Here is a 115,343-nt window from a genome sequence, read left to right as displayed (position 1 = left end):
GAACTGGAGCAGTGGAAAGCTACATTTATGAAAGATTCTTCTATGATGACACGGTTCTCAAAGAAAGTGCAGACGAAGGTGCAACAGCTCATTCCGGCGAAAGTACAAAAGGTACTAACAGAGACGATTCGTATGATGGTGCAAACAATCAGCGCCGGGTCAAACTTTATAAAGCCGAAGCTAAAAGAGACGACATGGTCACTGCAAAGACGTGACGATGAAGTTCGTAAAAAAATGGATGAGTATAAAAAAATAGCAGCGGCAGAAGGGGCAGGGACGGGGGCTGGCGGTATTCTCCTCGGTCTTGCTGACTTTCCGCTTTTACTCGGCATTAAAATTAAATTTTTATTCGATGCAGCGACATTGTACGGATTTGATACGAGCAACAAAGAAGAGCGCCTTTTTATCCTTCATGTTTTTCAGCTTGCCTTTTCAAGTGACGATCACCGAAAAGAAATATGGAAAGCAATCGAAACGTGGGATACAGAAGAAGAAAATCATATGGACTGGGAAAAGTTCCAAACAGAGTACCGAGACTATATCGATTTAGCCAAAATGCTGCAGCTCGTACCAATAATCGGTGCCCCGGTAGGCGCATATGCGAACTATCAACTACTGCAAAGACTCGGAGAAGTGACGATGAATTGTTATCGTATGCGATTGCTGAATAGGGATTAAAAAGAAGGCGTCCTACATGTGTAACGTAGGACGCCTTTTCTTAGAAGCCAAGTCCGATATAGCTAACTCCAACTATAATCAATACGATAAAAAGTACAATGATTAATGAAAATCCGCTCTTACCAGCTTGTCCTGCTTCACCGCCGCCATTACCACCACTACCGCCATTACCACCAAGTCCCATATGATATCCTCCTTATTGTTATATGTTGCTTTTACTTTATAACTTTCTGTATTTTCTGATAAACACCTTCTGTAGTGCTAACTAAATTGAAAATCATTTCGTTTTGTTTTATAATTTACTTACCGACCGGTAAGTAAAAATAAGTGAGGTACAGTATGACGAAGAATTTACAAACATCGCAAAACATTGTAGAGGCATCATTTAAACTTATGGCAGAACACGGCATTGAGAAGATGAGTCTTTCCATGATTGCGAAAGAGGTAGGTATTTCAAAACCGGCTATTTATTATCATTTTTCTTCTAAAGAAGCGTTAATCGATTTTTTATTTGAAGAAATTTTCTCTGGATATCATTTCGTGAGTTATTTCGATAAAGAGCAATATACGAAAGAAAACTTTGCAGAAAAGTTAATTGCTGATGGTTTACATATGCTCTCTGAATATGAAGGGCAAGAAGGGATATTACGCGTTATCAATGAATTTATCGTAACTGCATCGCGAAATGAAAAGTATCAGAAACGCTTATTTGAAATACAAGAAGATTTCTTAAATAGTTTCCACGATTTATTGAAGAAAGGCGTAGAACTTGACGTAGTGTCACAACATGAAACGGAAGAAAATGCTCATACGCTAGCACTCGTGATTGATAATATGAGCAACTATATGCTCATGGGATTCCAGTTAAAGTATAAAGAAATTTGGATTCGAAATGTGAAAAACGTCATGAAGGAGGAGTAAAGATGAAAATGCAAAAAAACTGGTGGCTCGGTTTTCTTGGATTTATTGGGGTTTATAAAATACCAGGTATGATTCAAGCTTTTCAAGCGGATGGAAATTGGATGAAGTTAATCGGTTTCATTTGGCTACTTTGGTTCGGATATTTTATTCCTGAGAAGAAAGAAGATTGAATTTCAATTTTCTGTAAAGTTACGTAAAATATAGATTAAGAGTATTCATATATTAGATTACTAGATTTGGAGTGGTTACATGGATCCATTGAAAAATGAAATTCACCCTGACATGGTCAAGGTGTGGAAAGCGCGTTCTTTAATTGAGCTAGGAATCAGTATTATAGTCATTTTGGCATATCTTTTCTTTATGATTAAGTTTAATTGGTGGGCTTGGATTTTCTATGTGCTCATCGGATTAACAATTGTATATACACCGTTTGATTACTTTACGTTTCCAAAACTACGTCAACGTTATTACAGCTACCAACTAAATGAAGAAGAACTTGAAATTCAGCATGGTCTTTTCGTCGTAAAGCGCGTATTAGTACCGATGATTCGTGTGCAGCACGTTACGATTGAACAAGGGCCAATTATGAGAAAATACGGATTAGCAGAATTACACATTTCAACAGCAGCAACTTCTCATAGCATCCCAGGTTTAACGATGTATGAAGCTGAAATGTTGAAAACGAAAATCGCAGAATTAGCGAAAGTGAGTGATGAGGATGTATAAGAGGCAGCATCCAATCACGATGTTATTAGAATTAAAAATAACAGATTTTATACCACTCATTATTTTTCTTTTTAGCTTAAGGGGAAAGTTTCCATTTTGGTATTTAGTTCCTATTGGTTTTGCGGTAATCACAATTGTTTCAGCTATCGTAGGTTGGTATTACAAAGTATACTGGGTCGAAAATAACGTATTACATGTGAAGCAAGGTCTCTTCGTAAAGAAGGAGAGCTACTTAAATAAAGAACGTGTTCAAACGATTAATACAAGTTCTAACGTACTATACCAAATGCTCGGTTTGAAAAAAATTCAGATTGAAACAGCTGGCGGGGGCGATGAAGCAGAAGTTAGCTTAGCTGGAATTACGGTAGAAGAGGCGACGGAGCTTATTACTTTGCTAAATGAGCCAACTCCAGAAGTGAAAGCAGAAAAAACGTTAGACGAAGCAGCAGAAAATACAGTAGAAAAAGCAATTGTTACAGAGGAAAAACAAACGACAGAGTACAAGTTAACGTGGAAAGAGATTTTAATAGCGTCTGTTACATCTGGTCAATTTGGAGTATTGTTCTCTTTAATCTTTTTCGTTTATCACCAAGTAGATGAGTATATTCCGAAATGGATAAAAAATAGTGTGACGTCATATGTAATGGACCACGATATATATGGCTGGATTTACATGGTAGCTATTTTACTTGTCGTTTCTTGGATGATATCTACAATTGGCTACGCGTTAAAACACGGTAACTTCACAGTGAATCGAAAAAATGATGAAGTCCGTATTTCGCAAGGGTTACTGGAGAGAAAAGAACTCGTACTAAAATTGCACCGCATTCAAGGGATTACGATAAAAGAAGGCATTTTACGCCAACCGTTCGGTTATTGTGCTGTGCAAGTAGAAGTCATTCAAAGTGAAGGGAAAGAAGAAAAAGTTACACTGCATCCTATCATTCGAAAAGATCGAGTGCAACAATTACTCGCGCATTTACAATTACCATACGAACTGAATGCAAGTATTACTTCGTTACCAAAAGCAGCATTGCGCCGCTATCTCATTGATAGTTTTATCTTTTTCGCTATGCTCGCAATCCCGCTTACTGGAATAAGCATATACTTTGAAAAGTATTACATCATGTGGGCATTACTACCGCTCGCAATCCTTATCTTTACACTTGGATACACAACATTTAAAACAAATGGCTACAGTGTTAACGGAGAACAAATTACACTTGTCTATCGTAGCGTCGGAAAATATACAGGACTTATTAGAAGAAGACACGTCCAATCAATGGAGAAGACACAATCATATTTCCAGCGCCGTGCGGATTTATGTACGTATAAGTTTTCGAGTGCATCATCTAGTTATAAAATAGAGCATACGAGAGTAGAAGATGCGGAGAGAATGCAGGATTGGTATAAGAAGAAAATAAATGAGATGTAACTTGAGAAAGCTTGCCTATTATGAAAGGCAGGCTTTTTTGTTATAGGGAAAAGAGTCGTTTAATCCATATATTAGTACAACTACAGCACACATGTATCAATACGTATGAAAAAAGGTAATATGCTTCTGTTTTAGGAAAATATGTGGGATTTTTGATATAAATGGTATAATAAAATGGAAATAGTATTAGGAGGTTATATATGATAAGTCAGTTGAAAAGAGAAGCACTTGATGCATTAAAAGGAAGATGGGGACTAGCGGTAGGGGCAACCTTATTAATTGGAATCCTTATTGGAGCTGTTGAAATGCTAACAACAGGTATTTTCTCGATATTTTGGGGTTGGGAAGAAGCAAGTGATTCACTTACAGTAAGTATTATAGTAATGCTTGTTATTGGTCCATTAACAATAGGTGCCTATTATCTTGTTTTAAATGCAATTCGTGGGACTGATGCTCGCATTGGTCATATATTTAGATGGTTTAGCGATGGAAGTAAGTTGATGAAGTCGTTTTTAACATATTTACTAATGTATGTATACTTGACTCTATGGACATTACTTCTTATTATTCCAGGTATTATTAAATCATTTTCTTATTCTATGACATATTTTATTTTGAATGATCATCCAGAATATACAGCGAATCAAGCGATTACTGAGAGTCGTCATATGATGAATGGACATAAAATGGATTACTTTTTACTATGCTTAAGTTTCTTAGGTTGGTTCATTTTAAGTATTCTTACTGTAGGAATCGGTTTCTTATGGTTAGCACCTTATTTCTACGCGACATCAGCCGCATTTTATGAAGAGATTTCAAAAGAATATTATAAAAAAGAATATTATAAAAAAGAAGGCACTACTTTCTAATAAAACATATAAACTATCTACCCTAAAGAATGTAGGGAGCAGATAGCAGATGGTTTAGGTGTTTTGATATTTGTCCTATTTTCGGGATTCACTTCAGGATAAGGTATAGATTTTTATATAGAAATGCTACCCTCTATGTTTTATCATAGAGGGTTATTTTTTTATGTAAAAATGATAGGAAATAATGAATAATATATGTAAAGAAAAAAGCGAGGTGAATGAGAGTGAGCAAATTTTTAATACCGTATTCATTTTCTATATTAAGTTTCTTTATTTCAGCAACAGCACTTGATTTATATGATAGGATGGGAAACGATAGTGAGCTGGTTTCGCCGAACATAATTGGAAAGATAATTCAATCTACTGCGCAAATGGGAGTCCTTACATTGTATTTCGGAGTACCTATTATTTTAGGTGGCTGTCTACTTGGTGAGCTATTGTTTAGAGGTATCATTTTACGATTTAAACCAAGCTATATTATATCTTTATTATTATATCTATTTTTAGCTTTTAGTATTGTTTTCGTAACGGTAGGCATTCCAACTACATATGAAGATTCTAATACATTTTTCATGGGGATAACTATGATTTGTGCTGTTACATTCTTTGTGAGTCGGAATATATGGGAAAACAAGTTAATAATGGAGTGACAAAATGAAATACACCTGTCCATGTTGCGGATATAAAGTTTCACTTTATTGGATCAGTTAGAAAACCGACTAGTGAAGATGTGAAGGATGCTAGTTGGCAGCGAATTTGTTAAGTAGAATGTTATTACTCAATTTAATGGGAGTAATAACATTTTTTATTTAGTACTGAAAGAATTACTGCTGTCTTAAAGTAATAAGAAGGACTAAATCGGTAAATTTTATTAATGGATATATTTTCAATAAATACAAAAGTATAGATGTATAGTCATCTTTGTGTATTTAATGTTATCATATTGAATGATATGGAAATTTTTAATAGAATAAGTAACTAAAAATTCAAAGGTAATGAAGCTTTTGTTGTATAAAGAAAATACTTAGTAGTAATCAACAATATTAAAAATAAGATTCGTATTTATATAAATTTAGTAGAAATGGGGTTTTAAAAAGGAATGAGTATAAGCATAACGCGGCAAAAGATTTTGGCGGCCGCTTCTCAAATTGTACAATGTAAAGGGGTTGCTAAATTAACTTTAGAAGCAGTGGCAAAAGAGGCGGGTTTAAGCAAAGGTGGATTATTGTATCACTTTTCAAATAAAGAAGCTTTAATAGAAGGTATGATAGTCCGAGGGGTAGAGGATTATGAAGGGGCCATTTACAATAAAGTAGCGGAAGACTCAGAGAGGAAAGGGAGATGGGTTCGCTCTTTTGTAGAGGAAAGATTAAGTAATGAGAGAAGAACAGAAGAGTTGTCTAGCAGTATGATGGCAGCACTCATGTTAAAACCTGAATTACTTGAGCCATTACAACAATCATTTCAGCAACTGCAAAAAAATATAGAAAATGATGAGATAGATTCAGTTTGTGCAACAATTATTAGATTAGCAGCAGATGGATTATGGTATTCGGAATATTTAGGGGTTGGAAGACTAAGCCCCGAGTTAAGAGAAAAAGTGATTCAAGCTCTTATTAGTAATTCGTATAAATAGAATATACGAACTATATAATGAGAAAATAATTCACCATTGCTTCTTTAATGTAGTGGTGAATTATTTTTTTTATTAGAAAAATAGAACAATTTTATAGAGTATTGAATTATAACCGTCCAGACGGTATAGTAATATTTGGTTTAAGAGGAAAATGAAACAAAAAAAGAATAAAAGATATTTTTAGCACACTATTCGAAAGGATAGGCCGCAAAGCTTAGAGTCTACGGTAATACATATTGGTTACTAAGATCGTCTGGTTGCACATTTTTGATGCAACCGGACGATCTTTTTTTGTTATATAAATATAAAAATTTAGGAGGGAACTATGCAAATGAAAAGTACTAAAAGACATATTTCAATGGTTTCATTAGTTTTTCTAGTATTATTTTCAGTGCTGAATGTGTGGGCTCCAGTTATTCAAGCTGCTGTGATGAAAAGTCCAGTGGACGAAATTAATATTTCCCGTACTGATGGCACGACATCTGAACCATATCAAGCCTCAGATGGTATGAAAGTAGAAGTGAAGTGGTCAGCTAAAGAAAAAATAAAAAGTGGAGATCAATTCACAATTGATATGCCAAAAGAGTTTCGAAAAGACCTTATGAATATGAGTTTTCCTTTAAAAGATGCTGAAGGAAAAACAGTTGGTACATGTGAGATGAAAAAGGGTCTATTAACGTGTACTATGGGTGATTACGTAGAAGGAAAGAACAACATTAAAGGTTCTTTATTCGTAGAATTCTACTTTGGTCTAGAAGCATATGATGGTGTTAAAGAAATTCCATTAGAATTTAACGTTGATGGTCAAATCGTAAATAAAGAAGTAAATGTAAGTAATACGACAGAGAGACCGAAGCCACAACCCAATACGGAAAATCTATTGAAATGGGGTTCTTATAATCAAGAAGATCCGTCTATTGCTGATTGGCTTGTATATGTAAATGCAACTGGAACAGAAATGCAAGATCTTAAATTAACAGATACATTAGGACCTGGGCATGAGTTAATTACAGACAGCGTAGTATTAGAAGAGGCTGTATTTGAAGATGGTTATGCACCAACAAATATTAAGCCAGCAAATTTATCTAACATTAAAATAAATGCAACAAAGACTGGATTTACAATTGAATTTCCAGACAGTTCAAAAGGCTATATTGTAAGATATAAAACAAAGGTTACAAATCCTGCTGCAAAACCTCATAAAAATACTGTGAAATTAGAAGGTAAAAATATTAAAACTGAAGAAAAAGTAGGACAAGTATTTGTGAGTGGTGGAGGAGGATCCGGTTCAGGTGACAATAATCCACCTAGCATTGAAAAAAATATAGTTGATGAGAATGGCAAGCTTGTAGAGAATGAGCAGCTAACACAAATGGATCAAGTTATTCAATACCAAGTTGGTACACATATACCGAACGATCCTCCTAAATACACATCTATGGTAATTAGTGATGATTTAGAAGATGTTTTAGAAGTATTAGAGGCAAAAGTGTATGATAAAAATGGCCAAGATATTACTTCTAAAGGGACGTTAAATATAGATAAACAAAGAAGTGAAGTAACATTTACGTTTGGTGAGAATTTTGATTATAAGTCATATGAAGACCAGATAATTAATCTTAGTATCAAGGCGAAAATTAAAAATAATGCAGACTTATCTTCTTACGTAGATAAGAAGATTCCTAATAAAGCGGAATTACATTTTGATGATAAAACATTAACATCAAAAGAAGTAACTATTACACCGCCTGAAGCTCCAAAAGATGGTACAGTATCGCTTCATAAAATAGATTCTGAGAATCACAAAGGGTTAAAAGGTGCCGAATTTGAAGTTCGAAATAGTGCAAATGAAGTTGTTGCAAAACTGACAACGGACGAAAAAGGTTTTTCAGTACCTCAAACTTTAGCTCCTGGGACGTATAAAGTTTATGAAACAGTAGCACCAGAAGGATATCAAAAATTAACAAGCCCAGTAGAGGTTACACTTCAAGCTGGAGAAACAAAAACAATTGAAATTAAAAATACTGTGCAAAAGGGTCAAATTGAAATAAAGAAAATTGATTCGGAAAATGGTGAAAAACCATTAGCAAATGCAGAGTTTGATATAGTAAAAGACGGTGTAGTAGTCGAACATATTGTTACAGATAAAGATGGTAAGGCAATCTCTAAACCGTTAGCACTAGGAAAATATATTTTAAAAGAAACGAAAGCGCCTGAAGGCTACCAATTAAAAGAAACAGAGTTCGAAGTAAGTGTAACAGGGGACGGCATATTCCCAATGCAAGTGGAAAATGCAATGGTAGACAAAGGTAATATAGAAATTACAAAAGTGGACAAAGAAAACGGAGCAGTATTAGCGGGTGTCGAATTTGAAGTCCAAGATGAGAAAGATGAAGTAGTAAGAAAAGTAGTAACAGATAAAGATGGAAAAGCAAATGTTTCAGATCTATCAGTAGGAAAGTACAAATTAGTAGAGACGAAAAGCTTACCAGGTTATAAAAAGCTAACAGAACCAGTACCATTTGAAATCAAAAAAGGTATGACAAAAGCTTTAGCAATAAAAGTAGAAAACGAGCAGTTAGACAAAGGCTCAGTAGAAATTACAAAAATAGATAAAGATAGTCAAAAAGTATTAGAAGGCGTAGTCTTCGAAGTACAAGATGAGCAAGGAAAAGTAGTAACAGAAGTAAAAACAGATAAAGATGGTAAAGCAAAAATCTCTGATTTATCAGTAGGGAAGTACAAATTAGTAGAGAGGAAAAGTTTACCAGGCTACAAAAAGCTAACAGATTCAGTATCATTCGAAATAAAAAAAGGTATGACAACAGTCCTATCGGTGAAAGTAGAAAATGAACAGTTAGATAAAGGTTCAGTAGAAATTACAAAAATAGATAAAGACAGCAAAAAAGCATTAAAAGGCGTAGTTTTTGAAGTGCAAGATGAAGCTGGAACAGTAGTAAAGGAAGTAAAAACAGATAAAGATGGTAAAGCAAAAATCTCAGATCTATCAGTAGGAAAGTACAAATTAGTAGAGAAAGAAAGTTTACCAGGCTATAAGAAACTAACAGATCCAGTATCATTTGAAATCAAAAAAGGCATGACCGAAGTTCTATCATTAAAAATAGAAAATGAAATGGTAGATACGGGAAATATAGAGATAACAAAGATAGATAAAGATAATAAAGCACCGTTAGCGGGAGTAACATTCATCGTCCAAGATGAAAAGGGTAATGAAGTTACAAAAGTAACGACAGATAAAGATGGAAAAGCAAATGTTTCAGATTTACTTGTAGGAAAGTATGAATTAGTAGAGGTAGAAAGTTTACCTGGTTATAAAAAATTAGAAAAACCAATATCATTTGAAATCAAAAAAGGCATGACCGAAGTCCTATCATTAAAAGTAGAAAATGAAATGGTGGATACAGGGAATGTCGAGATAACAAAAATAGATAAAGATAGTAAAGCACCATTAGAAAATGTTGTATTTGAAGTACGTGATTTAAAAGGAAAAGTAGTTGCGAAAGTAACAACGGATAAAGAAGGAAAAGCAAACGTTTCAGATTTATCTATCGGGAAGTATGAGTTGGTAGAAGTAGAAACACCGGCAGGATACAAACCACTAGAAAAGCCAATTTCATTTGAAATTGAAAAGGGTAGAGTAACAGCGCTAAAGCTAACAGTAGAAAATGAATTAGTGGATACAGGAAATGTAGAAATTACAAAAGTAGATAAAGAAAATAAAGATGCTTTAGCTGATGCAGTCTTTGAAATTCAAGATGAAGCAGGGCAAGTAGTCGCTAAAATAACGACAGATAAAAAAGGACAAGTACAAGTTACTAATTTATCAGTCGGCACATACAAGTTAGTAGAAGTAAAAGCACCAAAAGGATATAAACAATTAGTAGATCCGATTACTTTCCAAATTGAAAAAGGCATGACAAAATCTCTTGCTTTAACAGTAGAAAACGAAATGTTAGACAAGGGAAATGTAGAAATCACAAAAGTAGATAAAGATAATCAAAAAGCATTAGCAGGTGTAGTCTTCGAAGTACAAGACGAACAAGGAAAAGTAGTAACAGAAGTAACGACAGATAAAGAAGGAAAAGCAAAAATCTCAGACTTATCTGTAGGAAAGTACAAATTAGTAGAGAAAGAAAGCTTACCAGGTTACAAACAATTAACAGAGCCAGTATCATTCGAAATCAAAAAAGGTATGACAGAAGTCTTATCATTAAAAGTAGAGAATGAACAGTTAGACAAGGGAAATGTAGAAATCACAAAAGTAGATAAAGATAGTCAAAAAGTATTAGAAGGCGTAGTCTTCGAAGTACAAGATGAAAAAGGCAAAGTAGTAACAAAAGTAACGACAGATAAAGAAGGAAAAGCAAAGATTGCTGATTTATCAGTAGGAAAATATAAGCTAGTAGAGGTAGAGAGCTTACCAGGATATAAAAAACTAGCGAAACCAGTATCATTCGAAATCAAAAAAGGTATGACAGAAGTCTTATCACTAAAAGTAGAGAATGAACTAGTAGATAAAGGTTCAGTAGAAATTACAAAAGTAGATAAAGATAGTCAAAAAGTATTAGAAGACGTAGTCTTCGAAGTGCAAGACGAACAAGGAAAAGTAGTAACGGAAGTAAAAACAGATAAAAATGGTAAAGCAAAAATCTCAGACTTATCTGTAGGAAAGTACAAATTAGTAGAGAAAGAGAGCTTACCAGGCTACAAAAAACTAACAGAGCCAGTATCATTCGAAATTAAAAAGGGTATGACAGAAGTTCTATCATTAAACATAGAAAATGAAATGGTAGATACGGGAAATGTAGAAATTACAAAAATAGATAAAGATAATAAGGCACCGTTAGCAGGTGTAGTCTTTGAAGTTCAAGACGACAAAGGCAAGGTAGTAACGAAAGTAACGACAGATAAAGCTGGAAAAGCAACAGTTGCAGATTTATCAGTAGGAAAGTACAAGTTAGTAGAAGTAGAGAGTTTACCAGGCTACAAAAAATTAGAAAAGCCTGTACTATTTGAAATTACAAAAGGTATGACAAAATCTTTAGCGTTCACTGTAGAAAATGAAATGGTAGATACGGGGAATGTAGAAATCACAAAAATAGATAAAGACAGTAAAGCACCATTAGAAAATGTTGTATTTGAAGTACGTGACTCAAAAGGCAAAGTAGTTGCGAAAGTAACAACGGATAAAGAAGGAAAAGCAGACATTTCAGATTTATCTATTGGAAAGTATGAGTTAGTAGAAGTAGAAACACCAGCAGGCTACAAACCACTAGAAAAGCCAGTTTCATTCGAAATTACAAAAGGTATGACGAAAGTCTTATCATTGCAAGTAGAGAATGAACAGTTAGACAAAGGTTCAGTGGAGATTACAAAAATGGCCGCTGAAAGCAAGGAAGTCTTATCAGGAGCTGTGTTTGAGGTTCATGATGAAAAGGGAAAAGTAGTAGTGAAAGTAACAACAGATAAAGATGGAAAGGTAAAAATCACAGATTTATCTGTAGGTAACTACACACTAGTAGAAGTAGAAGCACCAAAAGGATATGAAAAATTAACTAATCCAATTCCATTTGAAATTACAAATGGAATGATAAATGCAGTTCAATTAGAAGTATTAAACAAATTGAATCATTTAGCGCCACCAGGCCCAGAAACACCAGATCCAGAAAAACCTGGAACACCAGATCCAGAAAAGCCTGGAACACCGAATCCGGAGAAACCTGGAACACCGAATCCAGAAAAGCCTGGAACACCGAATCCGGAGAAACCTGGAACACCGAATCCAGAAAAGCCTGGAACACCAAATCCAGAAAAACCTGGGACACCAGATCCAGAAAAGCCTGGGACACCGAATCCAGAGAAACCTGAAAAAGAATTACCGAAGACAGGGCAGAAAATGCCTGTGGAACCATATATGGGAGCACTTCTTGTAATGATGAGTTTTGGATTACTCATATTAGGTAGAAAACAGCAGAGATAATAAAGGTGAAAAGGTATCCTCAAAGTATTTGAGGATACCTTTTTTAGCATAAAAAAAGCATCTAGCAAAAGTACTAGATGCAAATAAAAACACAAGGGAAGACAAAGTTCTTCCCTTTTCCCGTATGTAATTATATCAAAAAATTTATAAAAAACTAGCTATATTTAAAATATAATTTTTAAAAAAGTTATATACATAAATAATTGCAATACGCGCAGTTTTATCTTTCTGAAAAATCTATTTCTTTATTTTTGAATATTAAGACTAATTTTGATAAATCTTCAGATAATTAGAAAAAATACCCGAAAGGATATATAATATTGCTTAATAAATAATTTTAATGAATTACGTATATTTCATTTGGTGTATTAATTGAATATCATAATTTTTAATTTTATTAAGCAAGAATCTCGGTTACTTATTGCATTTCTAACATAGGGTGAGATAGAAAAATACAATAGTGTGGAGGTTTTTATAATGACGTTTGTTCTTAGTAAAATGAGTGGCTTTAGCATAGAAGAAAAGGTACATGAATTTGAATCTAAAGGATTCCTTGAAATCTCAAATGAAATCTTTTTACAAGAGGAAGAGAATCATCGTCTATTAACACAAGCACAGTTAGATTATTATAATTTGGAAGATGATGCATACGGTGAATGCCGTGCTAGATCTTATTCAAGGTATATAAAGTATGTTGATTCACCAGATTATATTTTAGATAATAGTAATGATTACTTCCAATCTAAAGAATATAACTATGACGATGGCGGGAAAGTTAGACAGTTCAATAGCATAAATGATAGCTTTTTATGTAATCCTTTAATTCAAAATATCGTGCGCTTCGATACTGAATTTGCATTTAAAACAAATATAATAGATACAAGTAAAGACTTAATTATAGGTTTACATCAAGTAAGATATAAAGCTACTAAAGAAAGACCATCTTTTAGTTCACCTATTTGGTTACATAAAGATGATGAACCAGTAGTGTTTTTACACCTTATGAATTTAAGTAATACAGCTATTGGTGGAGATAATTTAATAGCTAATTCTCCTCGGGAAATTAATCAGTTTATAAGTTTGAAGGAGCCTTTAGAAACTTTAGTATTTGGACAAAAGGTCTTCCATGCCGTAACGCCACTTGGAACAGAATGTAGTACGGAGGCTTTTCGTGATATTTTATTAGTAACATTTTCTTATAAGGAGACAAAATGAGAGAGAATAAAATAATTATGATTTCTGGAGCCAATAGCGGTATAGGTCATGCTTGTATAAAATACTTTTTAGAAAAATCATTTCATGTAATAGCGCTTGATATTAATAATAATAATTTAATAGATTATATGAAAACAGATATGCCTTTGAAAGTAGTGCAAATTGATTTAAGTAATAGCGAAGCGATTCATAATCTTTTTACTCAATTAGATTTAGAAAAGCTTTCTCCTGATATATTAATAAATGCAGCTGGTATTCGAGAGATAACACCTGTTTTACATTTATCCGATGATATGTTTAAAAAAGTAATTGATGTAAATTTAGTAGCCCCATTTATCCTTTCTAGGGAAGTAGCTAAGCGATGGTGTGAATCGAAAATAAAAGGTTGTATTGTGAATATAGCATCGGTTTCTGGATTAATGGCTGAACCAGAGCGAGCTGCTTATGTTGCATCAAAGCATGCTTTAATCGGATTGACTAAACAGATGGCTATGGAATTTGGGAAGCAAAATATAAGGGTGAATAGCATTTCTCCCGGTGTTATTAGAACTGAACTTACAGAAGAATACTTTAGTAATACAGCCTTGATGTCTATGATAAAAAGTAATCAATCTTTAGATACTTGGGGGGTGCCGCAGGATATTGTTTCATGTATTGAGTACTTGATTTCTGATCAGGCCCGCTTTATTACTGGTTCTAATTTTGTAATTGATGGTGGTTGGACTGTTGGGAAAAATTTATAATTGAGTGTTTTTGAGGAAAAGCACCTGTCCTTTTTTAGGCTGGTGTTTTTCTCACTATAAACCGAGTTTTTATTGGAGGGGGATTAATTTGCTTCAAAAAAGTTTTAAGCAAGAGAAAACGGTACCGGCTTTAAAGATGATAGCATCAATGGTTATCTTTGGATCAGTTGGATTTTTTTCAGTTCAAACAAACTTACCTTCGTTTGAATTAGTGTTTGTAAGGTGTATTTTTGCGACAATATTTTTAAGTGTATGCTGGTTGCTTACAGGGCAATATAAACAAGATAAATGGGAACGAAAAGAAGTTATTCAAGTTTTAATATGTGGCTTTTTCTTAGTATTTAATTGGGTTTTCTTATTTAAAGCCTTTGAAAATATGTCAGTTACAATTGCTATCTCGGTTTATCATCTTGCACCAGTAATTGTACTGTTAATTGGAAGTATCGTCTTTAAAGAAAAATTAACATTAATATCTATCATTTCAATAGTTGTGTGTTTTGCAGGAGCTTTATTAATTGCTGGTATCGATGGAAGTTTCTCTGTCGGTTCATTAATGTCTTCAGGTATGATATGGGGATTTCTTGCAGCTCTCTTTTATGCATTTACAACTTTATTTGGTAAAGGGATTAACAAAATGAGTGCTTATGCAATGACATTTTTACAAACATTCTTGGGGATATTTCTTTTAATACCATTTATAGATTTAGATGCTTTTAGTGGCCTCACTCAAAGTAATTGGACATATATTATAGCTACTGGTTTTATTCACACAGGGATAGTATATTATCTGTTTTTTGATAGTTTACGCTATTTATCTACAAAAACAATCTCAATATTAGTTTTTTTGGATCCGGCAGTGGCAATATTATTAGATACTGTACTTACTGGATTCCGTCCAACTTTAATGCAAATAACAGGAATTCTTTTTATTTTTATTGGTATGACTTTAACATTAAAAAAATCTAAAGATAAAAAACTGAGCCAAAAAGAAAAGCGAATTGAAAGCGATGCTAGTATATCTCAACAATAATGAAATATATTGTGTATAAAACGATAAACCTTACATGAATCATGTAAGGTTTATTTTAGTTCAATATAATTCATATTTATAATATATAATTTTCAAAACTGAGGTATGTTTTTCTTTAATATGCTTTTGATTCATATATTTTTATTTGACTATAAATTTACAAAAATGTATATGAAATCTTATTTTTTGATAATATATAAGTAATAAATTCATAGAATTGGAGTGATGAGATGCAGCCGTTAGAAAGGGAGATTCATTCTAATATGCTGAAAGTGTGGCGAATTCACGCTTTAATTGGGACGGCAGTTATACTAACAGTCGTAATTGCGTATTTCTTTTTTATGATTAACTTTAACTGGTGGGGCTGGTTGTTTGGACTATTAGTAACAGGAGCTATTACATTTATTCCACTTGATTATTTTGTGTTTCCAAATTTACGTCAGCGCTATTATAGTTACAGATTAAATGAAGAAGAGATTGAGATTCAAAAGGGAATGTTCGTTGTAAAACGCGTACTTATTCCGATGATCCGTGTGCAGCACGTAACGATTGAGCAAGGGCCGATCATGAGAAAGTATAATTTAGCAGAATTACACATTTCAACAGCCGCAACTTCTCATAGTATTCCAGGTTTAACGAAAGAAGAAGCAGAACAGCTAAAAAGACAAATTGGAGAACTTGCGAAAGTGAGTGATAAGGATGTATAAGAGGCAACATCCGATTACGATATTGTTAGGTATTAGAGTTGCGAGTTTGTTGCCACTTATTATTCTTGTTTTATTTAAACCTGATGAACAAGTGGAACCTTGGTATTTATTTTATCTTTTCCTTCTAGTTGTTTTATTCATCATGGCTATTTTTTCAGCAATTAAATGGTATTTTAAAGTGTACTGGATTGAGAATAATATTTTACATATAAAGCACGGTGTTTTTGTAAAGAAGGAAAGTTATTTAAATAAAGAACGTGTGCAAAATGTTAGTACGTCTTCTAATGTCATTTATCAGATGCTTGGGCTTATGAAGTTAAATATAGAAGTAGCGGGTGGTGGTAGTGAACCAGAAGTGATGTTGGCTGGTATTAAAGAAGACGAGGCAAAACATTTAATCTCTTTATTACATAAGAAAGAAACTACTGTAAAAGAAGAAATAGAAGAGGAAGAAAGCAAGACGGTTTATCAGTTAACAGCGAAAGAGGTTTTAGCAGCAGCGATTACATCTGGTCGGTTCGGACTAGTGTTTTCTGGACTGGTACTTCTTTACACAAAGTTTGATTTTGTTCTTCCTGAAGGATTCACAAGTAAAGTAGAAGCGTATGTGATGGGAAACGGTGTTTATAAACTAATTGTAATAGCATTAATTTTAATGGCAATTTCATGGATTATTTCCACGGCTGGATATGTGTTGAAATATGCAAACTTTAAAATTGAGCGAAAAGGGGAAGAAATTCGTATCGTTCAAGGGTTATTTGAAAAGAAAGAGTTTGTCTTAAAATTGCACCGAATTCAAGCGATTACTGTAAAAGAATGTATGCTTCGCCAGCCATTTGGTTATTGCGCTGTTGAAGTGGAAGCAATTCACAGTATTGGAGCAGCAAGTAATGAAGTGATGCTGCATCCTTTTATGAAGAAAAAAGATGTACAGCACCTGCTCACATATTTAGAGTTACCTTATGAAATTGAAGCGGAGATCGCTCACTTACCAAAAACAGCGTTGCGTCGTTATTTCATTATGGGCTGGTTAATAAGTATCATACTCACAGTTCTAATTGCTAGCGTGAGTATATATTTAAAACAATATATTGCGTTATTTTTTATTTTACCGTTATTTATCGTGTTTTCGTTACTTGCGTATGCTAGATATAAAAGTGGCGGTTATGAATTAAGAGAAAATCAACTAACGGTTGTATATCGTAATTTTTCGAAATATACAGGAATAATGCGAAGAAGACATGTTCAAGCAGTAGGTTATAATCAATCGTATTTTCAAAGAAAGGATGAATTATGTACAACTCTTGTAGCGGTAGCGGGGCGGGGTTATGAAGTAAAGCATATGAGAAAAAAAGATTCACTTCGTATATATAATTGGTACAAAGAAAAAGGAAACACCGGTGTGTAATGGTGTTTCCTTTTTGTGTCATGATTTGTCGATAAGTCGATATATTCGAAGAAACGCTGATATAATTCGAGTTGCGCCGATAAATTCAGAAAAACGCTGATATAATTTGAGTTGCGCTGATAAATTCGAAGAAACGCTGATATAATTCGAGTTGCGCCGATAAATTCAGAAAAACGCTGATATAATTCGAGTTGCGCCGATAAATTCGAAAAATCGCCGATATAATTTCACATACCGCGGTTTCCGAACTCCAAACTCAAAAAATTAAACTAACACATCAAAAGTAGTCACAAAAGAAGGGCGAGAGAAAATACTCTTTTGCTGTTCCGCATGTGGATGCGCCTGTGCTTGTCCTTCTGCTTGCGTGGGACGTTTTTTATGAGCGTTTTCGAATGAACGTGATTCTGTCCAGTCTTTAAAGTTTTGCTCTGTTTCCCACATCGTTAAGATGACATATGTATCGTTACTTAATGGGCGTAGAACACGGATCGCTTGGAATCCTGGTTCGTTTTCGATAAGGCCTGCGCGGTTTTTAAAGCGGTTTTCAAATACAGGGCGACCTTCGTCTGTTACAGAAATGTTGTTACAAACGATATAGCCAGGTTGTCCTTTAAATTCGCCGACAGCATCTAGTACGTCATACTGAAGTGAACCTTCTACAGATTCTTCTGTATTTTCTTTATAAAACATATTTTTTTCATCATTTTTTGCAGTGAAATGTGCTTGTTCTAGAGGTGTTTCGTATGAAATAATAGCCTTCATTTTAATGCCCCCTTACTAGTTTGTTTCTATTATATCAACTCTCTTAAAAAACTTCGAAGATTATATACATAAAGATACTTCTTTTTCAAATAATAAATGTACCATCATTTGGAAAGAAGGACGATGTATGAAGAAAGTAAAGTGGACTTTATTAGGCGGCGTCGCAACGTTCGTAGTAGCGATTGTACTCTATAAACTTATCGTGTTAGCTGGTGGCTATATGATGGATGAAAAGCAGCTCGTTTTCCACTCTTCATCACGTATCGTTGACCAGAAAGGGAAAGAAATTACGAAATTATACGTAGAAAATAGAGACCTCGTACCGATCGAGCAAATTCCGAAGTATGTGCAGCAGGCGTTTGTTGCGGTGGAAGATTCTCGTTTTTATGAGCATCAAGGGATTGATTATCCGTCTATATTCCGTGCTCTTTATAAAGATACGTTAGCTAGAGAGAAGGTAGAGGGCGGTAGTACCATTACGCAGCAACTCGCTAAAAACGTCTTTTTAACTCGTGAAAAAACATTTACGCGCAAATTGAAGGAAGTCGCAATTTCTCTTCAATTAGAGCAAAAATATACGAAGCAACAAATTCTTGAAATGTATATGAATCATATTTATTTTGGTCATGGGGCTTACGGGATTCAAGCGGCAGCAAAGTTGTATTTTAATAAAAATGTTGAGGATTTAACAGTAGAGGAAGGGGCAATGCTTGCAGGCCTTCCGAAGTCACCAAACGGATATTCACCGTACTATTCTGCAGAGAAGAGTAAGGAACGCCGCGATCTAGTATTGTCACTTATGCATAAACAAGGCTATTTGACTGCAGAAGAAAGCGTTCGTTATCAAGGGAAGACAATTGCTCTATATAAAAATTTAGATGAGAATGAGCTTGCATATATGCCGTATATTGATATGGTCATAGATGAAGCCGCTCGTTTATACGGGTTGTCTCATCAAGAAGTACTTCGCGGAGGATATACGTTTGTCGTACCTATGGATGAAAAGATTCAAAAGGTAGCATATAACCAGTTTCAAGATGCAAGGAATTTTCCTGGGAAAGAAGAAGGGGCGCAAGGTGCTTTCTTATTAATGGATAATCGTACGGGAGGGATTAAAGCGGCGATTGGGGGAAGAAAGTACGTCCCGAGAGGATTTAATCGTGTTTTTGCCAAAAGGCAGCCCGGATCTGTTTTAAAACCACTTATCGTTTATGCACCAGCACTAGAAACGAAAAAGTATAATCCGTATTCTTTATTAACGAATGAAAGAAATTCTTTTGAAGGGTATGAACCTCGAAATTATAATCATGAGTATTCAAAAGAAATGACGATGTATGATGCGATTTTAGAGTCGGCAAACGTACCGGCAGTTTCTTTATTAAATGAGTTAGGGGTAGAAGAAGGAAAGCAATATTTAGAAAAAGGAAATGTCCATATTGCAGATGCTGGTTTAAGTACAGCGCTTGGGGGACTAAAAAATGGCGTTTCAACATTTGATCTTGTAAAAATGTATCGTTCATTTTTAGCAAATGGAAATATTATTGAGCCGCACGTTATTGATAAAGTATTAAATAGACACGGTGCAGTCATTGGGGAATCTCCAAAAGTAGAGACGAAAATCTTCTCGAAGCAGACAGCATGGTATATGACGAAAATGTTAGAAGGAGTTGTGAAGGAAGGAACAGCGAGAGCTGGTGTATATAACGGTGCGTTAGCTGGAAAAACGGGTACAACTTCATTGCCAAATGACGATAAGGGAGCAAGAGATATGTGGTTCGTCGGCTATACACCTAACTTAGTAGGCGCTGTTTGGATTGGTTATGACCGTACGGATAAGGAGCATCAGTTGCAAGGAGAAAGTGCATCTGCGACAAAATTGTTTAAGAAAATTTTAACGAAGGCTAATGTAGAACATAAAGAGAAGTTTATGAAGCCTGAAGGTGTGGAAACAATCGGCGCTCCGATTCGACTGCGCAAAATTGAAGATGTAAAAATGAAACTATCATTTAGCCCTTTCGGTTTATTTAAAGCAAAATTAAGTTGGACGCCACTTCCAGATAACAGAATTATGTACCGAATCTATAGAGTGGAGAACGGAATTCATACACATGTTAGCACTGTAAATGGTGCTGGGGAATATGAGGAAAAGTTCGTTAACATATTTTCAAAACCGAGCTTTTACGTTGTACCATATAATACACAAACGAATCGTGAAGGAGAAAAGTCAAAAGTAGCTAAACCATAGTTTTTCTCTGTGTTATAATAAGAATGTTGTGAAAATAGTAAGCGTTTTTAAGAATGTTTGTGTCAATTTAATGAACAACGTACATAATATTATGCATTTTGTTTTTACAAGCTGTATAGTAAAAAAAGATAAATATCGAACGTATTCGAAGCATTGGTAAGGAAGGGAGCAAGGGTCTTGGTAAGAACTATAAATGAGACATTTTTAAAAGCATGTAGGGGGGAACGTACCGATTATGTACCAGCATGGTATATGCGTCAAGCAGGTCGTTCACAGCCGGAATATAGAAAGATTAAAGAAAAGTATTCTTTATTTGAAATTACACATAATCCAGAGTTATGTGCTTACGTTACAAAATTGCCGGTTGATCAATATAACGTAGACGCAGCAATTCTTTATAAAGATATTATGTCACCACTACCTGCAATTGGTGTGGATGTAGAAATTAAATCAGGTATTGGCCCAGTTATTGATAATCCAATCCGTTCTTTACAAGACGTAGAAAAACTAGGGGAAATCAATCCAGAAGATGACGTACCGTACATACTAGATACAATTCGTTTATTAACGACAGAAATGTTAGACGTACCGTTAATCGGTTTTTCAGGAGCTCCATTTACATTAGCGAGCTATATGATTGAAGGCGGTCCATCTCGTAACTACCATAATACGAAAGCGTTCATGTATGCAGAGCCAAAAGCTTGGTTCGCTTTAATGGATAAACTAGCAGATATGGTTATTACATATTTAAAAGCGCAAATAAACGCAGGAGCAAAAGCAGTTCAAATTTTCGATTCTTGGGTTGGAACAGTAAATGTAGCAGATTATCGCGTATTTATTAAACCAGCAATGGAGCGTATTTTTGCAGAAGTTCGTAAGATGGGTGTACCGATGATTATGCACGGCGTAGGAGCTGCACACTTAGTGAATGAGTGGCACGACTTACCGCTTGATGTAGTCGGCTTAGACTGGCGCTTACCGATTGAAGAAGCACGTGCACGTGGCGTTCATAAGGCGGTACAAGGTAATATGGACCCTTCATTCTTACTTGCACCATGGTCTGTTATTGAAGAACATGTAAAAGGTATTTTAGATCAAGGGATGAAACAGCCGGGTTATATCTTTAACTTAGGTCACGGTGTATTCCCAGAAGTAAATCCGGATACATTAAAACGTTTAACTACATTTATTCATGAATACTCTAAAGGGCAGTTAGCGAAGTAAAGGAGAATTGCTGTATGAAAAAGAAAATTGGTTTGCTTGTAATGGCATACGGAACGCCATATAAAGAAGAAGATATTGAACGTTACTATACACATATTCGTAGAGGAAGAAAGCCAAGTCCTGAAATGCTGGAAGATTTAACAGAGCGTTACCGTGCAATTGGTGGTATTTCTCCTTTAGCTACTATTACATTAGAGCAAGCTAAGAAGTTAGAACAGCGTTTAAATGAAGTACAAGATGAAGTAGAGTACCATATGTATCTTGGTTTAAAACATATTGAACCGTTTATTGAAGATGCGGTGAAAGATATGCATAACGACGGAATACAAGATGCAATCGCACTTGTTCTTGCACCTCACTATTCTACGTTTAGCGTGAAATCATACGTTGGACGAGCACAAGAAGAAGCTGAGAAACTTGGAAACTTAACAATTCACGGCATTGATAGCTGGTATAAAGAGCCGAAATTCATCCAGTACTGGGTTGATGCAGTGAAAGGTATATATAACGGTATGTCAGATGCAGAGCGTGAAAAAGCAGTATTAATCGTATCTGCACATAGCTTACCAGAGAAAATTATTGCAATGGGCGATCCATATCCAGATCAATTAAATGAAACAGCGGATTATATCGCGCGCGGAGCTGAAGTAGCAAACTATGCAGTAGGCTGGCAAAGTGCAGGAAACACACCAGATCCTTGGATTGGTCCAGATGTACAAGATTTAACGAGAGAACTAAATGAAAAGCACGGTTATACTTCATTCGTATATGCACCAGTTGGATTTGTTGCGGAACATTTAGAAGTTTTATATGACAACGACTTTGAGTGTAAAGTTGTAACGGATGAAATTGGTGCGAAATATTATCGTCCAGAAATGCCAAATGCATCGGACGCATTTATTGATTGTTTAACAGATGTTGTATTAAAGAAAAAAGAATCTGTACTGTAAGAAGAAAGGGGGAGCCTGCTTGAGGAAAAAAGTTGTGATCGTCGGCGGAGGCATCACTGGATTAACAGCAATGTATAACTTACAAAAAAATATTCATGAAAAAAACTTGCCGATTGATACATTACTTATAGAAGCATCGGGTAAACTTGGCGGAAAAATTCAAACCGTTCGAAAAGATGGATTTACAATTGAGCGCGGACCGGATTCTTTCTTAGCACGAAAAGAAAGTGCAGCTAGATTAGTGAAAGAATTAGGTCTTGGCGATGAACTTGTAAATAATCAAGCCGGTCAATCATTTATCCTCGTAAACAATCGGTTACATAAAATGCCGAATGGATCAATGATGGGAATTCCAACGCAAATTACGCCGTTTCTATTTTCCGGGCTGTTCTCCCCAATTGGTAAACTAAGAGCTGGTTTTGATCTATTAATGCCGAGGTCAAAGCCAGTATCTGACCAATCACTCGGACAATTTTTCAGACATCGTCTTGGAAACGAAGTGGTTGAAAACTTAATAGAACCGTTACTATCGGGTATTTATGCAGGGGATATTGATGAAATGAGCTTAATGTCAACATTCCCGCAAATGTATCAGATTGAGCAGAAACATCGCAGTATTTCACTCGGTATGCGTACGCTCGCTCCGAAAGAAGAGAAAGCTGAACCGAAAAAGGGAATGTTCCAAACAGTGAAAACAGGTTTAGAATCTATCGTAAAATCTCTCGAAGCAAAGATGCATGAAGGTACGATAATAAAGGGAACTCGCATTGAAAAAGTTGCAAAACAGGGTGATGGTTATACAATTACTCTTAGTAACGGAAAAGAAATAGAAGCGGACGCCATCGTAGTGGCAACTTCGCATAAAGTATTGCCGTCCATGTTTGCTCAGTACAAGCAGTTTCGTTTCTTCCGTAATATTCCATCCACATCCGTTGCGAATGTGGCACTTGCTTTCCAAAAGTCTGCAATCCAGCGCGATATTAATGGTACAGGATTTGTCGTATCACGAAATAGCGATTACACCATTACAGCATGTACGTGGACGCATAAAAAATGGCCGCATACAACGCCAGAAGGAAAAACACTCCTTCGTTGCTACGTTGGACGTGCTGGTGATGAAGCGGTTGTAGAACAAACTGAAGAAGAACTCGTTCAGCTCGTACTAGAAGATTTAAAGAAGACGATGGATATTACAGAGGATCCAGAGTTTACAATCGTAAGTCGCTGGAAAGAAGCGATGCCTCAATATACAGTAGGCCATAACGAGCGAATGAAACAGCTCACAACATTTATGGAGAAAGAGTTGCCAGGTATATACTTGGCAGGTAGCTCCTATGCTGGCGCTGGACTTCCAGACTGTATTAATCAAGGTGAGGAAGCTGCAAAGCGTGTATTATCTCATTTGGAGAAAGTAATAGATGCTGAATTAATCGCACAATAAATTATAAGAAACGCCTTCAATCATATTGAAGGCGTTTCGTTTATTATATAAAATACTTATTCGCCAATAAACATATATAAGTTATTTGGCTTTATAACAGCATCTCCTGCATAAATAACCCACTCTGTTAAGTTATCAAAATCTAAATGATAACTATTTCCTTCACTCATATCTTCTATGAAATATGGTTCATTAATGAGTATTCCTTGAATGAAATCTTCCGTAATGTTTTGCATTTCAAACCACATATGTTCACTTTTTCCTTCTTCGTAGGAGACACCAAACTTAGCAAGGAAACGAAAATCTTCATTTGATTGTTCAATGTGAAAAATGTTGCTGAAATACCCGAAAGTATTTTTCGCATTGTAAGCCATACGATCGGTTTCACTATTTGTTTTATAGAACATGAGCCCTGTAGCTTCCTCGTGTTCTTTGAAAAAACTTTCAATATATTCTTCTGAAGTATTAAATTTGAATAAGAGAACGGATGGAGATTGATGGTATTCATCTCGGGCATCCATTCCGCCTAAGAATGTATTTTGTGCATCTATTGGTTGTAGTTTCACTTCCTCATCTTCGATTGAAGATAATTGGTCCATACTCGTTTTATGCCCTATATAAGATAATCCTTTTTCCCACGGAACAGCGACTGTATGTATAGAACCTTGCTGACTATGCGCGATAACGATAGGCTCATTCATAGGGACTTGTCCATTCTCAACGGCATTATTAGCAAATGTTTGAAAGAGATCGCTAATGCCGTAGTAGGAAGAAATGCGATTTGGAATAATTAACTCTATTTCAGTTACGCCTGCTCTTAAAAGACCATGTGTATGAAACCAATATTGCGTAGGCTCACCGTCTTTATCGTCTTCATAAACGGAATGAATAACGTATAAGTCAGGAATGTCAGGTAATAATTCATTTTCAACGTGATATTCAATATAGCTTCTAGATATCACTTTCATTGCTGCACTTGAATCGATTACAAATAACAAATCTGGGGAGAGATTCCATAAGAACTGTAACTGCTGGAAAAAGCAGTCCAGTACATCGCCTACAAATAGCGTACGAGTGAAAATTTCAGTGCCGAAAGCTGCATCTTCAAAATTACGATCTACGATTGTAGCATCTTGTCTATTGTACATTTTATATCCTTCTGGATCGTTCGGTTCATCAATATGCAGTTCATACGGTATGACTGTTTCACCCATATGTAATTCAACAATAAGGCTTGTCTCATCACTATAAACAATTTTTAAATCATCAACTTTAGTAGCGATCGTTTCTAGTCGCTGTTTTAACTGCTCAATTGTAATTCTAGTTGGTATAACGGCAATCATATCTGAAAAATGACGTTCTAATGTTCCATTCATAGCTGCGCGGTATGTTTCTGTTTGCACTTCCATCCAATCACTCTTATTCAAATGAATCCATTTTACATGCCAATTAAATGTCGATATTTTCTGTTTTCTCTCTCTAACATTATAGAGTGTATTTGTAGAAGGTGTAAAATTATTATTTTGTATTATAGTTTGAAAGCTTGTAAATTAAATAAATCTTTTGTAAAATTTGTCGAAATATAGTTCTATATAACGAATCATTTGTTATGATAGAAATGCTGAGAAAATATGAAATAGAGAGAGGAAAATGGCTGTGAAGAAATTGTTAAGTGTCTTTTTATCATTCTTGCTATTGCTTTCATTTACTGGAACTTTAGCGCAAGCAGAAGAAACTGCTTCTATGTCAGTAGAAAAAGCAATTCAAGTATTTAAGCAGCAAGGGAAAACGAAGGGGATAGTAGAAGGATATATTGTTGGATATACGCAAAGTTCTTCTAAATATACGAAGGATCCAGCTAAGTTTGATGATACAAACGTAGCAATTGCAGATTCGCCAAACGAAACGAATCCAGACAAAATCATGCCCGTTCAGTTACCGAAAGGTGATGTGAGAACGGCAGTGAATGTAAAAGATCACCCTGAAAATATCGGGAAGAAAGTTAGTTTGACTGGGACCCTTGAATTATATTTTAGTAACCCAGGTCTAAAATCAGTAACAGCTTATAAGTTTCAAGGTGAAGGACAAAACCGTGTTAGCGATGTAGTAGCTTCACCGAACGGTGGAGAAGTTGCTAAAGGAACAGCGGTAACATTAACGACGAATACAGAAGGCGCAACAATCTACTATACGTTAGATGGCTCTAATCCTACTAATAAAAGCGTTCGTTATAATGGACAAATTATAGTGAATGAAAATAGTGTAGTGAAAGCAATCGCAGAAAAAGAAGGACTTACTCCTTCAGCAATTTCGACATTTTCATTTATTATCGTAAATAATGAACAGGTTCGTATTCATGACATTCAAGGGAAATCACATATGTCTCCTTACAACGGGAAGAAAGTAAACAATGTGGAAGGCGTTGTCACAGCGCTTGATAAAAACGGCTTTTATATAGAAGATAATCAGCCAGATAATGATCCAGCTACTTCAGAAGGTATGTACGTATATAAAAAAGATGTGAATGTAGCAGTAGGAGATCTTATTCAAGTTGATGGAGTAGTAGAAGAATATGTTGGACCAGGATATGCAGAGCGATTTGAAACAGACTTAACGACGACTGAAATTAAAGCGAGCCGCGTTGCTGTAATCGCAAAAGATCAATCTTTGCCAGCACCGATTGTACTTGGGGAAAACGGTGTGAAAATCCCGGACCAGATTATTGATAATGATGCATTTGGTTTATTTGATCCAAATGAAGATGCAATCGACTTCTATGAAAGTATAGAAGGTATGCGTGTTACGATGCCAACACCAAAAATTATTACACCTCAGAAAAACGGAAATTTATATGTAACAGTAAAAAATGGTGGAGATAAAATAGTAACACAATATGGCACACCTCTATTAGATGAAAATCAATTAAACCCAGAGCGCCTTTCTGTAAAAGTACCTCGCGATTATGTAGCAAAAGTAGGAGATACTTTTACTGGAGATATAACAGGGGTAGTAGGATATGATTACGGTTCTTTCCGTATTTCGCCAATAACAGAACTGCCAGCTGTAGTGGATGGTGGATTTAAGCAAGTAGGGGCAAATATTCAGCCACGTCTTGATAAGTTAACGGTTGCTACATATAACATTGAAAACTTCTCGGCGAATAAAAAAGAAACAACAGATGAAAAAGTAAAAGCGTTAGCGTATTCTATTAAATACAATTTAAAAATGCCAGATATTATCGGTGTAGAGGAAATGCAAGATAATAACGGATCAATTAATGACGGTACAACAGATGCGTCATTAAGCGCAAAACGTATCATTGATGCAGTTCTAGAAATTCGTGGACCGAAGTATGAGTATGTAGAAATCGCTCCAAACAATAATCAAGATGGAGGAGCACCAGGAGCGAATATTCGCGTCGGCTTCTTCTATAATCCATCACGCGTGAAATTAGCGACGGTACCGAAGTTACTTGATAAGAATGTTGTTCGTATTGGAGACGAAAATCCATTGTTTGAAAGTACACGTAAACCGCTAGCGGCAGAATTTACGTTCCAAGGACAAAACATTGTTGTCGTTGCAAATCACTTAAACTCAAAACTAGGAGATGCAACGCCATTTGGAAAAGTGCAGCCGCTCGTATTAAAGAGTGAAGACAAACGAATTCAGTTAGCACAAGAAGTAAATTATTTCGTGCAAGGAATTCAGAAAAAGAATACAAATGCACCAGTTGTTGTGTTAGGTGATATGAACGATTTCGAATTCTCTAAACCACTAAAAACACTAGAGGGAACAATCTTAAAAGATATGTTAAACACAGTGCCGAAAGAGAATCGTTACACGTACATTCACGAAGGAAATGCACAAGTGTTAGATCATATTTTAGTAACAAACAATATCGCACCACACACAATTGTAGACCCAGTACACTTAAACTCAAACATTATGAAAGAACACGGACGTGTAAGTGACCACGACCCAGTACTTGCTCAAATTGATTTGAAGAAGGCTTCTTAAAGTGGGGAACGCTTAGGTGACTAAGCGTTCTTTTTTTGCATCGTTATAGAATAGTATAAAGAGATGATTCCTTTTTTTGTAATCTAATGATAAAATTGATTGAATGTTTAGTTTTTAATAAGGGGGACAACAATGCAGTTACAAATAAATGGAAAGGTAATGAATCAGTTTGCAATTTTTTTTAGTACGATCATCATGCTTCAGTTTGTAGCTGATATAACAGGACTTACAAGCAATCTAGATATTACGTATAACTTAATACATACAGCAGCTTCTTATATAACATTTAGTTTGGCGGTTATTTTCACTTTAATAGGTGCAAGAAGAGAATTAAGTAAATATGCAATTGTTTCATTATGTTTAGTTGTAGGTATTAAAGCGATTTACTTTGTAGCGGTCGTTATTTTATGGGGGGTGGCAGGTACGCCATAAGTGAATAGTAAATAAACCCTAATTTCCAATATAGTAAGGAAATTAGGGTTTTATTATACTTGAAACGCTTTTCTACACCGCTCTCTTTTTTGCAGTCTTCTTTTATATTTTTTTCTATCCCGCTTTACTCCTTGTATATACATAAGTAAGCTAACGAAAAGGAAGAAAGCACATTGCGTCATTAAAATATATGGTGACATGCCTTGCAATGGTTGTTTCGGATCATATAAATGAAAAGGTGCTCCGCCTATTGAAGGAAGTATTGTATTTAGCAGGACGTAAGGAATGGAGGCGGCTGCAAATGGAAAGAGAATTGCCATATAGTCTTTTTGTGACCATACAGATGCAGCAAGTCCTAAAAGGGCCATTAAACCTGCAAATAAAAAATTAATTCCGATATATACAGCAATGTAAGTGAGAGGCGCATCAAAATATAGGTTTGCGAACATTCCATCAGCATTTATGATGCCTGAACCAACCGTAGGTGTTCCGTCTGGAATGGTTAATTTGCAAAATAATAACGATAAGATGAATGGAAGTGTATAAAGAAATCCTCCGCAAAAAAACGTAACGATATATTTCGCTACTGAATAAGGAAATATAGAAATCCCCTTACTCACAAACGGTTTAAAACCATCGGACTTATCCGAATTGTAACTTGTACTAAAGGGGAAACTCGCAATAACTGGCATTAATAATAAATAAACATCCATTTCATTGTCGCGAAATCCAATCCATTTTAAATCTGTTGATATAGGACCATTTGCTGCGTTTCCTAAATAACGAATTACATAATAATAGTGATAAATGCAAATAAGAACGAATCCACTAAGCATCATAATTAAAGAAATACGACTACAAAAAGCTTGCTTTATATTTAAACGAAGTGCACGCATCATGACTGAAAAAGCCTCCACTGTTTTGATAAACTTGTCTATTTTCTATATTACTATTAATTGTAAAGATTTTCTTGTTTTTTTATTTGATTATTTGAAAAAGAGGAATTTTGTTGTTGTGAAGTAAGGTTTAGCTGAAATTAATTTTTCTAAAATATGGTTGACAATTAAGTATTACATTTGTAATCTTAATTATAGATTACAAATGTAATACTTAGGAGTGAAACATACGATGACAAATCAATTACCTAAAATATCTGAAGCGGAATTAGAAATTATGAAAGTACTTTGGTCGAATTCTCCGCAAACAGCGAATGAAATTATAGAAGAACTGGAAGATGCAATGGACTGGAAACCGAAAACAATCCGCACATTAATTAATCGATTAGTGCAAAAGGAAGCCGTTTCTTACCATCAAGATAAAGGGCGTATGTACGCTTATTACCCGTTAGTATCACAAGATAATTATTTGCAAGTGGAAACGAAATCTTTACTAAAACGTTTTTGCGGTGCAGCGTTTAAGCCATTACTTGTTAATTTCTTAAAAGAGGAGAAATTATCTTCAGAAGATATTAATGAATTAAAACGCATTTTAGATGAGAAGACAGAGGAGAATAAGAGGAAGGATCGATAAAAATGATAAACACGCTTATAAATGTATACCTTCCTCATTTTTTTGATTGGCTTATAGAAACGTCACTTATGGCTAGCATATTAGTCGGATTTATTTTATGTATAAAAGTTCTATTTAGAAATAAATTAACCCCCCGGTGGCAATATATGCTGTGGATCGTATTAATGATAAGACTCCTTTTACCGTGGTCGCCAGATAGCTCTTATAGCATTTACTCATTACTTTCTTATAGTTCTAGCGTATCGGAAGTTATTCCAAAAAATATGCCGGCTACTGAGAATATAGTGAACATAGAAAGCGACCGAAAAGTGGAATTGGAATCAAATTCTAAAATGGTGACAAAAACTAGCGAACCGGAAGTAAAAGTCAGTTCGGAAAAACAGACTACATTTTCTTTATACAAACTTGCTTTGTATGTGTGGCTAGCTGGGGTAATCATATTAGCAGCCATCACGTTTCTTACAAATAGACGTTTATATTCTTACATAAAGAAACAACCGGATATTACGGACGAACAGGTCACTACAGTGTTTAATCGCTGTAAGCAGTCTATGAAAATGAAGAAGGCAGTTTCATTACGTCTTGCAGGAAAGATTGCAAGTCCAACGGTTTTTAGTTTCTTTCGCCCGAAAGTATTACTATCAAAAAAACATATGAAAGTATTAAATGAACAACAATTACAATATGTCTTTTACCATGAGTTAGCTCATATTAAGAGAAACGATGTAGCTGTAAATTGGATTATGTACAGTTTAATCATATTAAATTGGTTCAATCCAATTCTTTGGTACGCCTATTTTTGTATGCGAGAAGATCAAGAATTAGCCTGTGATGCATATGCACTTACTTTTATAGATAAAGAGGAACAAATTGCATACGGTCATACAATTATTACCCTTTTAGAACACTATTCCTATCAAGTACCAAGCCTAGCAAATTTAAGTAGAAATAAACGAACACTAAAAAGGAGAATCATTATGATTAAAAAATTCCAAAAGAAATCGTATCGTCTTTCTTTACTCGGAGTTATTGCTATAGCAGCTATAGCAGGCGGATTTTTATTAAATGCAAGGATAACTGAGGGAGATGAAAGACAGAAAGAAAAAGTTGTAGAAAAAAAGCAATCTAAAGCGGCATTTGAAAAAGCGATAGAAACAGTATTAGGTACACCGGAGAATGCAAGTAGAGAATGGGGGATGTCAATAACGTCATATAAAAAGAATACAGATTTTTTGTATTTGGCAGAAAAGAATTTTACAAAAGAAGAATTTGAGCAGTATGTTCGATTATTTAAGGAAGCGCAAGAAATTCATAAAAAAGCAATGGTTAAGAAAAATGTGCCTGAGAATTATGATGGAGATACAAAGGAATATAAACCTGAACGCTTGAAGAAAGCTGATCAAGAAAGACTAGCTACTATTGAGAAGACATTAAAACCGCTTGGAGATAAGCTGGAGAAGTCTTTAACATATACTATAGAAGAAGCAAAAGAACATGTACCGTATCAAATTAAGGAGCCAACTTATATACCTGAAGGTTATGAATTAAAGAGAGAATGGGCTGATTCATATTTTGGAAGAGATATAGAATTAGTTATTAAATCAGAATATACAAAAGGGAAATATGGTTTTACAATTTACCAGTCAAGGATGTATATGGATGGTAATGTTAATGGTGGTAAGGATCCACTACACTACATGATGCCTGGGGTAGAGAATCTAGAAAGTTATAGTTTAGATGGGAAAGGAATGGTATATAATAAATCTTCTCATGGAGAGGGGAAGTTAAGGGGCCTTAAAATGTTTGTACCAGCACAAGGTAAGAATAGTGATTATCAAATTGTCATAGTAAATGATATTTTTACAAGAGATACAAAGATATACGAAGAGATAATTGATGATGATCTAACTAAGAAAGAGATGGAGAAAATATTACTTTCTATGTCAAAATAAAAGGCAGTGTTCTTAAACCGTTGGTTTTAAGAACACTGTCTATTTTATTAAATTTCTAGTGGGATCTAGTCAGCAATTATTTACGAATATATTCTAGCTTTCCATACAAGTATACTTTTTGATAAACTATGGAAAGTATGATATACACTGACTGGAATTTTTTTATACTGGAAATAATAAAAAGAGAACTTGTATAGAATGTAAGCGTGTGGTAATATCAAAGATGTACTGATTGACTATATTATCCAATTGGTCATTTTTGGAGGTGATGATGTGGCAATAGATCGAAAACGTTCTATTATTGAGGCTGCAACAAAGTCTTTTTCAGCGTTCGGCTATAAAGCAACAACGATGGATCAAGTAGCGAAGTTAGCGAATGTAGGGAAAGGAACGATTTATACTTTTTTCAAAAATAAAGAAGAGTTATTTGGTGAAATTATTTCTAATTTAATTACAGAAATGAAGCAAGTTGCAGAAAGTGCAATTCGTTCAGATGTTTCATTTTTTGAAAATGTACATAGAGCATTATATAGCATCTTGGAATTTAGAAAAGAACATCAGCTCATGATTAAATTAATTCAAGAAGAGCGCGATATGGGAACGAAAGAAGTACAAGAAGTGATGCAACAAGTTGATGTGGAAATCGTTTCTGTTATTCAATCGTATTTAAAAATTGCGATTGAAAAAGGTGAAATTAGCAAATGTGATCCAGAAATTACAGCATTTATTATGCTTCGTCTATATGTATCGCTTATTTTTGATTGGGAAAAAAATCACGAACCGCTAGAAAAAGAAAAAATTGCAGAGTTATTTGAACTTTATTTACTAAAAGGATTGTCAAACTAAGATAATCCTTTTAATTTTATAAAAAATGACCAAATGAACAATGCGGTCATATATTTAGGTTAAGGGGGGATATAGAAAAATTATAATCATAATAAGAAAAAGTTGCATAGTAATAAATTCAGGGATAAGGCATATGTATGAACAAGTATAGCCTTTTTGTTTGGGTAAAAATGACTATATGAACATTTTGGTCATTTTATAAAAGGGGGAGAAATTATGAAAGGGAATCAGTTACTTCGGAAAGAGTTCACGGAAATTATAAAAAGTAAAAAAATATTAATTCCAATTATTGCGGTCTTATTCGTACCAATTTTATATGCAGGGATGTTTTTGTGGGCTTTTTGGGATCCGTATAAACAGTTAGATGACTTACCAGTTGCAGTAGTCAATTTAGATAAAGGCGCAGTATTTGATGGGAAACCAATTGAGGTCGGAAAAGGGCTCGTTGATAATTTAAAAGATAATAAAAGTTTTAAATGGGAGTTCGTAAGTGAAAAAGAAGCAAAGAAAGGAATGGAAGGTAGAAAGTATTACATGTTAGTGCGCATTCCAGATGACTTCTCAAGTAACGCTACAACGTTACTAAAAGACAATCCAAAGCCATTAAACTTAGAGTACATTCCAAACGAAAGTTTAAACTTCTTATCTTCACAAATTGGAGGAACAGCCATTGAAAAGATTAAAACTGAAGTATCAAGCACGTTAACGAAAACATATGCAGAGAAAATGTTCGATTCTATTAAAGACGTCTCAAAAGGATTAGCAGATGGAGCGGAAGGGGCAAGTAAACTACACGACGGATCAAGTGAATTGCATGATGGTTCAAGTAAAGTGACGGATGGCCTTCATACACTTCAAGGGAAATCTGGGGAGATGAAGGATGGAGTTGGGAAACTATTTGATGGATCTGGGAAAGTGACAGCAGGTTTAAATACGTTAAATAGCAAAACCGGTGAAATGCAAATAGGTATCGGGAAATTAGTAGATGGATCAGGAAAAGTAACAGATGGTTTACATGTATTAAATAGCAATGCAGGTATCGGAAAATTAGTAGATGGGTCAGGAAAAGTAACAGCAGGTTTAAATACATTAAATAGCAAAACGGGTGAATTGCGTGATGGATCTGAGAAAGTGACCGGTGGCTTGAACAAATTAGTAAGTAAATCCGGTGATTTAAAAACAGGAACAACTGATCTATCAAATGGTATGGGAAAACTTGTTGAAGGGCGAAGTCAATTAGAAAAAGGGTCTCAAGAAATTCAAAAGGGATTGCAAGATTTAAATAGTAACGTACAAAAGTCTGCTGCAGGCTTAGAGGAAATGCAGTCGAAAGTTCCTTCTATATTGAATACAGTAAATGAAAAAATAGATGGAGCTGGGGCGAATATAAATCAGTTAAATGAACTTACGCAATCAACAGTAGGAGATGCTAAAACTGCAGCACAAGATGTAGCGAATTTACAAAAGCAAATTGAAAGTTTACCAAAAGAATATCAAGAGCAGTTACAACCGTTCATAACAAGTGCTGTAAAAAGTACAGCGACAGTTCAGCAAAAGGCTGCCGGAGTAGCAGGTGGAACAAATAAACTAAATGAAGAAGTAAAACAATTAAAGGGCGAAATACATCAAACAACAAATGGATTGCAAAATAAATTACCAAATCCAGCAGGGATGAAAGCTCTGGCAGATGGTGTTGAGAAACTAACGAACGCACAAAATGAATTTGTTAGTAAGTTTCATGGATTTGGTGAGGGATTAGATAATGCAAAAATAGGTGCTGATAAATTAAAAGATGGATCAGTTCAATTAATTGATGGAGTAACGCAATTACAAAGCGGCTCTGGAAAAGTAACAGATGGATTAGGTCAATTATCTGCAGGAGTAAATCAATTAGCAGATGGCTCAAGCCAAGTAACAGGTGGTTTAGGAACATTATCTGCAGGAGTAAATCAATTAACGGATGGTTCAAGCCAAGTAACAGGTGGTTTAGGTACATTATCTGTAGGAGCAAATCAAATGGCAGGTGGAGTAAATCAATTAGCAGATGGCTCCGGTCAAGTAACAACAGGCTTAGGCACATTATCAACTGGCTCAACCCAGCTAATCGATGGCGTTAATAAACTAGCAGACGGATCAGGAAAAGTAACGGATGGTCTCGTAAAAGTAAACGACGGTTCAGGTGAACTTGCTGAGAAACTTGGCGAAGGGGCAGTGAAAACTGGTGAAGTAAAAGGGACGGATAAAACGTATGATATGTTTGCAAGTCCTGTAAAAGTGAAGACGGAGAAAATGGCGGAAGTTCCAAACTACGGAACTGGATTTACGCCGTATTTCCTATCACTCGGTTTATTTGTTGGGGCATTACTATTATCAATTGTATATCCATTACGCGATACAGTCGGTGTTCCAAAATCAGGGTTTAGTTGGTTTATTAGTAAGTTCGGCGTACTACTATCAGTTGGTATTATTCAAGCGATAGTAGCAGATGTTATATTACTGTTCGGATTAGGTGTAGAAGTACAAAGTATTCCGTACTTCATACTCTTTAGCATCGTTACAAGCTTAGCGTTTATCGCATTAATTCAATGTTTAGTAACAGCATTCGGTGATACAGGCCGTTTTATCGCCATCATCACATTAATTATGCAGCTTACAACAAGTGCCGGAACATTCCCACTAGAATTGATTCCGAAGTTTTTACAACCATTCAATGCTTGGTTACCGATGACATACTCTGTATCAGGATTGAAAGCAGTCGTATCGAGTGGAGACTTTGACTTCATGTGGCAAAACATAGGAATGCTCATGATCTTTATCGTTGTATTATCACTTGGAACAATCGCTTCCTTAACTTTGATGCACAAACGACAATTTAAAAATGTTGCTGAAAATCAATCGGTTGAAGCGTAGATAAAAGCACCTTTTTGGTGCTTTTTTATTTTAATAGAGGGCATCTTTTCCTTAGTTCATCTATAAATCTTTCTAAAAGCTATAGAAACGAAAGAAAAGGAATTACAACAATTTACAGAGAAACATAGGGTAGAGGAGTTGATATGATGAAAGGCAATCTTACTTATTATTTTATCGTAAATCCGTTAATAATCTTTCTTGTTTATGCCCTTTCACCTATATTGTTTGATAAAGAAGTATATACAAGTGTGAAAGATGCATTTGGAATACTCACGTTCTATTATGTGTTAATGGGTGGATATTACTTTATTGATATTTTAAGTGAAAAGATAAAGAAAAAAAGTGATGGAGGATAAAAAATGACTGAAAGTGAAATGAAATTCCGTGATACGACCATTCGTAACTTTTTCGATAAAGAGGATCGTTTAAAATCGATTCCAGGTCAAAAGAAGAAGAAACTAGTATTGTTAGAGCATTTAATTAGCAAGTTAGATGCTGGAAATCAATATACAGAAAAAGAAATTAATACATTTATAAAACAATATCATGATGATTTTTGTACAATTAGACGTGAATTTATTGTACATAGGTTTATGGATAGAGAGGATAATATGTACCGTATAAACGGGAGAGAAGTTTGGACGAAGTGGGAGGAGTTAAAATAATGAATCAGCGAGGGAATCCCCGCTGATTATAAGCCTGTGCTAGTCTTGCTGTTTCTTTGTAGTAAGTCTATGAACGCTTCAACATTCGAACTTGTAATGTATCCAAGCGTTATATATTCATCTTCATAGTAAAATATTATTTTTTTGTCAAAGATTCTTCTCTTCGTTTCTATGGATAGAATTTTTTCATAATCAAATTCGGCAATAAATGTGTTTTTATATTGGCTAAAAAAGAGAAGTCTTTTATTAGTAGCAAGTAACATGCCAGGATACGGGACTTTATGCGTAATCATATAGCCAGTAAGTGAACATTTTAAAGTAGATAAAATCTTTTCTTCTTTATGTAATAGTTGTTTTGCAGCTGTTAAGATTGGATTCATTGCATACATTCCTTTTATTTTGATGTATGAATATTGTATCAAGAGTAAAAAGATTCTCAATATGCAATATTGCATATTGGACGTTTTATAGTTTTAATATTATTTTTTAAAAGAAAAAGTACGAGGTGATTCAATGATACGATTAGCAAAAGAGGCTGATGCAGAAGCAATAATGAACATTAGAAAAGAAATTATATTATCGGAAAATACTACAAAGTTTTTCATAGTATCTCCAAAGAAATTACCGAATGATATTGATGCAGAAAGAGAAAAGATACGGAAAAGTAATGAGAAAGGTAATCTTTATATCGTGTATGAAGTAGATTATAAGGTGGTAGGCTTTTTACTTTTCAACCGATATGAACTAGAACGGTTACAACACGCAGGCACAATGGGAATGGGGATTAAAGAGGCGTATTGTAATCAAGGCATCGGCACGAAATTAATTGAATTTCTTATTAGTTGGGCTAAAGGGCAGAAAGGTTTAGAGAAAATTTGCTTAGGTGTAGTTTCTGTTAATGATCGGGCAATTAAAGTGTACAAACGTATGGGTTTTGTAGAAGAAGGAAGACAACGAAAGCAAATTAAATATGAAGATGGATCATATGGAGATGATGTATTGATGGGCTTTTATATTAAATAAAGAATATATGGTATTAAGAAAAGGAATGTACATAACGTAAATTTCTAAAAGCAGTATATTGCCCTGCATTAACAGACTTTTACCTATGTATAATATTAATATAGTAAAATCATAACAACCGATATTGCAGTTTCCAATAATATACTATATAATCAATTTAAGAAAACGTTTTCATGCAAAGGGGGAGAATTTCGTGTCGACTATAGAGGACGTGGCGAAATTAGCAGGGTTATCAAGGACAACGGTTTCTAGGGTGATTAATAATCATCCATATGTTTCAGATGAGAAGAAAAAAAGGGTTCAATTAGCAATGAAGCATTTAGGCTTCGTTCCTAATTCTGCGGCGAGAAGGCTTCGTAAACAAAAAACGGAAACAATTGCGGTGCTAGTTCCAAGGATTACAAATCCTTTCTTCAGTAGATTTATTGAAGCAATCGAGATTGCTGCTTCTGAACATAAATATAAACTGATTATTTGTCAAACAAGATATTTACCGGAAAAAGAGATGGAGTATTTACAATTATTATCTACGAAACAAGTAGATGGGATTATTCTATGTTCACTAGAAAATCCGTGGGAAGATGTAGAGCCATACTTACAGCACGGTCCAATCGTGTTGTGTAATGAATATATTGAGGAAGCAAATATTCCAACAGTGAAGTTTGATCATGCGCAAGGAGCATACATAGCTGCGAAGCATGTGTTAGATCAAGGATATCGTAATCTTATTTTTTGCCGTGGTAACGAAACCAAAGTCGTTAGCCAGCAGCGAAAAATGGGCTTTTTACGTGCAATAACTGAGAAGAGCCGCCAAGTAGAAGCGATTGACTTTCTTGAAAACGCTTTCTCTTGGGAAGATGGAAAACGAATATTCCATGAAGTATTAAAGGACAAAAAAAATCCTACCGCGATTTTGGCAGGAGGCGATGAGGTAGCAGCTGGAATTATCTCAGAGGCGAAACGCCATAACTGGAGCATTCCAGATGATCTCGCTGTTATCGGTTTTGATAATCAAATATTATCGCAGATTACAGAACCAGGTATTACGACAATTGAACAGCCAATTGATGAAATGGCCCGAAAAGTTGTCGACCTGATGATGGATAAAATCCATACGAAAAATTATCGAAAAAAAGAATTGTATGAGTTTGAACTGGAGCTCTTGGTGAAAGGTTCAACGATGAAGGATAAGATGTTATTAGCCTAGTAGACTATGTCTGCTAGGTTTTTTTATGTTCAAAAACTACTATTCTTCGTGAACGCAATCATCACATTTGTTATGGTATGCTTCGTGTTGCTCATCAATTTCTTTCCCGCAGTGCGCACAAGTTTTCGTCGGTAAATTTCTGAAAAACTCCATTGGTTGATCGATCATGTCAATTCCTCCATTTCCATTTCTTACTATCATTGTATTAGTACAAAAAATAAAAGTCAATAACTGTTTTATAACAAAATTGAAAAATAATGAAAAAGTTTAGGAAATGGATTATAGTTAACAATGTAGGATGTAAGTAAAACATGCATTCCTACTCGGTTTTAGAAAGGATGGATACATATGAAAATGACTGTTGTCGGCTTTTGGGGCGGCTTTCCAGAAGCGGGAGAAGCAACGTCGGGGTATTTGTTTGAACACGATGGTTTTCGTTTACTTGTAGACTGTGGTAGTGGTGTACTAGCACAGCTTCAAAAATATATAACACCATCTCATATAGATGCAGTTGTACTGTCACACTATCATCATGATCATGTTGCAGACATTGGGGTATTGCAATATGCGAGATTAATTACGAGCGGGACGAAGGGGCAACTACCGGAATTACCAATATACGGTCATACGTTTGATGAGAATGGATTCAACTCTTTAACGCATGAACCACATACGAAAGGAATCGCGTACAATCCAGAAGAAACACTTCAAGTTGGACCATTCTCGATTTCGTTCTTAAAAACTGTTCATCCTGTTACATGCTTTGCGATGCGTATTACAGCTGGAGATGATGCTGTAGTATACAGCGCTGATTCAAGTTATATTCCTGAATTCATTCCATTCACGAAAGATGCTGATCTTTTCATTTGTGAGTGTAATATGTATGCACATCAAGAGGCTGCAAAAGCAGGGCATATGAATAGTACAGAAGTAGCAAGTATTGCAAAAGATGCGAATGTAAAAGAACTTTTATTAACGCACTTACCGCATACAGGCAACCCAGCTGATTTAGTAACAGAAGCAAAACAAATTCTCAGTGGCCATATTACGCTAGCGCATAGTGGCTACGTATGGAACTCATGAGGTGATACGATGTTATTTATTGATAATAAAGGAATTACAGACCCTAGAATAAACTTAGCAATTGAAGAATATTGTGTGAAGAATTTAGATATTAACGAAACATATTTACTGTTTTACATTAATGAGCCTTCGATAATCATTGGTAAAAACCAAAACACAGTAGAAGAAATTAATGCAGATTACGTAAAAGAAAAAGGTATTCATGTCGTTCGTCGTCTATCAGGTGGAGGTGCAGTATATCATGATTTAGGAAACTTAAACTTCAGTTTTATTACGAAAGATGATGGAGACAGTTTCAGCAACTTCAAAAAATTCACAGAGCCTGTAACGAAAGCGCTTAGTAAATTAGGCGTAAATGCAGAACTAAGTGGTCGTAACGACATTTTAGCTGAAGGTAGAAAAATTTCGGGTAATGCGCAGTTCTCAACGAAAGGTCGTATGTTCAGTCACGGTACGTTACTATTTGACTCTGAAATCGATCACGTCGTATCAGCGTTAAAAGTAAAAATGGATAAAATCCAATCAAAAGGTATTAAATCAATCCGTAGCCGCGTTGCGAACATTACAGAGTTCCTAAACGAAGAAATGACGACAGAAGAGTTTAGACAACTTCTTCTAGAAACAATTTTCGAAGGAGAAACAGAAATCCCAACGTATGAATTAACAGAAGAGGATTGGAAAGAGATCCATAAACTTTCTGAAGAACGTTACCAAAATTGGGATTGGAACTACGGAAAATCACCGAAGTTCAACTTACAACATTCACACCGCTTCCCAGTTGGACAAGTTGACGTTCGTCTTGAAGTGAAAAAAGGAACAGTAACAGAATGCAAAATTTACGGCGACTTCTTCGGTTCACTAGATGTTCATGATATTGAAGAGCGTCTAACAGGCGTTCAATTCGATAAAGATGCATTCACTGTAGCTTTAGAAGGCGTAGATATCGCACGTTACTTCGGTAACATTACAACAGAAGATTTCTTACATTTATTCTTCTAAAAATAAGGGAGGTTGCGATAATGGGCAGCCTCTTTCTTTTTGCGTAGATTGTCAGGTTTTGTCGGTAAGTCGATATAACTGGAAAATCGCTGATATAAATGGAGTTGCGCTGATATATTTGAAAAATCGCCGATATAAATCGAGCTGCGCTGATATAACTGAAAAATCTCTCATATAATTTCATTTACCACAAAACATAAAATCACAGGACATTCGCCCCTCGTAAAGGAATATATATATACAAAAGGAGGCGAATCGAAATGAAAAGGGTAATGTACGTTGTATTATTACTCAGCTTCGTCGTCGGAATGACAGCGTGTAGCAGTGGATCGCCCTCAAGTCGTATAATTTTGTCTATCGGAAAACCAGCGGAGGATAATGTTATATATTTTACGCATACAGATAACAAACGAAAGATACATGATATACAAGACATGTTTCAAAATAAGAAGTGGAAAAGAAATGAAACATTCAGCACTGTTAATAAAACACCAGATGTCGTCTTATCAATAGATGAAGACAATATAGGGTTACCGGCATTATATGTGACGGTGTATTTTCATGAAGATGGGGCGGACGCAATTAACTTGTTTGGAGAGCATACGACGTTAAATAAAGAGGAACTTACTAAACTTAGAGAAAAGATGAACGCATATTATCCTAAAATGATTTTTGGTCTAGTGTTATAAATTACTTGTAAATAAAATCCCCTTATTTTTCCAAAGTAAACTAAGAGAAGGTGATCTGTCTATATGCAGTTAATAGAATATCACTTGCCACTTTAATTTTCTTTTAATATAATTAATTTAGAATTTTTAAATATTCTAAATTTTATAAAGGTGGGGTTTTTGTGAATCTCGTTCAATCTTTGGCTGAAACGGCAAAAAAGAAGGGGGAAAAACCGGCTTATATATTTATGGATCAGTCGGTCTCATATGACCAATTAAACAAAATGGTCACAAGGTTTTCTAGCAATTTAGCAGAAATGGGCATTGGAAAAGGGGACAATGTCGCATTAGTTGTTGGGAACTCACCACATTATTTGGTCGGTTTATACGGAACAATGAAAGCCGGAGCAACTGTTATTCCAGTTAATCCAATTTATACAGCAGACGAAATGCATTATATTTTACAAAATGGAGATGTAAAAACAATCATCGTACTCGACGTCCTTCTACCTGTTATACAATCTCTTACAACAAGACTTCCTTCATTAGAAAACATCATCATATGTGAAACCTCATCAGATTTTAACCATACAGAAACCGAAAAAATGAAAACGTTTACTAGTTTTGTGGGGACTGGAGATACAACTTACGAAGGTCCTGAACTAGATGAAGAAGATGTAGCGGTTATTCTATACACATCGGGCACAACTGGAAAACCGAAAGGCGCTATGTTAACACATAAAAATTTATATAGTAATGCGAACGATGTGGCGTCGTATTTACAATATACGGCTGATGACCGCGTTGTTGCGGCACTGCCTATGTTCCATGTATTCTGTTTAACAGTTGCGGTAAATGCACCGATTGTGAACGGGGCAACGATTTTAATGTTACCGAAATTTAGTCCGAAAGAAGTATTCCGTATTTGTCGCACGTACGAACCAACGATCTTTGCTGGCGTACCGACGATGTACAATTATTTATATTTATTTGAAGAAGCAAGCGCAGAAGATGTGAAGACGCTTCGCCTTTGTATTTCCGGTGGTGCATCGATGCCTGTTGCTCTTCTGCAAAACTTTGAAAAACGTTTTAACGTTATTGTTTCAGAAGGATACGGTTTATCAGAAGCATCACCAGTTACTTGTTTCAATCCGCTAGATCGTCCTCGGAAACCAGGATCAATTGGCACAAATATTTGGCATGTAGAAAATAAAATTGTAAATGAACTTGGGGAAGAAGTACCTGTCGGCGCAGTCGGTGAATTAATTGTTCGCGGACCTAACGTTATGAAAGGATACTATAATGCACCAGAAGATACAGCTGCGACATTGAAAGACGGCTGGCTATATACAGGTGACTTGGCGAAAATGGATGAAGAAGGTTACTTCTATATCGTGGATCGTAAAAAAGATATCGTCTTAGTTGGCGGTTATAACGTATACCCTCGTGAAGTAGAAGAAGTATTATATACGCACGAATCAGTAGCGGAAGTTGTCGTAATCGGTGTTCCTGATGAAAACTTAGGAGAAGCTGTGCGAGCGTACGTCGTTTTGAAGCAAGCAAACGTAACAGAAGAAGAACTAATGCATTACTGTACGTTACATTTAGCGAAATATAAAGTGCCGAAAAGCATTGAGTTTTTAATAGAATTACCGAAGAATACGACTGGTAAGTTGTTAAGAAGAGCATTGAGAGAGAAAGCGATGCAAGTGTAAAAATGAGGCAACCATCTTTGAAGGTGGTTGCCTCATTTTTTATGTATTGATTAAGCTGTGGTGCCATATATTTAAAGCTTCATATGACCAACAAGGAGGAGATATACATAGAACAGAAGGGATTAACGCTTACGGCGAGTGCAATATCTTATTTGTGAAATTATGGATGAACTCTGAAAATGATAAGAACGGTAATTTTAATCAAAATGGAGTAATGAACCGTGAATCAATGGCTACGTTGTTAGTAAATACATATAAATTAGAATGGAATGAAAATAGTAAGTTACCAAAAGAATTTGCTGATTTGAAAAATCATTGGGCTCGAAGTATGCCAATATTTTAGTTTAGCAAGAAAATTCAAATTCCAAGTTGACACATATGAATTACAGAATTAAAATGAAAAGAAATCGAATACAATACATTAGAAGCTAATCAGATAAACTGAAGGCGCACAATGTTCACATTTGTGAATATATTGTGTGCCTTTTTCTATTGTATAACTAAGGGGGCTTAACGATGAAAAAGTGGGGTAAGACAGCGTTTATGAAAAGTACAGGTGTTTTATTATCAGCAGTTGTACTTTTATCAGGGTGTGGTTCGGCAACATCCACTAGTAATTCTGAAGGAAGTGGAGATAAAAAAACAGTTGAGCTTTTAAATGTTTCTTATGATCCAACGAGGGAGTTATATCAAGATTTCAATAAAGATTTTGCGAAGTATTGGAAAGAGAAGCATGGGCAAACAGTAAATGTAAAACAATCACACGGGGGATCTGGAAGTCAAGCGCGCTCTGTTATTGATGGCCTAGAAGCAGACGTTGTTACACTAGCACTTGCTTATGATATTGATGCGATTAGTAAGAAAAAACAATTAGCAGAAGATTGGCAGAAGCGACTTGCGAATAATTCCACTCCATACACGTCAACAATTGTATTTCTTGTTCGAAAAGGAAACCCGAAAGGTATTAAAGACTGGGATGATTTAACGAAAAAAGGTGTGTCTGTCATTACACCAAACCCAAAAACATCAGGCGGGGCACGTTGGAACTATTTAGCGGCGTGGGGATACGCACTGAAAAAATATAATAATAGTGAAGATAAGGCGAAAGAGTTTGTTAGCCAAATTTATAAAAACGTAGAAGTATTAGATTCAGGAGCGCGCGGAGCAACGACAACATTTGTTGAAAAAGGAATTGGTGACGTATTAATCGCATGGGAAAATGAAGCGTTATTATCCCAAAAAGAGCTTGGAAAAGATAAATTTGAAATTGTAACCCCTTCTATTAGTGTACTTGCAGAACCACCAGTAGCGGTTGTAGATAAAGTCGTTGATAAAAAAGGAACGAAAAAAGTAGCAGAAGGGTATCTTGAATATTTGTACTCAGAAAAAGGACAGGAAATTGCGGCAAAAAACTTTTATCGTCCACGTAATGAAAAAGTAGCAGAAAAATATGCATCTCAATTTCCGAAAGTTCAATTATTTACAGTAGATGAACTATTTGGTGGCTGGAAAAAAGCACAAGAAAAACACTTTAATGACGGCGGCGTATTCGATAAAATTTATCAAAAATAATGCGTACTGCTAAAGGGGGATGAGGTGAAAGAGGATGAGGAAGAAGCGTGTTTTACCAGGGTTTGGATTATCGCTTGGATTTACAATGTTGTACATGAGCTTATTCGTACTTATACCACTTTCTATCGTATTTATTCAAACTTCACAGTTAGGTTGGAAGAAGTTCGCTGGGGTTATAACGAACGAGCGTGTGTTGCATTCCTATCAAGTTAGTTTTACAACTTCATTTGCAGCTGCTATTGTAAATGCCATTTTCGGTTTATTAATAGCTTGGGTGCTCGTACGCTACAAGTTTCCAGGGAAACGACTATTAGATGGACTCATTGATTTACCGTTTGCACTTCCGACAGCTGTAGCTGGTATTACACTTACAACGCTTTATGCGGAAAATGGATGGATTGGGAAAATATTTAGTCTGTTTCATATAAAAGTAGCTTTTACACCACTCGGAATTATCGTTGCGCTTACTTTTATCGGTTTACCATTTGTCGTTCGAATGGTGCAACCAGTGCTGCAAAATATTGATAAAGAAGTAGAAGAGGCGGCTTCGAGTTTAGGTGCATCCCGCTTGCAAATATTTGTGAAAATCATTTTACCAGAAATCTTTCCCGCTCTTCTTGCCGGTTTTTCACTCGCATTTGCAAGAGCATTAGGAGAATACGGATCTGTCGTTTTCATCGCAGGTAATATGCCGATGAAAACAGAAATTGCACCACTGATGATTATGACGAAACTAGAACAATATGATTACGCGGGGGCAACAGCTGTAGCGACCGTGATGCTTATTATTTCCCTCCTTTTCCTTCTTCTTATTAATATGATTCAAAGCTGGAGTAGAAGGCATGAACTAAAAAGTGAATAGGAGGAGAGAAAATGGAACCAACATTATTAGAAAAGAAAATAGTAAAAAGCGTATCAGCTAAAAAAGAATCTAAGCTTGTACCAGGCATATTAATTACGATTACAGTTTTATTTTTATCTCTCTTTCTATTACTGCCACTCATAACTATTTTTCTAAAAGCCTTTGAAAGAGGGATGGATGTATACATTGCCGCTATTACAGATCAAGAAGCATTTTCAGCAATTAGGTTAACGCTTCTCGTTACGTTAATCGTTGTACCGCTGAATACGGTATTCGGAATCGCAGCGGCATGGCTTATTACAAAGTTTCAGTTTAAAGGAAAACAAGTATTACTCTCTCTTATTGAACTGCCGTTTGCTGTGTCACCAGTTATCGCAGGATTAGTATTCGTCTTACTTTTCACACCGAGGGGTGCTCTTGGCGAATGGTTACTTGAACATGGAGTGAAACTCATTTTCTCTGTACCAGGCATTATTATCGCAACAATCTTTGTAACCTTCCCGTTCGTTGCACGTGAATTAATTCCGGTTATGCAGGCGCAAGGGAAAAGTGAAGAAGAGGCAGCTTTATCACTTGGCGCAAGTGGCTGGAAAATGTTTTGGCGCGTTACGCTTCCAAATATAAAATGGGGTCTTTTATACGGCATGATTCTATGTAATGCCCGTGCTATCGGTGAGTTTGGAGCCGTTTCTGTCGTATCAGGTCACGTGCGTGGCATTACGAACACGATGCCGCTCCATATTGAAATTTTGTACAATGAATATCAATTTTCAGCAGCATTTGCAGTAGCGACGTTAATGTCATTAATTGCAGTGTTTACACTCGTTATAAAAAACTGGATTGAATGGCGAATGGAAAAACGACAATAAGGGGGATTACGGTGAGTATTCAAATTCAAGGTGTATCAAAGCAATATGGTACATTTCAAGCACTAACAGACATTCATTTGGATATTCCAAAAGGTGAACTTGTTGCCTTATTAGGCCCGTCAGGTTCTGGGAAAACGACGTTATTACGCATTATTGCAGGATTAGAAGAAGCGGATGGAGGCTCTGTTTCATTTGATGGAGAAGATTTAACAGACATTCACGTGAAAAACAGGCAAGTCGGTTTCGTCTTTCAGCACTATGCGCTCTTTAAGCATATGAATGTATTTGAGAATGTCGCTTTCGGTTTAAAAGTAAGAAAGAAAAGCTTAAGACCGTCAGCAGAAGCGATAGAAGAAAAGGTAACAGAATTATTAAAGCTCGTAAAAATGGATGGCTTTGCTAAACGTTATCCAGTGCAATTATCTGGTGGACAACGTCAACGTATTGCACTAGCCCGGGCACTTGCAGTCGAACCGAAAATTTTATTACTTGATGAACCGTTCGGTGCACTCGATGCAAAGGTGAGAAAAGAATTACGAAGATGGCTCCGAAAATTACATGACGAATTTCAAATTACGAGCGTATTCGTAACGCATGACCAAGAAGAAGCGTTAGACGTTGCAGACCGTATTGTTGTAATGAATGAAGGTCGCATTGAACAAATGGGAACACCGGAAGAAGTATATGAAAACCCAGCAAGCCCGTTCGTTTACGATTTTTTAGGAAATGTAAATTTATTTCACGGCCGCGTTCATAAAGGAAAGCTAAATGTAGGATCGGTCGAACTAGAAGCACCAGAGCATAAGCACGTTTCCAACGTAGACGGAATAGCCTACGTAAGGCCGCATGACTTATCAATCTCTCGTACGAAAAAAAGCATAGATGCAATCCCGGCAAAAGTATCTTATTCTCACGCAGTCGGACCTGTCGTATATGTAGAATTAAAACGAGACGGAACAGATGAATATTTAGAAGCAGAAATTACGAAAGAACAGTTCAAACAGCTGAACATTCAAGCGGGTGATTTCGTATACGTACAGCCGAAAGAAGTGAAAGTGTTTATTCCGGAGGATTTTGTAATTTAAATAAAAACCGAACCACCATCTAAATGGAGGTTCGGTTTTCTTTATTTTTTCTCTACTAATTTCTTATTCTTCCAATCTAGTGTGAACAATTTATTAAATGTTTTTTGATCAACGTCTTTTACGTTGTTTCCAACCCAGTTTGCAGTTCCGAATGTGTAGCCTGGACGAAGTTGGTAATCGTCGGCGTGTTTTGTATAAGCGACTTGTAAGTTAGATTGATCTGTATTTTTTTCAGAGATAACAACAGCGATCATACCAGGAGAGAAACCGCTATTTGTTAGCGCTGGAAGTTGATCCATCGGTATTAAATTACCTTTTGCATCAGATTCATATAGGTATGTGCGAGAGTACATGAAAAGTTGGTTTCCATATAAAGAATGATAGGAGTCACGTGTGTAAATACCCCAGTTTTGATTGTTATATCCGTTAAAGAATACGTTCCACTTTACGTTTTTGTTTGTTTGGTCAATTAAATTTGTTTTATAACTAGTTTGTTTATAGCTTACAGAGTCAGACCAAGTGACTTGACCAGTTGCACCAGCTTCACCGCTAGGGCCATTAGGCGTTACAGAAGCTTTAACAGAGCCACCAAGTTGATAAGATACGCTAGATGTTACAGTCGTTTCTTCTACAGCATTTGTAGGTGCTACGTTAAAGAAACGAGCGCTGTTATCTTGAAGGTTAAATGCAACATCATATTGTGAAGGATAACGTAATGTTGCACTAGCGCCAGGGATTGGGTAGTTATCAATAGGTGCATCACTTATAGTAGGATTTGCTTTTAGAAAACTACCAGTTGTATTAATAACGGCAATCTGTTTATCAGCGCTTGGGTCATCGATAAAAGTTACCTTTAAAGACATTGTCATATTATCAGCTTGATCATTATTAAATGTATTATAGCTCGTATGTGTTTTTGCGTTTTGTCCGATATCTGTTACAACTTGCGATGTTGTTTGAGCATAAGCAGCAGGTGTTGAAAGAGTTACAGCGCTACTAGCAAAAACAGCGGATAATGCTAAACATTTTAAGTATGTTTTAGAACGTTTCATACAATCACTTCCTTTTATCTTTGTCGATATATGTCGTATTACATTTATATCGTAACATGAAAATAAAACGGAATGGATGGTTATGCATAATTGCATAGATGAGTTTTGAAGGATAAAGATAATAGAATTTCATCCAACACTTAAGACTCAAAAATGTCCATTACAGCCGTTCTTAAAAATTTTAAGACAATATGTTTATCAATGTTCTTATTCTGAAGATTGAAGTGCTTAATATTTACGTTATAAGTGCATAACAAGTTATAATAAAAGAAATCAATAAGGAGGCTGGCTGTGAAGAATCTTCGTTATCTCAATATATTTACCATATTAATTATATACACACTACTTATGTTTTACATCGGCTGGAACGGATGGGTTTGGCTTCATGCGGTATTTGGCTGGGAATCTTGGGGATATTATGCTTTTATAGTTGCATTTATTTCATATGCGTACATTCTCGTGCAAGTGTTTAAGTTTTTGCCATTTCTGCGAACGATAGGTTCGATTTGGTTTGCGGTTATACAATATGCGCTTATGCTGTTGCCAGTAGCTAATATTATGGTCTTTCTTTTACAGTTTTCAGTAGAGAAAGAAGCGGCAATTATTTGGACAGGAACGGCCGTGTTACTTGCGTTTATCTTTATTTTTGCATACGGAGTATTCAACGCATATAGCCCAGTAGTTAGAAAGTACGAGGTGCACATACCGAAAAAAGTAGAGGGACGTAAAAGTTTACGCATTGCGATGGCTTCTGATATGCATTTCGGTAAACTGTCTGGCGTTTCGCATTTAAAAAGGCTTGTTCGTCATGTAAATGAGATGGAACCTGATATTATTTTACTGCCAGGTGATATTATCGATGATCATCCAGGTGTGTTCATTCAAAAGAATATGGGACCAATCATGAAACAAATGAAAGCACCATTAGGCGTATATGGTGTTTTAGGGAACCATGAATACTATGGTAGAGCGGTTCCAGAGTTTTTACAAGAGATGGATAAGATTGATATTCGTATTCTTTTAGATGAAGTAATTACAATTGAAGATGACTTTTATCTCGTTGGAAGAAGAGATAAAACAGAGCGAGATCGTCAAAGCTTTGAACAATTAATGAGTACGGTAGATAAATCGATGCCTGTTATCGCAATGGATCACCAGCCATTTGAGTTGAAACAAGCAGCAGCGGCAGGTGTAGATTTATTATTATCCGGTCATACGCACCGCGGACAAATGGCGCCCAATCATATTGTAACGAGAAGAATGTACGAGCTAGACTGGGGATACGCACAAAAAGGCGCGTTCCACGCAATTGTTTCTTCTGGATTTGGGTTTTGGGGACCACCGCTTAGACTTGGTAGTAGGTCGGAGATTGTGCAGGTAGAAGTTACATTTGAATAGGGGTTATGAAATAGAGAGCTGATGGCTCTCTATTTTTTTTAATAAAAACAAATAACAATAAATATTTATGTTGGTGCTAATTTCATAAAAGAGATAAGATTATAAGACTCGATTAAAATAAAGGGGGATTGTAAGTGATCATATCAGATGTACTATACGGAGAATTTGAAGTGGATCAAGTAGTAGAAGAATTAATTTCAAGTAAGTCTATGCAAAGGCTAAAAGGTATTCATCAAAATGGCGCAAGTTACTTAATGAACGAGAAATGGAATGTAACGCGCTTTGATCATTCAGTTGGTGTTATGTTATTAGTTAAAAAATTAGGTGGTTCAGTAGAAGAACAGATTGCTAGTTTACTGCATGACGTATCGCATACTGCTTTTTCCCATGTGATTGATTACGTTTTTGATAATGAAGATGAAAGTTATCATGAAGAGATATTTAGTTCTGTTGTGAAAAACTCAGAAATTCCAGCGATTCTTGCGAAGTATGGTTATAACTATGAAGATATTTTGTTAGATGATTCGAAATGGACGTTACTCGAAAGGTCAGCACCAGAATTATGCGCAGACAGAGTGGATTATACATTACGAGATATGTATACATATGGGTATGTTTCTTTAGAAGAAGTTCACAGTTTTTTAGAAGATGTCATCGCTGTAGATGGGAAAATGGTTGTTCAAAGTGTCGAAATGGCAGAATGGTTTACAGAAACGTATTACAAGGAAGTAATCGATTTCTTTATGGAACCAATGAATATTTACGGAAATGATATGTTAGCGAAAACGTTAAAGGTAGCTCTTCATAAAAGGATTATTCATGCAGATGATTTTCTTCTTGAAGATGAGGAGCTTATTTCGAAATTGCAACAATGTAATGACCCCGAAGTAGAAGCTTTATTAAGCAAAGTTCATCGAAATGTAAAAGTAAAAGAAGATAGAAACGATTATGATTTACATCAGAAAAATAAAGTGCGTCTTATTGATCCGCCGTTACTTCGTGAAGGAAAAATCGTTCAGTCGTCTGTTGTGTCAGAAAACATAAGACAGATGAGTGATATTGCTTATGAAAAAGCGGTGAGAGGGATGTATGTGAAATTGATTTCGGAATAAAAAAGAAGTAGCGCATCTTTTTTAGAGCGCTACTTCTTTTTTATTAATTATCAAACCAATTCCAAATCTCAATATCTCCAAGAGTCGCATAACGTACGTGCGGGGAGTTTTGTAATTTTAATAACTCTTTCGATGGGCCAGTAATAACAATTCCGTATACTTTTACACCGTTATCCTTTACATATTGATAACGTTTATCTAAGTTTAGTTCTTTCTCAGAAAGCGCTGCTATTTTGCTTACCGTTTTTTTATGGATAGAAAGAACGCGCATCATTTCGGTTACTTTGTCTTCTTGCGTTTTCTGCCCGTCAGTTTCATTATCGAGGAATCTTACATGTTCTGGAAACCCTATAGCTTCTCCGCCATGTAGGATATAGTCATCTACATTTTTTCTTTCTTGTCCTGTATCTAAAGCGTACCATACAGGAGTTGGAGGGAGTTCTTGTGCCTCGAATATGCTATATAAAAGCGGTTCTAATTCTTTTAAAGTGTAAGCTTTATCAAAAGAAATTGCTACTTCTGCAACGGTTCCATCATGTACTTTTGCAAGTGTATCCCATACTTTTTTTGATGAATCCTTTAAATAATCACCCTGCTCTGTTTTGGGATGAACAAAGAAGAGTTTTGGTTGATAGAACGGATTCATCCAAGTTTGCTTCGTGATATCTACAGATGATAAGAAGCTTTTTGTTTCTATTGTACCAAGTGGCATTTCTTTTTTACCGACGGTTCTTACTAAATCAAATTGGCTATTCGTACGGAAAAAAGCTTCTACACTTGTTCCGCCTCCCATAACGCGGCTATTTGGGATAGTTGCTTCAAGTGCCAGCGAAGGAACCTCTCTAATTTCTTTTAGCCTTTTATCATTATTAGCTTGAAAATAAAAGGCTGATAATACCCCGCCGATTATATAGATAACGATGCAAATTGATAATATAAAACCAAACGTTTGTAAACGATGTTTCCACTTAATTCTCCAAAAAGGAATTTTAAGATCTTTTGGAGGTAACTTTTTCTTAATTGGTTCTGTTTTTGTTAACAGCTCATCTAAGTAAGCTTCACACTCTTCACATGACTCAATATGACTTTCTAACAGTTCTTGTTCATCATGCGTGAGCGTTCCATTTTCATACTTCTTCCATAGTTTTTTAAATTCTGCACAGCCCATCTGTATCACTCCTTTATGCTTTTTATTTCTTTTCGTCCCCTGTGTAATTCAATTTTCACTTTCGCTAATGAGAGACCAGTCATTTCTGCTATTTCCTTATAGGAGAATCCATAGTAATCTCGTAGTAGCAGGGCATTTCGTCGTTCGAGCGGAAGAGAAGATAAACTTTCTAACCAACTAGCAATCTCAAATTTTACGAAATATTCATGTTCTGTACTTGGAACGTTTGGTAAATGGAATTCTGCAACTTCTGTTGTTTTATATTTCTTTTCTTTACGATACCAATCGATAAAGGCATTGTAGGCAATTGTAAATAACCACGGCCTAATTTCTTCTCCTTTATAATAGTCAATATGGACGAGCATTCGGTAAAAGGTTTCTTGCATGAGATCTTCCGCATAGTGGGAATCTCCGGTTAGGGAGAGAAGATAGCGAAATAAATCTTGCATATGCTCGGAGTAAATGTCTTCTAATGATTGTTTGCGTTTCACTACATTTCCCTCCCTCCCTTCATACATAACAACGAAATACATATAAAAAAGTTACAATTTTTTATGGAATTATAGTAAAAAACGTCAAGAATTGGATAGGATTCTCTTTTATCATAATACATATAAGGCGGGTGAACAGAGATGGAAAGCTATGAAACACAAATTCAAAGGTCAATTGATTATATTGAGGAAGATGTAATGGAAAAACAGACGCTGCGTAATTTAGCACGTATTGCAGGTTTTTCTGAGTCGCATTTTCATCGTGTATTTCAGGCATTAGTAGGTGATACAGTAATGGAGTATGTTCGAAAGCGGAGGTTAGCCCGGGCAGCTTATCAACTTTCTCATACGGATGAAAAAGTTATTGATATCGCATTTGAGCATGGCTTTCAATCTCACGAAACGTTCACGAGAGCCTTTAAGAAATTATTTCAAATGACACCGAGTGAATATCGAAAACAAGAAATTGAAACACCGATGTATTACAGCGTGAATGTAAAGCAAAGAAAATTAAATCGGTATTTAGGAGGCATACAAATGGAATATCGTATTGTAAATAAACCAGAATTTTTAATGGCAGGTTATGAACTGAAGACGACAAGTAAAGAGGGGAAGAACCATCAAGACATCCCAGCATTTTGGCAAGAATATTTACAAAAAGATCTTGGAACAACGATTCCGAATCGTAAAGATACGAGCCAATGGGTAGAGCTTGGATTATGTACTGATTTTAATTTAGAAACAGGGGACTTCACTTATATTATTGGAATGGAAGTTACAGACTTTGAAAATGTACCAAATGAAATTGCAAAGCGTACTTTCCCTGCAGCAACATATGCAGTATTTACAACGCCGAAAGTTCCTCATAAAGAAATGGTATCGTCTATTCACCAAACGTGGAATGCAGTATTCTCAGAATGGTTCCCGCATTCAGGGTATGAACATTGCGGAGTTACAGAGTTTGAACTGTACGATGAGCGTTGCCACGAAGATAAGAGTGAGTTTGCACAAGTAGAGCTTTGGATACCGGTGAAGAAAAAATAATAGGGTAAGAGCGAATCATTGGGAGATGGTTCGCTTTTTCATAAAAGGAGAAATGGGAAAATGTTCAAAAAACTAGAATGTGTATCTATACATACGAAAGATATAGAAAGATCAGTTTCTTTCTATAAAGAAATGGGAATGAAGCAAAACTGGATGATAGAAAGAGAACTAGAAGAAGGAGCTATTTGGACGTTAATAGGATTGAAATTTCCAGATGAGAAAAGTTCGGAGTTAGTAATAAGCAATCATCCGGATATTAATTTTACGGAAGTCGAAGTATTAGTAGAAGATGTACAACAAACGTATGAGAGTTTAAAAGATAATAAAGATGTAAAGTGGATTCGCGAACCATTTCCAACAGAATCAGGACATGTTGCAGTAATGGAAGCACCTGATGAGAATGTGTTTGTGTTAGTAGGGAAATAGCTGAAATATGGAGTGACCTTTCATAGTGAGTTATGAAGGGTTATTTTTACTTTGTATAGTAGTAGAGGAAGTAGGTTAGTATTGTCGGTTTTTGTCGGTAAGTCGATATATCTAGAAAATCGCTGATATAATTCGAGTTGCGCTGATATATTCAAAAAATCGCTGATATAATTCGAGTTGCGCCGATATATTCAAAAAATCGCCGATATAATTTCATATACCGCTAAAACACCCCCAAAAAACGATCTGCATAATTTCAATTACCGCAAAACTCTCTCAGAAAAGAAAAAAAGACGCCACATAGCGTCTTTCCTACGAACGAAACGGAAACACAAGAATAATCGTCGTTCCTTTTCCGAGTGCACTATCAACGGAAATTGTCCCGTTATGAGCATGAACGAGCTGTTTTGTAATGGCTAGGCCAAGTCCAGTTCCGATGTTGCTTTCTTCTGTGTTTGTTCCGCGGTAATATCGTTCAAATAGAAGTTCTTTCGTTTTTTCATCCATTCCTTTTCCATCATCTGAAATGGAGAGTGTAAAGGAATTAGCGTTTTGTGATAATTTTACGATGACAGTAGTTGTTTCGTTATTATGTTTTACAGCATTTACTAGTAAGTTTTCGATAATACGCTGGAACCATTTTTCTTCAATGAAATATTGAATTTTATTTGAGCTCGGTACGAATTCAATATTTTGATTTTGAAGTGTTGGATTGTTAATAAATTGCAATAATACTTTTTGGACGAACTGATTGATTTCAACGTTTACGTGTTGGGCAGGAAGGCTGTTATTTTTTAATTGATACGTTAAGCTTAAATCATCAATTAATGTCGTCATATATTGAGATTTCTCTTTCATAACACTACCAAATTGCTGAATATCACGATCAGTCCAGTTATATTGATTCGATTCGAGTAATAATGCGTAGCCATATATAGAGCTAAGTGGTGTTTTTAAGTCGTGTGTTAGACCGGTAATCCATTCTTCTCGTGTTTGCTGGAGGACTTGCCTCATCGCATCATTTTTTTTGAGTGTAATAGAAAGGTGTTCTAGTGAACTTGTTACATCTCTAAACAAACGGAATGACCATTTTTCTTTACCAGATCGCCGGAACCTGACGGGTTTTCCTTTTTTACTAATAGGTTCTTCATATTTTCCACCAGCGATATTTTTAAGCCAGCGCATCGCATGTAATAACGGTTTCCCGAATTTATTACCGTACCAAATAGAAAGAATGACTAAATAAACAAATACGATAAGAAGGATTAATCCGCATCCGATGAGAAACTTCTTAGTAAATACATCTTCAATTTCGTCATCTGGATAGTAGTGCTCATTTTTTGCAGTTACAACGAGAAGGTTGCCACTATTTGCATCGTAAAAGCTAGACGTGTTTTCTTTATGATTCCACGGTTCTTTTTCATTAAGGGCAATTTGTATTGCTGAAAATGTTTTTTTCTTTCCAGTTGGATAGGAAAAAACCTCTTCGCCATTTTGATTAAATATTTGAAGTGTTGCTTTTTCTTTAGACAGTAACTGTTTTTCTTGATCTGTTAATGCGAACGAATCCATCGTTAAAGAGGAATGCTCCTTTTGAATTGCTGTCAGTAACGCATTGCTTTTTAACATACCACCATAAATAACAAGTGCTTTCTTTTCTTCTAATTCAATTTCCCAATATGTAAATTTATAATTGCTTTCGATATGATGCTGTATATATGCGACTAAAGATGTCTTCGTATAAGCATCCGGAACATCATTTGGTGTATTAAAGTGGTAGAGGATTTTTCCGTTTTCATCTACAACTTGGAGCCAATCATTTTTCTCCTTTATTAAATCTTGCACTTCAGATTGTAACGAAATATGCCCATCTTCTGAAGAGATGTATCTTGAAATTGTAAAACTATCAGAATCCGGAATGTTAGGTTCGTATAAAGTACTAGTAAGAAGAAAAATTAAATAAGTAAAAGCAGCAACTACAGCGATAAGTAATGTAACTAAAACAAAAACGTGTTGCATGATAAATTGAATAATAAGTCGTTTATTAAAATTCATATCGTCACCCTACTTTGTAACGAACTTATAACCAAGCCCGCGAACGGTTTTTATATATTCTGGTTTACTTGGATCGTGTTCAATTTTTTCACGTAGTTTTCGAATGTGGACCATAACAGTGTTGTCATCGCCATTATAGGCAGGTGCTCCCCAAACTTTTTCATATATTTCCTCTTTCGAAAATACGTAGTTCGGATTCTCGCAAAAGAAGAGTAGTAGTTGAAAGAGTTGAGCAGAACATTCGACAATGTGCCCATCTACTGTTAGTTCTGCAGAGTGCTGATCAATTTCAAATCTTCCAAATGAAATTGAGTGTGGTTTTTGTTCGTGTGGTACGGTTTGTTTCATATGTCTCCGAAGCTGTGCTTTCATACGTGCTACTACTTCTAATGGATTAAATGGTTTCGTAATATAATCATCTGCACCGTATGAAAATCCGGATATTTTATCTAAATCAGATGCTTTTGCTGATAGGAAGAAAATTGGACAATCTGTTTGTTGGCGAATGATTGGACAAATATCAAAACCAGATTGTCCAGGAAGCATTACATCTAAAATAATTAAATCGTAATTGTTTTGCTTAGTTAGAGATAAAGCCATTTCAGCTGATGTTGCAGTTGTAATATGAGAAAAGCCTTCTTTTTCAAGAATGGTAGTTAGTAATTGTAAAATTGCTGTTTCATCATCAACGAGTAAAATATTTGCTTGGTACATAAACATCCCTCCTAATTTTCTCGAATATCATATCATCATTTTGTAACTTATGGAATTTTTAAGGGAATTTTAAGGTTTTCTTTCGCAAAAAATTAAGAATCAAATGATATGATAAAAGTAACATAGGGGAGGAGATGAGTGTGAACCCGTTTCAAGTGATGCGAGCTAGATATTTTTTAATTGTATTTGCACTATTAATTTTAATAGCGAGAAGTAGTGGCGATTTGCTAACAAGTATATTTCATATACAAAATTCTTCTTTTATAAATATCCTTATATTCTATATCCTTCCGATGGTATGGATTTCTTATGAGTATAGAAAGCACCACATTTCATTTTCATTATTTGTTAATAAAAATGAAACATTTAACTTGGTACAAGTTTTATACATTACGGTTATGTTATGCATGTTTAGTTACGGGTATCTTATTTTGTATATGTATAGTTTTGCATGGATTACACCGGACTTTATTATGAACGCCCTGCATGAACCAATTGTAGATAGTACTGGGGGATATGTATCTCAAGTCATTAGGGTCGTATTCATCGCACCAATTATCGGGGAATTTGTTTTTCGCGGATTTTTACTTCAACGTTTTGCAACAAAATGGGGAACGAGCATAGCGACCATCGTTGTAGCAATATTGTTTGCGTTGTTACATGTTGATTTCCTCGGTGCAGCCATATTCAGCATCGTATTGTCAATCGTATATATTCGTACGAAAAGTTTACTCATGCCAATTGCAATACATATGTTAAACAATGCATTTGTAATAGGTGCGTCTTTTCTAATAAGTAGAGAAAAAATTATTAGTTTTGCCGATTTCTCAAATTATACGACATTCTTTCCTGGACTTATTATTTTTATAACAGGATTAAACTTAGTACTTATCTTTTTATTTGTTAATCGCAAATATTGGAGTAAAGAAGTGCCGGTTATATATGCAGAGCAGGAAAAGAGCTTTTCAGATGTAGTCGGGAGTAAATAAGATGAAGAAGACGGGTGAAAAAATATTAAAAGACATTATAGATTCTACGTCTATTACAGATATGTGTGATAAAAGCGTTTGTCATTGGCTTCAACCTGTAGTAGATACGATTGTGTTTCCAGAGTATTACTTATTTTCTAGTACTCATTTAAAAGAAAATATTATTTCTCTTCTTATTGTGTTCGGGGTTTTACTAATATTTGGTCTAATTGTAGAAGAAATGATGAAGCGCATCTTCAAAAAGAATGAAGAGAAGTATATGTGGATTCATAAAGTATTCGAGAAAGTAATGGTGGCTTTCCTTTTGTTTTATGGTATAAAAACAATCATTTACTTTATAGCTTTGAAACATCATTAATTCGAAATTTGAAAGGGATGTATAAAATTATATGAATGAAACGATATCATCAAATAAGTTTTTTTATTTGATTTTACTTAGTCTAGTGTTAATAACGACAGTGAATGTTATTTTGCGCTGGGAGGAAGCTTATTTTTTCATGTATTTAGCGCTCCATTTGCTAGGGATTTTATGTATAAGTGGTGGAGTGGTTACTGAAAAAAAGAATGAAGAAAGCGTTAACTATATGTGTGTGATCGGTCTTGTTTTACTTTTAGCTGTACAGGGTATTATGAAATATAGTTCTTTCTCTTTACAAGATTTTAGTTTATTAATAGATGTACTTCCTTAAAGAGGCTTTTTATTTTATCTAAAAAGCAAGTAGGGTACGTGTTGGTTTGTAAGTGTACGGATTGTGAACCGAAGAAAGTGTTTAAAGATAGGTAAAACTCTTCTTATGTAGAAGAGTTTTTTTATGTAAATAAAAAGATCCAGAGCAATTCACATAATAAGCTTGTTCTAATTTAGCGTGTACGAACTTACAATAATAATAGACAGGCAGCATAGAGGAGGGAATAGCGTGAAGAAGGTTATCGGTTGGTCGCTTTTTTTGTACGTTGGATTTGCGTTACTTATATATTGGTATTTATTTGGATGGAATCATGAACTTATTCCGGACATGTATAAGGGAACGAGTGCAGATCCAGAAACGTTTATGAGTACGAGAGAGCTTACGCTAAGCCAAGATTATTCGCGCGTGAAAAATTTACTATACTTTTTAGCGACGCCTCTTGAATGGATTATTTTATTATTTGTACTTGTGCTAGGTATTTCAAGAAAGTTTGAGAAATGGTCGAAGGAAACGACTAAAATAAGTGTTTTGCAAGTTGCGATTTATTTCTTTTATTTATCATTATTGACAACAGTGCTTGCCTTACCGATGCAATGGATTGGCCGGAAAGTGTCCGTTGATTACGGCATTTCAACACAAAGTACACAAAGCTGGATAAAAGATCATGTTATCGGTTTTTGGGAAAGTTATGCGACTATGTTAATCGTAGTTACCGTTCTATTATGGCTTATCCGTAAATTTCCGAAGAGATGGTGGCTCGCAGGATGGGCGCTCTCTGTTCCATTTACAATCTTTTTAACATTCATACAGCCTGTCGTTATTGATCCACTGTATAACGACTTCTCGACGCTGAAAAATAAAGAATTAGAAACGAAAATTTTAGCGATAGCAGACAAAGCGGACATTCCTGCTAAACACGTATATGAAGTAAATATGTCAGAAAAAACGAATGCATTAAATGCTTACGTAACAGGAATTGGCCCTAACGCCCGTATTGTAATGTGGGATACAACACTTAAGCAGTTAAAAGATAAAGAGATTTTATTTATAATGGCCCATGAAATGGGGCATTATGTTATGAAACATATATATTTTGGCGTTGCAAGTTATGTATTGCTATCGTTTATAGGTATGTTTTTAATTAGTCGTATTATAAATATGTGTATTCGCAAATGGGGAGATACATTGCAAATTTCAAAAGTAGCATGTTTCTCCATTTTACCTTTATTTTTCTTAATTTCTTCTGTCCTCTCTTTTGCAGCACAACCAGCAACAAACTACGTTTCACGTATAGAAGAAAGAGCGGCAGATCAATATGCTTTAAATATGACGAAGGATGGGAAATCTGGTGTGAAAACTTTTCAATATTTATCAAAAACAAGTTTAAGCCAAGTAAATCCGCCTGCGTTAGTAAAATTTTTCTTATACACGCACCCACCAATTTTTGAAAGAATTCATACGTTTGAACAATATGAGAAACAAAGCAAAAAGGAGTAGCATGATAGCTACTTCTTTTTTTATAGAGATATAAGTTTCATATTGGGAATATTTATCATTGCTTTTTATTACGATTTTGTAAATAATAAGCTATAAAATTCTAAAAATCTATATATAAAGGAATAAAGGTGGAAAAATGTATTTTTTACAAAATTTAAAAGTGAAATATAAATTATTAGCGCTTATTTCATTAGCAGTTTTAGGTATGGTAATTATGAGCAGTGTAGCAATTAATTCTATTAATAAGATTAAGCACGATACAGAGGTTGTAGTAGATGATTATCAATATTCTGCAATTTTATTAGAAGGAATGCTTCGTACACAAAATTCATTAGAATATAACTTACTAGAATTAATTACGGCATCACAAAATGAAGTGGCAAATAAAGAGGGGATAATTGATAATATTGAAAAGGATCTTAAAAAATATGATTCTTTATTAAAAGAATATGATGATGGTTTTAATTTAAGTAAGCAAGAGGATGAACTATTTCAGAAGATGAAGAAATCTTTGCCAAGTTATAAAGATACATATAAAAAATTATTTGAAAAGGCGAAGGCAACAAATGAGCCACAAATGGTAAATGAATTTCAGAAGGAATTAAAACCGAAGGGAATAGAGTTAGCTGGTTATGCAGTGGATCTAGAATCGTATGTTTCAAATTTAGCTGACCAAGTATTTAAAGATTCTCAAAAAATGATTGATCGTTCCGTTATTACCTTTATCATTCTTGTAGTAGTTACTACAATCGTTATATGTATAGTAAGTTATATTATTAGCAAGCTCATAGTTGCTCCTTTACAAACGGTTAGTCGTATGATGGAAAGAGCGAAAGAAGGAGATTTAACCGTACATGGTGATTATACTGCTAAAGATGAATTAGGTGTATTAGTAAGTAATTTTAACGAGATGATTGCAGGGCTAAGAACAAATATGCAAGAAGTAGAGAATAATATTCAGCTTTTATTTCAACATGCAGACGGAGTAGTATCTGCATCAGAAGTATCTAGTAGTGCAGCAAAGAAAATCACTATGGATATTGAAGAAGTTGCAAATGGTGCAGAAAGTCAAATGCAAGCAATGGAACAAACTGCGGGTGCGTTGGAAGAGTTGACACAAGGAATGCAGAGTATAGTCAATACATCATCCTCTGTAAATGAATTATCTGCTCAATCAGCATTAGATGCAGAGAATGGTAACAAATTAATGAAACAAATGATTCAACAGATGGATACAATTCAAAATTCGGTACATAGCGGTGTGAAACAAGTAGAGACTATGAAAGAACAATCAGAAGAAATTGTTAAAATCATTGATGTTATGCAAGGTATTACCTCCCAGATTAACTTATTAGCATTAAACGCCGCAATTGAGGCTGCACGTGCTGGTGAAAGTGGTAGAGGATTTGCAATTGTGGCAGATGAAGTGCGGAAATTAGCAGAACAATCTAGTGATTCTGCAAAACAAATTGAGAATCTTATTACTCAAGTTATGGGAACAACGAACCATACGGTACATATGATGGGGAAAGTAGATAATGAGGTACAGGCAGGTACACAAGTAGTAATGCATACAGAAAAAGTATTTGGAACAATTACAGAAAAAGTACAGCAAGTATCTGAGCAAATTCAAACGGTATCTATGTCTACAGATGAAATTGCAGCGAGTAGTGAGGAAATCTCGGCTTCTGCAGAAGACATGGCTCAAATTTCCCAAAGATCATCTGACCGAACTGATAGGGTAAAAGAGTCTATTCAACAGCAAGAAAAATCTGTTCAAGAGATTTCGATTTCAATTGAACATATGCATAACGCAGCAGGAAAACTAAAACAAATAGTTGCCCAATTTACTCTTCAAAAGTAGTAGCATATTTGAGTGTTAATAAAGATAAAAAAATCATCCTCTTTTAAGAAAAAAGGATGATTTTTTTATCTCGTTATTTGCTGGGCAGTAAGACCACCACCTCAAAATTCAGCGAAAACGAGTTATCAGTGAAGGGGAATGCTACCTCTGAAATATAAGCCATGAATATAGTAGCCTCCACTAGGTATCTCCTTTAGGTGCCAATAAAGGGAAGTTATAAAGTGAAAAGGAGTTTATAAAGAGATTGTAGAATGTTTTAGTATATAACACCTTAGATGTGACAACTTCCTTTTTGAAAAAGAAAGAAGTATAAAGCAGAAAGGTAGTGGAAATATTTCTTCTAGAAGATTTACATTTTATCTTACATTCACCAAAAAATAATACTCCTGAAACAATGAAGTTCATTTTATTTGAATGAAATAGGGAGAGAGGACAATGAAGAAAAAAATATTGGGTGTAATGATGATTGCGACAATGGCAGGAGGTATATTTACAGGGACGAATGTGACGCCTGTAAAAGCGGAAGAGTATCCACAAATGATTGTGTTTGAAGATGTTCCATACGGATTTTGGGCATATGATGCTATTATGGATTTAGCATATCATAAAATTATATTAGGGTATGGAAACGGGAAGTATGGTGTTGGCGATCTTATAACACGTGAACAAGTAGCTGGGACTATTTACAGAACACTTGAGATAAAAGAAGAAGGGCCAGTAGCGAATCCATATAAAGATGTTTCTGATAGTACAACAACTTTTAAAAAGGAAATTTTGGCGTTAACAAAACGTGGTGTTTTTTCAGGGGATGGCCAAGGGAATTTTAGGCCGAAAGCACCAATCTCTAGAGCGGAAATGGCTGTCATTTTAAAACGAGCATTTCATTTTGAAACGAAACAAAAACATACATTTAAAGATATTCCAAAAGGCCACTGGGCAGAAGATGCAATTAGTGCGTTACAATCTAATAATGTTGTAAGAGGAACTGGGAATGACATGTATGAATTAAATCGCCCTGTACCTAGAGAACAATATGCTCAGTTTATTAATAATGCGATTATTAATTATCATTTGAAAGAGGATTGGAAGTAGAGTAAAATATGAAAGCACAAATAGAAATATTTGTGCTTTTTTGTTTGTTTAAAAAAGAATTATTATTCGCATTTATGTATTTTTATGGTTATACACAAGCTTTATAATCAACCCGATGAAAAAGACATGATGTGTAATATGATTCACAAAACCGTCACGAAATGTGTCGGAAAATATATTGTCACTATACCATTTATTCTGTATATTTTTAAAAAAACATATACATATTGGGGAGATAATTTGATGAGCAAAAAATTATTAAAAACAGCTACAGCATTAACAATTATGGGTGGGGTGTTATTCTCAGTAGAGAGTAACAGTGTAAAAGCGGAAAGTGCACCGTTGCAAAAAACAAATACAATTGTATTTAAAGATGTACCAAAAGGACATTGGGCATATGAGGCAATTCATGAATTAGCGGAACAAGAAATTATTTTGGGATATGGCGATGGAATATTCGGTTTTGGGGATAATGTAACACGTGAGCAAGTTGCAGCTTTAATTTACCGTGTGTTTGATATGGAAGAACAAGATGAATATGAAAACCCATATGGAGATATTGATGAAAATTCAACAAGCTTTATCGAGGAGATATTGGCTTTAACGGAAATGGGAATTTTCCAGGGAGACGAGAATGGAAACTTTAGACCGAAGGCGACGTTAACGCGTGCGGAAATGGCACAAGTTCTTACGAATGCTTTTGACTTACAGGCAAAGGGATCTCATAACTTTAATGATGTTTCAGCAAATTCATGGGCAACGAATGCAATTAGTGCAGTACAAACAAATGGTATTACAATGGGAATCGGAGAAGGTAAATTCGGTCCGTCTATGAAGGTAACGAGAGAACAATACGCACAGTTTTTACATAGAGCAATATTGCATGATATGGAACAAGGGCAGTAATAAAGTTTAACTAGTCAAAGTGAAATTTAAAAATAATACAAAAAGGTCGTTGTTGTATAACAGTGGCCTTTTTTGTATGAAATAAAGCACGAAAGAATGGCGTTTTGAAAAAAAATGAAATGAATTTTCAAAAAAAACTTCCTTTTCTGAAGATTTGTTATATAATATAAAACATGAAATCAAATCTGTTATAAAACAGTTTAAGAAGGGGATGCTAATATGTCGACGCAAACTTCACGGGTTACACTCGTTGGAGAAATGTTACCAGCGTACAACGAAATATTGACACCTGAGGTGCTTAGTTTTTTGAAGGAACTACATGAGAATTTTAATGAGCGCCGCATAGAACTTTTACAAAAACGTGTAGAAAAACAACAGAGAATTGATGCAGGGGAGTTTCCGAAGTTTCTAGAAGAAACAAAACACATACGTGAAGCGGATTGGACAATTGCCAAGCTGCCAAAAGACTTAGAGGATCGCCGCGTAGAGATTACTGGACCAGTAGATAGAAAGATGGTCATTAACGCTTTAAATTCAGGAGCGCATCTTTTTATGGCGGATTTTGAAGATTCGAATGCACCAACTTGGGAAAACGCAGTTGAAGGGCAAATCAATTTACGAGATGCAGTAAAGGGAACGATTTCACATGAAAATGATAAAGGGAAAGAATATAGATTAAATGAGAAAACAGCTGTACTCATTGTACGTCCAAGAGGATGGCATTTAGAGGAAAAGCATATGCAAGTTGATGGGAAAAATATGTCGGGTAGTTTAGTAGATTTCGGCTTGTATTTTTTCCATAATGCGAAAGCTCTTTTAGCAAAAGGGAGCGGCCCATACTTTTACTTACCGAAAATGGAAAGTTATTTAGAAGCGAGATTATGGAATGATGTATTCGTATTTGCTCAAAAATATATCGGCATTCCAAACGGAACGATTAAAGCAACTGTGTTACTGGAAACGATTCACGCTTCGTTTGAAATGGATGAAATTTTATATGAGCTAAAAGATCATTCTGCTGGCTTAAATTGCGGAAGATGGGATTATATTTTTAGCTTTTTAAAGAGTTTCCGTAATCATAATAAATTCTTACTACCAGATAGAGCACAAGTCACGATGACGGCGCCATTTATGCGTTCGTATTCTTTGAAAGTAATTCAAACATGTCACCGCCGTAATGCACCAGCAATTGGAGGAATGGCGGCACAAATTCCGATTAAAAATAATCCAGAAGCAAATGAAGCAGCTTTTGAAAAAGTGCGTGCTGATAAGGAACGCGAAGCTTTAGACGGTCATGACGGGACTTGGGTTGCCCACCCTGGACTTGTACCGGTTGCAATGGAAGTGTTTAATCACATTATGAAAACACCAAATCAAATTTTTAGAAAACGTGAAGAAATATGTGTAACAGAAAACGATTTACTAGAGGTACCGGTGGGAACGATTACAGAAGAGGGCCTTCGCATGAATATTAGCGTAGGTATTCAATATATTGCATCTTGGTTAAGCGGACGGGGAGCAGCACCCATTTATAACTTAATGGAAGATGCGGCAACAGCTGAAATTTCAAGAGCACAAGTATGGCAATGGATTCGTCATGAAGGTGGAAAACTAAATGATGGTCGTAATATTACGCTTGAATTAATGGAAGAGCTAAAAGAAGAAGAATTAGCAAAAATAGAAAGAGAGATTGGTAAGGAAGCCTTTAAGAAAGGGAGATTCCAAGAGGCGACAACGTTGTTTACAGATCTCGTTCGAAATGATGAATTCGTACCATTTTTAACATTACCGGGTTATGAAATTTTATAAAAAATGAAAAGGGGATGGAACAAATGAAAAACGAAAGAATCGAGAAGTTACAAGAAAGCTGGGAATTAGATGAGCGTTGGAAAGGGATCACACGTCCATATTCGGCAGAAGATGTAATTCGCCTGCGCGGGTCAATTGATATTGAACATACTTTAGCGCGTCGCGGTGCTGAGAAGCTTTGGACATCGCTTCATACAGAAGACTATATTAACGCACTTGGCGCATTAACAGGAAACCAAGCGATGCAACAAGTAAAAGCTGGGTTAAAAGCGATTTACTTAAGTGGTTGGCAAGTAGCAGCTGATGCAAACCTTTCTGGACATATGTATCCAGACCAAAGTTTATATCCAGCGAACAGCGTACCTGCTGTAGTAAAACGAATTAATCAAACGCTTCAACGTGCGGATCAAATTCAGCATATGGAAGGAAGCGATGATACAGACTATTTCGTACCGATTGTAGCAGATGCAGAAGCTGGATTTGGTGGGCAATTAAATGTATTCGAACTGATGAAAGGTATGATTGAAGCAGGTGCATCAGGTGTGCATTTTGAAGATCAATTATCTTCAGAGAAAAAATGTGGCCATTTAGGTGGAAAAGTACTACTACCAACGCAAACAGCAGTACGCAATTTAATTTCTGCACGCCTTGCAGCAGATGTAATGGGAGTGCCGACAATTATCGTTGCAAGAACAGATGCGGATGCAGCTGATTTAATTACGAGCGATATCGATCCTGTTGATAAAGCATTTATTACAGGAGAAAGAACACCAGAAGGGTTTTACCGTACGAATGCAGGTCTTGATCAAGCAATTGCGCGCGGTTTAGCGTATGCACCGTACGCAGACCTCGTTTGGTGTGAAACGTCAGAACCAAATTTAGAAGATGCAAAACGATTTGCGGACGCAATTCATAAGGAGCATCCAGGGAAGCTACTTGCATATAACTGCTCACCTTCATTCAACTGGAAACAAAAACTAGATGAAAAAACAATTGCAAGCTTCCAAAAGGAAATCGCATCTTACGGTTACAAGTTCCAATTCGTAACACTTGCTGGATTCCATTCATTAAATTACGGTATGTTTGAACTAGCACGTGGCTATAAAGAGCGCGGCATGGCAGCATACTCTGAACTACAACAAGCAGAATTCGCAGCTGAAAAACATGGCTACTCTGCAACACGTCATCAACGCGAAGTAGGAACAGGTTACTTTGATGAAGTTGCACAAGTGATTACGGGCGGAACTTCATCAACGACAGCGTTAAAAGGATCTACGGAAGAAGCACAGTTTACGAAATAAAAGGAAGGGGCACCTTTTTGAAGGGTGCCCCTTGTTATTTTCTAAACGATTCGAAAAGAGAGAGTGAGTTGTCGGCAAAAAACGATACTTCCTTTTCTTTATTACTAAATCAAATCAACTCCACTCAGCCTTATGATCACGAATAAACTTTATATCTTTCTCATAATGCTCTAGATGTCCTTCATCAATCATTCTTTGGAAATTCAAGTCGCCTTCTTGCGCTTTTCGTTTCATATATGTACATAATCCTTCTAATCGAAGCAACACCATTCCTAAGTAATCTTCATTCATATTTTTATCATAGGACTGAACGAACAAATTTATTCTCTCTTTAATACGATCTGCATGTTGCGATGAGTCATAATGAACAGCTTCACCGGATTCTGTATAATACACTCTACTTAAAGGCACACAAGTATAAAGTGTATAAGCGATATCCCATAGTCTTGGACCAGGAGCAGCAACATCGAAATCAATAATCCCTACTGGCTTCTCATTATTAAAAATAATGTTATATATGGCAAAATCATTGTGACATAAAACCTCAATGTTATTTGGAGTGTGATCCATCGGTTTCCAATCATCTAATAACGGAAAATCACTTACAGCATCATGGTAAAGGCGAAGTATCTTTGCGATTTCTTTTAATACATCATTAGATCGCATATATTCTTTTAAAGGATAATTGCCAGCTTCTCCTTCAATAAAGGATAAAATCTCTCTATCCTTTTCATCTACACCTAAAAACTTTGGAGCATAATGAAATTCTTTATTTTCTAAATGTTGCAATAACTTATGAATCTTTTCACTATTTGACTTTAACTCTCGCCGAACAGTATTTTCAGAACGATATACGCTTGAGACGTTTCCCCCTGTTAGCCTTTCTTCTTTAGCGTAGTTTGACATGTGAAAATTCCCCCTGTGATTAAAAAATCCAATTCCAAATAGTAAATAGACCAACAACGGCAGAAAAGAGAAGGGAAGCAAGCAATGCTAGACAGCAAAAAGGAACTAGCTTATCTTGCCATGTTTCTTTATACTCATAAATTAACTCCTCTGCTACTTTCTTCTGCACTGAAGATAAAGGTTGATCTTTATACAAACCTTTTATATGGTTAGAATCGCCTTTAAACTTTAAAGCACGTGCAATATGATGAGGACTATTTCCCATTGATTTTTCAAATAATAAACATGATTCATGCATAATGTCTGTTTTATCCCGCATTAACGGGCAGTAAGACCCCCACCTCAAAATTTAGCGAAAGCGAAGAAGTTAGGTGAGGGATCAACTGCCCGGAAAAGCCCGATTGGTTCAACTAATAATCAGTGGGGAATAAACAAAACCCCCACTGATTAAAGTTTCACTTTATGCTCCTCTAGATACCAGTAACGTCCAGCCATTTCTGGATATTGTAATGTATAATAAATATCTCCGAGTTTTTTTCGAAGATGTAATTCATTTGGGTATGTAAAGATGAGGCCATGCAATCTATCTCTTGCTTTTCCAAGATTATTATTTTCAATATCCTCTTCAATTCTTTTTAATGTTTTTCTAGGAATTTTATTGGTCATAAACTCCTCCTTATTTAGAATAGAGATAATTATATTTTATAAGAAATACTAAAAATTAGAAATTCTATTTTCGAAAAAGATTGTACATTTTATTTTAATGTGCTATGATGATGTCAGTTGAATAGTTAAATTAAGCAATCCATATGTTATCAAGTGCTGAAAACGAACGAGAAAAAGTATGTGAGAACTAGTTTATGTTTCGTATTTGATAATGTGTGGATTCTTTTTTTAGACAGGAAGACTAAAAAATTAAAAATTTGTATTTTCTTAGGAGGAAATAATCATGGCAGTAACAGGACAAGTAAAATGGTTTAACAACGAAAAAGGCTTCGGTTTCATCGAAGTTCCAGGCGAAAACGATGTATTCGTACACTTCTCTGCAATCGAAACTGAAGGTTTCAAATCTCTAGAAGAAGGCCAAAAAGTTAGCTTCGAAATCGAAGAAGGTAACCGTGGACCTCAAGCTAAAAACGTAATCAAACTATAATTTTATAGTTGATGATGGAAAAAAGGATGGCTAATGCCATCCTTTTTTTAGGTTGTGGAGAAAGTTTTCCCAGAGCTTGTTTTTATATCTAAATCTCTTTTTCTATGTTACAACGAGTGAAAAATTATCTGGAATGCGTATTAGTTTCTGTAGAAGAATTAGTTCAGCAAGAGCATTTGCTGCGTATGATAGTAAATAACTATAAATTTGTATTCTCTATTGAAATAGGGGAATCTTTTCCAGATAGACCTTGAGTAACATCTTTTTTGTTAGCATTGTTGTTGGAATTTTGTACGTTTTGAGATGATGTTTCTAACAGTTGTTCTTGTTCCTTACTAGGGGTATTCAGAGCATCTGAGGGGATGCTATTAACCTGCTGGCTTAATAGATTTTCTTTGTCCATAGTATACAGCTCCTTTTTGGAATTCGATAAAAAGCAATGTAATTATAAATAGCTACTTATATATATTGTGTTTTTGAATGACATTATATACAAAACTTATATTACAAAGTTAACTAATTAACGAATTGTTAGTGATGGATAAAGATGTACAAATTTGAAGTGTTTAATAAAAATTAAAAGCGGGTAACAAGTAATACTCTTTCTCATGTTTTATATAAGGATCATATTACAAATCAAAAAAGATGTAGAGAACCTTGGGAGAAAATATAGTTGTTTTTTTAGGGAGAAGAATAAATAAAATGATGCTACAAATGTAAAAAGGCAATCCATAAAGGAAGGCCTTTTATTGTTCTTGCTCTAATTTTTTCTTCTCACGTTTTTTACATTCTGGACATCTTGATTTACGAAACGGTTTAGCAAAGAATAGCAGAATGAAAAATAAACCAAATATAATACTAGCTGAGTTTTTCACGATAATGACGCTACTATTTTTCATTTGAATCGATGGTTGGATCTCTTTTTCCTCCATAGTGGCCCTCCATATATTGGATTTACATTTTAATTATAGCAAAGTTAATTGTTTTCATGATGTGAAAATAGGAAGGGATAATAAATATTTATAGGTAGTATAAATGCTGTTTTTATAACTTTAAAATTAAAACATTACTATATCGTGATTTTTTTATTTAACAAATGTTTGATAAATGATAAAAAATTGTAAAAAAGCGGAACTTGTAAGCTATTTCCTTTTCATAGATGCTAAAATTATATATGCAGCTGCTAATATAAATGGAAAAAAGGAGATAATGGAGTATGGAAAGTAAAGTGGAACGCTATGTCGAAAATTATGTTGTAACGAAAAATACGATGGCCTTACTTCCTGTTATTCTAAGTGAAAAGAAAATTGTTACGCGAGTCGTTGAAATGAATGATTCTTTTTTCGTATTTCAAAAACCTCTAGATATTATAGAAAGAAGTTGCCGCAAGCATGGCTCTAGTTTCTTAGGCAGAAAAGAAGGAACGAAAGAGTTAACTCATATTACACATAAAGCACCGATTGCGATTAGTCCAGCAGATCAACTTTATTTTTTCCCTACCTATTCTTACTCTAGAAAAGAGTGTGCTTGGTTGTCTCATTTTTATATTGAAAGTAATAAAGAATTAAAAGATGGAAATCTTATTATTAGATTTATAAATGGCTTTGCTGTGAAATTAGAGATATCAAAAACTAGTTTTGAAAATCAACAAAATCGTACAGCGAAATTACGTACTGAATATGAAGATCGTAGGAAAAAACAAGGGAATCCTTGTTTTAAAGAGGTTGATAAAAAAGAGGAATCAACATTAAGACCCGCTTATGAGAGTGTGTATTTTGTGAAGGAAGGCGAAGTGTGAAAGGATGGGGGAATCCCCATTCTTTTTTGTTTATCCTGTTATTTGTGGGCAGTAAGACCCCCGCCTCAAAATTCAGCGAAAGCAAAGAAGTTAAGCGGGGGATCAACAAAATCCCCACTGATTAAAGTTTCACTTTATCAGTCTTTGTAGGTAAGGCGATATATTAGAAAAACCGAGTTGTAATTGTTATATTTAGAAAATCACCATTGTAATTTCATTTACCGAAAAAATCAAAAAAACAATCTAAATAACAAAACGAATGACACGTCCTGTCGAATATTGATAGATTATCATAGCTAAATAATGAAGGAATTCTTATGAAAGATATGGAAACTTTAATAAATACATCTCCATATGTCGTATCTACCATTTCCTCTTTCATATAAGCAATGATACAGTAGGGATAGTATTTAGAGTAAAGGGGTAAAGTGTAGAATGGATTTTCAGACAATCAAAGAGTATTTTTCACCAGAAAATATGGATCATATTGTTGAGAGTTATAAAGCGTTCGGACCACTTCTTGGTATTGGTTTACCGATGATAGAGGCGTTGATTCCAGCATTACCGCTTATCGTATTTGTACTGGCGAATGCTGTTGCATTTGGCTTTTGGCTCGGTTTTCTTTATTCATGGCTTGGATCAGTAATGGGTGCATTACTTGTCTTTTTCATCATCCGCCATTTTGGTCGCAGTCGTTTCTTTTCGTTTGTAAATAAGCATGAGAGAGTACGAAAAGCAATGGGGTGGATTGAAAGGAAAGGATTCGCACCGATTTTTGTTATATTTTGTTTTCCGTTTACACCGTCAGCGCTCATAAATGTTGTCGCTGGTTTATCCCGAATTAGTGTAAAACAGTTTGGTCTAGCGTTAGCATTCGGAAAACTTGTGATGATTTTTATTTTAACGTATATCGGTCATGATTTAATGTCATTTATTCATAATCCGGTGAAATCAGTTATTGTAGCGATTGGTATTTTTATTTTATGGTATGTCGGTAAGAAAATCGAAGTAAAGTTAGAACTACATTAAGAATAGTCTTCTTTGTAAAGGAAAGCTTCAGTATTAAAGGATAAGGGGAGAAGCAGATGAAGAAAACTTTGAAAAAAGAAGGCATGGAGTGGATACGAACAATTTTAATTGGTGTATTATTAGCTGTATTTTTTCGAACGTTTTTCTTTTCAACGTATGTTGTAGAGGGGAAGTCAATGATGCCGACATTGCAAGATGGCAATATGCTAGTTGTAAATAAGGTGAGTTATCAAGTTGGGGACTTGAACAGATTTGACGTTGTGGTATTTCATGCGAATAAAAAAGAGGACTATGTAAAGCGGATTATCGGTTTACCTGGAGATCATATTGAATATAAGCAGGATAAGTTATATATAAACGGTCAATTTATTGATGAGCCGTATTTAGAGAAGTATAAGAAAGAGATAAACGGAAGGCAACTAACAGGCGACTTTACATTAGAAGAGTTAACGAAAGAAAAACTGGTGCCACCTGGGTTTATTTTTGTAGTAGGTGATAACCGGCTCGGGAGTTGGGATAGTAGACACTTTGGCTTTGTAAAAGCTGATACAGTCGTCGGTAAAGTTGATTTGCGATATTGGCCAATTCAAGAGGTGCAAACGAATTTTTCAAAAGGTTGATATAATAGATAGAAGTATAGAAAAAGGCAAACAACTCAGTTTGTCTTTTTTCGTGTCCTATAATACAATTATAGTAGCAAACTAACGTTCGTTATGTAAGTGAAAGGTGGGGTTACATGTCACTTCGATTTGTGATTGGTAGAGCGGGAAGTGGAAAAAGTACACTTTGTTTACGCGAAGTGCAAGAAGAGTTAAAACAACGCCCGAGAGGGAAAACAATATTATATCTTGTGCCAGAACAGATGACATTCCAGACGCAGCAGGCGTTAATTGGAAGTGAGGATGTAAGAGGTTCTATTCGGGCACAAGTTTTTAGTTTTTCACGATTAGCGTGGAAGGTACTGCAAGAAGTTGGCGGAGCGAGTCGTCTTCATATTGATGAAGCTGGTGTACATATGTTACTCCGTAAAATTGTAGAGTCTCGTAAAGATGGATTATCGGTGTTCCAAAAAGCAGCGGAGCAAAACGGTTTCTTTGAACATCTTGGTAGTATGATTGCAGAGTTTAAACGTTACAATGTAACGCCATCTAACGTATATGAAATGTGGCAACAATTAGATGCGCATAGTAGCAGTGCCGAACAAAAGTTACTAGCGAATAAAGTGTATGATTTACAGCTGTTATACGATGATTTTGAACGTGCTTTAATTGGAAAATATTTAGATTCAGAAGACTACCTGCAATTGCTAGTGGAAAAGCTTCCGCAGTCTGAATATGTAAATGGTGCGGAAATTTATATAGACGGATTTCATTCATTCTCCCCGCAAGAGTTAGAGATTGTAAGACAGCTTATGATTTGCGGAGCGAGAGTTACGATCACGTTAACGATAGATGAAAAAACGTTAGAGCAGCCAGTAAATGAACTCGATTTATTTTATGAAACGACGTTAACGTATGAAAAAATAAAACAAGTAGCGCGTGAAGAGAAAATAGAAATTGAAAAAACAATTCCACTTATGGAACAGCCGCGTTTTCATTCTCCGGCATTAGCGCATTTAGAAGCTCATTATGAAGCGCGTCCGAATGAAAAATTTAACGGTGAAGCGAGTGTAACGATTAGTACAGCTGCGAATTTACGAGCGGAGGTAGAAGGTGTTGCTCGTGAAATTCGTAAACTTGTTGCGGACGAAAAATATCGTTACCGGGATATTGCAGTGCTTCTTCGTAATGGGGAAAGTTATTACGATGTGATGCGAACGTTATTTACAGATTATAATATCCCGCACTTCATCGATGAAAAGCGCCCGATGTCACATCACCCATTAGTAGAATGTATTCGTTCTGCACTCGAGATTATTAGTGGGAATTGGCGTTATGATGCGGTGTTCCGCTGCGTGAAAACAGAGCTTTTATATCCATTAGACGTAAGAAAAGAAGCGATGCGTGAAGAAATGGATGAATTTGAAAATTACTGTTTAGCGTACGGTGTACAAGGAAAGAGATGGACTGCTGAAGATCCATGGATGTATCGCCGTTATCGTTCTCTTGATGATACGAACGGGATGATTACAGACAGTGAACGTGAAATGGAAGAGAAAATAAATAGGCTACGTGACGTTGTAAGAACACCTGTTATTCGCATGCAAAAAAGGTTAAAGCGTGCAGGAACAGTTATGCAAATGTGTGAAGCAGTTTACTTGTTTTTAGAAGAACTGGATGTTCCGAAAAAACTAGAAGAATTACGTATACGTGCAGAAGAAAGTGGAGATTTCTTATTTGCGACAGATCATGAACAAGTATGGGAAGAAGTAATGAGCCTTCTTGATACATTTGTAGAGATGCTTGGGGAAGAGAAAATGTCTCTTTCAATGTTTACTGACGTTATGTCGACTGGTCTTGAGGCACTTCAATTTGCTAACATTCCGCCGTCATTAGACCAAGTGTTAATTGCTAATATTGATCACTCCAGATTATCTGATGTGAAAGCAACGTTTATTATAGGTGTAAATGAGGGTGTCATTCCAGCAGCACCTATGGATGAAGGTATGCTTTCTGATGAGGAAAGAGAAGTTCTTGGTGCGGCAGGGATTGAATTAGCGCCAACGACGAGACAAACTTTGTTAGAAGAACAGTTCGTTATGTATCAAATGGTAACGAGAGCATCTGAGAAGTTATACATTTCATGCCCGCTTGCAGATGAAGAAGGAAAGACGTTACTTGCGTCTAGCTTTATTAAGAAAATAAAAAGAATGTTCCCTAATGTGAAAGATTCATTTATTACGAATGACGTAAATGATTTATCACGTTCAGAACAAATTTCATATGTAGCAACGCCAGAAGTAACGTTATCTTACGTTATGCAGCAACTACAAACGTGGAAGCGATACGGATTTGAAGGGAATTTAGACTTTTGGTGGGACGTATATAATTTCTACGTAACTTCAGATGAATGGAAACAAAAAAGTAGCCGCGTCTTATCAAGTTTATTCTATCGAAATCGTGCGAAGAAACTAAGTACAGCAGTAAGTAGAGATTTATACGGAGATATAATTAAAGGAAGCGTCTCTCGTATGGAACTATTTAACCGTTGTGCATACGCTCATTTTGCGCAGCACGGTTTATCGCTTAGAGAGCGTGATATTTTCAAGCTTGATGCGCCGGACATCGGCGAATTATTCCATGCGGCATTAAAGAAAATTGCGGACAAGTTATTGCGTGAAAACCGTACTTGGGCGGATTTATCCATAAAAGAGTGTGAGCATCTTTCTGTCTTAGTAATAGAAGAAATCGCACCGTTATTACAACGACAAATTTTATTAAGTTCAAACCGTCATTTCTATTTAAAACAAAAACTACAACAAATCATTTTCCGTACGTCAATCATTCTTCGTGAACATGCGAAGTCAAGCGGATTCGTACCAGTTGATTTAGAGGTGCCGTTCGGTATGGGAGGTACAGGGTCACTTCCGCCGATGGAATTCTCATTACCAAATGGTGTAAAGATGGAAGTAGTCGGCCGTATTGACCGTGTTGATAAGGCAGAAGATGAAAACGGGACGTTCTTACGTATTATTGATTATAAATCAAGTTCAAAAGCGTTAGATTTAACGGAAGTGTATTACGGATTAGCACTTCAAATGTTAACGTATTTAGATGTTGTTACTTCGAATGCACAGACGTGGATGAAAAAAGGCCACGCAGCATTACCAGCTGGTGTATTGTATTTCCATATTCATAACCCAATCGTTGAGATGAAAGGTGACGCATCTGAAGCTGAAATTGAAAAAGAAATTTTGAAGAAATTTAAAATGAAAGGACTCGTATTAGGAGATGCTGACGTTGTTCGTTTAATGGATAACAAACTTTCAACAGGAAGCTCAGATATTATTTCTGCTGGCCTGAAAAAAGACGGTAGCTTTAGTGCGCGTTCAAGTATTGCAAGTGAGCAAGAGTTTAACGTACTGCAAAAATATGTACACCATACGTTTGAAAATATCGGAAAAGACATTACAGAAGGTGTTATCGATATTGCTCCTTATAAAATGGGGAATAAAGCGGCATGTACGTTCTGTAACTTCAAATCTGTTTGTCAGTTTGATGAGTCACTGGAAGATAATCAGTTCCGATCGTTAAAAGATATGAAAGATAGCGAAGCGATGGAGAAAATAAGAGAGGAGGTTGGCGGAGAATGATAGAAAATTGGCCTAAAAAACCAGAAGGTAGTCAATGGACAGATGACCAGTGGAAAGCTGTTGTAGCTAACGGACGTGATATTTTAGTTGCTGCTGCAGCTGGATCAGGTAAAACAGCGGTATTAGTTGAACGTATTATTAAAAAGATTATTAATGAAGAGAATCCAGTCGATGTCGACCGCCTGCTCGTTGTAACATTTACGAATGCAGCAGCACAAGAGATGAAAAACCGAATCGGAGAAGCGTTAGAAAAGGTATTAATTGATGAACCAGGCTCTCAACACGTAAGAAAGCAGCTGAGCCTATTAAATAAAGCTTCCATTTCAACAATTCACTCATTCTGTTTACAAGTAATTAGAGGATATTACTACATGCTTGATGTTGATCCTCGTTTCCGTATTGCGAATCAAACAGAAAATGAATTGTTAAAAGAAGAAGTGCTAGATGACATATTAGAAGAAGAGTATGGCATCGAAGATAATACGATATTCTTTGAACTCGTTGATCGTTATACGAGTGACCGTAGTGATGATGACTTACAACGTATGATTTTAGCGCTTCATACAGAATCAAGAGCGCATCCAAATCCGGAAAAATGGCTTGATAAATTAGTAGAAGCATATGACGTAGAAGGAAAGACAATTGAGGATTTAGTATATGCTTCTTATTTATTAGAAGATGTGAAATTCCAGCTTGAAACAGCGGAACAGCATATTCGTAAGGCAACTGAACTCGCAATGCTTCCTGACGGTCCAGCGCCTCGCATTGAAACCCTGCAAGCAGATGTAGCATTACTTGGAACGCTATCATCAGCTGCTCGTGAGTCGTGGACAAGTGTGTATGAAGCGATGCAAAACGTATCGTGGCAAACGTTAAAGCGTATTAAGAAAAGTGATTACAATGAAGATGTTGTAAAACAAGTAGACTCTCTTCGTAATAAAGCGAAAGATGAAGTGAAGAAATTACAAGAAGAGTTATTTAGCCGCAAACCTGAAAGTTTCTTACGAGATTTTCAAGATATGCACCCAGTATTAGAAAAGCTTGTTCAACTTGTAAAAGTATTTACAGAGCGTTTCCAAGCGATGAAGCGAGATAAAGGAATGGTCGATTTCACAGATTTAGAGCATTTCTGTTTACAAATTTTAAGTGAACAAAGTGAAAATGGTGAAATGAATCCGTCAGCAGTGGCGCTCCAATATCGTAATAAATTTGCTGAAGTATTAGTCGATGAATATCAAGACACGAACTTTGTACAGGAATCCATTATTAAATTCGTAACGAAAGATTCTGAGAGTGAAGGAAACTTGTTCATGGTTGGTGACGTAAAGCAGTCGATTTATCGTTTCCGACTAGCCGAGCCAGGCTTATTCCTAGGAAAGTATAAACGTTTCACACAAGAAGGATTGGGCGGCGGAATGAAGATTGACTTAGCGAAAAACTTCCGTAGTCGTCATGAAGTACTAGCAGGTACGAACTTTATTTTTAAACAAATTATGGGCGAAGAAGTTGGGGAAATTGACTACGATGCTGACGCTGAACTAAAGCTAGGTGCTACCTATCCAGAAGGTGAAGATGTAGCAGCAGAATTATTATGTATTCAGCAAACGGAAGAAGAAGTAATAGACGGTGAAGAAGGTGCAGAAGTCGAAAAAGCACAGCTTGAAGCTCGCCTTATGGCGCAGCGCATTAAAGCGATGGTTGATTCCGGTTATGAAGTGTATGACCGTAAAAATGATAGTATGCGTCCGGTGCAATATCGCGATTTCGTTATTTTACTTCGCTCCATGCCGTGGGCCCCGCAAATTATGGAAGAGTTAAAATTACAAGGAATTCCAGTATACGCTGACCTCGCGACTGGTTATTTTGAAGCGACGGAAGTAAATATTATGATGAACGTATTCCGCGTTATTGATAATCCGATGCAAGATATTCCGCTTGCCGCTGTACTTCGTTCCCCAATCGTTGGATTGAGCGATGAAGAACTTGCAACGCTTCGTGCTCATGGAAAGAAAGGCTCGTTTTATGAAGTAATGAGCTCATTCTTAAAAGGGGCACCGCTTGAAGAGGAGCAAGAACTTCATGATAAATTAGAGTGGTTTTATAACTTATTGCAAGGATGGCGTGAATTCGCCCGTCAACAATCACTTTCTGATTTAATTTGGAAAGTGTACGGTGAGACAGGTTATTACGACTTCGTTGGCGGTTTACCAGCTGGAAAGCAAAGGCAGGCAAACTTACGCGTACTATATGACCGCGCAAGACAATATGAAGCAACATCATTTAGAGGATTATTCCGCTTCTTACGTTTTATTGAACGTATTTTAGAACGCGGTGATGATATGGGTACGGCGAGGGCCCTCGGTGAACAAGAAGACGTTGTTCGCATTATGACGATTCATAAAAGTAAAGGGCTAGAGTTCCCGGTCGTATTTGTAGCTGGACTCGGTCGTCGTTTTAATACACAAGACTTAATGAAACGTTTCTTATTGCATAAAGATTTCGGTTTCGGTTCGCAATTTATCGATCCGCGTAAACGAATTAAATATACAACATTATCACAGCTTGCGATTAAGCGTAAAATGAAAATGGAATTAATTGCGGAAGAAATGCGCGTACTATACGTAGCATTGACGCGTGCGAAAGAGAAGTTAATTTTAATCGGAACAGTTAAGGATGCAAATAAGGAAATGGAAAAATGGCTTGATGCGAGGGAACATAGTGAATGGTTATTACCAGATCACATACGTGCCGGAGCGTCTTGTTATTTAGACTGGATTGCACCTTCATTATATAGACACCGTGATAGTGAAATGCTTCTTGAATTAGGACAAGGAAGTATTCCAGATGAAATTTACGGATATGACACTAGCTGGAAAGTAGAAGTTGTGGACGGTAACACACTACTTGCACCAGAGCCAGTTCAAGAAGAGAAACAAGAATTGTTAGAAGCGCTTCGTGAGAAAAAGGCTGTTCCCCTGCAAAGTGAACGGAAAGAAGAAGTGTACGACAGATTAATGTGGAAGTACGGATATGAGGATGCGACATCTCATCGTGCGAAGCAATCTGTTACAGAAATAAAGAGAAATTATCAATCTGAAGAAGGTAGCGATAACGCCTTTATTAAAAAACTACGTGCACCAATTAAAACACGCCCGCGCTTTATGGAGAAAAAAGGGTTAACGTACGCAGAGCGCGGAACAGCAGTCCATGCCGTTATGCAGCATGTTGATTTGAAGAAGCCGATTACGGTTGAAGTTCTTCAAGAGCAAATTGCTGGAATGGTAAATAAGGAATTATTAACATTCGAGCAGGCGGAAGAAATAGCGATTGAAAAAGTAATTTCATTCTTTGACAGTGACTTAGGTAAAAGGGTATTAGCGGCGAAAAGTGTTGAGCGTGAAGTACCATTTACGATGATGCTTGCAGCAGAAGAAGCATATCAAGATTGGCAAGGGAAGAGTGAAGAAACGATTCTTGTCCAAGGGGTTATCGACTGCATGATTGAAGAGGAAGATGGCATTACGTTAATCGACTTTAAAACAGATACGATTGAAGGGAAATTCCCAGGCGGATTCGAACAAGCGAAACCAATTTTAGAAGATCGATATAAAGTGCAGCTTTCGTTATATGCAAAAGCACTGGAGAAAAGCTTACAACATCCTGTAAAAGAGAAATGTTTATACTTCTTTGATGGGAATCACGTTGTAAATATTGAAGAATAGAGGGGCTTGAAAATGGTAACGGAAAAAACGTTAAGAACTTGTGAACAGGGACACGAGTACTATAAAAGTAGCGATTGTCCAACTTGCCCAGTCTGTGAGAAAGAGAGAAAACCAAAAGAAGGTTTTCTCTCTCTTCTTTCAGCGCCAGCAAGAAGGGCATTAGAGCACCGTGGAATTCAAACTGTAGAAGAACTCTCAAAATATAGTGAAAAAGAAATTTTAAAACTGCATGGTATGGGACCTGCGTCTTTGCCGAAGCTTAGGAAGGCTTTGGAGGAGAGTGGGTTATCATTTAAATAAAATGAAATAGTGCCTCTTCACTACTTATGTGTTTATACCACTATTTGTGGACAGTGAAGCTCTTGCTTATTAAAATTTCATTTTAATAATTTTGAATTACATAAAAGAAAAAAGTAGGAGAATATCTCCTACTTTTTTTACGCTGTTCCAATCTGATCTTGATCTGCCACATCAGAATCAAATGTATTCGTTGCACTAACACCGTTAAACGTATTCACGACAAACCCAACATTGGAAGCTCCAGATCCGTTATAGGCTTTCGTGTTTTCTTTCGGAGATACGTTATAAAAATCTCCTAAGTTGAAAGAGCCGTTACTGTTTTGCACGACGAGATTTCCTACAACTGAAGGCATACCATCCACCTACTTTACTAAGCTTTTTAATTACTATATGAATTATTGTGCGGAAGGTTCATCCGTAATATATTGGCGGATTTGTATAATACGAGAGTTATTAAAACCATAATCAACATTTCCAATTTGAAAGCAACCAGAATTTAAAAGTGTCCGCAATTCAACGTTATTCACTTCAATAAAAGGGCATTCATTTACAATATTTAATTTTACATCTGTCGTTCGTTTTGGAATTGTAATGTGTTCATCTGTAAAGATTTCAAAAGCATCAAAGCGACCTTCTCCCCGTATATAAAAAGGAATTTCACGGTGGACGGCAATAGCTCTACTTTTTAATTCCATTTGGTTTGCATCTCCAACTTGAAATACGGCAGTAATCCCTAAAGAAATAATAGAAACATTTTGGACAATGGACACATGATGCAACATAATTTTTCAGTCTCCTTAACCTGGAGTAGGGGGGACATCTGTTACTAATGGTACAAATGGACCCTCTGTAACTGTTTCAAATGGTGTATCGAGAATAGAAGATAGAATGAGGAGATTTGCATCTCCAATTAAAAAGAGTGCGGACGACGATACACCGTTCATTTTAATCTGTCCGACTTTTAACTCACGGTTTACAACGTTAAGGTTCATACATACTTACTCCTTTCGGAAATTTCCCGGTATGTGCTGAATAAAGGAGAGAAAGGCTTTGTCAATATCTTGTTTCATTGCCTGAATAATGATATCTCGTAAATAATCTGGATCTGTTGAAATACCTTCATATGATTGCGCTTGTGATAAATAATAAGGGAGTCGATGCTCCATCTGTTTTTTTATGTCATCCACCATCATTTGTCGATACATTTCATCAAGCGGTGTTCTCTCTTCTTGTTCAAAATGGAGAATACGATTATATGCTTCTTCATCTAAGTATCGATGCATTTCTTGGAGGATACCTTGATAAAAGTCTGGGTTTGTTTCGGTTTCAGGGTTTACCTTCAATGTTTCTGTATCCACTTGAAAATCTTCAATTTGTTGTCCTTTTGCTGAAAATGGGTTTAAACCAATATTTAAAGTACCATTTAAATTTTCGACTTTTAATTGATCGAATTTGTATTCCACTTTTCCTACAGAAGAGGAGGGGCGATTTTTTAATTCGTTAAGCTCTTCTTGGAGTTGGCGCACTTGATCTTCTAAATTTAGGATGGCTGCTTGTTGTGTTTGAAGAGCTTGTTGAAGTTGGTGTAAGTAAGTATATATATCTTGATTCATTTGTGAAACCTCCTTTTCAATAGGGAGGGTAAAAATATTCCTGCTATATATTTATGACAAGGATGTCTTAAGAAGAACTAGTTGATGGTTTGATAGAAATAATTTGTCCTTTCGCCTGTAATGGGCGAAGCGGTTCCGTAAATCCGCCCGTATTTGAAAATTTAGATAGGGCTTTAATACTTCCGGCAGTACCAATTTGGAACACAGAAGAGGTTGTAATGCTATCAATTTTAATACTGTTGATGATGATACTTTGGTTTACATAAAAATTCAATGCAATTGCCTCCTTTAAGTTGAGCCAATTATCGCTTGATCGATTACATCTGAATCGTTGACAGTCGTTGCACTTTGATAATTGTAGACAGAAACATTGTCTCCAACGTTGAAAGAGCCGGCCCCGGCGAAAGCACGTGAGTAACTAATAGGCCTAATCGCAAATACATCTCCAATATGAAAAATACCACTTGATCCAATATTGACGATACGAATATGTCCGACCATAGCTGGCATACAAAACACCCTTCGTTTTTAAAATTTTCTTTTCTACTATTGTATGGGCGTTTCCAATAAAATGTGTATTTTTTTGAAATAAAAGAAACACACGCATTATTGCGTGTGTGTTTTGAACGTTTGATTAGGGTGTAAATCCGTATGTACATGACAAATTACATTTAAGAGCCTGTCCAGTTCTTGGCTACAATCCACTGTTTTTTGAGAAGTCATTCCATAGCGTTCAGCAAAATAAATCATTTTTTCACGTTTTTTTTCAATCGCTTGCTCAAACATTGAAATCGGCTCCATCTCTAAATGAAATTTTTAGTATATATGTAGTACATATTATACAAAAACTTCATAAAAAAGAAATGCATTCGCTAAAAAAAGTAAAATTTCTACATTTTATGCCAAATGATAGAGGGGTAACGAATAGGGGATGAGAAGAATATTGTAAAAATTAGCGTGCATGAGAAGGTTTTTTTCTTGCGGATGCGAATACAATTAAAGGGTATGAGTTTTAGGATGGAGAGTGGAAATATTGCGTTTTGTAACGGCGAAGAAAGAAGAAAAGGTATTTGTAGGTATTGTAGATGAAGAAGAAGAAAAGGTATTACACTTAAGAGAAGCGCAAAGACAAAAAGGGGAAAAGGTTATAATCCCTATTACAATGTTAGAGTGTATTGAAAGAGGGACTGAATGCTTTGAGAAAGTATGTGAAATTGTAAATTGGGCAAAAGAGAACGGGGAAGCGGCGTATTATCCGTTAACAGAGGTGAAAATATTAGCGCCGATTCCAAGGCCAAGAAAGAATATTTTGTGCGTTGGAAAAAACTATCGTGAGCATGCGGTAGAAATGGGCGGAGTAGAGTCTATTCCAGAAAATATAATGATCTTTACGAAAGCGCCAACAACAGTTATTGGCATAAATGAGCAAATTAATGGTCACCCTCATGCAACGGACGAACTAGATTATGAAGGAGAATTAGCTATCATTATTGGTAAGCGAGGGAAGCAAATAAAAAAAGAAAAAGCGCTTGAGCATGTTTTTGGTTATACGATTATCAATGATGTAACAGCTCGAGACATTCAAAGAAAACATAAACAGTTTTTCCTTGGGAAAAGCTTCGATACATTTTGTCCGATGGGACCGTATTTAATTCATAAATCGGTGGTTAATGCGCCGAATGCATTACACATTGAAACGGTAGTAAATGGAGAAGTAAGGCAAACTTCTAACACAAATAAAATGATTTTTTCAATAGAAGAAATTATTTCAACGATAAGTAAAGGAATGACTTTAGAACCAGGTGATATTATCGCAACAGGAACGCCGGCTGGTGTCGGAAAAGGTTTTACACCACCGAAGTTTTTACATGCTGGTGATGAAGTGGTCATTACAGTAGAAGGAATTGGTACTTTACGAAATGTAGTGAAATAAAGAAAAGAGCTATCTTGTTAAAAGATAGCTCTTTTTTATGGCCTTGGGTTATAGAGGTAATCGATAACGGCAAAAGTGTAAAGACCAATGAATGCAAGTGTACAAATGCCAAATAGTATAACCGTAAGTGCGCTTTTTTCTCGTCCAAAACCAATGATAGTAAGAATAACAGCAGTCCAAAATGATGCTTTCAGTAGTGTGAGTGTAGTAGGAGTTGAGTAATGAAGCCATGTTGTGGAAAGTAGGAAACCAAGGAATGTAACTAAAATAAAAGCTGTAGCTAAATAGTTAATATGTTTACCATATCTTAATAGCATGTCGCACCTCCTTTACGATTTTAAAATACAGAAAATTACAATTCCATCTTAATATAAATGAATATAAAAAGAAAGAGGTTGTCCCAACATGTCGGACAACCTCTCTATCATTACGATAATACAGCTTTAATTTTTTGGAATGCCCACTCTAAATCTTCTTCAGAGATTACTAGAGGTGGTGCGATACGAATTACATTTTCGTGTGTTTCTTTACATAATAGACCAGCTGCTTTTAGTTGTTCACAGTAAGGACGAGCTGGCTCGTTTAATTCGATACCGATGAATAAACCTTTACCACGAACTTCAGTGATCATTGGGTTATCAATCTCTTTTAATTGCCCAACTAATTTTTCACCTAATTGAAGAGAACGCTCTGTTAATTTTTCTTCTTCTAACACTTCAAGAGCCGCGATAGAAACAGCACATGCAAGTGGATTACCACCGAATGTAGAACCGTGAGAACCTGGCTCAAATACACCTAAAATGTCGCGGTTTGCTGCTACGCAAGAGATTGGGAACACACCGCCGCCAAGTGCTTTACCAAGTATGTACATGTCAGGAGTTACATTGTCCCAGTCACAAGCAAATACTTTACCAGTACGGCCTAAGCCAGTTTGGATTTCATCTGCTACAAATAAAACGTTTTCTTTTTTACATACTTCAAAAGCTTCTTTTAAGTAACCAGCTGGTGGGATATTAATTCCTGCTTCACCTTGAATTGGCTCTAAAATGAATGCTGCTGTGTTTGGTGTAATTGCGGCTTTTAATGCTTCTAAATCACCGTAAGGAATTACAACGATGCCAGGAAGCATTGGACCGAATCCACGCTTGTACTCTTCATTTGAAGACATGGAAACAGAACCCATTGTACGTCCGTGGAAGTTATCTTCACAAACGATGATTTCAGCACGGTTTGCTTCCACTTTCTTCACATCATAAGCCCAGCGACGAACTGTTTTAATTGCAGTTTCAACAGCTTCAGCACCTGTATTCATTGGAAGTACCATTTCTTTATTAGTTAGTTTCGCAACTTTTTCGTACCAAGGACCTAATTGATCGCTATGGAAAGCACGAGAAGTTAACGTAACACGATTAGCTTGGTCAATTAAAGCGTTAATAATTTTCGGGTGACGATGACCTTGGTTTACTGCAGAATATGCACTTAATAAGTCCATATAGCGGTTTCCTTCAGGATCTTCTACCCAAACACCTTCTGCTTTAGAAATAACGATTGGAAGTGGGTGATAGTTATTTGCTCCGTATGTGTCTGTAAGTTCGATAATATCCTTAGTTTGAATCATGATTGTTCCCCCTTTTGTTATTACAAGAAGTTTGTAAATACTCTAAATATTATAGCATTTAAATGTAAAAAAGCGAAACATTTCCTGAAAATAAATGAACATGTTATCATATAGAGTGAAAAAGTGTGAAAAGAGGAGGTAAGGGATACGATGGTACATATGCATATTACAGCATGGGCGTTAGGTTTAATTTTATTCTTCGTTGCGTATTCACTTTATTCAGCAGGAAGAAAAGGGAAAGGTGTACATATGGGGCTTCGCCTAATGTATATCATTATTATTGTGACAGGCTTCATGTTGTACATGAGTATTGTGAAGACAGCAACAGGTAGCATGCACATGTGGTATGGCTTAAAAATGTTAGCTGGTATTTTAGTTATCGGTGGAATGGAAATGGTTCTTGTGAAAATGAGCAAAAACAAACCAACAGGGGCGGTTTGGGGCTTATTTATTGTTGCGCTAGTAGCAGTATTTTACCTTGGGCTGAAATTACCGATTGGCTGGAAAGTATTCTAATAAAAAATAAAGCCACCTTATGATCTCAAAGACTTGGGAGATTATAAGGTGGTTTTTTACTTTATCCCGTAAACATCAGATTGGTGAAGGCTAATAATCAGTGGGCTACCCCACTGATTAAAGTTTCACTTTATGTCGCATCGATATGCAACTCTTCTCCATTTACTTTCGTAAAACGGAACATATTTTTATTTGACGTAGTGTGACGGACGAAATGGTGCTGCAGTGTACAGATCATTTCTTCGTTATCAAACAAAAGAATATTTACTCCTTCGCGTGACTCCTCTTGCGGTAAGAAAGATAAATAATTATGACAATACATGCAATCATATAAAGAGTAGTGAAGTGATTGCAATGATTCGGTTAATAATGTGAAGACAGAGTCAGGTAATTCCTCCAGCCATTCATTATAGCTAAGAAGTAACTTTTTTCGAATACGTATCATTTCACCATTTTGCAAATGGTGTTGCTCGTTGGCGATTTGTAATACATCTTGTTCATAGAAACGGGCTGGTAGCCAATTGTTATTATACAAAATTTCAAACCCATCTTCGGCAATATCTTCTAATAAAAACGCTTCATCATTTTCATCATCAAAGAATACCCACTCATTGTTTATATATTCTACATTACCGACTGTATGAGCACGGGGCTGATTATATAAAATATGTTTACGTTGTATCATACACGATTTCTCCTTTATGAAAAGTAGTTATTCCTGTTATAGACAGTTCGTGCATTCTTTATAACTAGACACATATAGACATAGGTGGGCATACAATAAAACACGTTTTACTGAGTGAAAATGCTATTCCATATGTGGATAGTAGGTTATCGTCAAGTTTTTCATTTTTTTGATCCGCACTCTTAGGGTGGGGATTACTGCACGTTCAAGAAAAGAAATAAGATGGAAGGATGATTTATATGTGCGGGATTACAGGATGGGTGGATTATAAACGCTCATTAGAAGGAGAAAGAGATGTCGTTACGAAGATGGCTGAGACGTTAGCGAAACGGGGGCCGGATGATAATAAAGTTTGGATTAAAGGAAATGTCGCATTTGGGCATAAGCGGTTAATCGTTGTGGATCCTGAGGGCGGTAAACAGCCGATGACTTGTTTAAAAGGTGAAACGAATTACGCCATTTGCTATAACGGTGAACTTTATAACACAGAAGACATTCGAAAGGAATTATTAAGAAGAGGATATACGTTCAAAGGTCATTCTGATACAGAAGTATTATTAGCTTCTTATATTGAATGGAAAGAAGAATGTGTCGATCATTTAAACGGTATATATGCGTTTGCAGTATGGGACGAACAGAAAGAACAAGTATTTATTGCGAGAGATCGATTAGGTGTAAAGCCACTTTTTTATAAATATGATAGCGGACGCTTACTATTTGGTTCGGAGTTAAAAGCGATATTGTCGCATCCAGATGTGAAGGCGGAAGTAACGTTAGAAGGATTATCAGAAATATTCGGGCTCGGACCGTCAAGAACGCCTGGCCACGGTATTTATGCTGGTATAAAAGAATTGCGTCCAGGTCATGCAATGACATTTTCAAAGAACGGTTTATGTATATGGAGATATTGGAATGTAGAAAGTAAAAAACATGAAGACTCTTTTGAAGAAACAGTAGAGAAAACGCGCTTTTTATTACAAGATGCTATTACAAGACAGCTTGTTTCTGATGTACCACTATGTACTTTTTTATCGGGTGGTGTAGATTCGAGCGCTATTACAGCTATTGCAGCGAAAGAATATGAGAGATCAGGAAAAGGGCAATTACACACGTATTCTATTGATTACGAAGATAATGACAAATACTTTAAAGCGAATGCATTCCAGCCAAATTCAGATGCTCCGTTTATTAATTTAATGACTGAGACATTTCAAACAACCCATCATCGCTGCGTCATTTCGAATGAAAAATTAGCAGAGTATTTAACTGAAGCAGTACTCGTTCGTGATTTGCCTGGTATGGCAGATATCGATTCGTCATTATTATGGTTTTGCCGAGAAATTAAACAAGATTTTGTCGTTGGCTTATCTGGAGAATGTGCAGATGAAATATTTGGTGGATATCCGTGGTTTTATAGAGAAGATGATTTACAATCGAGTGCATTTCCGTGGATGCGTTCTACAGAGGCACGTGAACAACTTCTAAAAAAAGAATGGAGAAATAAATTAAATTTACAACAATATGTACAAAGGCGCTATGAAGAGTCGATTCAAGAAGTTCCTATTTTAGAGGGGGAAAGTCCGCTAGAAGCAAAAAGACGCCAATTATTTTATTTAAATATGGTATGGTTTATGACAACATTATTAGACAGAAAAGACCGCATGAGTATGGGAGCGAGCTTAGAAGTACGTGTTCCATTTGCAGATCATCGTCTTGTCGAATATGCGTGGAATATTCCTTGGGAAATGAAAATGTATAAAAACCGCGAAAAAGGTCTATTACGTAAAGCGTTAGAAGGTGTACTTCCACATGACATCTTATATAGAAAGAAGAGTCCTTATCCGAAAACGCACAATCCGCACTATACAAAAGCAGTAACAGTATGGCTTCAAAATCTATTAACGGATAAAGGTTCAATTTTACACGAACTGTTTGATAAAGAGCAGTTGAGCGGATTGATTCAGTCTGGCGGCAGTGCATTTCAAACACCATGGTTTGGTCAATTGATGACTGGGCCACAGCTTTTAGCTCATTTAGCACAAATTCATGTTTGGTTTAAAGAATATGGGGTAAATATTAAGGAATAAGGGAAAAGCGGCTTACAATTATGTAAGTCGCTTTTTATTAAAGAAATTGTCATATAAAATTCAAAATCACCTTATAAATAATACTTAATTAGAATTATTATTTTGACGTACTTATTATTACTTGTTATAATTGGAAACAAATGTTCTGAAAAAGATTCTCATTTATAAAATTGAGGTGTTAGATAGATGACAAAGAAAAGAATAGGTTTACTCGTAATGGCGTATGGAACACCAGAATCATTAGACGATGTAGAGGCATATTATACACATATCCGTCACGGGCGTACGCCATCAGAAGAAGCGCTTGAAGATTTAATTGGGCGCTATAAAGCGATTGGTGGAATTTCACCGCTTGCAAAAATTACGAAAGAACAGGCGCATAAATTAACAGATTCAATGAATAACATATTTACAGAGTATGAATTTACTTGTTACTTAGGTTTAAAACATATTGCACCATTTATAGAAGATGCTGTAGAAGAAATGAAGCGTGATGGGATCGAGCAAGCGATTAGTATCGTATTAGCGCCGCATTACTCTACATTTAGCATTAAAGCGTATAATGACCGTGCTATTCGTCTTTCAAAAGAAATCGGTGGTCCTGTTATTGAACCAATTGAACAATGGTATGATGAACCGAAATTTATTTCGTATTGGGCAGACCAAATAAAAGAGACGTTTACAGAAATTGATAATAAAGAGAAAGCAGTCGTAATTTTTTCAGCGCATAGTTTGCCGGAAAAAATTATTGCAGCAGGAGACCCTTATGTAGAACAACTAAAGCATACGGCAGATTTAATTGCAGAAGCTGCAAATATTCAAAACTATACAATCGGTTGGCAAAGTGCTGGGAATACTCCAGATCCGTGGATTGGTCCAGATGTGCAAGATTTAACGAAAGATTTATATGAAGAGCATGGGTACGAATCTTTCATATATTGCCCAGTTGGTTTTGTAGCGGAGCATTTAGAAGTTTTATATGACAACGATTATGAATGTAAAGTTGTAACTGATGAATTAAATGCCAAATATTTTAGACCAAATATGCCGAATGCACAATCAGCATTTATCGACTGTTTGGCTGAAATTGTTTCCAAAAAAGTGAAGGAAATAGTTGACAAAGATTTAGTTTTGAATAATAATTAATTTATAATAATTTTAAATAAATAATAATTACTACGAAATAAAGAGGAGGATCCCCCTAGATGAATCCAAATAATCGCTTAACAACAAACCAAGGTGCTCCAGTTGGAGACAACCAAAATTCTCGTACAGCCGGTCGTCGTGGACCAGTATTATTAGAAGACTATCATTTAGTAGAAAAACTTGCGCACTTTGATCGTGAACGTATTCCGGAGCGTGTTGTGCATGCACGTGGTGCAGGTGCTCACGGTGTATTCGTAACGAAAAATAGTATGAAGCAATATACGAAAGCTGCATTTTTACAAAATGAAGGAACTGAAACGCCTGTATTTGTTCGTTTTTCAACGGTTATTCATGGTCAAGGTTCTCCTGAAACAGCACGTGACCCACGTGGGTTCGCTGTTAAATTTTATACAGAAGAAGGAAACTACGATATCGTAGGTAATCATTTACCAGTTTTCTTCATTCGTGATGCAATTAAATTCCCAGATATGGTACATTCCTTAAAACCAGCACCTGATACGAATATTCAAACGCCAGATCGTTATTGGGATTTCATGACGTTAAGTCCAGAATCTACACATATGATGACATGGGTATTTTCTGATTACGGTACACCAGCAAGCTATCGTGAAATGGAGGGTTTCGGCGTCCATTCATTTAAATGGATTAATGAAGAAGGTAAAATTGTTTATATAAAATACCACTGGAAACCACAGCAAGGTGTACGTAACCTAAATGCGAAAGAAGTGCAAGAAGTACAAGGGAAAGACTTCAATCATGCAACTCGTGACTTGTTCGATGCAATCGAAAAAGGAAATCACCCAAAATGGGATTTACACGTACAAGTTATGCAATTAGATGAAATGGACTCTTTAGACTTTGATCCACTAGATCCAACGAAAGTATGGCCAGAAGATCGCTTCCCATTAATGGAAGTAGGGACAATGACGTTAAATCGTAATCCGAAAAACTTCTTTGCAGAAGTAGAACAAGTAGCGTTCTCTCCAAGTGCAACTGTAAATGGTATTGAGCCATCGGAAGATAAATTATTACAAGGTCGTTTATTCTCTTACCCAGATACACAACGTTATCGTCTTGGTGCAAATTACTTACAAATCCCTGTAAACTGCCCATACGCAGCTGTTCATAATCAACAACGTGATGGTGCGATGCAAGTGAATCAAAACCCATCTACAATCAACTACGAACCGAGCCGTCATGCAGAGAATCCAGTTGAAGACCCAGCTTACCGCGATTCAACTATGAAAGTAGAAGGCTATGTATCTCGTGAAAAAATTGACAAACCAAATGACTTCAAACAAGCAGGTGAGCGTTACCGTTCATTCTCTAAAGAAGAGCAAGATAACTTAATTGCAAACTTAACAAATGACTTAAAAGACGTAAATGAACGCACGAAATTACTAGCTGTTTGTAACTTCTTCCGTGCAGATCAAGAATACGGTATGCGTTTAGCGCAGGCATTAAATGTTGATATTACGCAATATGTAGGAAATGCTCCGAAATAAATCGGAAAAGACGACTGGGTTTCGGTCGTCTTTTTTATGTGTAAAGTTACACGCGGGTATTCTTCAGTTTCGTTATGTCGGAATTTGTTGGTAAATCGATATCTTGTGTCGAAACGTTGATATATTGAAAGGAACAATCGATATATCCAAAAAACCGTTAATATATTTCCAGTTATACTAGGTGGGGTATGTTGCCCGATGCGCAAAAAAGAGATGCAATCTATTACTAATAGATTGCATCTCTTTTTTAGTTCACTCGCTCAGTATACTCATAAGCTTTCTCCCCATGCATCGAAATATCAAGTCCCATATGTTCCTCGTGCTCATCTACCCGGACAGGGAGGAAGAAGTTGATTGCTTTAATAATGGCATACGTCATTATAATTGTGAACGCATATGTTGCGCCGATCGCTACAAGTTGTTTCAACAGCAGCGAGGCGTTTCCGTAAAATAATCCGTTAGCGCCATCGCCGTTTACGGCAGTAGTTGCAAATAATCCTGTCGCAATACCGCCCCAAGTTCCACCGATGCCGTGACATCCGAATGCATCGAGTGTATCGTCGTATCCGAATTTTGTTTTTAAGAAAAAGACCGCTCCGAAGCATAATACGCCGCCAATTGCTCCGATAAGAAGAGCTGAGAAAGGTGTAACGAACCCGCAAGCTGGTGTAATAGCGACTAGACCGGAAACGGCGCCACAAGCAGCTCCCATCGCAGTCGGTTTTGATTGGAAGAACCACTCTGAAAGCATCCAAGTTAATGCTGAGGCAGCAGCGGCTATATTTGTATTAATAAATGCAGTTAAAGCTACGTCGTTTAAGGATAATGCGCTGCCGACGTTAAAACCGAACCAGCCAAACCATAATAAGCCTGCGCCTAACATTGTAAATGGCAAATGGTGAGGAGAAGAACCATTTATGTTTTTTCGTTTTCCGAGGAAAATAGCTAATACAAGACCAGCAACTCCGGAAGTGATGTGAACGACGTTTCCGCCAGCGAAGTCTAGTGCACCAAGTTCCCTTAGCCACCCGCCGACGCCCCATACCCAATGAGCGACAGGATTGTAAACAATCGTTGTCCATAAAAGGATAAAAATAAGAAAGGCAGAAAATCGCATTCTTTCAGCAAATGCACCTGAAATTAAAGCTGGAGTTAAAATGGCGAACATGAGTTGAAACATCATGAATAAATTGTGAGGAATAGTAGATGAGTAGTCTGGATTTGGTGCGTAGGTAACTCCGTTTAGACCGAACCAATCAAGTGTACCGATAAGCCCGTGCCAATCTGGTCCGAATGATAAAGAATAGCCGATAACAATCCATTGAATCGAAACGATAGCCATTGCACTATAACTATGCATCGTTGTACTGAGTACATTTTTGCTGCGAACCATACCTCCATAAAAAAGTGCCAATCCTGGTGTCATCAACATGACCATTACTGTCGTCACAAACATAAAAACTGTATCTCCCATATTCATGAGCTCTCCTCCTATAATGTTAGAAAAAATAACATCGTTTTGTTATGTTTCATATCATATTCGAAAAGGAACTAAAAATCAACTAAAAATTCAGAAAAATATATACATGATGTTAGAAAATGTAACATAGATTATTTTGTGAGGATTGAAATCGACATATGCGTTTCTCTCGGATAATTGGTATAATATTCTTACAATTAAAAACTTGGGGGATGCGTGTGGGAAAAATACGGACTAGGAAACTATTCATTTGTTTTTGCTTAGCTTTTGTTTTGTTTGTACCAATACATACTTTTGCAGACGAAAAAAGAGAGTGGAAAGATGAAGTTATATACTCCATTATGATTGATCGCTTCAATAATGGAGAACCGAAAAATGACAAACAATTAGAAGTTGGTAATTTAGAAGGGTATCAAGGCGGGGATATAAGAGGAATTATAAAAAGGTTGGATTACATAAAAGAAATGGGTTTTACTACCGTTATGCTTTCGCCGCTTTTTGAAAGTGGAAAGTACGATGGATTAGACGTGCGAAATTTTAAAAAGGTAAATGAACATTTCGGGACAGACAATGATGTGAAAGAACTTGTAAAAGAAGCTCATGCAAAAGGAATGAAAGTTGTATTTCAATTTCCGCTTGGAGAAAACGAACGGCAGGTAATTGACGCAATGAAATGGTGGATAAAAGAAGTTGATTTAGACGGAAGTTATGTTATACATAGTGAAAAAAAGCCGCGTTCCTTTTGGGATAACGCGCAAAAAGATATGCAAGTGATAAAGAAAGATTTTCGTATTATGACAAAGGAGGATAGCGAATACAACGAAAAAATCGTAGAATCGTTTTCCGAAGCGGATGTATCGGTGAAATCGTTATACGATGTGAGTAAAAAAGAAGGGGAATTTGTTACGTTTTTAGATGATCAAGAAACAAAAAGATATGCGCGTATTGCAAAAGAAAATATGTATTATCCGCCATCACGTTTAAAACTGGCGCTTACTTATTTGTTAACATCACCTGGGATTCCGAATTTTTATTATGGAACGGAAATTGCATTAGATGGAGGAAGTGTACCCGATAATAGACGATTAATGGATTTTAAGTCAGACGAAAAATTTATGCAGCACATAACAAAACTAGGTGAACTTAGGCAGGCGAGACCGTCTTTACGACGCGGTACGTTTGAGCTTCTGTATGATAAGAGCGGGATGAGCATACTAAAACGAAAATATAAAGATGAAGTAACTTTAGTAGCAATTAATAATACGAAAGAAACACAAAAAGTCTCCTTACCTGCAAGTGCAATTGGTGAAAAACAAGAGTTAAGAGGATTGTTACAGGATGAAATTATAAGAGAAGAAAACGGAAAGTTTTATCTCGTTTTAAAACGTGAAGAATCAAATGTGTATAAAGTTAACGGAGAAACAGGTGTGAATTGGTTATTTATCTCCTTAATAATCGGTGTGAATGTATTATTTATTGCGTTTCTAATTGCAGTTAAAAGGAAGCGTAGATGAGATGAGAAATTACTCGCTCTATGTTCATGTCTTCTTATTGTATTTGTAAGTTTGTTCGGCGGGGCAATAGTGTTATTCTGTTGATATGAAATTTCTTAAGAGAAACGATGTGAGAATGAAAACGTCCCTAGTGAGAGGAGGGCCAGGTTAGGAAGAGGATTTTCTTCCTAACCTGTTTTTTGTGTTAGCACCGATAGGGAAGAATCTTTGAAGCAATCAATAATTGCAACTATATTAATTTTACATTACATTAAAAGTTAGAGAATACTCTTATACTAATACAGTGCTAAATAGTAGGTGGGAAAATGGAGTTTTACGATTTGGGTATTACCATTAAAGAGCTTAGAATTAAAAAAATATATCACAATCCGAATTATGTCATGGAATATGTTCGCAAAGTCAAATTAGCAAAATAGAAAAAGGTGTGATTTATCCATCTAGTATATTGTTATATCAATTATCAGAAAGACTTGGTATTGACCCAAATAATATATTTGCATTAACTCAAAACAAAAAATTAAAATATCTAGAAAATGTAAAATGCGTAATAAAAGATTGCTTAAAGCAAAAACAATACAAAGAACTTTATGAAATAGTGAAAAAAGAGAAAAACGAAAATAACTTCCAATCAACAGAAGATAAACAATTTTTAATATGGCATGAAGCGATTGCTATATTTATGGTGGATAAATCAATAAAAACTGCTTTAGATTTTTTAAATAATGCATTAAAATTAACTGTAACTAATTCTGATTTTTTATCAGAAAGAGAAATAGATATTATGCAGACAATTGCTATATTCCATGGGGAAAATAAAGAATATGAAAAAAGTATTAATATATTAAGAAGGTGTTTAACTAATTTTAATAAGTTAGATTTTCCTAGAGATAAAGAAATTAAATTGAAAATTATTTTTAATTTAGCAAAAATTTTAGGTCATGCAAATCAACATGAAGAGGCAGTAAAATACAATGATATGGGTATCAAACTAGCTATTAATCTAAATACTTTATATTTACTAGGTGAATTATACTATGGAAAATCTTGGAATTTATTGAAACTTAAACAACCTAATGAAGAAGATGTTGCAAATAACATGAAAAAAGCATTATTTATATTTGAACTAACAGAAAAAGAAAATCTGATAAAAATGGTTAAAGAAAAATATTTTGAAAACCAAACTGAAAAAAGTCACTCATAATTCATTTGGAAATCACTTGAAATATAATAAAACCTACAGGGGAAATCTCTGTAGGTTTTATACTTATAAACTTGCTTCTAAAATATTAGTGCTTAATATAAATTTTTGAATAAGAGTTTACTTAGCGCTTAGCGTACTTTTTTATTTTGAAGTCTGCATCTTTATTAAAGATGTATGCTTCTTTTTAAATCCATCCGAATATTATTGGTTCAAGTCGGAGGAAGGTACTTTGGGGTGTCTTTTCTTTAGATCTTTATCATTAACTATTTAATGTTTTCAAATGATTACATGACATATTTTTTTTGTACCAAGCTTTGTTGATACAGTTAGATTTATCCGTTAGTGTATTCGTATTATTAGAACATCCTACAGTATTTAGGGAGAATGTGGCTAATAAAAACCATAATATTAATTTCTTCAAAAAACCACTTCTAACTCTTTTTTAATTAACATTTTTTAGATCCTTACTAATTTTACATTACATTAAAGGTTGGGAAATATTCTTATACTCATAAATTGTTACGTTTTGGCGGGGAGAGGAATTATGAGTTACAGCGATTTTTAAGATGACTTTGGCCCAGGATGTGGTTATTAAGAAAAGTAATTCAAATTGAAGGGGAAACGTCTTAAGGTATATTTTTCTTATTTTCAATAAGGTCTGCTAAATACATGTATAAAACAAATTCTACAATAAGGCCTAGTTTGATCATGCAATCACTTGTAAAGTGCTCGTATGGTTAGACTCTGTTCACTTAGCGATTTTCACCGCATATACCATTTTTCTATGGTTTGTTCTCGGAATATTGTCTCTACAAAACAAAAAACTCCTCTAATTAAGAGGAGTTTTCTTTTTAGCGGTAGTTAATGAACTGTACGTCGATTGGTAAATCAGCGCTACGAACAGCTGCAATTACTGCTTGTAAGTCATCACGGCTTTTCGCTGTAACACGTACTTGATCATCTTGTACTTGTGTTTTTACTTTTAATTTCATTTCTTTAATGATGTTGTTAATTTTTTTCGCGTTATCTTTATCGATACCTTGTTGAAGTGTTGCGCGTTGGCGAACAGTGTTGCCAGTTGCAGCTTCAACTTTTCCGTAATCTAAGTTCTTAATTGGAACGTTACGTTTTACAAGTTTAGAGATAAGAACGTCTTTTACTTGCTCTAATTTAAACTCGTCATCAGAAGTTAAAACAAGTACTTCTTTTTCTAATTTAATATCACTTTTACTTCCTTTAAAGTCATATCGGTTTTGTATTTCTTTTAATGCGATGTTAATTGCGTTTGTTACTTCAGGTAATTCTACTTTCGAAACGATGTCAAAAGAACTATCTTTTGCCATAGTTAGCACCTCCAAATAAATTTCTAATCTTGTTATGTACTGTACATACTAAAGTATAGCTGAAAACGAGTCTAGACTTAAGTGTTTTCGTACTTATATTCATGTAACCTTATTTTATTATAGTGAATTTTGGGCAGTTGGACAAATACAGGAAAAATCATGTTATAATTAACTTTTGTTTGGAATGATAAAAAAGATAATTTTATATATATAGAAGGGAATTAAAAAATATGTATTTGCAAATAGGATCGATTGAACAGGTAACTGTTTTACGCGAAACGGAAATCGGATATATGGTTGGGAATGAAGAAGAAGAAATTTTCCTACATAAAAACGAAGTAGCTGGAGAAATTGAAGAAGGCGATACGATTGATGTATTCTTATACCTTGATCACCAAAATCGTATTTCAGCAACAATGAAGGAACCGATTATTACAACTTATGATTGGAACTGGGTAAAGGTTGTAGAAGTCATTCCTAGTTTAGGTGTGTTTGTTGATATTGGTGTGTCAAAAGATATACTAATTCCAGCTGATGAGTTCCCGATTTATATGCCAGTATGGCCAGAAGTAGGCGACGAATTATATTGTACGTTAAAATTAACGAATCGTGATCGTTTAATTGCTCTTCCGGCAAGAGACAGTGATATGCAAGAAATTATCGTAGATGCAACGCCATCTATGCGTAATAAAAACGTAAATGGACGTGTATATCGTTCGCTTCAAGTTGGTTCATTCATACTAACTGATGAGCATTTCCGTGCTTTCTTACACCATACAGAAAGAAAAGAACAAGTTCGCATCGGTCAGCGTGTAACAGGACGTATTATTGACGTAAAAGATGACGGTACAATTAACATTTCACTTCTTCCTCGTAAAGAAGAAGGAATGGAAGACGATGCTGCAGTAATTTATGCATATATGGAAGAACGAGGCGGAGCAATGCCGTTTTGGGATAAGAGCCATCCAGAAGATATTAAAGAACGCTTTAACATGAGTAAAGCTGCATTTAAGCGCGCACTTGGTAAGTTGATGAAAGAAGAAAAGGTTTACCAAGAAGAAGGTTGGACTTACTTTAAGAAATAAAGTAGATGAAAGATTAAGAAGCACAACCTTATTTAAAAAAATAAGGTTGTGCTTTTTTAATTTCCTTGCGGAGAAACAAGAGTAAATGTATCTTTCAAATCACTATCATTTATTTTAATATTTGCCTTTTTTAATTCCTCTTGTAACAATTTTTTGCTGAATACAGGATCAGCAGTACGTTCTTCCTCTAAGTTTTTGCGAATAGAGTTTTTTACTTCATCGTAAGGTTTTAAATCTTTTTTATCAGTTAATTTAATAACGTGATAACCGTTTGATGATTTTACGGGATTGCTAATTTGTCCAACATTTAGTTTGTAGGCAGCCGTTTCGAATTCAGGAGCCATTGTACCTGAATTGAAGTATCCAAGGTCTCCACCTTTATCTTTTGATAGCAGATCTTGTGATTCTTGTTTTGCTAATTCTTCAAATGAAGCACCAGCATCTAGTTTACTCTTTATTTCTTTCGCTTCATTTTCGTCACTTACTAAAATGTGACTCGCTTTAATTTCTGGCTTATAGTGGTCTTTTACGTCTTTTTCTGTAATGCTTTTCTTAATCGCTTCATTCATAGCAAGTTTGAACTTAATTTGATTTTTGAAATCCTCTTCATCTTTTAAACCATAATTTTCTAATACTTTTTTGAATTGATCTCCATATTGTTTTTTTACTTTTTCTACTTCTTTATTTACCTCTTCATCAGGTACTTTATATTTTTTTGTGATGACGTCTTGTGCCATCATTTCGTATAGCATGTCTTTTCCGTAACGATCTTTCAATTGTTTTTCGAAGTTATCCTTTGTAATGGTGGAGTCTGTTGCTGTAGCGACTGTAGCTGAGCCATTCTTTTGTCCGCAAGCAGATAGCATCAATATACTTATTAGTGCAGTAATAATGAAAATATGTTTCCCTCTCATGCCAACACCTCATCCGAATATGTTATCGCTATTGTAGAATATAGAAGTGAACATGAAGTGAATTTTTAATGTTTTTTCCTTTAAAATGTAAAAAAGTACATCAACATAATTGTTGATGTACGATGGAATCAAAGGTGATCGGTCTTTTTAGAGTATGCACGTTTACCTTGCTGAATATTTTTTTGCTCTTGCTCATTTTTTTGTGTGCGTTTTGCGTTATTATCGCGTGCTTTTTTGTCGTTATCACTCGTATGTGGCATATGTATCAACTCCATTTCTAAACGTTGTACGTTTATCATTTCCTTTTTCGTAAAGACTATGTATAGCGGTGCATTTATGAAGGGTAAAGGTGGATTCGAAATGGATTTGAAGTTGAATTATACTGAACTTATAAAGAAGTTAATCGTTGTAATCATCGCAGGTTTATTAAACGCGATTGGGATGAATTTATTTTTAACGCCAGCAAAAGTGTATGCGAGCGGCTTTGCTGGATTGTCTCAATTATTATCACAAATATTAGGTGATTTTTTATCGATTCACATATCTACGGGAGTATTGTTTAGCTTATTTAATATTCCTGTCGTTATTTTAGCGTGGAAAAAGGTTGGGAAGGCCTTCACCTTTTTTAGTTTTCTTTGTGTTATATTTATGACTCTGTTTTTAGAAATCATCCCTGTTAGAGCGGTTTCGAATGATATCATATTAAATGCGATTTTTGGCGGGATTATTTCGGCAATTGGAGTAGGGATTGCTTTAAAGTGGGGTGCTTCTACAGGTGGATTAGATATTATCGCCATGATCTTATCAAAAATAAAAGATAAGCCTGTCGGTACATACTTTTTCTTTTTTAATGCAATTATCATTATCGCTGCTGGCTATGTATATGGATGGGAAAAAGCGTTGTATACGCTAGTGACTTTATATGTATCAACGAGAATTATTGATGCAATTCATACTCGCCATGTAAAGATTACAGCATTAATTGTTACGAAGAATGGGGCAGACGTAAGAAAGGCGATTCACTCGCGATTAGTAAGAGGGATTACAACGATACCGGCAACAGGTGCTTATACAAATGAAAATAAAGAAATGTTAATGATGGTTATTACCCGTTATGAGTTATACGAATTAGAGAGGATTATTAAACAAGTGGACCCAGGTGCATTTACAAATATACTGCAAACAGTTGGGGTATTCGGATTGTTTCGGAAAGATTAAAGAGGACCAAAGTTGGTCCTCTTTTTTAATGTGAATTCGTAATGTTTTGCAATTGCTCTTGCATTTCACGGAGCTGAACTTTTTCAGCAGTTGAAGAGTTTGCGTAAGCGGATTGCAAAGCATTTTTTGCTCTATACACGAGATCTTGTTGCTCAGTACCGCTTGAACAAGATACGGCATTTTCAACAGCGTCTCTAGCTTGTTGGAATAGTAAGTTCCCCATTTAAACCCCTCCAAAAGAAGAGTTACTTCTTGCTTTTTCTGCCTCAGCTAATGTACCTCTGTACGGGAATCTTGCATCATGCTTCATAACAGCATCGGCTCCTTGTTGGATAAAACGTTTTGATTTGTTCTTTTTACCCATTCGAAAAACCCCCTTTATTTAGCTGAAAACAATCGACGCAATGTCTCATGCGTCTACTTATAGTATGGACATTTGGCAGGAAACTATAAGTAGGGAATTTTTAGATTACAACCCAAGAACCTCTTCTAAATATAAAGCAATACCATCTTCTTCGTTCGTTAACGTCGTATGGTTTGCGAGTGATTTTAATTCAGGGATGGCATTTCCCATTGCGATGCCGTGACCAGCAAATTCAATCATTTCAAAATCATTATCTTCATCACCGAAAGCGATAATTCGCTCTTGTGGAATGTTGTAATGACTAGAAATTTTTTGTAATCCAACTGCTTTATTTAATCCGCTTTTCACAATTTCAATAATCGGCCAAGGTGCGCCCCATTTTCTATGGTCGATTACTTCCGCATGCATATCGGTTAAATGTTGACGAATTGCAGTAGAATGCTCGTCATGTGCGTCAATTAATAAGCAAGTTGGATGATCGTTTAAAATATTTAATAAGTCTCCCGTAAAAATCTTAGGAGAGCCGAATTCGAAAATATGTTTTTTATCTTCATCAATTTCACGAACATACACATCGTCCATTACTTCCGCGTATATATTTTTTACGCCAAAATCAAAGCAAGCTCGGACAATTTCTTGCGCTGTTGCTAGCTCAAGAGGAGAGTGATGTGTTCCCCAGTTTGAATCAAGAGGATGATGTACGTAAGCGCCGTTAAAGTTTACGATAGGTGTGTTAAGATCAAGTTCTTTATAGTAATCATAACTAGCACGGAATGGACGTCCTGTTGAAATAACAACAATATGTCCCTGTTCCTTTGCTTTTGCAATTGTATGTTTCGTTCGAGTGGAAATTATTTTGTTGTCTGTTAATAAAGTGCCGTCTAAGTCTAATGCGATTAAATGTTGTTTGTTCATAATTTCACCTCTTATAATAATTTTTTTGTATCTATCTGTATTTCCGTTTTTAATATGCAGAAATAAGAGGTTAGACTCGGTGAAATCACCATAGATGGAAATTTCACTATATATCCATCTTACGTCTCAAAGTGCTGTGGTGTCTACTATTTATCGTTGGAAATTAAGAAAAGTCAACATCTTTTTAGAAAGTTCAAACAATGTTTCTTTCATTATGTACAAATTGTGAAAAGGGTTACATTGCTCGTGTGATGAGGCATATAATGAACATGTAATCTTCTCGTATATGTTTGACTCTCCTTTGAAACTAGCCTAGAGTAGGTTGGTTTCTTTTTTTTTTCTACAAGTAGGAAAGAAATCCCTGCTTACGCTTGTGTCATTCATATATATGTACAAGAATGAGATGTAGTACTGTTTCCTAAACATGACAGAAAAGCTTTCTTTTAAAATGGATATACTAATGAGGCAAGACGTCATGGAAGGAGAATGAAGATGGGACAAAATCGCAGGTTTCGTTCTGGACAAAAAGCGCCGAATGATGGCATTTACGTAGAAATTGGTGAAACGGGAAGTATGGTGAAAGATCCGCAAATGGTGAAATTAACTGCCGGTGAAAAGTTTCCGGATAACACGAATCATAACCGCCAGTGGACATATAAAAGAAAACCGTAACAGAAGCCGCAATCATTATTGCGGCTTTTTTGTCGTTACACATTGTAATTTCATTTACCGTATTTTTTAGCAGTATAATGAATGCTCTCTTTTTCTTTTTCAAATAATAAGTTTGAAAATACATAGGCAAAATTATTGTATAAAAAAGTCAGTTGGCGTATAATCAAATCAAAGGTCAAAGAAAGTCAAACTTTTGGAGGGCTGTAAAGATGGACTTAAATCAAATGACAACAAAAACACAAGAGGCGATTATGAGTGCCCAATCTTTAGCGGTATCTCATCATCACCAAGAGGTGGATACTGTTCATCTATTACTTGCATTATTAGAAGAGCAAGATGGATTAGCAGTACGTATATTTCAAAAAATGAATGTTGATATAGAAGCATTAAAGCAAGGTGCTGAAAGTTTAATTAAAAAGAAACCTTCTGTAACGGGGAGCGGTGCAGAAGTTGGAAAATTGTATGTAACGAGCGCTCTGCAACAACTTCTTGTAAGAGCAGGAAAAGAAGCAGAAAAACTGCAGGATGATTACATTTCAGTAGAACATGTATTGCTTGCTTTTTCTGAAGAAAAAGGCGATATAAATCAATTATTTACAAGATTGCATATTACGAAAGATAACTTATTACAGTCTTTAATGACAGTTCGGGGGAATCAAAGAGTGACGAGTCAAAATCCAGAAGCAACTTATGAAGCGTTAGAAAAATATGGCCGTGATTTAGTGGCGGAAGTGAGAGCAGGGAAAATCGATCCTGTAATCGGCCGTGATAGTGAAATACGACGTGTAATTCGTATTCTTTCACGTAAAACGAAAAACAATCCTGTTTTAATTGGGGAGCCAGGTGTTGGTAAAACAGCAATCGTTGAAGGGCTAGCACAGCGTATCGTGAAAAAGGATGTACCTGAAGGATTGAAAGATAGAACGATTTTTGCGTTAGATATGAGTGCGCTCGTAGCAGGTGCGAAATTCCGTGGTGAGTTCGAAGAGCGTCTGCAAGCTGTATTAAATGAAATTAAAAAGAGTGAAGGACGCATTTTATTATTCATTGATGAACTTCATACAATAGTTGGAGCTGGTAAAACAGAGGGAGCCATGGATGCAGGAAATATGTTAAAACCGATGCTTGCGCGCGGTGAACTGCATTGTATCGGGGCGACGACGCTCGATGAATATCGCAAATATATTGAGAAAGATCCAGCGCTAGAAAGACGTTTCCAACAAGTATTAGCAGAAGAACCAACTGTTGAAGATACAATTTCCATATTACGTGGATTAAAAGAACGCTTTGAAATTTATCACGGTGTAAATATTCATGACCGTGCGATTGTAGCAGCGTCAGTTTTATCAGATCGATATATTTCAGATCGCTTCTTACCTGATAAAGCAATTGACCTTGTTGATGAAGCGTGTGCAACAATTCGTACAGAAATTGATTCTATGCCAACAGAATTAGATGAAGTAACGCGCCGCATTATGCAGCTGGAAATTGAAGAAGCGGCTCTTGGGAAAGAAACGGATCGTGGTAGCCAAGAGCGTCTAAAAACATTGCAACGTGAATTATCGGATTTAAAAGAAGTTGCAAGTGGCATGAGAGCGAAATGGGAGAAAGAAAAAGAAGACATTCACAAAGTTCGTGACTTACGTGAACATTTAGAACGTTTGCGTCGTGAATTAGAAGAAGCAGAAGGCAATTACGATTTAAATAAAGCAGCCGAACTTCGTCACGGGAAAATTCCCGCAATTGAAAAAGAGTTAAAAGAAGCGGAAGAAATGGGCGCGCATAATAAACAAGAAAATCGTTTATTACGTGAGGAAGTAAGTGAAGAAGAAATTGCAGATATTGTTTCACGCTGGACTGGTATTCCTGTTGCGAAACTCGTGGAAGGTGAACGCGAGAAATTATTACGCTTAGAGCAAATCTTATCAGAGCGTGTCATCGGACAAGAGGAAGCAGTAAGCTTAGTGTCAGACGCAGTTCTTCGTGCTCGCGCTGGTATTAAAGATCCGAACCGCCCGATTGGTTCTTTCATCTTCTTAGGACCAACAGGTGTTGGTAAAACAGAACTTGCAAAAACGTTAGCCCAGTCTTTATTCGATAGTGAAGAGCAAATGATTCGCATTGACATGTCTGAGTATATGGAAAAACACGCCGTGTCTCGCTTAATTGGTGCACCTCCTGGATATGTAGGATATGAAGAAGGCGGTCAATTAACAGAAGCGGTAAGACGTAAACCATATTCCGTTGTTTTATTAGATGAAATTGAAAAAGCACATCCAGAAGTATTCAACATTTTATTACAAATGTTAGATGATGGACGCATTACAGATTCGCAAGGTCGTACAGTGGACTTTAAAAATACAGTTATTATTATGACTTCAAATATTGGATCTGCTCATTTACTAGATGGATTAGAAGAAGATGGTTCCATTAAAGAGGAATCAAGAGACCTTGTAATGGGGCAATTAAGAGGACATTTCCGCCCTGAATTTTTAAACCGTGTGGATGAAATTATTTTATTCAAACCTCTTACAACGAATGAAATTAAAGGCATTGTTGATAAAATTGTAAAAGAACTACAAGGTCGTCTAGCTGACCGTCACATTACAGTAGAATTAACAGATGCAGCAAAAGAATTTGTTGTGGAAGCCGGTTTCGACCCAATGTACGGAGCTCGTCCATTAAAACGATACGTACAGCGTCAAGTGGAAACGAAATTAGCACGAGAATTAATTGCAGGAACAATTACTGATAATAGTCACGTAGTTGTTGATGTAGAAAATAACGAATTAGTCGTTCATGTGAAATAAAAATAAAAAAGAGTTCGGATAAAATCCGGACTCTTTTTTTAGTGTTGTTCTACTGGCTCGTTTGGAATTGCAGCTGAAATTGCTAGTACTAACACAGCAAGAACAACTGAGAAAATAGACGCTTGGTTAAAGTCGTATGTACCGCCAGTCATAGAGCCGATTACATAGCTCATCATATGTACAAGTAAGAACGACCAAATTAATGCCCAAATGAAACGCATATTTTACACCTCTATTCGTTCAATCTGTCCTTATTGTAACACAATTGAAAAAAGAATATAGAAAAATATTTGTAGATTTTTCAACGCAAATTTGCATTCCGTTCATACATTATAAAAGAGTGGTTTTATATGTTTAGAAAATAAGGCGGGGGAAAAATGAGTATTACGGAACGTTTTTTTTACTTAGAAAAAGAACCATGTGTCATTTATTTACCGGAGAAGCCAAATGGATTTTCTGTTATGCTCCTCGGTGATTATAACTACTTTATTGAGAATGGTACAAGTTTATGGACACAGCATGCGGGTAGATCTTATTTTTTACATGGCCTTATTGAGCAAGGCTACACAGTCTTTTCTTCTAATTTATACGGAAGACATTGGGGAAACGACCAATCTGTTCGTCTAGCGAAACGTTTATATGACGTTGTGTTGAGAAAAGAGACATTGAATGCGAAAATGCACATTATGGCAGATGGTATGGGAGCACTTGTAGCACTCGAAATGATGAACAAATACCCTGAGTGTATACGCTCTGTCATTATGTTAAATCCGTGTTTAGATTTACCAGAATATGTGGAGTTTGAGAAAGAGCATAAGTTTTTTTACAAGAGACTCGTGAAGGAATTAAGTTTGGCGTATGATGCCAAAGAAGAAGAATTAGAATCAAAAATAAATAAGAAATCATTTACGCTTCTTCCATCTTGTGTACCTGTTAAAATTTTCGTATCAACACAAGAAAAAAGAGGAAGAAAACAGCAGTTGCGTAGATATGAGAAAATGAGGCAACTAAATCAATGTGATACTTCTGTCTTGTTCCATCTGCAAGATGTGAAATATAAAATGGTTAGGCAAACGACCGATTTCTTTAAAAAATATGAAGAAGAATTATGAAGCTCCCATATACATAAATGAGGAGCTATTTGTTTCAGAGGGAAAGGGTTGGTGGTATGGAACGCGTGCTAATTGTAGGTGCACTTACGTTTGTAGGTTATCACCTTGTAAATAAAATGATTGCAGAAGAAGTGGAAGTATATGGTCTTGATTTTGATGAATTCGATAGTATGACGAAAATTAATGAAGAGAAGTTATTATTAATTGGGCGAAATGCATTATTTACGTATTATTCGATAAGAGATGAAGATGGATGGAGATCGGTTGAGGAAGAGAGATTCGATACTGTTTACTTTTGCTTATATGAGCCAAATCAGCAAAGTGGATTTCGGAATGAAAGAGTCATATTACAATATTTAAAGCGAATTATAAGAATGTGTGAAGAACAAAAAGTGAAGTTAAATTTAATTTCTTCTATTGAAGTAGGCAGTACAGATGAATCCGAAAATAAGCGAATATTTTTGAAAGTAGAAGAAGGATTGAAAAAAGGGAATTTACAATATAGTGTATTTCGAGTTCCAACATTATATGGACCGTGGCAACCGTCCTTTATGATGTTTCATCAGCTTATTTTATCAGAATTAGGTGAAAAAGAGTGCCGTTGTACGATTGAGGAAAAGGGGAATGATTTACTTTACGTTGAAGATGTATGTGAATACTTATGGGAAAATGGAACGAACGGGGCGCATCTTGGTATATACAATTTACTTAGTGGTAAACAGTCATTATGGGAAAAAGGTATGAATCTTTTACGCGCGGATGATAAAGTAAATAAAAATAATAACGAAGTAAGAGATGAGGCTATCGAGGTAATTTCAATAAAAAGAAATACTCCGTTAGAATACGGTTTAAATAAGCAACTGGCACACATGAAAAAATATAAAGAGTTATACGAAGGGTAGTACGCGTGTTACACTATTGTATGTGAAAGTTTTAATGGAGAGGAAGAGCATAATATGAACGAAAAAAGCATGCAGTTTTTACAAATCGCAATGAAGCATTTACCGGAAGCAAAGGCAATTTTAGATGATAATGGAATTGCACTTGATATGGAGAAGGCACAGCCGGTGTTAGAGTTGTTAATGAAAGTTATGAACGAGGCCTATGAGCTCGGGAAAGCAGATAAAGAATAAAAAGAATAAAAAGCATCTTTTTAAGATGGAAGAGAGGCCCGAACCGTGGATAGAAGCGGTCAGGGCCTTTTTTATTCTTGCCTGGTGGAAAACCAGAGATATGAAGGGGATAAAGGAAAAGTAGTGAGGAGAACTCTCTAGTTTAGAAGGAAAGCAGATAAAGAATAAAAAGCATCTTTTTAAGATGGAAGAGAGGCCCGAACCGTGGATAGAAGCGGTCAGGGCCTTTTTTATTCTTGCCTGGTGGAAAACCAGAGATATGAAGAGGATAAAGGAAAAGTAGTGAGGAGAACTCTCTAGTTTAGAAGGAAAGCAGATAAAGAATAAAAAAGCATCTTTTTAGATGAAAGAGAGGATCGAACCGTAAATAGAAGCGGTTTGAGTCTTTTTATATTTGAGAGGTATGTTTCTGTTTCTTTTAATGAAAAATAACGTGAATAATGCTTAGCTTTCTGTTTTATGCGAAATATATTCTAGACAAAAATACATTTATGTTTTAAAATTAGTACCAAGTCATAATAATTGATATAAAACGGAGGGCTGCGATGTGAACGTGGGCATTTTAGGGATCGGAAGATATGTGCCAGAAAAAGTAGTCACAAATCACGATTTAGAGAAAATAATGGAAACATCCGATGAATGGATTCGTACGAGAACGGGAATTGCAGAAAGACGCATTGCCGATGATACAATAGATACTTCATATATGGCCGTAGAGGCTTCTAAAAAAGCACTTGAAGATGCAGGAATTAGCGGAGAGGATATCGATCTTATTTTAGTAGCAACAGTAACACCAGATCGTGCTTTTCCAGCAGTTGCTTGTGTAATTCAAGAAGCAATAGGAGCGAAACATGCAGCTGCAATGGATTTAAGTGCAGCATGTGCTGGTTTTATGTACGGAATGATTACAGCACAGCAATTTATTCAAACAGGAACGTATAAAAATGTATTAGTAGTTGGTAGTGATAAACTATCTAAAATTGTAGACTGGAACGATCGAAATACAGCAGTACTATTTGGAGACGGAGCCGGTGCTGTCGTAATGGGAGCTGTTTCAGAAGGTAAAGGCGTTCTATCTTTTGAATTAGGAGCAGACGGAAGTGGTGGCAAGCACCTTTATCAAGACGAGTATGTTATGATGAATGGCAGAGAAGTGTTTAAATTTGCCGTTCGTCAACTTGGTGATTCTTGTCTTCGCGTTTTAGATAAAGCTGGTCTTACGAAAGAAGATGTGGATTTCTTAGTACCGCATCAAGCAAACATTCGTATTATGGAATCTGCAAGAGAGAGGTTAAATTTACCACAAGAAAAAATGAGTATGACGATTGAGAAGTTCGGTAATACATCAGCTTCTTCAATTCCGATTGCAATGGTAGAGGAATTGCAAAACGGACGTATTCAAGACGGTGATTTAATTATACTTGTTGGTTTTGGCGGCGGATTAACATGGGGAGCAGTTGCTCTTCGTTGGGGTAAATAAGGACTGAGAGAAAAAAAGGAGTGTATTTTGTATGGAAAAAAAGAGGGTCGTAATTACAGGACTAGGAGCTGTTACACCGGTCGGAACAGATGTTGAAACAGCGTGGGAAAACATTAAAAAGGGTGTATCTGGAATCGGGCGACTTACAAGAATTGATCCAGAACTATTTCCAGCAAAAGTAGCAGCGGAAATTAACGACTTTGAAGTCGAGAAATATATTGATAAAAAAGAAGCGCGCCGTATGGATCGCTTTACACAATATGCAGTGGCAGCAGCGAAAATGGCAGTTGCAGATGCAAAACTTGAAATTACAGAAGAAAACGGACCTCGAATTGGTGTATGGATTGGATCTGGTATTGGCGGTATGGAAACATACGAAGAACAATTTAAGATTTTTACTGAGAAAGGCCCACGCCGCGTGAGCCCATTCTTCGTGCCGATGATGATTCCAGATATGGCAGCAGGTCAAGTATCAATCGCAACAGGAGCAAAAGGAATTAACACTTGTTCTGTAACGGCTTGTGCATCTGGTGCAAACTCAATTGGTGATGCATTTAAAGCAATTCAGCGTGGTGATGCTGATGCAATGATTACAGGCGGAGCAGAAGCGCCGCTAACAAGTATGGCATTCGCAGGATTTAGCTCAGCGAAAGCATTAACATTTAATGAAGACCCAGCAACGGCTTGCCGTCCATTTGATAAAAACCGTAGCGGTTTCGTAATGGGTGAAGGCTCAGGTATTCTAATTCTTGAAGAATTAGAGCACGCATTAGCACGCGGTGCTCACATTTACGCGGAAATTGCTGGTTATGGTGCAACTGGAGATGCATTCCATATTACAATGCCTGCTCCTGGTGGGGAAGGCGGAGTGCGTGCAATGCGTCAAGCTTTAGCTGATGCAGGCCTACAGCCAGAAGATATTGATTACATTAATGCGCACGGTACAAGTACTGATGCGAATGAAAAATATGAAACGATGGCAATTAAAGAAACTTTCGGTGAGCACGCGTATAAAGTAGCAATTAGCTCAACGAAATCAATGACAGGTCACTTATTAGGAGCAGCTGGTGCTGTTGAAGCGATTTTCTCTATTAAATCAATTACAGACGGAGTAATTCCTCCAACAATTAACTATGAGACACCAGATCCAGAATGTGACTTAGATTACGTACCAAATCAAGCGAGACACCAAGAAGTAAATGCAGTATTAAGTAACTCATTAGGATTTGGTGGTCATAACGCAGTGTTAGTATTTAAATCGTATAAATAATCGATGAAATAAGGAGTTTTTTCGCAATAGATTGCGAAAAAACTCCTTATTTATTTTTACGCCTTTTTCTCCTGTAGCATATACATAAGAAAAAGGAGGGATAAAGATGGGGATTGTTGAAACAGCTGAATGGTTACATTTATATTATGGACGGCCAGAAAAACTTTGTGAGAAATTTACGAAGTATATTCCGTTGCCAAAAGAAAGGTTGTATCGCTTTTTAATTTCAAAAGGGATGTATCGCCCGATCATGCGCGGAGAAAAGGAAATTAAAGAATTAGAAGAAAAGGAAATTTGGAAAGAATTGAGCCTGGAGTATGATAAACTGAAAAATTGGTTAAAAGGTCCAGATGTCCCTGTCTTTATTTTATTATCAGATTCCTATAATCGAACTGTACAAGAAGAGTATAACGGTAGGGCTGGATTATCTATGCGTCATGTTATTTTCTTATTCGTATGTGGGCGGAATTCGGTAGAAGAATTAAAAGTGTTATTGGCGCATGAATATCATCACATATGCAGGTTACATCAAATTGAGACGAAAGAAACAGAATATACATTACTTGATACGATGATTATGGAAGGGCTAGCGGAACAAGCAGTAACAGAAAGGTATACAGAAAAAAACAATGCACCGTGGACGGCGTATCTTTCACAAGAAGAGGCTGTTTATTATTGGAAAAATGTTGTACATGAAAGAATAAGTATAAAACGAGGAACAAGGGAACATGACATCTTATTAAATGGCTTTCACTCTTATCCGAAGATGCTTGGCTATGCGCTTGGATTTCATATTGTCAAAGATTGTGTAACTTTGGAAGGAGAAGATACACTTTCTTTATTATCTATAGATGCAAAAGAAATATTGAATAAAGCAAATACATTTCATATATAAAAAAACAGGAATTCTATTTCCTGTTTTTTTAGTATTAATAGAAGAAAAAATAATAATTAGAATATATTTCCTCAAGTGGAATAAAGTTAAGCAAAAATGAACATAATGATTGGTACAAACAGTAGTGAAGTGAGGGGTAGTGAATGTTATATCTACATGATGTATGGGTAAATTGGTTTGAAGGTGAAGAAAATGGGTATAACGTTTGTCATTTTTACGAATGGCGGAAAGATGATACGATTGAGCTATTAGATCAAGTGCCATTATTAAAAGTAGATGCCACATTATATCATTACATCGAGAACGAATTGTTAGAGCTTCCGCAAAAAATGCTGGAAGACGTACATCATAAGGCTTATATTCGTAAAAATCATGAACGTTTGCAGCAAGAGTATTGCTTTGTTGTTACAGATGGAAAAGGAATTATTGCGATTGACACAATTGGTTACAATGTACCAATTCGCAAAAGTAGACTTATACCACGTCAAGAGCAGATGGTATATGAGATGGTAGAAAACGTACAAGCAGAAAAGTATGAGTTCCAAGTAGAAGAAACAGAAAAAGAACATCATATTTTATCACCATCGCCTTTCATTATGAATGGCTTGACTCGTAAAGAAAGACAGCTAAAACAATTATTATTTATGGCGTTAGATCAATTACATACAACGAAAAACACAGCAGAAATTCGCTATTGGTTCACAGAGTGGGATCCATCAGCATATGGAATGGTTCAACATATGGAATTTGAAGATATTTGGGCTAAGCTGTATGATGAAGCGAAAACAGGCTGGTCTGATAAGCACGAACAATTATGCGAGCGTCTCGTAAAAGGACAGCCATTTTTTGAAAAGTTATGGGAAATGGAAAATGAGCAAAAGGTAAATTAAAAAACCGCCAATTGGCGGTTTTTTAATTTTGTAGAAATCTAGTTCCAGCGGCAAGAATGTTCGGTGGCTTCGCGCCTTCACATTCTAAACGAGCCGCCTCCGCTTTTTGTAGAAATCCAGCTCCGGCAGCGAGCTCTTCGTGTCTAAGAACCTTCCGCATAAGAAGACAAAAAGCGTCTTCTATGCGAAAGAACCTTATCCAGTCAGAGCTGAACGAGCTGCCTCCGCTTTATATGTTACCTACGTTTTCTGCTTAGTCCCATTGCGTTTTCTACTTTGCGTAGTTGTTTGAATGCAACGCGGTTTGCTTTTTCTGCACCTTTGTCTAGGATTTCGTCTAGTTCTGGTGAGTTGATTAGTTCGTTATATTTGTCTTGGATTGGACGAATAGCTTCTACGACTACTTGCGCTAGGTCGCCTTTGAAGTCGCCGTATCCTTTTCCTTCGTACATTGCTTCGATTTCTTCAACTGTTTTTCCAGAGAATGAAGAGTAGATTGTTAATAAATTAGAGATACCAGGTTTGTTTTCCTTATCAAATTTCACAATACCTTCAGAGTCAGTTACAGCACTCTTAATTTTCTTTTCAATTGTTTTTGGCTCATCAAGCATACTAATCATTGATTTTGGATTCGGATCAGATTTACTCATTTTTTTCGTAGGCTCTGTTAATGACATAACGCGAGCTCCTACTTTTGGAATGCGAATTTCAGGCATTGTGAAGATTTCGCGGTAACGTTTGTTGAAACGCTCTGCTAAGTCACGTGTTAATTCGATATGTTGCTTTTGGTCATCACCAACCGGCACGATTTCAGTGTTGTAAAGTAAAATATCAGCAGCCATTAATGGTGGATACGTAAGTAATCCAGCTGGAACTGAATCTCTACCAGAAGCTTTATCTTTATATTGCGTCATACGTTCTAATTCTCCAACGTAAGCAACAGATTGCATGATCCATCCTAGTTGAGCGTGTGCTGGTACTTCTGATTGTACAAATAAAGTAGCTTTTTCAGGATCGATGCCGCATGCTACATAAAGTGCAGCAAGACTGCGGATGTTTTTACGAAGCCCGACGGGATCTTGAGGTACTGTAATCGCATGTTGGTTTACAATACAGAAATAACAGTCGTGTTCATTTTGAAGCTCTGTAAACTGCTTCATTGCTCCTAAATAGTTTCCAAGTGTAATCGTTCCACTTGGTTGAATACCAGAAAAGATAACTGACATAAGTAATTCCTCCTAAAATAGAATGCGTGATGTGGGGAAGAGAAGGCAAACAAAAAAGCCCATTCATCCCAAAAACTATAGGGACGAATGGACCGTGGTACCACCCTAATTATTTCACTACTGTGAAATCTCTCTAATCCATAATAACGTTTGGATATAACGCCAAAGCCTACTACTTTCGGTTCGGTTTGGTGCTCAAAAGCCCATTCCATACTGTACAATTACTTGTTCACACCAACCACAAGCTCTCTGAAATTGCCTCAATATGTACTCTTCTTTATCATCGCATACATATAAATTTATTTATTGTTACTTGAGCTCTTTTAATATGAAAGAACTAAAGTTTTATAACAAAATGTTTTGCTGATTATTATATCATATGGGATAGTGTTTGCAAACTACATCAAAATAGTAAAGCTAATGAGGGTCGAGAACAACCCAAGGAAGATACCTGTAATACAAATTGGATATGTCCATTTGAATGAATATGTTTTATAAATACGTTCTTTCTTATCTGTAGGTTCCTCGACTTCTTCAATTAAAGAGTCAATCTTTTTGTTCGTACCAAATACTCTTTGGAATGCGTAAATGGTTACATTGAAAAAACCATTTTGAAATATGTATAAAAAACCGCCGATAAGAATAAAAAACAGTGCAATATAAAACAAAATGTTGACAAAGTTCAACAAAAATTGAGATGAAATGAGGAATGCACCAATACTAGAAGCAATCATCGCTATAAAAATTAGTATACAAGTATGAAAAAAAACTTTATTCAAAATATTCCCCTCCGTCAAAATATTACTAGAATTATTATACTATAAAAGCTATAATAAGTACTAGGATTAATTTTTTGAAAATTATACGCAATTAAAGGTCTGATTTTAAGATGATGGTAGCAATGTTAATGTATCCCTTTACGAAAAATTAAAAATATAAATATTTTATTAAAAATTTTAACAAAAAAACAAAAAACTATATTCACAATTGTTATATTATATGTATAATGAAAATTGTAGAAACTTGGAGATTATTCTTTCAATTCTACTTTTTAACAAGTGAGGGTACAGGAAGTGCAATTAGGGGAGGCAACACAACATGAAGAAAAAGATACCGTTATTACTTGCATCAACTTTAACTGCAAGTATGTTGCTTAGCGCGTGTAGCTACCAAAAAGATGACGCAAAAGCAAAAGGGAAAGAGAACGCTACGAGTAGTAGTAACGGAAAACAGATTCTTAATTTAACAGAGTTATCTGAAATTCCGTCAATGGATGCATCATTGGCATCTGATTCTTCATCTTCTACAGCATTAAATAATACGATGGAAGGTTTATATCGTATTGGCAAAGATCAAAAGAGAATGCCTGGAGTTGCAGAAGATGTCGAAAAGCTAGATGATGGGAAGAAATACATATTTAAATTAAGAAAAGATGCGAAATGGTCGAATGGGGAACCTGTAACAGCTAAAGATTTTGTGTATTCATGGAAAAGAGCAGTAAATCCAGATACAAAAGCAACGTATTCGTACATTATGTTCGATATTAAAAATGCAGAGAAAATTCATAAAAAAGAATTACCTGCTGACCAATTAGGTGTAAAAGCGATTGATGATTATACATTAGAAGTAGAATTAGACAATCCCGTTCCTTACTTTATCGATTTAACAGTTTATCCAGTATTTTACCCACTAAATGAAAACTTTGTAAAAGCACAAGGGGATAAATTTGGTTTAGAGGCAAATACAACATTATATAACGGTCCATTCGTTATGAGTGATTGGAAACATGAACAAAGTTTCCAATTCAAGAAGAATCCTTCATATTGGGATAATAAAACGGTTAAAATCGAAGAAATCAACTTTAATATTGTAAAAAATACAGCAACTGATGTAAATTTATATGAGACAAACGCGATTGATCGAGCGGCTTTAACGTCTGAATTTGTTGATAAGTTTAGAAAAAGCCCAGAGTTCCAAACAAGAAAAGAAGCAGGGGTTGCTTACTTAAGATTTAATCAAAGTAATCAGTACTTAAGTAATAAAAACTTAAGAAAAGCAATTTCAATGTCCTTTGACCGTGATAACATTGCAAAAGTTATTTTAAATAACGGTGCAATTGGAGCTTACGGATTTGTTGGAAAAGATTTCGCTGAAGGTCCGAATAAAAAAGATTTCCGAGCTGAAAATGGAAAGCTAGTTGAAACAAATCCAAAAGAAGCGAAAAAGCTTTGGGAAACAGCGAAGAAAGAGCTTGGAACTGATAAAATCGAACTAGAATTCTTAAACTTTGATAATGAAGATGCTAAAAAAGTTGGGGAATTCTTAAAAGGTGAGATGGAAAAGAACTTACCAGGTTTATCAATTAAAATTAAACAGCAACCATTCGCACAAAAAAATAAATTAGAAGATTCTCAGCAATATGATATTGCGTTTGGTATTTGGGGACCAGATTTCCCAGATCCAATCTCATATTTAGATATGTTTGTTACGAATGGTTCTCAAAA

At 35.8% G+C, this 115,343-nt stretch carries 110 protein-coding genes, 5 pseudogenes, 1 riboswitch and 1 other annotated feature (2 of these 117 only partly in view); of the genes and pseudogenes, 77 read left to right on the top strand and 38 right to left on the bottom strand.

The genetic code is table 11. From position 1 onward, the window contains the following. Positions 1 to 678, top strand: the 3' portion of a protein-coding gene (gene ecsC / locus ACUN13_RS10110; protein ID WP_000634139.1) for an ecs operon protein EcsC. 30 nt of this gene lie to the left of the window's left edge; 678 of the gene's 708 nt are visible here — the last part of the coding sequence; its start codon lies beyond the left edge, outside the window; it ends in the stop codon at positions 676 to 678. A gap of 40 nt (positions 679 to 718) precedes the next feature. Here the strand turns inward: ecsC and ACUN13_RS10105 are convergent, their stop codons facing one another. Further along, a complete protein-coding gene (locus tag ACUN13_RS10105; protein WP_000522760.1) occupies positions 719 to 862 on the bottom strand; it encodes a YjcZ family sporulation protein in 144 nt (47 codons plus the stop codon). Positions 863 to 1,017: 155 nt separating this feature from the next. On the opposite strand from ACUN13_RS10105, the gene ACUN13_RS10100 reads away from it, so the two are divergent. From ACUN13_RS10100 to ACUN13_RS10040, 13 genes are all read left to right on the top strand, one after another. Then, positions 1,018 to 1,599, top strand: a complete 582-nt coding sequence (locus ACUN13_RS10100) for a TetR/AcrR family transcriptional regulator (protein ID WP_257115906.1) — start codon at positions 1,018 to 1,020, stop codon at positions 1,597 to 1,599. Between the two features lie 2 nt (positions 1,600 to 1,601). Then, positions 1,602 to 1,769 (top strand): hypothetical protein, encoded by a 168-nt coding sequence (locus ACUN13_RS10095; RefSeq protein WP_257115907.1) that lies wholly within the window; start codon positions 1,602 to 1,604, stop codon positions 1,767 to 1,769. A 79-nt stretch (positions 1,770 to 1,848) separates the two neighbouring features. Then, positions 1,849 to 2,325 carry a PH domain-containing protein gene (locus tag ACUN13_RS10090; RefSeq protein WP_000371346.1) on the top strand — a complete coding sequence of 159 codons (477 nt, stop codon included), beginning with the start codon at positions 1,849 to 1,851 and terminating at the stop codon, positions 2,323 to 2,325. Then, positions 2,318 to 3,760, top strand: coding sequence for a PH domain-containing protein (locus tag ACUN13_RS10085; RefSeq protein ID WP_257115908.1), 1,443 nt, complete (start codon positions 2,318 to 2,320; stop codon positions 3,758 to 3,760). Before ACUN13_RS10090 ends, ACUN13_RS10085 begins: the two co-directional genes overlap by 8 nt. A 200-nt stretch (positions 3,761 to 3,960) precedes the next feature. Next, entirely contained in the window at positions 3,961 to 4,629 is a 669-nt protein-coding gene (locus ACUN13_RS10080; RefSeq protein WP_445423766.1) for a DUF975 family protein, read from the top strand. Between the two features lie 224 nt (positions 4,630 to 4,853). Further along, positions 4,854 to 5,279, top strand: coding sequence for a hypothetical protein (locus ACUN13_RS10075; RefSeq protein ID WP_257115909.1), 426 nt, complete (start codon positions 4,854 to 4,856; stop codon positions 5,277 to 5,279). A 449-nt stretch (positions 5,280 to 5,728) separates the two neighbouring features. Beyond that, positions 5,729 to 6,265, top strand: a complete 537-nt coding sequence (locus tag ACUN13_RS10070) for a TetR/AcrR family transcriptional regulator (RefSeq protein ID WP_000028010.1) — start codon at positions 5,729 to 5,731, stop codon at positions 6,263 to 6,265. Between the two features lie 172 nt (positions 6,266 to 6,437). Then, positions 6,438 to 6,530: riboswitch (cyclic di-GMP riboswitch) on the top strand. A 60-nt stretch (positions 6,531 to 6,590) separates the two neighbouring features. After that, a complete protein-coding gene (locus ACUN13_RS10065; protein WP_342761685.1) occupies positions 6,591 to 12,266 on the top strand; it encodes a SpaA isopeptide-forming pilin-related protein in 5,676 nt (1,891 codons plus the stop codon). 477 nt (positions 12,267 to 12,743) lie between these two features. Beyond that, positions 12,744 to 13,481, top strand: a complete 738-nt coding sequence (locus ACUN13_RS10060; RefSeq protein ID WP_000144819.1) for a 2OG-Fe dioxygenase family protein — start codon at positions 12,744 to 12,746, stop codon at positions 13,479 to 13,481. Then, the gene (locus ACUN13_RS10055) at positions 13,478 to 14,224 is read left to right on the top strand and encodes an SDR family NAD(P)-dependent oxidoreductase (RefSeq protein ID WP_257115911.1); all 747 of its coding nucleotides are present in this window, start codon (positions 13,478 to 13,480) and stop codon (positions 14,222 to 14,224) included. Before ACUN13_RS10060 ends, ACUN13_RS10055 begins: the two co-directional genes overlap by 4 nt. Positions 14,225 to 14,312: 88 nt before the next feature. Further along, positions 14,313 to 15,254 carry a DMT family transporter gene (locus ACUN13_RS10050; RefSeq protein ID WP_000939630.1) on the top strand — a complete coding sequence of 314 codons (942 nt, stop codon included), beginning with the start codon at positions 14,313 to 14,315 and terminating at the stop codon, positions 15,252 to 15,254. A 230-nt stretch (positions 15,255 to 15,484) separates the two neighbouring features. Next, positions 15,485 to 15,961, top strand: coding sequence for a PH domain-containing protein (locus ACUN13_RS10045; RefSeq protein ID WP_001182725.1), 477 nt, complete (start codon positions 15,485 to 15,487; stop codon positions 15,959 to 15,961). Then, on the top strand, positions 15,954 to 17,369 hold the full coding sequence (locus ACUN13_RS10040) for a PH domain-containing protein (RefSeq protein ID WP_000278148.1): 1,416 nt from the start codon (positions 15,954 to 15,956) through the stop codon (positions 17,367 to 17,369). The genes ACUN13_RS10045 and ACUN13_RS10040 overlap by 8 nt, the downstream gene beginning before the upstream one ends. Positions 17,370 to 17,633: 264 nt before the next feature. Here ACUN13_RS10040 and hmoB read toward each other — a convergent pair whose 3' ends face one another. After that, complete coding sequence (gene hmoB / locus ACUN13_RS10035; RefSeq protein ID WP_000644063.1) at positions 17,634 to 18,131, bottom strand: heme-degrading monooxygenase HmoB; 498 nt, start codon at positions 18,129 to 18,131, stop codon at positions 17,634 to 17,636. A 127-nt stretch (positions 18,132 to 18,258) separates the two neighbouring features. Between hmoB and ACUN13_RS10030 the strand changes: the two genes are divergently transcribed. From ACUN13_RS10030 to hemY, 4 genes are all read left to right on the top strand, one after another. Further along, positions 18,259 to 20,376, top strand: coding sequence for a transglycosylase domain-containing protein (locus tag ACUN13_RS10030; RefSeq protein WP_000756294.1), 2,118 nt, complete (start codon positions 18,259 to 18,261; stop codon positions 20,374 to 20,376). 177 nt (positions 20,377 to 20,553) lie between these two features. Continuing rightward, complete coding sequence (hemE, locus tag ACUN13_RS10025; protein ID WP_000252605.1) at positions 20,554 to 21,600, top strand: uroporphyrinogen decarboxylase; 1,047 nt, start codon at positions 20,554 to 20,556, stop codon at positions 21,598 to 21,600. Between the two features lie 14 nt (positions 21,601 to 21,614). Further along, positions 21,615 to 22,550 (top strand): ferrochelatase, encoded by a 936-nt coding sequence (hemH, locus tag ACUN13_RS10020; RefSeq protein WP_000726800.1) that lies wholly within the window; start codon positions 21,615 to 21,617, stop codon positions 22,548 to 22,550. A gap of 19 nt (positions 22,551 to 22,569) precedes the next feature. Then, positions 22,570 to 23,991 carry a protoporphyrinogen oxidase gene (gene hemY, locus ACUN13_RS10015; RefSeq protein ID WP_001228100.1) on the top strand — a complete coding sequence of 474 codons (1,422 nt, stop codon included), beginning with the start codon at positions 22,570 to 22,572 and terminating at the stop codon, positions 23,989 to 23,991. A 56-nt stretch (positions 23,992 to 24,047) separates the two neighbouring features. On the opposite strand, the gene ACUN13_RS10010 is transcribed toward hemY, so the two are convergent. Next, a complete protein-coding gene (locus tag ACUN13_RS10010; protein ID WP_097796474.1) occupies positions 24,048 to 25,400 on the bottom strand; it encodes a DUF4026 domain-containing protein in 1,353 nt (450 codons plus the stop codon). Positions 25,401 to 25,641: 241 nt separating this feature from the next. Here ACUN13_RS10010 and ACUN13_RS10005 point away from each other — a divergent pair, with 241 nt between their 5' ends. Both ACUN13_RS10005 and ACUN13_RS10000 read left to right on the top strand, forming a co-directional pair. Further along, positions 25,642 to 28,008 carry a DUF6359 domain-containing protein gene (locus tag ACUN13_RS10005; RefSeq protein ID WP_098218413.1) on the top strand — a complete coding sequence of 789 codons (2,367 nt, stop codon included), beginning with the start codon at positions 25,642 to 25,644 and terminating at the stop codon, positions 28,006 to 28,008. A gap of 132 nt (positions 28,009 to 28,140) precedes the next feature. After that, positions 28,141 to 28,440: a hypothetical protein gene (locus ACUN13_RS10000; protein ID WP_001176845.1), complete on the top strand. Its 300-nt coding sequence runs from the start codon at positions 28,141 to 28,143 to the stop codon at positions 28,438 to 28,440. A gap of 53 nt (positions 28,441 to 28,493) precedes the next feature. Here ACUN13_RS10000 and ACUN13_RS09995 read toward each other — a convergent pair whose 3' ends face one another. Further along, positions 28,494 to 29,339: a hypothetical protein gene (locus tag ACUN13_RS09995; RefSeq protein WP_000984174.1), complete on the bottom strand. Its 846-nt coding sequence runs from the start codon at positions 29,337 to 29,339 to the stop codon at positions 28,494 to 28,496. Between the two features lie 229 nt (positions 29,340 to 29,568). Here ACUN13_RS09995 and ACUN13_RS09990 point away from each other — a divergent pair, with 229 nt between their 5' ends. The 6 genes from ACUN13_RS09990 (at position 29,569) to ACUN13_RS09965 (ending at position 36,343) form a co-directional block, all read left to right on the top strand. Beyond that, on the top strand, positions 29,569 to 29,970 hold the full coding sequence (locus ACUN13_RS09990; protein ID WP_000184503.1) for a BlaI/MecI/CopY family transcriptional regulator: 402 nt from the start codon (positions 29,569 to 29,571) through the stop codon (positions 29,968 to 29,970). Between the two features lie 2 nt (positions 29,971 to 29,972). Continuing rightward, positions 29,973 to 31,922, top strand: a complete 1,950-nt coding sequence (locus tag ACUN13_RS09985; protein WP_098434710.1) for a M56 family metallopeptidase — start codon at positions 29,973 to 29,975, stop codon at positions 31,920 to 31,922. A gap of 273 nt (positions 31,923 to 32,195) precedes the next feature. Then, positions 32,196 to 32,768 (top strand): TetR/AcrR family transcriptional regulator, encoded by a 573-nt coding sequence (locus tag ACUN13_RS09980; protein WP_000963381.1) that lies wholly within the window; start codon positions 32,196 to 32,198, stop codon positions 32,766 to 32,768. Between the two features lie 216 nt (positions 32,769 to 32,984). Further along, complete coding sequence (locus tag ACUN13_RS09975) at positions 32,985 to 35,678, top strand: YhgE/Pip domain-containing protein (protein WP_257115913.1); 2,694 nt, start codon at positions 32,985 to 32,987, stop codon at positions 35,676 to 35,678. 143 nt (positions 35,679 to 35,821) lie between these two features. Next, on the top strand, positions 35,822 to 36,034 hold the full coding sequence (locus ACUN13_RS09970; RefSeq protein ID WP_033667903.1) for a hypothetical protein: 213 nt from the start codon (positions 35,822 to 35,824) through the stop codon (positions 36,032 to 36,034). Positions 36,035 to 36,037: 3 nt separating this feature from the next. Further along, entirely contained in the window at positions 36,038 to 36,343 is a 306-nt protein-coding gene (locus tag ACUN13_RS09965; RefSeq protein WP_000140286.1) for a DUF2087 domain-containing protein, read from the top strand. Positions 36,344 to 36,369: 26 nt separating this feature from the next. Here ACUN13_RS09965 and ACUN13_RS09960 read toward each other — a convergent pair whose 3' ends face one another. After that, entirely contained in the window at positions 36,370 to 36,723 is a 354-nt protein-coding gene (locus ACUN13_RS09960) for a PH domain-containing protein (RefSeq protein WP_001068217.1), read from the bottom strand. Between the two features lie 133 nt (positions 36,724 to 36,856). Between ACUN13_RS09960 and ACUN13_RS09955 the strand changes: the two genes are divergently transcribed. Together ACUN13_RS09955 and ACUN13_RS09950 are read left to right on the top strand one after the other, a co-directional pair. Continuing rightward, entirely contained in the window at positions 36,857 to 37,366 is a 510-nt protein-coding gene (locus tag ACUN13_RS09955) for a GNAT family N-acetyltransferase (RefSeq protein WP_000620018.1), read from the top strand. 193 nt (positions 37,367 to 37,559) lie between these two features. Then, entirely contained in the window at positions 37,560 to 38,573 is a 1,014-nt protein-coding gene (locus ACUN13_RS09950) for a LacI family DNA-binding transcriptional regulator (RefSeq protein WP_000103715.1), read from the top strand. A gap of 39 nt (positions 38,574 to 38,612) precedes the next feature. Here the strand turns inward: ACUN13_RS09950 and yhfH are convergent, their stop codons facing one another. Continuing rightward, positions 38,613 to 38,741: a protein YhfH gene (gene yhfH, locus ACUN13_RS09945; RefSeq protein ID WP_000567010.1), complete on the bottom strand. Its 129-nt coding sequence runs from the start codon at positions 38,739 to 38,741 to the stop codon at positions 38,613 to 38,615. A gap of 180 nt (positions 38,742 to 38,921) precedes the next feature. Here yhfH and ACUN13_RS09940 point away from each other — a divergent pair, with 180 nt between their 5' ends. The 9 genes from ACUN13_RS09940 (at position 38,922) to ACUN13_RS09900 (ending at position 47,426) form a co-directional block, all read left to right on the top strand. After that, positions 38,922 to 39,656, top strand: a complete 735-nt coding sequence (locus tag ACUN13_RS09940) for an MBL fold metallo-hydrolase (RefSeq protein ID WP_257115914.1) — start codon at positions 38,922 to 38,924, stop codon at positions 39,654 to 39,656. 9 nt (positions 39,657 to 39,665) lie between these two features. Next, positions 39,666 to 40,655 carry a lipoate--protein ligase gene (locus ACUN13_RS09935; protein WP_000897281.1) on the top strand — a complete coding sequence of 330 codons (990 nt, stop codon included), beginning with the start codon at positions 39,666 to 39,668 and terminating at the stop codon, positions 40,653 to 40,655. A gap of 260 nt (positions 40,656 to 40,915) precedes the next feature. Continuing rightward, positions 40,916 to 41,344 (top strand): hypothetical protein, encoded by a 429-nt coding sequence (locus ACUN13_RS09930; protein WP_098283249.1) that lies wholly within the window; start codon positions 40,916 to 40,918, stop codon positions 41,342 to 41,344. Between the two features lie 161 nt (positions 41,345 to 41,505). Beyond that, entirely contained in the window at positions 41,506 to 43,038 is a 1,533-nt protein-coding gene (locus ACUN13_RS09925; protein ID WP_001055203.1) for a fatty acid--CoA ligase family protein, read from the top strand. Between the two features lie 166 nt (positions 43,039 to 43,204). Next, complete coding sequence (locus ACUN13_RS09920; protein ID WP_044796109.1) at positions 43,205 to 43,381, top strand: hypothetical protein; 177 nt, start codon at positions 43,205 to 43,207, stop codon at positions 43,379 to 43,381. Between the two features lie 173 nt (positions 43,382 to 43,554). After that, the gene (locus ACUN13_RS09915; protein ID WP_000758702.1) at positions 43,555 to 44,610 is read left to right on the top strand and encodes a sulfate ABC transporter substrate-binding protein; all 1,056 of its coding nucleotides are present in this window, start codon (positions 43,555 to 43,557) and stop codon (positions 44,608 to 44,610) included. Between the two features lie 34 nt (positions 44,611 to 44,644). Next, complete coding sequence (gene cysT / locus ACUN13_RS09910; RefSeq protein WP_001227879.1) at positions 44,645 to 45,472, top strand: sulfate ABC transporter permease subunit CysT; 828 nt, start codon at positions 44,645 to 44,647, stop codon at positions 45,470 to 45,472. Between the two features lie 11 nt (positions 45,473 to 45,483). After that, positions 45,484 to 46,341, top strand: coding sequence for a sulfate ABC transporter permease subunit CysW (gene cysW, locus ACUN13_RS09905; protein WP_000433829.1), 858 nt, complete (start codon positions 45,484 to 45,486; stop codon positions 46,339 to 46,341). Positions 46,342 to 46,352: 11 nt separating this feature from the next. Beyond that, positions 46,353 to 47,426, top strand: a complete 1,074-nt coding sequence (locus ACUN13_RS09900; RefSeq protein ID WP_257115915.1) for a sulfate/molybdate ABC transporter ATP-binding protein — start codon at positions 46,353 to 46,355, stop codon at positions 47,424 to 47,426. A 41-nt stretch (positions 47,427 to 47,467) separates the two neighbouring features. On the opposite strand, the gene cytK2 is transcribed toward ACUN13_RS09900, so the two are convergent. Both cytK2 and ACUN13_RS09890 read right to left on the bottom strand, forming a co-directional pair. Next, positions 47,468 to 48,478 (bottom strand): beta-channel forming cytolysin CytK2, encoded by a 1,011-nt coding sequence (gene cytK2 / locus ACUN13_RS09895; protein ID WP_000830629.1) that lies wholly within the window; start codon positions 48,476 to 48,478, stop codon positions 47,468 to 47,470. Positions 48,479 to 48,621: 143 nt separating this feature from the next. After that, positions 48,622 to 48,735: pseudogene (locus tag ACUN13_RS09890) on the bottom strand (TetR family transcriptional regulator); the annotation flags it as partial. Between the two features lie 34 nt (positions 48,736 to 48,769). Here ACUN13_RS09890 and ACUN13_RS09885 point away from each other — a divergent pair. Both ACUN13_RS09885 and ACUN13_RS09880 read left to right on the top strand, forming a co-directional pair. After that, positions 48,770 to 49,876, top strand: a complete 1,107-nt coding sequence (locus ACUN13_RS09885; protein WP_342761688.1) for a metallophosphoesterase — start codon at positions 48,770 to 48,772, stop codon at positions 49,874 to 49,876. Positions 49,877 to 50,010: 134 nt separating this feature from the next. Next, positions 50,011 to 50,988, top strand: a complete 978-nt coding sequence (locus ACUN13_RS09880) for an HD domain-containing protein (protein ID WP_257115916.1) — start codon at positions 50,011 to 50,013, stop codon at positions 50,986 to 50,988. Between the two features lie 43 nt (positions 50,989 to 51,031). Here ACUN13_RS09880 and ACUN13_RS09875 read toward each other — a convergent pair whose 3' ends face one another. Continuing rightward, a complete protein-coding gene (locus ACUN13_RS09875; RefSeq protein WP_025966997.1) occupies positions 51,032 to 52,156 on the bottom strand; it encodes an anti-sigma factor in 1,125 nt (374 codons plus the stop codon). Positions 52,157 to 52,161: 5 nt separating this feature from the next. Next, the gene (locus ACUN13_RS09870) at positions 52,162 to 52,647 is read right to left on the bottom strand and encodes an RNA polymerase sigma factor (RefSeq protein ID WP_257115917.1); all 486 of its coding nucleotides are present in this window, start codon (positions 52,645 to 52,647) and stop codon (positions 52,162 to 52,164) included. 141 nt (positions 52,648 to 52,788) lie between these two features. Between ACUN13_RS09870 and ACUN13_RS09865 the strand changes: the two genes are divergently transcribed. Together ACUN13_RS09865 and ACUN13_RS09860 are read left to right on the top strand one after the other, a co-directional pair. Continuing rightward, positions 52,789 to 53,691 (top strand): AraC family transcriptional regulator, encoded by a 903-nt coding sequence (locus tag ACUN13_RS09865; RefSeq protein WP_257115918.1) that lies wholly within the window; start codon positions 52,789 to 52,791, stop codon positions 53,689 to 53,691. Between the two features lie 60 nt (positions 53,692 to 53,751). Continuing rightward, positions 53,752 to 54,117, top strand: a complete 366-nt coding sequence (locus tag ACUN13_RS09860; RefSeq protein WP_000473643.1) for a VOC family protein — start codon at positions 53,752 to 53,754, stop codon at positions 54,115 to 54,117. 312 nt (positions 54,118 to 54,429) lie between these two features. On the opposite strand, the gene ACUN13_RS09855 is transcribed toward ACUN13_RS09860, so the two are convergent. Both ACUN13_RS09855 and ACUN13_RS09850 read right to left on the bottom strand, forming a co-directional pair. Continuing rightward, a complete protein-coding gene (locus ACUN13_RS09855) occupies positions 54,430 to 56,172 on the bottom strand; it encodes a sensor histidine kinase (protein ID WP_001010440.1) in 1,743 nt (580 codons plus the stop codon). Between the two features lie 9 nt (positions 56,173 to 56,181). After that, positions 56,182 to 56,886, bottom strand: a complete 705-nt coding sequence (locus ACUN13_RS09850; protein ID WP_000283870.1) for a response regulator transcription factor — start codon at positions 56,884 to 56,886, stop codon at positions 56,182 to 56,184. A 140-nt stretch (positions 56,887 to 57,026) separates the two neighbouring features. Between ACUN13_RS09850 and ACUN13_RS09845 the strand changes: the two genes are divergently transcribed. The 10 genes and pseudogenes from ACUN13_RS09845 to aceA all read left to right on the top strand — a co-directional run bounded on the left by ACUN13_RS09845 (position 57,027) and on the right by aceA (position 67,033). Beyond that, positions 57,027 to 57,875 (top strand): CPBP family intramembrane glutamic endopeptidase, encoded by an 849-nt coding sequence (locus tag ACUN13_RS09845; protein ID WP_001067984.1) that lies wholly within the window; start codon positions 57,027 to 57,029, stop codon positions 57,873 to 57,875. A gap of 1 nt (position 57,876) precedes the next feature. Continuing rightward, positions 57,877 to 58,233 (top strand): hypothetical protein, encoded by a 357-nt coding sequence (locus ACUN13_RS09840; RefSeq protein ID WP_257115920.1) that lies wholly within the window; start codon positions 57,877 to 57,879, stop codon positions 58,231 to 58,233. A gap of 31 nt (positions 58,234 to 58,264) precedes the next feature. Further along, positions 58,265 to 58,564, top strand: a complete 300-nt coding sequence (locus tag ACUN13_RS09835; RefSeq protein WP_001006050.1) for a DUF2101 family protein — start codon at positions 58,265 to 58,267, stop codon at positions 58,562 to 58,564. 228 nt (positions 58,565 to 58,792) lie between these two features. Continuing rightward, a complete protein-coding gene (locus tag ACUN13_RS09830; RefSeq protein ID WP_000755729.1) occupies positions 58,793 to 60,061 on the top strand; it encodes a M48 family metallopeptidase in 1,269 nt (422 codons plus the stop codon). Between the two features lie 136 nt (positions 60,062 to 60,197). Next, positions 60,198 to 60,977, top strand: a pseudogene (locus ACUN13_RS09825) (MCP four helix bundle domain-containing protein); the annotation flags it as partial. Beyond that, positions 60,972 to 61,925, top strand: coding sequence for a methyl-accepting chemotaxis protein (locus tag ACUN13_RS09820; protein WP_409531657.1), 954 nt, complete (start codon positions 60,972 to 60,974; stop codon positions 61,923 to 61,925). The pseudogene ACUN13_RS09825 and the gene ACUN13_RS09820, both read left to right, overlap by 6 nt. A 435-nt stretch (positions 61,926 to 62,360) precedes the next feature. After that, complete coding sequence (locus tag ACUN13_RS09815; protein ID WP_257115922.1) at positions 62,361 to 63,017, top strand: S-layer homology domain-containing protein; 657 nt, start codon at positions 62,361 to 62,363, stop codon at positions 63,015 to 63,017. A gap of 138 nt (positions 63,018 to 63,155) precedes the next feature. Beyond that, positions 63,156 to 63,923, top strand: a complete 768-nt coding sequence (locus ACUN13_RS09810) for an S-layer homology domain-containing protein (protein ID WP_142292929.1) — start codon at positions 63,156 to 63,158, stop codon at positions 63,921 to 63,923. 219 nt (positions 63,924 to 64,142) lie between these two features. Next, the gene (aceB, locus tag ACUN13_RS09805) at positions 64,143 to 65,732 is read left to right on the top strand and encodes a malate synthase A (protein ID WP_257115923.1); all 1,590 of its coding nucleotides are present in this window, start codon (positions 64,143 to 64,145) and stop codon (positions 65,730 to 65,732) included. A gap of 23 nt (positions 65,733 to 65,755) precedes the next feature. Continuing rightward, positions 65,756 to 67,033, top strand: coding sequence for an isocitrate lyase (aceA, locus tag ACUN13_RS09800; protein ID WP_000787346.1), 1,278 nt, complete (start codon positions 65,756 to 65,758; stop codon positions 67,031 to 67,033). 114 nt (positions 67,034 to 67,147) lie between these two features. Here the strand turns inward: aceA and ACUN13_RS09795 are convergent, their stop codons facing one another. The 3 genes and pseudogenes from ACUN13_RS09795 to ACUN13_RS09785 form a co-directional block, all read right to left on the bottom strand. Next, entirely contained in the window at positions 67,148 to 67,939 is a 792-nt protein-coding gene (locus tag ACUN13_RS09795; RefSeq protein WP_075677598.1) for a phosphotransferase, read from the bottom strand. A gap of 19 nt (positions 67,940 to 67,958) precedes the next feature. Then, positions 67,959 to 68,249: pseudogene (locus ACUN13_RS09790) on the bottom strand (DUF6584 family protein); the annotation flags it as partial. Between the two features lie 152 nt (positions 68,250 to 68,401). Beyond that, positions 68,402 to 68,605, bottom strand: a pseudogene (locus ACUN13_RS09785) (DUF6584 family protein); the annotation flags it as partial. 283 nt (positions 68,606 to 68,888) lie between these two features. Here ACUN13_RS09785 and cspA point away from each other — a divergent pair. After that, on the top strand, positions 68,889 to 69,092 hold the full coding sequence (gene cspA / locus ACUN13_RS09780) for an RNA chaperone/antiterminator CspA (RefSeq protein ID WP_000301522.1): 204 nt from the start codon (positions 68,889 to 68,891) through the stop codon (positions 69,090 to 69,092). Positions 69,093 to 69,291: 199 nt separating this feature from the next. Here cspA and ACUN13_RS09775 read toward each other — a convergent pair whose 3' ends face one another. Next, positions 69,292 to 69,495 carry a hypothetical protein gene (locus ACUN13_RS09775; protein WP_000356912.1) on the bottom strand — a complete coding sequence of 68 codons (204 nt, stop codon included), beginning with the start codon at positions 69,493 to 69,495 and terminating at the stop codon, positions 69,292 to 69,294. A gap of 343 nt (positions 69,496 to 69,838) precedes the next feature. Further along, positions 69,839 to 70,024 (bottom strand): hypothetical protein, encoded by a 186-nt coding sequence (locus ACUN13_RS09770; RefSeq protein ID WP_075677594.1) that lies wholly within the window; start codon positions 70,022 to 70,024, stop codon positions 69,839 to 69,841. Positions 70,025 to 70,308: 284 nt separating this feature from the next. Here ACUN13_RS09770 and ACUN13_RS09765 point away from each other — a divergent pair, with 284 nt between their 5' ends. The 6 genes from ACUN13_RS09765 (at position 70,309) to ACUN13_RS09740 (ending at position 80,193) form a co-directional block, all read left to right on the top strand. Beyond that, a complete protein-coding gene (locus ACUN13_RS09765; protein ID WP_000444443.1) occupies positions 70,309 to 70,890 on the top strand; it encodes a competence protein ComK in 582 nt (193 codons plus the stop codon). Positions 70,891 to 71,325: 435 nt separating this feature from the next. Further along, positions 71,326 to 71,919 carry a TVP38/TMEM64 family protein gene (locus ACUN13_RS09760; RefSeq protein ID WP_000347517.1) on the top strand — a complete coding sequence of 198 codons (594 nt, stop codon included), beginning with the start codon at positions 71,326 to 71,328 and terminating at the stop codon, positions 71,917 to 71,919. 56 nt (positions 71,920 to 71,975) lie between these two features. Next, entirely contained in the window at positions 71,976 to 72,539 is a 564-nt protein-coding gene (lepB, locus tag ACUN13_RS09755) for a signal peptidase I (protein WP_000751919.1), read from the top strand. Between the two features lie 116 nt (positions 72,540 to 72,655). Beyond that, on the top strand, positions 72,656 to 76,171 hold the full coding sequence (gene addB, locus ACUN13_RS09750) for a helicase-exonuclease AddAB subunit AddB (RefSeq protein ID WP_257115925.1): 3,516 nt from the start codon (positions 72,656 to 72,658) through the stop codon (positions 76,169 to 76,171). Continuing rightward, entirely contained in the window at positions 76,168 to 79,893 is a 3,726-nt protein-coding gene (gene addA / locus ACUN13_RS09745) for a helicase-exonuclease AddAB subunit AddA (RefSeq protein WP_000572298.1), read from the top strand. The genes addB and addA overlap by 4 nt, the downstream gene beginning before the upstream one ends. 12 nt (positions 79,894 to 79,905) lie before the next feature. After that, positions 79,906 to 80,193, top strand: coding sequence for an RNA polymerase alpha subunit C-terminal domain-containing protein (locus tag ACUN13_RS09740; RefSeq protein ID WP_000255728.1), 288 nt, complete (start codon positions 79,906 to 79,908; stop codon positions 80,191 to 80,193). 137 nt (positions 80,194 to 80,330) lie between these two features. Here the strand turns inward: ACUN13_RS09740 and gerPF are convergent, their stop codons facing one another. The 7 genes from gerPF to ACUN13_RS09705 form a co-directional block, all read right to left on the bottom strand. After that, the gene (gene gerPF, locus ACUN13_RS09735) at positions 80,331 to 80,546 is read right to left on the bottom strand and encodes a spore germination protein GerPF (protein WP_001141566.1); all 216 of its coding nucleotides are present in this window, start codon (positions 80,544 to 80,546) and stop codon (positions 80,331 to 80,333) included. Positions 80,547 to 80,588: 42 nt separating this feature from the next. Further along, the gene (locus ACUN13_RS09730; protein WP_000902324.1) at positions 80,589 to 80,975 is read right to left on the bottom strand and encodes a spore germination protein GerPE; all 387 of its coding nucleotides are present in this window, start codon (positions 80,973 to 80,975) and stop codon (positions 80,589 to 80,591) included. A 15-nt stretch (positions 80,976 to 80,990) separates the two neighbouring features. Next, complete coding sequence (gene gerPD, locus ACUN13_RS09725) at positions 80,991 to 81,185, bottom strand: spore germination protein GerPD (RefSeq protein ID WP_001052807.1); 195 nt, start codon at positions 81,183 to 81,185, stop codon at positions 80,991 to 80,993. A 6-nt stretch (positions 81,186 to 81,191) separates the two neighbouring features. Further along, complete coding sequence (gene gerPC / locus ACUN13_RS09720) at positions 81,192 to 81,806, bottom strand: spore germination protein GerPC (protein WP_001070760.1); 615 nt, start codon at positions 81,804 to 81,806, stop codon at positions 81,192 to 81,194. Positions 81,807 to 81,873: 67 nt separating this feature from the next. Further along, the gene (gene gerPB, locus ACUN13_RS09715) at positions 81,874 to 82,080 is read right to left on the bottom strand and encodes a spore germination protein GerPB (protein WP_001012508.1); all 207 of its coding nucleotides are present in this window, start codon (positions 82,078 to 82,080) and stop codon (positions 81,874 to 81,876) included. Between the two features lie 14 nt (positions 82,081 to 82,094). Then, on the bottom strand, positions 82,095 to 82,316 hold the full coding sequence (gene gerPA / locus ACUN13_RS09710; protein WP_001111187.1) for a spore germination protein GerPA: 222 nt from the start codon (positions 82,314 to 82,316) through the stop codon (positions 82,095 to 82,097). Positions 82,317 to 82,412: 96 nt separating this feature from the next. After that, the gene (locus ACUN13_RS09705; RefSeq protein ID WP_000462841.1) at positions 82,413 to 82,592 is read right to left on the bottom strand and encodes an aspartyl-phosphate phosphatase Spo0E family protein; all 180 of its coding nucleotides are present in this window, start codon (positions 82,590 to 82,592) and stop codon (positions 82,413 to 82,415) included. Between the two features lie 247 nt (positions 82,593 to 82,839). Here ACUN13_RS09705 and ACUN13_RS09700 point away from each other — a divergent pair, with 247 nt between their 5' ends. Continuing rightward, on the top strand, positions 82,840 to 83,739 hold the full coding sequence (locus ACUN13_RS09700) for a fumarylacetoacetate hydrolase family protein (RefSeq protein WP_025687430.1): 900 nt from the start codon (positions 82,840 to 82,842) through the stop codon (positions 83,737 to 83,739). 35 nt (positions 83,740 to 83,774) lie between these two features. Here the strand turns inward: ACUN13_RS09700 and ACUN13_RS09695 are convergent, their stop codons facing one another. Together ACUN13_RS09695 and rocD are read right to left on the bottom strand one after the other, a co-directional pair. Further along, positions 83,775 to 84,056, bottom strand: coding sequence for a hypothetical protein (locus tag ACUN13_RS09695; RefSeq protein WP_342761691.1), 282 nt, complete (start codon positions 84,054 to 84,056; stop codon positions 83,775 to 83,777). A 110-nt stretch (positions 84,057 to 84,166) separates the two neighbouring features. Continuing rightward, positions 84,167 to 85,357, bottom strand: coding sequence for an ornithine aminotransferase (gene rocD, locus ACUN13_RS09690; protein ID WP_000616658.1), 1,191 nt, complete (start codon positions 85,355 to 85,357; stop codon positions 84,167 to 84,169). Positions 85,358 to 85,507: 150 nt separating this feature from the next. Here rocD and ACUN13_RS09685 point away from each other — a divergent pair, with 150 nt between their 5' ends. Continuing rightward, entirely contained in the window at positions 85,508 to 85,873 is a 366-nt protein-coding gene (locus ACUN13_RS09685) for a YisL family protein (protein ID WP_000233494.1), read from the top strand. 130 nt (positions 85,874 to 86,003) lie between these two features. Here ACUN13_RS09685 and ACUN13_RS09680 read toward each other — a convergent pair whose 3' ends face one another. Then, a complete protein-coding gene (locus ACUN13_RS09680) occupies positions 86,004 to 86,558 on the bottom strand; it encodes a DUF2777 domain-containing protein (protein ID WP_000616046.1) in 555 nt (184 codons plus the stop codon). A 239-nt stretch (positions 86,559 to 86,797) separates the two neighbouring features. On the opposite strand from ACUN13_RS09680, the gene asnB reads away from it, so the two are divergent. From asnB to katB, 3 genes are all read left to right on the top strand, one after another. Beyond that, the gene (asnB, locus tag ACUN13_RS09675) at positions 86,798 to 88,645 is read left to right on the top strand and encodes an asparagine synthase (glutamine-hydrolyzing) (RefSeq protein ID WP_025687429.1); all 1,848 of its coding nucleotides are present in this window, start codon (positions 86,798 to 86,800) and stop codon (positions 88,643 to 88,645) included. A 186-nt stretch (positions 88,646 to 88,831) separates the two neighbouring features. Then, the gene (gene hemH / locus ACUN13_RS09670) at positions 88,832 to 89,791 is read left to right on the top strand and encodes a ferrochelatase (protein ID WP_078385730.1); all 960 of its coding nucleotides are present in this window, start codon (positions 88,832 to 88,834) and stop codon (positions 89,789 to 89,791) included. Positions 89,792 to 89,850: 59 nt separating this feature from the next. Further along, positions 89,851 to 91,317, top strand: coding sequence for a catalase KatB (gene katB / locus ACUN13_RS09665; RefSeq protein ID WP_025687695.1), 1,467 nt, complete (start codon positions 89,851 to 89,853; stop codon positions 91,315 to 91,317). Positions 91,318 to 91,564: 247 nt separating this feature from the next. Here the strand turns inward: katB and ACUN13_RS09660 are convergent, their stop codons facing one another. Then, on the bottom strand, positions 91,565 to 92,797 hold the full coding sequence (locus tag ACUN13_RS09660; protein WP_001055855.1) for an ammonium transporter: 1,233 nt from the start codon (positions 92,795 to 92,797) through the stop codon (positions 91,565 to 91,567). 158 nt (positions 92,798 to 92,955) lie between these two features. Between ACUN13_RS09660 and ACUN13_RS09655 the strand changes: the two genes are divergently transcribed. Continuing rightward, positions 92,956 to 94,311, top strand: coding sequence for an alpha-amylase family glycosyl hydrolase (locus ACUN13_RS09655; RefSeq protein ID WP_142292928.1), 1,356 nt, complete (start codon positions 92,956 to 92,958; stop codon positions 94,309 to 94,311). A gap of 305 nt (positions 94,312 to 94,616) precedes the next feature. Next, a pseudogene (locus ACUN13_RS09650) lies at positions 94,617 to 95,512 on the top strand (helix-turn-helix domain-containing protein). A gap of 851 nt (positions 95,513 to 96,363) precedes the next feature. Here ACUN13_RS09650 and ACUN13_RS09645 read toward each other — a convergent pair. Then, complete coding sequence (locus tag ACUN13_RS09645; RefSeq protein ID WP_001040149.1) at positions 96,364 to 96,855, bottom strand: YajQ family cyclic di-GMP-binding protein; 492 nt, start codon at positions 96,853 to 96,855, stop codon at positions 96,364 to 96,366. Positions 96,856 to 97,085: 230 nt separating this feature from the next. Between ACUN13_RS09645 and ACUN13_RS09640 the strand changes: the two genes are divergently transcribed. Beyond that, positions 97,086 to 97,940, top strand: a complete 855-nt coding sequence (locus ACUN13_RS09640) for a CvfB family protein (RefSeq protein WP_000281260.1) — start codon at positions 97,086 to 97,088, stop codon at positions 97,938 to 97,940. Between the two features lie 56 nt (positions 97,941 to 97,996). On the opposite strand, the gene prsA is transcribed toward ACUN13_RS09640, so the two are convergent. Both prsA and ACUN13_RS09630 read right to left on the bottom strand, forming a co-directional pair. Further along, a complete protein-coding gene (gene prsA, locus ACUN13_RS09635) occupies positions 97,997 to 98,854 on the bottom strand; it encodes a peptidylprolyl isomerase PrsA (protein WP_025687955.1) in 858 nt (285 codons plus the stop codon). Between the two features lie 128 nt (positions 98,855 to 98,982). Further along, on the bottom strand, positions 98,983 to 99,114 hold the full coding sequence (locus ACUN13_RS09630; RefSeq protein ID WP_001120851.1) for a DUF3941 domain-containing protein: 132 nt from the start codon (positions 99,112 to 99,114) through the stop codon (positions 98,983 to 98,985). 100 nt (positions 99,115 to 99,214) lie between these two features. On the opposite strand from ACUN13_RS09630, the gene ACUN13_RS09625 reads away from it, so the two are divergent. Further along, positions 99,215 to 100,072, top strand: coding sequence for a YitT family protein (locus ACUN13_RS09625; RefSeq protein ID WP_000364431.1), 858 nt, complete (start codon positions 99,215 to 99,217; stop codon positions 100,070 to 100,072). A gap of 25 nt (positions 100,073 to 100,097) precedes the next feature. On the opposite strand, the gene ACUN13_RS09620 is transcribed toward ACUN13_RS09625, so the two are convergent. The 3 genes from ACUN13_RS09620 to ACUN13_RS09610 all read right to left on the bottom strand — a co-directional run bounded on the left by ACUN13_RS09620 (position 100,098) and on the right by ACUN13_RS09610 (position 101,351). After that, complete coding sequence (locus ACUN13_RS09620; protein WP_257115927.1) at positions 100,098 to 100,295, bottom strand: DUF3813 domain-containing protein; 198 nt, start codon at positions 100,293 to 100,295, stop codon at positions 100,098 to 100,100. Then, the gene (locus ACUN13_RS09615) at positions 100,296 to 100,436 is read right to left on the bottom strand and encodes a hypothetical protein (RefSeq protein WP_000516816.1); all 141 of its coding nucleotides are present in this window, start codon (positions 100,434 to 100,436) and stop codon (positions 100,296 to 100,298) included. A 105-nt stretch (positions 100,437 to 100,541) separates the two neighbouring features. After that, positions 100,542 to 101,351: a Cof-type HAD-IIB family hydrolase gene (locus tag ACUN13_RS09610; RefSeq protein ID WP_001041232.1), complete on the bottom strand. Its 810-nt coding sequence runs from the start codon at positions 101,349 to 101,351 to the stop codon at positions 100,542 to 100,544. Positions 101,352 to 101,843: 492 nt separating this feature from the next. Here ACUN13_RS09610 and ACUN13_RS09605 point away from each other — a divergent pair, with 492 nt between their 5' ends. Then, positions 101,844 to 102,023, top strand: coding sequence for a YjzC family protein (locus ACUN13_RS09605; protein ID WP_000531421.1), 180 nt, complete (start codon positions 101,844 to 101,846; stop codon positions 102,021 to 102,023). Positions 102,024 to 102,232: 209 nt separating this feature from the next. Continuing rightward, on the top strand, positions 102,233 to 104,833 hold the full coding sequence (gene clpB, locus ACUN13_RS09600; protein ID WP_000365401.1) for an ATP-dependent chaperone ClpB: 2,601 nt from the start codon (positions 102,233 to 102,235) through the stop codon (positions 104,831 to 104,833). Positions 104,834 to 104,871: 38 nt separating this feature from the next. Here the strand turns inward: clpB and ACUN13_RS09595 are convergent, their stop codons facing one another. Beyond that, a complete protein-coding gene (locus ACUN13_RS09595; protein ID WP_001211116.1) occupies positions 104,872 to 105,054 on the bottom strand; it encodes a YjzD family protein in 183 nt (60 codons plus the stop codon). 156 nt (positions 105,055 to 105,210) lie between these two features. On the opposite strand from ACUN13_RS09595, the gene ACUN13_RS09590 reads away from it, so the two are divergent. The 7 genes from ACUN13_RS09590 (at position 105,211) to ACUN13_RS09560 (ending at position 111,613) form a co-directional block, all read left to right on the top strand. Next, positions 105,211 to 105,945, top strand: coding sequence for a hydrolase (locus ACUN13_RS09590; RefSeq protein ID WP_000028712.1), 735 nt, complete (start codon positions 105,211 to 105,213; stop codon positions 105,943 to 105,945). Positions 105,946 to 105,974: 29 nt separating this feature from the next. Continuing rightward, positions 105,975 to 106,847 carry an NAD-dependent epimerase/dehydratase family protein gene (locus ACUN13_RS09585; protein ID WP_342761692.1) on the top strand — a complete coding sequence of 291 codons (873 nt, stop codon included), beginning with the start codon at positions 105,975 to 105,977 and terminating at the stop codon, positions 106,845 to 106,847. A 54-nt stretch (positions 106,848 to 106,901) separates the two neighbouring features. After that, on the top strand, positions 106,902 to 107,078 hold the full coding sequence (locus tag ACUN13_RS09580) for a ComZ family protein (RefSeq protein WP_001986215.1): 177 nt from the start codon (positions 106,902 to 106,904) through the stop codon (positions 107,076 to 107,078). Positions 107,079 to 107,625: 547 nt separating this feature from the next. After that, positions 107,626 to 108,558 (top strand): beta-ketoacyl-ACP synthase III, encoded by a 933-nt coding sequence (gene fabH / locus ACUN13_RS09575; protein WP_001100547.1) that lies wholly within the window; start codon positions 107,626 to 107,628, stop codon positions 108,556 to 108,558. A gap of 31 nt (positions 108,559 to 108,589) precedes the next feature. Further along, complete coding sequence (fabF, locus tag ACUN13_RS09570) at positions 108,590 to 109,828, top strand: beta-ketoacyl-ACP synthase II (protein ID WP_000412656.1); 1,239 nt, start codon at positions 108,590 to 108,592, stop codon at positions 109,826 to 109,828. A gap of 106 nt (positions 109,829 to 109,934) precedes the next feature. Then, a complete protein-coding gene (locus ACUN13_RS09565) occupies positions 109,935 to 110,723 on the top strand; it encodes a DUF2268 domain-containing protein (RefSeq protein WP_000513279.1) in 789 nt (262 codons plus the stop codon). Positions 110,724 to 110,866: 143 nt separating this feature from the next. Continuing rightward, positions 110,867 to 111,613 (top strand): YjbA family protein, encoded by a 747-nt coding sequence (locus ACUN13_RS09560; RefSeq protein ID WP_000966127.1) that lies wholly within the window; start codon positions 110,867 to 110,869, stop codon positions 111,611 to 111,613. Between the two features lie 22 nt (positions 111,614 to 111,635). Here the strand turns inward: ACUN13_RS09560 and ACUN13_RS09555 are convergent, their stop codons facing one another. From ACUN13_RS09555 to ACUN13_RS09545, 3 genes are all read right to left on the bottom strand, one after another. Beyond that, positions 111,636 to 111,773, bottom strand: coding sequence for a hypothetical protein (locus tag ACUN13_RS09555; protein WP_001233403.1), 138 nt, complete (start codon positions 111,771 to 111,773; stop codon positions 111,636 to 111,638). Between the two features lie 76 nt (positions 111,774 to 111,849). Continuing rightward, the gene (gene trpS / locus ACUN13_RS09550; RefSeq protein ID WP_000110982.1) at positions 111,850 to 112,839 is read right to left on the bottom strand and encodes a tryptophan--tRNA ligase; all 990 of its coding nucleotides are present in this window, start codon (positions 112,837 to 112,839) and stop codon (positions 111,850 to 111,852) included. 76 nt (positions 112,840 to 112,915) lie between these two features. Further along, positions 112,916 to 113,132: a binding site (T-box leader), on the bottom strand. A gap of 105 nt (positions 113,133 to 113,237) precedes the next feature. Then, positions 113,238 to 113,618: a DUF3899 domain-containing protein gene (locus ACUN13_RS09545; protein ID WP_001044997.1), complete on the bottom strand. Its 381-nt coding sequence runs from the start codon at positions 113,616 to 113,618 to the stop codon at positions 113,238 to 113,240. A gap of 319 nt (positions 113,619 to 113,937) precedes the next feature. Between ACUN13_RS09545 and ACUN13_RS09540 the strand changes: the two genes are divergently transcribed. After that, positions 113,938 to 115,343: the 5' portion of a peptide ABC transporter substrate-binding protein gene (locus ACUN13_RS09540; protein ID WP_000727217.1), read on the top strand. It continues 250 nt past the right edge of the window; 1,406 of the gene's 1,656 nt are visible here — the first part of the coding sequence; its start codon is at positions 113,938 to 113,940; its stop codon lies off the right edge, out of view.

Source organism: Bacillus cereus group sp. Bce041 (assembly GCF_052646455.1).
Note: the sequence above shows the minus strand (reverse complement) of the source record. Positions and strands in the feature narration are given on the sequence as shown.

What these genes read in the sequence shown, in the direction of transcription:
- ACUN13_RS09660 (WP_001055855.1), bottom strand. Translation starts at nt 92,797, where the DNA reads ATGAATATGGGAGATACAGTTTTTATGTTTGTGACGACAGTAATGGTC.
- ACUN13_RS10040 (WP_000278148.1), top strand. Translation starts at nt 15,954, where the DNA reads ATGTATAAGAGGCAACATCCGATTACGATATTGTTAGGTATTAGAGTT.
- ACUN13_RS09920 (WP_044796109.1), top strand. Translation starts at nt 43,205, where the DNA reads ATGAACTCTGAAAATGATAAGAACGGTAATTTTAATCAAAATGGAGTA.
- ACUN13_RS09620 (WP_257115927.1), bottom strand. Translation starts at nt 100,295, where the DNA reads ATGGGGAACTTACTATTCCAACAAGCTAGAGACGCTGTTGAAAATGCC.
- ACUN13_RS10090 (WP_000371346.1), top strand. Translation starts at nt 1,849, where the DNA reads ATGGATCCATTGAAAAATGAAATTCACCCTGACATGGTCAAGGTGTGG.
- ACUN13_RS09835 (WP_001006050.1), top strand. Translation starts at nt 58,265, where the DNA reads ATGAATGAAACGATATCATCAAATAAGTTTTTTTATTTGATTTTACTT.
- ACUN13_RS09655 (WP_142292928.1), top strand. Translation starts at nt 92,956, where the DNA reads ATGCGTTTCTCTCGGATAATTGGTATAATATTCTTACAATTAAAAACT.
- ACUN13_RS09930 (WP_098283249.1), top strand. Translation starts at nt 40,916, where the DNA reads ATGAAAAGGGTAATGTACGTTGTATTATTACTCAGCTTCGTCGTCGGA.
- ACUN13_RS09815 (WP_257115922.1), top strand. Translation starts at nt 62,361, where the DNA reads ATGAAGAAAAAAATATTGGGTGTAATGATGATTGCGACAATGGCAGGA.
- aceB (WP_257115923.1), top strand. Translation starts at nt 64,143, where the DNA reads ATGTCGACGCAAACTTCACGGGTTACACTCGTTGGAGAAATGTTACCA.
- aceA (WP_000787346.1), top strand. Translation starts at nt 65,756, where the DNA reads ATGAAAAACGAAAGAATCGAGAAGTTACAAGAAAGCTGGGAATTAGAT.
- gerPF (WP_001141566.1), bottom strand. Translation starts at nt 80,546, where the DNA reads ATGCCTTCAGTTGTAGGAAATCTCGTCGTGCAAAACAGTAACGGCTCT.
- ACUN13_RS09760 (WP_000347517.1), top strand. Translation starts at nt 71,326, where the DNA reads ATGGATTTTCAGACAATCAAAGAGTATTTTTCACCAGAAAATATGGAT.
- ACUN13_RS09820 (WP_409531657.1), top strand. Translation starts at nt 60,972, where the DNA reads ATGATTGCAGGGCTAAGAACAAATATGCAAGAAGTAGAGAATAATATT.
- ACUN13_RS09840 (WP_257115920.1), top strand. Translation starts at nt 57,877, where the DNA reads ATGAAGAAGACGGGTGAAAAAATATTAAAAGACATTATAGATTCTACG.
- ACUN13_RS09680 (WP_000616046.1), bottom strand. Translation starts at nt 86,558, where the DNA reads ATGATACAACGTAAACATATTTTATATAATCAGCCCCGTGCTCATACA.
- ACUN13_RS09940 (WP_257115914.1), top strand. Translation starts at nt 38,922, where the DNA reads ATGAAAATGACTGTTGTCGGCTTTTGGGGCGGCTTTCCAGAAGCGGGA.
- ACUN13_RS10045 (WP_001182725.1), top strand. Translation starts at nt 15,485, where the DNA reads ATGCAGCCGTTAGAAAGGGAGATTCATTCTAATATGCTGAAAGTGTGG.
- gerPD (WP_001052807.1), bottom strand. Translation starts at nt 81,185, where the DNA reads ATGAACCTTAACGTTGTAAACCGTGAGTTAAAAGTCGGACAGATTAAA.
- ACUN13_RS09560 (WP_000966127.1), top strand. Translation starts at nt 110,867, where the DNA reads ATGTTATATCTACATGATGTATGGGTAAATTGGTTTGAAGGTGAAGAA.
- ACUN13_RS09645 (WP_001040149.1), bottom strand. Translation starts at nt 96,855, where the DNA reads ATGGCAAAAGATAGTTCTTTTGACATCGTTTCGAAAGTAGAATTACCT.
- ACUN13_RS10100 (WP_257115906.1), top strand. Translation starts at nt 1,018, where the DNA reads ATGACGAAGAATTTACAAACATCGCAAAACATTGTAGAGGCATCATTT.
- ACUN13_RS09935 (WP_000897281.1), top strand. Translation starts at nt 39,666, where the DNA reads ATGTTATTTATTGATAATAAAGGAATTACAGACCCTAGAATAAACTTA.
- ACUN13_RS09730 (WP_000902324.1), bottom strand. Translation starts at nt 80,975, where the DNA reads ATGTTGCATCATGTGTCCATTGTCCAAAATGTTTCTATTATTTCTTTA.
- ACUN13_RS10070 (WP_000028010.1), top strand. Translation starts at nt 5,729, where the DNA reads ATGAGTATAAGCATAACGCGGCAAAAGATTTTGGCGGCCGCTTCTCAA.
- cspA (WP_000301522.1), top strand. Translation starts at nt 68,889, where the DNA reads ATGGCAGTAACAGGACAAGTAAAATGGTTTAACAACGAAAAAGGCTTC.
- ACUN13_RS09695 (WP_342761691.1), bottom strand. Translation starts at nt 84,056, where the DNA reads ATGCTATTAAGATATGGTAAACATATTAACTATTTAGCTACAGCTTTT.
- clpB (WP_000365401.1), top strand. Translation starts at nt 102,233, where the DNA reads ATGGACTTAAATCAAATGACAACAAAAACACAAGAGGCGATTATGAGT.
- addB (WP_257115925.1), top strand. Translation starts at nt 72,656, where the DNA reads ATGTCACTTCGATTTGTGATTGGTAGAGCGGGAAGTGGAAAAAGTACA.
- ACUN13_RS09970 (WP_033667903.1), top strand. Translation starts at nt 35,822, where the DNA reads ATGATGAAAGGCAATCTTACTTATTATTTTATCGTAAATCCGTTAATA.
- ACUN13_RS09995 (WP_000984174.1), bottom strand. Translation starts at nt 29,339, where the DNA reads ATGATGCGTGCACTTCGTTTAAATATAAAGCAAGCTTTTTGTAGTCGT.
- ACUN13_RS09615 (WP_000516816.1), bottom strand. Translation starts at nt 100,436, where the DNA reads ATGGGTAAAAAGAACAAATCAAAACGTTTTATCCAACAAGGAGCCGAT.
- ACUN13_RS09595 (WP_001211116.1), bottom strand. Translation starts at nt 105,054, where the DNA reads ATGCGTTTCATTTGGGCATTAATTTGGTCGTTCTTACTTGTACATATG.
- ACUN13_RS10055 (WP_257115911.1), top strand. Translation starts at nt 13,478, where the DNA reads ATGAGAGAGAATAAAATAATTATGATTTCTGGAGCCAATAGCGGTATA.
- yhfH (WP_000567010.1), bottom strand. Translation starts at nt 38,741, where the DNA reads ATGATCGATCAACCAATGGAGTTTTTCAGAAATTTACCGACGAAAACT.
- ACUN13_RS09590 (WP_000028712.1), top strand. Translation starts at nt 105,211, where the DNA reads ATGAGTATTACGGAACGTTTTTTTTACTTAGAAAAAGAACCATGTGTC.
- ACUN13_RS09850 (WP_000283870.1), bottom strand. Translation starts at nt 56,886, where the DNA reads ATGTACCAAGCAAATATTTTACTCGTTGATGATGAAACAGCAATTTTA.
- ACUN13_RS09985 (WP_098434710.1), top strand. Translation starts at nt 29,973, where the DNA reads ATGATAAACACGCTTATAAATGTATACCTTCCTCATTTTTTTGATTGG.
- ACUN13_RS09975 (WP_257115913.1), top strand. Translation starts at nt 32,985, where the DNA reads ATGAAAGGGAATCAGTTACTTCGGAAAGAGTTCACGGAAATTATAAAA.
- asnB (WP_025687429.1), top strand. Translation starts at nt 86,798, where the DNA reads ATGTGCGGGATTACAGGATGGGTGGATTATAAACGCTCATTAGAAGGA.
- ACUN13_RS09875 (WP_025966997.1), bottom strand. Translation starts at nt 52,156, where the DNA reads ATGGGCTGTGCAGAATTTAAAAAACTATGGAAGAAGTATGAAAATGGA.
- gerPA (WP_001111187.1), bottom strand. Translation starts at nt 82,316, where the DNA reads ATGCCAGCTATGGTCGGACATATTCGTATCGTCAATATTGGATCAAGT.
- ACUN13_RS10065 (WP_342761685.1), top strand. Translation starts at nt 6,591, where the DNA reads ATGCAAATGAAAAGTACTAAAAGACATATTTCAATGGTTTCATTAGTT.
- ACUN13_RS09765 (WP_000444443.1), top strand. Translation starts at nt 70,309, where the DNA reads ATGGAAAGTAAAGTGGAACGCTATGTCGAAAATTATGTTGTAACGAAA.
- ACUN13_RS09770 (WP_075677594.1), bottom strand. Translation starts at nt 70,024, where the DNA reads ATGGAGGAAAAAGAGATCCAACCATCGATTCAAATGAAAAATAGTAGC.
- addA (WP_000572298.1), top strand. Translation starts at nt 76,168, where the DNA reads ATGATAGAAAATTGGCCTAAAAAACCAGAAGGTAGTCAATGGACAGAT.
- hemH (WP_000726800.1), top strand. Translation starts at nt 21,615, where the DNA reads ATGAAAAAGAAAATTGGTTTGCTTGTAATGGCATACGGAACGCCATAT.
- ACUN13_RS09610 (WP_001041232.1), bottom strand. Translation starts at nt 101,351, where the DNA reads ATGAACAAACAACATTTAATCGCATTAGACTTAGACGGCACTTTATTA.
- hmoB (WP_000644063.1), bottom strand. Translation starts at nt 18,131, where the DNA reads ATGAAGGCTATTATTTCATACGAAACACCTCTAGAACAAGCACATTTC.
- ACUN13_RS09565 (WP_000513279.1), top strand. Translation starts at nt 109,935, where the DNA reads ATGGGGATTGTTGAAACAGCTGAATGGTTACATTTATATTATGGACGG.
- ACUN13_RS09630 (WP_001120851.1), bottom strand. Translation starts at nt 99,114, where the DNA reads ATGCCACATACGAGTGATAACGACAAAAAAGCACGCGATAATAACGCA.
- ACUN13_RS09605 (WP_000531421.1), top strand. Translation starts at nt 101,844, where the DNA reads ATGGGACAAAATCGCAGGTTTCGTTCTGGACAAAAAGCGCCGAATGAT.
- gerPC (WP_001070760.1), bottom strand. Translation starts at nt 81,806, where the DNA reads ATGAATCAAGATATATATACTTACTTACACCAACTTCAACAAGCTCTT.
- ACUN13_RS10085 (WP_257115908.1), top strand. Translation starts at nt 2,318, where the DNA reads ATGTATAAGAGGCAGCATCCAATCACGATGTTATTAGAATTAAAAATA.
- ACUN13_RS09685 (WP_000233494.1), top strand. Translation starts at nt 85,508, where the DNA reads ATGGTACATATGCATATTACAGCATGGGCGTTAGGTTTAATTTTATTC.
- rocD (WP_000616658.1), bottom strand. Translation starts at nt 85,357, where the DNA reads ATGATTCAAACTAAGGATATTATCGAACTTACAGACACATACGGAGCA.
- ACUN13_RS09795 (WP_075677598.1), bottom strand. Translation starts at nt 67,939, where the DNA reads ATGTCAAACTACGCTAAAGAAGAAAGGCTAACAGGGGGAAACGTCTCA.
- ACUN13_RS10060 (WP_000144819.1), top strand. Translation starts at nt 12,744, where the DNA reads ATGACGTTTGTTCTTAGTAAAATGAGTGGCTTTAGCATAGAAGAAAAG.
- katB (WP_025687695.1), top strand. Translation starts at nt 89,851, where the DNA reads ATGAATCCAAATAATCGCTTAACAACAAACCAAGGTGCTCCAGTTGGA.
- ACUN13_RS09625 (WP_000364431.1), top strand. Translation starts at nt 99,215, where the DNA reads ATGGATTTGAAGTTGAATTATACTGAACTTATAAAGAAGTTAATCGTT.
- ACUN13_RS09855 (WP_001010440.1), bottom strand. Translation starts at nt 56,172, where the DNA reads ATGAATTTTAATAAACGACTTATTATTCAATTTATCATGCAACACGTT.
- ACUN13_RS10080 (WP_445423766.1), top strand. Translation starts at nt 3,961, where the DNA reads ATGATAAGTCAGTTGAAAAGAGAAGCACTTGATGCATTAAAAGGAAGA.
- ACUN13_RS09705 (WP_000462841.1), bottom strand. Translation starts at nt 82,592, where the DNA reads ATGTTTGAGCAAGCGATTGAAAAAAAACGTGAAAAAATGATTTATTTT.
- ACUN13_RS09865 (WP_257115918.1), top strand. Translation starts at nt 52,789, where the DNA reads ATGGAAAGCTATGAAACACAAATTCAAAGGTCAATTGATTATATTGAG.
- ACUN13_RS09740 (WP_000255728.1), top strand. Translation starts at nt 79,906, where the DNA reads ATGGTAACGGAAAAAACGTTAAGAACTTGTGAACAGGGACACGAGTAC.
- hemH (WP_078385730.1), top strand. Translation starts at nt 88,832, where the DNA reads ATGACAAAGAAAAGAATAGGTTTACTCGTAATGGCGTATGGAACACCA.
- cysW (WP_000433829.1), top strand. Translation starts at nt 45,484, where the DNA reads ATGGAACCAACATTATTAGAAAAGAAAATAGTAAAAAGCGTATCAGCT.
- ACUN13_RS09915 (WP_000758702.1), top strand. Translation starts at nt 43,555, where the DNA reads ATGAAAAAGTGGGGTAAGACAGCGTTTATGAAAAGTACAGGTGTTTTA.
- fabF (WP_000412656.1), top strand. Translation starts at nt 108,590, where the DNA reads ATGGAAAAAAAGAGGGTCGTAATTACAGGACTAGGAGCTGTTACACCG.
- ACUN13_RS09775 (WP_000356912.1), bottom strand. Translation starts at nt 69,495, where the DNA reads ATGGACAAAGAAAATCTATTAAGCCAGCAGGTTAATAGCATCCCCTCA.
- cysT (WP_001227879.1), top strand. Translation starts at nt 44,645, where the DNA reads ATGAGGAAGAAGCGTGTTTTACCAGGGTTTGGATTATCGCTTGGATTT.
- ACUN13_RS09955 (WP_000620018.1), top strand. Translation starts at nt 36,857, where the DNA reads ATGATACGATTAGCAAAAGAGGCTGATGCAGAAGCAATAATGAACATT.
- trpS (WP_000110982.1), bottom strand. Translation starts at nt 112,839, where the DNA reads ATGTCAGTTATCTTTTCTGGTATTCAACCAAGTGGAACGATTACACTT.
- lepB (WP_000751919.1), top strand. Translation starts at nt 71,976, where the DNA reads ATGAAGAAAACTTTGAAAAAAGAAGGCATGGAGTGGATACGAACAATT.
- ACUN13_RS09990 (WP_000184503.1), top strand. Translation starts at nt 29,569, where the DNA reads ATGACAAATCAATTACCTAAAATATCTGAAGCGGAATTAGAAATTATG.
- ACUN13_RS09860 (WP_000473643.1), top strand. Translation starts at nt 53,752, where the DNA reads ATGTTCAAAAAACTAGAATGTGTATCTATACATACGAAAGATATAGAA.
- ACUN13_RS09640 (WP_000281260.1), top strand. Translation starts at nt 97,086, where the DNA reads ATGTATTTGCAAATAGGATCGATTGAACAGGTAACTGTTTTACGCGAA.
- ACUN13_RS09810 (WP_142292929.1), top strand. Translation starts at nt 63,156, where the DNA reads ATGATTCACAAAACCGTCACGAAATGTGTCGGAAAATATATTGTCACT.
- ACUN13_RS10095 (WP_257115907.1), top strand. Translation starts at nt 1,602, where the DNA reads ATGAAAATGCAAAAAAACTGGTGGCTCGGTTTTCTTGGATTTATTGGG.
- ACUN13_RS09965 (WP_000140286.1), top strand. Translation starts at nt 36,038, where the DNA reads ATGACTGAAAGTGAAATGAAATTCCGTGATACGACCATTCGTAACTTT.
- cytK2 (WP_000830629.1), bottom strand. Translation starts at nt 48,478, where the DNA reads ATGAAACGTTCTAAAACATACTTAAAATGTTTAGCATTATCCGCTGTT.
- ACUN13_RS10005 (WP_098218413.1), top strand. Translation starts at nt 25,642, where the DNA reads ATGGCTGTGAAGAAATTGTTAAGTGTCTTTTTATCATTCTTGCTATTG.
- prsA (WP_025687955.1), bottom strand. Translation starts at nt 98,854, where the DNA reads ATGAGAGGGAAACATATTTTCATTATTACTGCACTAATAAGTATATTG.
- ACUN13_RS09960 (WP_001068217.1), bottom strand. Translation starts at nt 36,723, where the DNA reads ATGAATCCAATCTTAACAGCTGCAAAACAACTATTACATAAAGAAGAA.
- ACUN13_RS09555 (WP_001233403.1), bottom strand. Translation starts at nt 111,773, where the DNA reads ATGCGGAAGGTTCTTAGACACGAAGAGCTCGCTGCCGGAGCTGGATTT.
- ACUN13_RS10030 (WP_000756294.1), top strand. Translation starts at nt 18,259, where the DNA reads ATGAAGAAAGTAAAGTGGACTTTATTAGGCGGCGTCGCAACGTTCGTA.
- ACUN13_RS10010 (WP_097796474.1), bottom strand. Translation starts at nt 25,400, where the DNA reads ATGGAAGTGCAAACAGAAACATACCGCGCAGCTATGAATGGAACATTA.
- ACUN13_RS09580 (WP_001986215.1), top strand. Translation starts at nt 106,902, where the DNA reads ATGAACGAAAAAAGCATGCAGTTTTTACAAATCGCAATGAAGCATTTA.
- ACUN13_RS10105 (WP_000522760.1), bottom strand. Translation starts at nt 862, where the DNA reads ATGGGACTTGGTGGTAATGGCGGTAGTGGTGGTAATGGCGGCGGTGAA.
- ACUN13_RS10000 (WP_001176845.1), top strand. Translation starts at nt 28,141, where the DNA reads ATGCAGTTACAAATAAATGGAAAGGTAATGAATCAGTTTGCAATTTTT.